General features: G+C 65.6%; 110 protein-coding genes (1 of these 110 only partly in view). 86 read left to right on the top strand and 24 right to left on the bottom strand.

The annotated features are described in order from the left end of the window. The 5 genes in view from L0B83_RS00545 to L0B83_RS00525 are tightly spaced (at most 19 nt apart) and all read left to right on the top strand, a layout consistent with a single transcriptional unit that may run on beyond the window. Positions 1-1,016, top strand: the 3' portion of a protein-coding gene (locus L0B83_RS00545; protein WP_234756036.1) for an acyl-CoA dehydrogenase family protein. 148 nt of this gene lie to the left of the window's left edge; only the last 1,016 of its 1,164 coding nucleotides appear in the window; its start codon lies off the left edge, out of view; its stop codon occupies positions 1,014-1,016. Positions 1,017-1,035: 19 nt separating this feature from the next. Beyond that, on the top strand, positions 1,036-1,845 hold the full coding sequence (locus tag L0B83_RS00540) for a CoA transferase subunit A (RefSeq protein WP_234756033.1): 810 nt from the start codon (positions 1,036-1,038) through the stop codon (positions 1,843-1,845). 2 nt (positions 1,846-1,847) lie between these two features. After that, complete coding sequence (locus L0B83_RS00535; protein WP_234756032.1) at positions 1,848-2,600, top strand: CoA transferase subunit B; 753 nt, start codon at positions 1,848-1,850, stop codon at positions 2,598-2,600. Next, the gene (locus L0B83_RS00530; protein WP_234756030.1) at positions 2,597-3,148 is read left to right on the top strand and encodes a MaoC family dehydratase; all 552 of its coding nucleotides are present in this window, start codon (positions 2,597-2,599) and stop codon (positions 3,146-3,148) included. Before L0B83_RS00535 ends, L0B83_RS00530 begins: the two co-directional genes overlap by 4 nt. Then, positions 3,145-3,981 (top strand): HpcH/HpaI aldolase/citrate lyase family protein, encoded by an 837-nt coding sequence (locus tag L0B83_RS00525; RefSeq protein ID WP_234756028.1) that lies wholly within the window; start codon positions 3,145-3,147, stop codon positions 3,979-3,981. Before L0B83_RS00530 ends, L0B83_RS00525 begins: the two co-directional genes overlap by 4 nt. Positions 3,982-4,030: 49 nt before the next feature. Here L0B83_RS00525 and L0B83_RS00520 read toward each other — a convergent pair whose 3' ends face one another. Next, positions 4,031-5,497, bottom strand: a complete 1,467-nt coding sequence (locus L0B83_RS00520) for a lipase maturation factor family protein (RefSeq protein ID WP_234756026.1) — start codon at positions 5,495-5,497, stop codon at positions 4,031-4,033. Between the two features lie 38 nt (positions 5,498-5,535). Between L0B83_RS00520 and dxr the strand changes: the two genes are divergently transcribed. The 5 genes from dxr (at position 5,536) to L0B83_RS00495 (ending at position 10,492) form a co-directional block, all read left to right on the top strand. Continuing rightward, the gene (gene dxr / locus L0B83_RS00515) at positions 5,536-6,720 is read left to right on the top strand and encodes a 1-deoxy-D-xylulose-5-phosphate reductoisomerase (RefSeq protein ID WP_234756025.1); all 1,185 of its coding nucleotides are present in this window, start codon (positions 5,536-5,538) and stop codon (positions 6,718-6,720) included. 17 nt (positions 6,721-6,737) lie between these two features. Continuing rightward, complete coding sequence (locus L0B83_RS00510; protein ID WP_234756023.1) at positions 6,738-8,069, top strand: M50 family metallopeptidase; 1,332 nt, start codon at positions 6,738-6,740, stop codon at positions 8,067-8,069. Between the two features lie 49 nt (positions 8,070-8,118). After that, complete coding sequence (locus L0B83_RS00505; RefSeq protein ID WP_234756021.1) at positions 8,119-8,412, top strand: YciI family protein; 294 nt, start codon at positions 8,119-8,121, stop codon at positions 8,410-8,412. A gap of 66 nt (positions 8,413-8,478) precedes the next feature. After that, a complete protein-coding gene (gene ispG, locus L0B83_RS00500) occupies positions 8,479-9,645 on the top strand; it encodes a flavodoxin-dependent (E)-4-hydroxy-3-methylbut-2-enyl-diphosphate synthase (RefSeq protein ID WP_234756019.1) in 1,167 nt (388 codons plus the stop codon). Beyond that, complete coding sequence (locus L0B83_RS00495) at positions 9,608-10,492, top strand: GNAT family N-acetyltransferase (protein WP_234756568.1); 885 nt, start codon at positions 9,608-9,610, stop codon at positions 10,490-10,492. The genes ispG and L0B83_RS00495 overlap by 38 nt, the downstream gene beginning before the upstream one ends. Before the next feature lie 19 nt (positions 10,493-10,511). On the opposite strand, the gene L0B83_RS00490 is transcribed toward L0B83_RS00495, so the two are convergent. From L0B83_RS00490 to L0B83_RS00480, 3 genes are read right to left on the bottom strand one after another with little or no spacing between them, the layout of a single operon-like run. After that, positions 10,512-11,129, bottom strand: coding sequence for a TetR/AcrR family transcriptional regulator (locus tag L0B83_RS00490; protein ID WP_234756017.1), 618 nt, complete (start codon positions 11,127-11,129; stop codon positions 10,512-10,514). Beyond that, the gene (locus L0B83_RS00485) at positions 11,126-11,869 is read right to left on the bottom strand and encodes an ABC transporter permease (protein ID WP_234756567.1); all 744 of its coding nucleotides are present in this window, start codon (positions 11,867-11,869) and stop codon (positions 11,126-11,128) included. Before L0B83_RS00485 ends, L0B83_RS00490 begins: the two co-directional genes overlap by 4 nt. An 8-nt stretch (positions 11,870-11,877) precedes the next feature. Then, a complete protein-coding gene (locus L0B83_RS00480) occupies positions 11,878-12,666 on the bottom strand; it encodes an ABC transporter ATP-binding protein (protein ID WP_234756566.1) in 789 nt (262 codons plus the stop codon). Between the two features lie 415 nt (positions 12,667-13,081). Here L0B83_RS00480 and L0B83_RS00475 point away from each other — a divergent pair, with 415 nt between their 5' ends. Genes L0B83_RS00475 through L0B83_RS00465 form a run of 3 tightly spaced genes read left to right on the top strand, consistent with a single transcriptional unit; the run spans position 13,082 to position 17,116 of the window. Continuing rightward, entirely contained in the window at positions 13,082-14,890 is a 1,809-nt protein-coding gene (locus L0B83_RS00475; protein WP_234756015.1) for a proline--tRNA ligase, read from the top strand. Beyond that, complete coding sequence (locus tag L0B83_RS00470; RefSeq protein WP_234756013.1) at positions 14,887-15,684, top strand: sulfite exporter TauE/SafE family protein; 798 nt, start codon at positions 14,887-14,889, stop codon at positions 15,682-15,684. Before L0B83_RS00475 ends, L0B83_RS00470 begins: the two co-directional genes overlap by 4 nt. A 46-nt stretch (positions 15,685-15,730) precedes the next feature. Continuing rightward, positions 15,731-17,116, top strand: a complete 1,386-nt coding sequence (locus L0B83_RS00465; protein WP_234756010.1) for a pyridoxal phosphate-dependent decarboxylase family protein — start codon at positions 15,731-15,733, stop codon at positions 17,114-17,116. A gap of 63 nt (positions 17,117-17,179) precedes the next feature. Here the strand turns inward: L0B83_RS00465 and L0B83_RS00460 are convergent, their stop codons facing one another. Genes L0B83_RS00460 through L0B83_RS00450 form a run of 3 tightly spaced genes read right to left on the bottom strand, consistent with a single transcriptional unit; the run spans position 17,180 to position 20,019 of the window. Continuing rightward, on the bottom strand, positions 17,180-18,202 hold the full coding sequence (locus tag L0B83_RS00460) for an aminoglycoside phosphotransferase family protein (protein ID WP_234756008.1): 1,023 nt from the start codon (positions 18,200-18,202) through the stop codon (positions 17,180-17,182). 35 nt (positions 18,203-18,237) lie between these two features. Next, positions 18,238-18,966: a VIT1/CCC1 transporter family protein gene (locus tag L0B83_RS00455; RefSeq protein WP_234756006.1), complete on the bottom strand. Its 729-nt coding sequence runs from the start codon at positions 18,964-18,966 to the stop codon at positions 18,238-18,240. Between the two features lie 51 nt (positions 18,967-19,017). Beyond that, entirely contained in the window at positions 19,018-20,019 is a 1,002-nt protein-coding gene (locus L0B83_RS00450; RefSeq protein ID WP_234756003.1) for a DUF4439 domain-containing protein, read from the bottom strand. A 167-nt stretch (positions 20,020-20,186) separates the two neighbouring features. Between L0B83_RS00450 and rimP the strand changes: the two genes are divergently transcribed. The 6 genes from rimP (at position 20,187) to L0B83_RS00420 (ending at position 26,675) form a co-directional block, all read left to right on the top strand. Beyond that, a complete protein-coding gene (rimP, locus tag L0B83_RS00445) occupies positions 20,187-20,810 on the top strand; it encodes a ribosome maturation factor RimP (RefSeq protein WP_234756001.1) in 624 nt (207 codons plus the stop codon). Beyond that, positions 20,810-21,790 carry a transcription termination factor NusA gene (gene nusA, locus L0B83_RS00440; RefSeq protein ID WP_234755999.1) on the top strand — a complete coding sequence of 327 codons (981 nt, stop codon included), beginning with the start codon at positions 20,810-20,812 and terminating at the stop codon, positions 21,788-21,790. Before rimP ends, nusA begins: the two co-directional genes overlap by 1 nt. A 222-nt stretch (positions 21,791-22,012) precedes the next feature. Continuing rightward, complete coding sequence (locus tag L0B83_RS00435; RefSeq protein WP_234755997.1) at positions 22,013-22,354, top strand: YlxR family protein; 342 nt, start codon at positions 22,013-22,015, stop codon at positions 22,352-22,354. 152 nt (positions 22,355-22,506) lie between these two features. Then, positions 22,507-25,347, top strand: a complete 2,841-nt coding sequence (gene infB, locus L0B83_RS00430; protein WP_234755995.1) for a translation initiation factor IF-2 — start codon at positions 22,507-22,509, stop codon at positions 25,345-25,347. 297 nt (positions 25,348-25,644) lie between these two features. Further along, a complete protein-coding gene (rbfA, locus tag L0B83_RS00425; RefSeq protein WP_234755993.1) occupies positions 25,645-26,154 on the top strand; it encodes a 30S ribosome-binding factor RbfA in 510 nt (169 codons plus the stop codon). A gap of 35 nt (positions 26,155-26,189) precedes the next feature. Continuing rightward, a complete protein-coding gene (locus L0B83_RS00420) occupies positions 26,190-26,675 on the top strand; it encodes a nucleoside deaminase (RefSeq protein WP_234755991.1) in 486 nt (161 codons plus the stop codon). A gap of 3 nt (positions 26,676-26,678) precedes the next feature. Here the strand turns inward: L0B83_RS00420 and L0B83_RS00415 are convergent, their stop codons facing one another. Then, the gene (locus L0B83_RS00415) at positions 26,679-27,833 is read right to left on the bottom strand and encodes a pyridoxal phosphate-dependent aminotransferase (RefSeq protein WP_234755989.1); all 1,155 of its coding nucleotides are present in this window, start codon (positions 27,831-27,833) and stop codon (positions 26,679-26,681) included. Positions 27,834-27,920: 87 nt separating this feature from the next. Here L0B83_RS00415 and truB point away from each other — a divergent pair, with 87 nt between their 5' ends. The 9 genes from truB (at position 27,921) to L0B83_RS00370 (ending at position 36,522) form a co-directional block, all read left to right on the top strand. Further along, on the top strand, positions 27,921-28,841 hold the full coding sequence (truB, locus tag L0B83_RS00410; RefSeq protein WP_234755987.1) for a tRNA pseudouridine(55) synthase TruB: 921 nt from the start codon (positions 27,921-27,923) through the stop codon (positions 28,839-28,841). 2 nt (positions 28,842-28,843) lie between these two features. Beyond that, the gene (locus L0B83_RS00405) at positions 28,844-29,197 is read left to right on the top strand and encodes a hypothetical protein (RefSeq protein WP_234755985.1); all 354 of its coding nucleotides are present in this window, start codon (positions 28,844-28,846) and stop codon (positions 29,195-29,197) included. A gap of 2 nt (positions 29,198-29,199) precedes the next feature. Further along, positions 29,200-29,652, top strand: coding sequence for a hypothetical protein (locus L0B83_RS00400; RefSeq protein WP_372461090.1), 453 nt, complete (start codon positions 29,200-29,202; stop codon positions 29,650-29,652). Beyond that, positions 29,652-30,635, top strand: coding sequence for a bifunctional riboflavin kinase/FAD synthetase (locus L0B83_RS00395; protein WP_234755981.1), 984 nt, complete (start codon positions 29,652-29,654; stop codon positions 30,633-30,635). The genes L0B83_RS00400 and L0B83_RS00395 overlap by 1 nt, the downstream gene beginning before the upstream one ends. A 9-nt stretch (positions 30,636-30,644) precedes the next feature. Beyond that, positions 30,645-31,499, top strand: a complete 855-nt coding sequence (gene kynA, locus L0B83_RS00390) for a tryptophan 2,3-dioxygenase (protein WP_234755979.1) — start codon at positions 30,645-30,647, stop codon at positions 31,497-31,499. 197 nt (positions 31,500-31,696) lie between these two features. Further along, positions 31,697-31,966, top strand: coding sequence for a 30S ribosomal protein S15 (gene rpsO, locus L0B83_RS00385; RefSeq protein WP_028266602.1), 270 nt, complete (start codon positions 31,697-31,699; stop codon positions 31,964-31,966). A gap of 252 nt (positions 31,967-32,218) precedes the next feature. Continuing rightward, a complete protein-coding gene (locus tag L0B83_RS00380; RefSeq protein WP_234755977.1) occupies positions 32,219-34,471 on the top strand; it encodes a polyribonucleotide nucleotidyltransferase in 2,253 nt (750 codons plus the stop codon). 163 nt (positions 34,472-34,634) lie between these two features. Then, on the top strand, positions 34,635-35,978 hold the full coding sequence (locus L0B83_RS00375; protein WP_234755975.1) for a M16 family metallopeptidase: 1,344 nt from the start codon (positions 34,635-34,637) through the stop codon (positions 35,976-35,978). Between the two features lie 82 nt (positions 35,979-36,060). Beyond that, the gene (locus L0B83_RS00370) at positions 36,061-36,522 is read left to right on the top strand and encodes a DUF1579 family protein (protein ID WP_234755973.1); all 462 of its coding nucleotides are present in this window, start codon (positions 36,061-36,063) and stop codon (positions 36,520-36,522) included. Positions 36,523-36,557: 35 nt separating this feature from the next. Here the strand turns inward: L0B83_RS00370 and L0B83_RS00365 are convergent, their stop codons facing one another. Together L0B83_RS00365 and moaA are read right to left on the bottom strand one after the other, a co-directional pair. After that, the gene (locus L0B83_RS00365; protein ID WP_234755971.1) at positions 36,558-36,824 is read right to left on the bottom strand and encodes a MoaD/ThiS family protein; all 267 of its coding nucleotides are present in this window, start codon (positions 36,822-36,824) and stop codon (positions 36,558-36,560) included. A gap of 4 nt (positions 36,825-36,828) precedes the next feature. Then, on the bottom strand, positions 36,829-37,959 hold the full coding sequence (gene moaA, locus L0B83_RS00360; RefSeq protein WP_234755969.1) for a GTP 3',8-cyclase MoaA: 1,131 nt from the start codon (positions 37,957-37,959) through the stop codon (positions 36,829-36,831). Positions 37,960-38,137: 178 nt separating this feature from the next. Between moaA and L0B83_RS00355 the strand changes: the two genes are divergently transcribed. The 7 genes from L0B83_RS00355 to L0B83_RS00325 are packed head-to-tail and all read left to right on the top strand — an operon-like array spanning position 38,138 to position 44,458. Continuing rightward, entirely contained in the window at positions 38,138-38,887 is a 750-nt protein-coding gene (locus tag L0B83_RS00355) for a response regulator transcription factor (protein WP_234756565.1), read from the top strand. Then, positions 38,874-40,139, top strand: coding sequence for a sensor histidine kinase (locus tag L0B83_RS00350; protein ID WP_234755967.1), 1,266 nt, complete (start codon positions 38,874-38,876; stop codon positions 40,137-40,139). The genes L0B83_RS00355 and L0B83_RS00350 overlap by 14 nt, the downstream gene beginning before the upstream one ends. Further along, positions 40,136-41,695, top strand: a complete 1,560-nt coding sequence (locus L0B83_RS00345; RefSeq protein WP_234755965.1) for a molybdopterin-dependent oxidoreductase — start codon at positions 40,136-40,138, stop codon at positions 41,693-41,695. Before L0B83_RS00350 ends, L0B83_RS00345 begins: the two co-directional genes overlap by 4 nt. Before the next feature lie 46 nt (positions 41,696-41,741). Then, positions 41,742-42,962: a molybdopterin molybdotransferase MoeA gene (locus L0B83_RS00340; RefSeq protein WP_234755962.1), complete on the top strand. Its 1,221-nt coding sequence runs from the start codon at positions 41,742-41,744 to the stop codon at positions 42,960-42,962. Further along, the gene (gene moaC / locus L0B83_RS00335) at positions 42,950-43,516 is read left to right on the top strand and encodes a cyclic pyranopterin monophosphate synthase MoaC (RefSeq protein WP_372461087.1); all 567 of its coding nucleotides are present in this window, start codon (positions 42,950-42,952) and stop codon (positions 43,514-43,516) included. The genes L0B83_RS00340 and moaC overlap by 13 nt, the downstream gene beginning before the upstream one ends. After that, entirely contained in the window at positions 43,513-44,013 is a 501-nt protein-coding gene (locus tag L0B83_RS00330) for a MogA/MoaB family molybdenum cofactor biosynthesis protein (protein ID WP_234755960.1), read from the top strand. Before moaC ends, L0B83_RS00330 begins: the two co-directional genes overlap by 4 nt. Further along, on the top strand, positions 44,003-44,458 hold the full coding sequence (locus L0B83_RS00325; protein WP_234755958.1) for a molybdenum cofactor biosynthesis protein MoaE: 456 nt from the start codon (positions 44,003-44,005) through the stop codon (positions 44,456-44,458). The genes L0B83_RS00330 and L0B83_RS00325 overlap by 11 nt, the downstream gene beginning before the upstream one ends. A gap of 22 nt (positions 44,459-44,480) precedes the next feature. On the opposite strand, the gene L0B83_RS00320 is transcribed toward L0B83_RS00325, so the two are convergent. Next, the gene (locus tag L0B83_RS00320) at positions 44,481-45,140 is read right to left on the bottom strand and encodes a response regulator (protein WP_234755956.1); all 660 of its coding nucleotides are present in this window, start codon (positions 45,138-45,140) and stop codon (positions 44,481-44,483) included. A 9-nt stretch (positions 45,141-45,149) separates the two neighbouring features. Then, a complete protein-coding gene (locus tag L0B83_RS19675; RefSeq protein ID WP_268820413.1) occupies positions 45,150-45,281 on the bottom strand; it encodes a hypothetical protein in 132 nt (43 codons plus the stop codon). 60 nt (positions 45,282-45,341) lie between these two features. Here L0B83_RS19675 and L0B83_RS00315 point away from each other — a divergent pair, with 60 nt between their 5' ends. The 13 genes from L0B83_RS00315 to L0B83_RS00255 all read left to right on the top strand — a co-directional run bounded on the left by L0B83_RS00315 (position 45,342) and on the right by L0B83_RS00255 (position 57,630). Then, positions 45,342-46,526, top strand: coding sequence for a sensor histidine kinase (locus L0B83_RS00315; RefSeq protein ID WP_234755955.1), 1,185 nt, complete (start codon positions 45,342-45,344; stop codon positions 46,524-46,526). 30 nt (positions 46,527-46,556) lie between these two features. Continuing rightward, on the top strand, positions 46,557-47,456 hold the full coding sequence (locus L0B83_RS00310; protein WP_234755954.1) for an ABC transporter ATP-binding protein: 900 nt from the start codon (positions 46,557-46,559) through the stop codon (positions 47,454-47,456). A gap of 62 nt (positions 47,457-47,518) precedes the next feature. Then, entirely contained in the window at positions 47,519-48,244 is a 726-nt protein-coding gene (locus L0B83_RS00305; protein WP_234755953.1) for a hypothetical protein, read from the top strand. A gap of 4 nt (positions 48,245-48,248) precedes the next feature. Next, the gene (locus tag L0B83_RS00300; protein WP_234755952.1) at positions 48,249-48,470 is read left to right on the top strand and encodes a hypothetical protein; all 222 of its coding nucleotides are present in this window, start codon (positions 48,249-48,251) and stop codon (positions 48,468-48,470) included. Between the two features lie 118 nt (positions 48,471-48,588). After that, positions 48,589-49,347, top strand: a complete 759-nt coding sequence (gene dapB, locus L0B83_RS00295; protein WP_234755951.1) for a 4-hydroxy-tetrahydrodipicolinate reductase — start codon at positions 48,589-48,591, stop codon at positions 49,345-49,347. Positions 49,348-49,351: 4 nt separating this feature from the next. Continuing rightward, positions 49,352-49,840, top strand: coding sequence for a hypothetical protein (locus tag L0B83_RS00290; RefSeq protein WP_234755937.1), 489 nt, complete (start codon positions 49,352-49,354; stop codon positions 49,838-49,840). Positions 49,841-49,913: 73 nt separating this feature from the next. Continuing rightward, on the top strand, positions 49,914-50,276 hold the full coding sequence (locus L0B83_RS00285; protein WP_234755935.1) for a hypothetical protein: 363 nt from the start codon (positions 49,914-49,916) through the stop codon (positions 50,274-50,276). An 86-nt stretch (positions 50,277-50,362) separates the two neighbouring features. Further along, positions 50,363-51,274 (top strand): 4-hydroxy-tetrahydrodipicolinate synthase, encoded by a 912-nt coding sequence (gene dapA / locus L0B83_RS00280; RefSeq protein WP_234755934.1) that lies wholly within the window; start codon positions 50,363-50,365, stop codon positions 51,272-51,274. Positions 51,275-51,301: 27 nt separating this feature from the next. Next, positions 51,302-52,993, top strand: coding sequence for a ribonuclease J (locus L0B83_RS00275; protein WP_234755933.1), 1,692 nt, complete (start codon positions 51,302-51,304; stop codon positions 52,991-52,993). Positions 52,994-53,080: 87 nt separating this feature from the next. After that, positions 53,081-55,933: an FtsK/SpoIIIE family DNA translocase gene (locus L0B83_RS00270; protein WP_234755932.1), complete on the top strand. Its 2,853-nt coding sequence runs from the start codon at positions 53,081-53,083 to the stop codon at positions 55,931-55,933. 9 nt (positions 55,934-55,942) lie between these two features. Then, the gene (pgsA, locus tag L0B83_RS00265; protein ID WP_234755931.1) at positions 55,943-56,545 is read left to right on the top strand and encodes a CDP-diacylglycerol--glycerol-3-phosphate 3-phosphatidyltransferase; all 603 of its coding nucleotides are present in this window, start codon (positions 55,943-55,945) and stop codon (positions 56,543-56,545) included. Then, positions 56,542-57,045, top strand: a complete 504-nt coding sequence (locus tag L0B83_RS00260; RefSeq protein ID WP_234755930.1) for a CinA family protein — start codon at positions 56,542-56,544, stop codon at positions 57,043-57,045. The genes pgsA and L0B83_RS00260 overlap by 4 nt, the downstream gene beginning before the upstream one ends. A 132-nt stretch (positions 57,046-57,177) precedes the next feature. After that, positions 57,178-57,630, top strand: coding sequence for a helix-turn-helix domain-containing protein (locus L0B83_RS00255; protein ID WP_078105673.1), 453 nt, complete (start codon positions 57,178-57,180; stop codon positions 57,628-57,630). Positions 57,631-57,718: 88 nt separating this feature from the next. Here the strand turns inward: L0B83_RS00255 and L0B83_RS00250 are convergent, their stop codons facing one another. Continuing rightward, positions 57,719-58,216 (bottom strand): MarR family winged helix-turn-helix transcriptional regulator, encoded by a 498-nt coding sequence (locus tag L0B83_RS00250; protein WP_234755929.1) that lies wholly within the window; start codon positions 58,214-58,216, stop codon positions 57,719-57,721. Between the two features lie 41 nt (positions 58,217-58,257). Here L0B83_RS00250 and L0B83_RS00245 point away from each other — a divergent pair, with 41 nt between their 5' ends. From L0B83_RS00245 to dapF, 7 genes are all read left to right on the top strand, one after another. Further along, positions 58,258-58,497, top strand: coding sequence for a DUF3046 domain-containing protein (locus L0B83_RS00245; protein WP_234755928.1), 240 nt, complete (start codon positions 58,258-58,260; stop codon positions 58,495-58,497). 241 nt (positions 58,498-58,738) lie between these two features. Continuing rightward, positions 58,739-59,785, top strand: coding sequence for a recombinase RecA (gene recA, locus L0B83_RS00240; protein WP_234755926.1), 1,047 nt, complete (start codon positions 58,739-58,741; stop codon positions 59,783-59,785). Positions 59,786-59,831: 46 nt separating this feature from the next. Further along, the gene (locus L0B83_RS00235; protein ID WP_234755924.1) at positions 59,832-60,341 is read left to right on the top strand and encodes a regulatory protein RecX; all 510 of its coding nucleotides are present in this window, start codon (positions 59,832-59,834) and stop codon (positions 60,339-60,341) included. 108 nt (positions 60,342-60,449) lie between these two features. Then, positions 60,450-61,733, top strand: coding sequence for an aggregation-promoting factor C-terminal-like domain-containing protein (locus L0B83_RS00230; RefSeq protein WP_234755921.1), 1,284 nt, complete (start codon positions 60,450-60,452; stop codon positions 61,731-61,733). Next, on the top strand, positions 61,681-63,336 hold the full coding sequence (gene miaB, locus L0B83_RS00225; protein ID WP_372461085.1) for a tRNA (N6-isopentenyl adenosine(37)-C2)-methylthiotransferase MiaB: 1,656 nt from the start codon (positions 61,681-61,683) through the stop codon (positions 63,334-63,336). Before L0B83_RS00230 ends, miaB begins: the two co-directional genes overlap by 53 nt. A 6-nt stretch (positions 63,337-63,342) precedes the next feature. Next, the gene (gene miaA, locus L0B83_RS00220; RefSeq protein WP_234755919.1) at positions 63,343-64,284 is read left to right on the top strand and encodes a tRNA (adenosine(37)-N6)-dimethylallyltransferase MiaA; all 942 of its coding nucleotides are present in this window, start codon (positions 63,343-63,345) and stop codon (positions 64,282-64,284) included. A gap of 31 nt (positions 64,285-64,315) precedes the next feature. Beyond that, positions 64,316-65,284: a diaminopimelate epimerase gene (gene dapF / locus L0B83_RS00215; protein ID WP_234755917.1), complete on the top strand. Its 969-nt coding sequence runs from the start codon at positions 64,316-64,318 to the stop codon at positions 65,282-65,284. Here dapF and L0B83_RS00210 read toward each other — a convergent pair. Then, positions 65,265-65,879, bottom strand: coding sequence for a class I SAM-dependent methyltransferase (locus tag L0B83_RS00210; RefSeq protein ID WP_234755915.1), 615 nt, complete (start codon positions 65,877-65,879; stop codon positions 65,265-65,267). The two genes, dapF and L0B83_RS00210, sit on opposite strands and share 20 nt — an antisense overlap. A 394-nt stretch (positions 65,880-66,273) precedes the next feature. Here L0B83_RS00210 and hflX point away from each other — a divergent pair, with 394 nt between their 5' ends. Beyond that, positions 66,274-67,836 carry a GTPase HflX gene (gene hflX, locus L0B83_RS00205; protein WP_234755913.1) on the top strand — a complete coding sequence of 521 codons (1,563 nt, stop codon included), beginning with the start codon at positions 66,274-66,276 and terminating at the stop codon, positions 67,834-67,836. After that, positions 67,829-69,913, top strand: coding sequence for an ATP-dependent DNA helicase (locus L0B83_RS00200; RefSeq protein ID WP_234755911.1), 2,085 nt, complete (start codon positions 67,829-67,831; stop codon positions 69,911-69,913). Before hflX ends, L0B83_RS00200 begins: the two co-directional genes overlap by 8 nt. On the opposite strand, the gene lexA is transcribed toward L0B83_RS00200, so the two are convergent. Then, positions 69,910-70,659 (bottom strand): transcriptional repressor LexA, encoded by a 750-nt coding sequence (lexA, locus tag L0B83_RS00195; RefSeq protein WP_234755909.1) that lies wholly within the window; start codon positions 70,657-70,659, stop codon positions 69,910-69,912. The two genes, L0B83_RS00200 and lexA, sit on opposite strands and share 4 nt — an antisense overlap. A gap of 360 nt (positions 70,660-71,019) precedes the next feature. On the opposite strand from lexA, the gene L0B83_RS00190 reads away from it, so the two are divergent. From L0B83_RS00190 to L0B83_RS00155, 8 genes are all read left to right on the top strand, one after another. After that, positions 71,020-71,379 (top strand): LysM peptidoglycan-binding domain-containing protein, encoded by a 360-nt coding sequence (locus tag L0B83_RS00190; protein WP_234755908.1) that lies wholly within the window; start codon positions 71,020-71,022, stop codon positions 71,377-71,379. 90 nt (positions 71,380-71,469) lie between these two features. Then, positions 71,470-72,588, top strand: coding sequence for a histidinol-phosphate transaminase (locus L0B83_RS00185; protein ID WP_234755907.1), 1,119 nt, complete (start codon positions 71,470-71,472; stop codon positions 72,586-72,588). 42 nt (positions 72,589-72,630) lie between these two features. Next, complete coding sequence (gene hisB, locus L0B83_RS00180; RefSeq protein ID WP_234755906.1) at positions 72,631-73,257, top strand: imidazoleglycerol-phosphate dehydratase HisB; 627 nt, start codon at positions 72,631-72,633, stop codon at positions 73,255-73,257. Beyond that, positions 73,254-74,006, top strand: coding sequence for an imidazole glycerol phosphate synthase subunit HisH (gene hisH / locus L0B83_RS00175; protein ID WP_234755905.1), 753 nt, complete (start codon positions 73,254-73,256; stop codon positions 74,004-74,006). Before hisB ends, hisH begins: the two co-directional genes overlap by 4 nt. Before the next feature lies 1 nt (position 74,007). Next, on the top strand, positions 74,008-74,166 hold the full coding sequence (locus tag L0B83_RS00170; protein ID WP_234755904.1) for a CG2302 family histidine operon protein: 159 nt from the start codon (positions 74,008-74,010) through the stop codon (positions 74,164-74,166). Positions 74,167-74,245: 79 nt separating this feature from the next. Continuing rightward, entirely contained in the window at positions 74,246-74,992 is a 747-nt protein-coding gene (gene priA, locus L0B83_RS00165; RefSeq protein ID WP_234755903.1) for a bifunctional 1-(5-phosphoribosyl)-5-((5-phosphoribosylamino)methylideneamino)imidazole-4-carboxamide isomerase/phosphoribosylanthranilate isomerase PriA, read from the top strand. Continuing rightward, positions 74,992-75,891, top strand: a complete 900-nt coding sequence (locus tag L0B83_RS00160; RefSeq protein ID WP_234755901.1) for an SseB family protein — start codon at positions 74,992-74,994, stop codon at positions 75,889-75,891. The genes priA and L0B83_RS00160 overlap by 1 nt, the downstream gene beginning before the upstream one ends. Positions 75,892-75,950: 59 nt before the next feature. After that, on the top strand, positions 75,951-77,282 hold the full coding sequence (locus L0B83_RS00155; protein ID WP_234755899.1) for an MFS transporter: 1,332 nt from the start codon (positions 75,951-75,953) through the stop codon (positions 77,280-77,282). 84 nt (positions 77,283-77,366) lie between these two features. Here the strand turns inward: L0B83_RS00155 and L0B83_RS00150 are convergent, their stop codons facing one another. Next, positions 77,367-77,753: a DUF1844 domain-containing protein gene (locus tag L0B83_RS00150; RefSeq protein ID WP_234755897.1), complete on the bottom strand. Its 387-nt coding sequence runs from the start codon at positions 77,751-77,753 to the stop codon at positions 77,367-77,369. 384 nt (positions 77,754-78,137) lie between these two features. Here L0B83_RS00150 and infC point away from each other — a divergent pair, with 384 nt between their 5' ends. The 5 genes from infC to L0B83_RS00125 all read left to right on the top strand — a co-directional run bounded on the left by infC (position 78,138) and on the right by L0B83_RS00125 (position 81,874). After that, complete coding sequence (gene infC / locus L0B83_RS00145) at positions 78,138-79,121, top strand: translation initiation factor IF-3 (protein ID WP_234755895.1); 984 nt, start codon at positions 78,138-78,140, stop codon at positions 79,119-79,121. Between the two features lie 116 nt (positions 79,122-79,237). After that, on the top strand, positions 79,238-79,432 hold the full coding sequence (rpmI, locus tag L0B83_RS00140) for a 50S ribosomal protein L35 (RefSeq protein WP_028266640.1): 195 nt from the start codon (positions 79,238-79,240) through the stop codon (positions 79,430-79,432). Positions 79,433-79,549: 117 nt separating this feature from the next. After that, positions 79,550-80,011 carry a 50S ribosomal protein L20 gene (gene rplT / locus L0B83_RS00135; protein ID WP_234755894.1) on the top strand — a complete coding sequence of 154 codons (462 nt, stop codon included), beginning with the start codon at positions 79,550-79,552 and terminating at the stop codon, positions 80,009-80,011. 53 nt (positions 80,012-80,064) lie between these two features. Next, on the top strand, positions 80,065-80,961 hold the full coding sequence (locus L0B83_RS00130; protein WP_234755893.1) for a TrmH family RNA methyltransferase: 897 nt from the start codon (positions 80,065-80,067) through the stop codon (positions 80,959-80,961). A 1-nt stretch (position 80,962) separates the two neighbouring features. After that, positions 80,963-81,874 carry a cation diffusion facilitator family transporter gene (locus L0B83_RS00125; protein ID WP_234755892.1) on the top strand — a complete coding sequence of 304 codons (912 nt, stop codon included), beginning with the start codon at positions 80,963-80,965 and terminating at the stop codon, positions 81,872-81,874. A gap of 44 nt (positions 81,875-81,918) precedes the next feature. Here L0B83_RS00125 and L0B83_RS00120 read toward each other — a convergent pair whose 3' ends face one another. After that, positions 81,919-83,124, bottom strand: coding sequence for an MFS transporter (locus L0B83_RS00120; RefSeq protein ID WP_234755891.1), 1,206 nt, complete (start codon positions 83,122-83,124; stop codon positions 81,919-81,921). 146 nt (positions 83,125-83,270) lie between these two features. Between L0B83_RS00120 and L0B83_RS00115 the strand changes: the two genes are divergently transcribed. Next, complete coding sequence (locus L0B83_RS00115; RefSeq protein ID WP_234755890.1) at positions 83,271-83,723, top strand: (deoxy)nucleoside triphosphate pyrophosphohydrolase; 453 nt, start codon at positions 83,271-83,273, stop codon at positions 83,721-83,723. On the opposite strand, the gene L0B83_RS00110 is transcribed toward L0B83_RS00115, so the two are convergent. Both L0B83_RS00110 and L0B83_RS00105 read right to left on the bottom strand, forming a co-directional pair. Further along, positions 83,720-84,814, bottom strand: a complete 1,095-nt coding sequence (locus tag L0B83_RS00110; protein ID WP_234755889.1) for an Rv2578c family radical SAM protein — start codon at positions 84,812-84,814, stop codon at positions 83,720-83,722. The genes L0B83_RS00115 and L0B83_RS00110 overlap by 4 nt on opposite strands. Before the next feature lie 32 nt (positions 84,815-84,846). Next, on the bottom strand, positions 84,847-85,494 hold the full coding sequence (locus tag L0B83_RS00105) for an SIMPL domain-containing protein (protein WP_234755888.1): 648 nt from the start codon (positions 85,492-85,494) through the stop codon (positions 84,847-84,849). Between the two features lie 185 nt (positions 85,495-85,679). Here L0B83_RS00105 and pheS point away from each other — a divergent pair, with 185 nt between their 5' ends. From pheS to L0B83_RS00090, 3 genes are all read left to right on the top strand, one after another. Then, the gene (gene pheS / locus L0B83_RS00100; protein ID WP_234755887.1) at positions 85,680-86,741 is read left to right on the top strand and encodes a phenylalanine--tRNA ligase subunit alpha; all 1,062 of its coding nucleotides are present in this window, start codon (positions 85,680-85,682) and stop codon (positions 86,739-86,741) included. Between the two features lie 2 nt (positions 86,742-86,743). After that, a complete protein-coding gene (pheT, locus tag L0B83_RS00095) occupies positions 86,744-89,293 on the top strand; it encodes a phenylalanine--tRNA ligase subunit beta (RefSeq protein WP_234755885.1) in 2,550 nt (849 codons plus the stop codon). Between the two features lie 128 nt (positions 89,294-89,421). Further along, positions 89,422-89,985: a 4'-phosphopantetheinyl transferase family protein gene (locus L0B83_RS00090; protein WP_234755883.1), complete on the top strand. Its 564-nt coding sequence runs from the start codon at positions 89,422-89,424 to the stop codon at positions 89,983-89,985. A gap of 9 nt (positions 89,986-89,994) precedes the next feature. On the opposite strand, the gene L0B83_RS00085 is transcribed toward L0B83_RS00090, so the two are convergent. The 3 genes from L0B83_RS00085 to L0B83_RS00075 form a co-directional block, all read right to left on the bottom strand. Continuing rightward, positions 89,995-91,383 carry a M1 family metallopeptidase gene (locus L0B83_RS00085; RefSeq protein WP_234755881.1) on the bottom strand — a complete coding sequence of 463 codons (1,389 nt, stop codon included), beginning with the start codon at positions 91,381-91,383 and terminating at the stop codon, positions 89,995-89,997. 81 nt (positions 91,384-91,464) lie between these two features. After that, positions 91,465-95,400, bottom strand: a complete 3,936-nt coding sequence (locus L0B83_RS00080; RefSeq protein WP_234755878.1) for a Pls/PosA family non-ribosomal peptide synthetase — start codon at positions 95,398-95,400, stop codon at positions 91,465-91,467. A gap of 64 nt (positions 95,401-95,464) precedes the next feature. Continuing rightward, positions 95,465-96,430: a quinone oxidoreductase family protein gene (locus L0B83_RS00075; protein ID WP_234755875.1), complete on the bottom strand. Its 966-nt coding sequence runs from the start codon at positions 96,428-96,430 to the stop codon at positions 95,465-95,467. 874 nt (positions 96,431-97,304) lie between these two features. On the opposite strand from L0B83_RS00075, the gene argC reads away from it, so the two are divergent. From argC to L0B83_RS00030, 9 genes are all read left to right on the top strand, one after another. Further along, the gene (gene argC / locus L0B83_RS00070) at positions 97,305-98,336 is read left to right on the top strand and encodes an N-acetyl-gamma-glutamyl-phosphate reductase (protein ID WP_234755873.1); all 1,032 of its coding nucleotides are present in this window, start codon (positions 97,305-97,307) and stop codon (positions 98,334-98,336) included. Continuing rightward, positions 98,333-99,499: a bifunctional glutamate N-acetyltransferase/amino-acid acetyltransferase ArgJ gene (gene argJ, locus L0B83_RS00065; RefSeq protein ID WP_234755871.1), complete on the top strand. Its 1,167-nt coding sequence runs from the start codon at positions 98,333-98,335 to the stop codon at positions 99,497-99,499. The genes argC and argJ overlap by 4 nt, the downstream gene beginning before the upstream one ends. A gap of 6 nt (positions 99,500-99,505) precedes the next feature. Beyond that, on the top strand, positions 99,506-100,471 hold the full coding sequence (gene argB / locus L0B83_RS00060; protein ID WP_372461083.1) for an acetylglutamate kinase: 966 nt from the start codon (positions 99,506-99,508) through the stop codon (positions 100,469-100,471). Beyond that, a complete protein-coding gene (locus tag L0B83_RS00055; RefSeq protein ID WP_234755867.1) occupies positions 100,471-101,727 on the top strand; it encodes an acetylornithine transaminase in 1,257 nt (418 codons plus the stop codon). Before argB ends, L0B83_RS00055 begins: the two co-directional genes overlap by 1 nt. Then, complete coding sequence (argF, locus tag L0B83_RS00050) at positions 101,724-102,722, top strand: ornithine carbamoyltransferase (protein ID WP_234755865.1); 999 nt, start codon at positions 101,724-101,726, stop codon at positions 102,720-102,722. The genes L0B83_RS00055 and argF overlap by 4 nt, the downstream gene beginning before the upstream one ends. Beyond that, positions 102,722-103,258, top strand: a complete 537-nt coding sequence (locus L0B83_RS00045) for an arginine repressor (RefSeq protein ID WP_234755863.1) — start codon at positions 102,722-102,724, stop codon at positions 103,256-103,258. The genes argF and L0B83_RS00045 overlap by 1 nt, the downstream gene beginning before the upstream one ends. Before the next feature lie 102 nt (positions 103,259-103,360). Continuing rightward, positions 103,361-104,566, top strand: a complete 1,206-nt coding sequence (locus L0B83_RS00040) for an argininosuccinate synthase (protein WP_234755861.1) — start codon at positions 103,361-103,363, stop codon at positions 104,564-104,566. Next, entirely contained in the window at positions 104,566-105,981 is a 1,416-nt protein-coding gene (gene argH, locus L0B83_RS00035) for an argininosuccinate lyase (protein ID WP_234755859.1), read from the top strand. The genes L0B83_RS00040 and argH overlap by 1 nt, the downstream gene beginning before the upstream one ends. A 106-nt stretch (positions 105,982-106,087) precedes the next feature. Next, positions 106,088-106,825: a maleylpyruvate isomerase family mycothiol-dependent enzyme gene (locus L0B83_RS00030; protein WP_234755858.1), complete on the top strand. Its 738-nt coding sequence runs from the start codon at positions 106,088-106,090 to the stop codon at positions 106,823-106,825. Here the strand turns inward: L0B83_RS00030 and L0B83_RS00025 are convergent. Next, positions 106,731-108,293 carry a DNA-3-methyladenine glycosylase 2 family protein gene (locus L0B83_RS00025; RefSeq protein ID WP_234755856.1) on the bottom strand — a complete coding sequence of 521 codons (1,563 nt, stop codon included), beginning with the start codon at positions 108,291-108,293 and terminating at the stop codon, positions 106,731-106,733. The genes L0B83_RS00030 and L0B83_RS00025 overlap by 95 nt on opposite strands. A 93-nt stretch (positions 108,294-108,386) precedes the next feature. Here L0B83_RS00025 and L0B83_RS00020 point away from each other — a divergent pair, with 93 nt between their 5' ends. Beyond that, positions 108,387-109,049: a DNA-3-methyladenine glycosylase gene (locus L0B83_RS00020; RefSeq protein ID WP_234755854.1), complete on the top strand. Its 663-nt coding sequence runs from the start codon at positions 108,387-108,389 to the stop codon at positions 109,047-109,049. A gap of 19 nt (positions 109,050-109,068) precedes the next feature. On the opposite strand, the gene L0B83_RS00015 is transcribed toward L0B83_RS00020, so the two are convergent. After that, the gene (locus tag L0B83_RS00015) at positions 109,069-109,704 is read right to left on the bottom strand and encodes a GNAT family N-acetyltransferase (RefSeq protein ID WP_234755852.1); all 636 of its coding nucleotides are present in this window, start codon (positions 109,702-109,704) and stop codon (positions 109,069-109,071) included. A gap of 157 nt (positions 109,705-109,861) precedes the next feature. Here L0B83_RS00015 and L0B83_RS00010 point away from each other — a divergent pair, with 157 nt between their 5' ends. Beyond that, complete coding sequence (locus tag L0B83_RS00010) at positions 109,862-112,090, top strand: helicase domain-containing protein (RefSeq protein WP_234755850.1); 2,229 nt, start codon at positions 109,862-109,864, stop codon at positions 112,088-112,090. Positions 112,091-112,110: 20 nt separating this feature from the next. After that, positions 112,111-113,421, top strand: coding sequence for a tyrosine--tRNA ligase (gene tyrS / locus L0B83_RS00005; protein ID WP_234755848.1), 1,311 nt, complete (start codon positions 112,111-112,113; stop codon positions 113,419-113,421). Positions 113,422-114,024: the final 603 nt, after the last annotated feature.

Raw genomic sequence — 114,024 nt, 5'->3', positions numbered from 1 at the left:
GCCTGTTCGGCCTTCCTTTCCCCGAAGAGTTCGGCGGCATGGGCGGGGACTACTTCGCGCTCGCGCTGGCGCTGGAACAGCTGGGCAGGGTGGACCAGTCAGTGGCCATCACCCTCGAAGCAGGCGTCTCGCTCGGCGCCATGCCGGTCTACCGCTTCGGCACGCAGGAACAGAAGGAACTCTGGCTGCCCCGGCTGACCTCGGCCGAAGCGCTCGCCGGGTTCGGACTGACCGAACCCGAAGCCGGCTCGGACGCCGGGGGCACCAAGACGAATGCCCGCCTCGAGGATGGTCACTGGGTCATCAACGGGAACAAGGAGTTCATCACCAACTCCGGAACCGATATCACCCGGCTTGTGACCGTCACAGCGGTCACCGGGCAGCATGAACGCAAGGACGGGAGCATCAAGAAGGAAATCTCCACCATCCTGGTTCCCACCGACACGCCCGGCTTCACCGCGGAAAAGGCCTACAACAAGGTGGGGTGGAACGCCTCCGACACGCACCCGCTGACTCTGAACAACGTCCGCGTGCCCGAGGAGAACCTGCTCGGCGTCCGGGGGCGGGGGTACGCCAACTTCCTGGCGATCCTGGACGAGGGCCGCATCGCCATCGCCGCGCTCGCCACCGGCGCGGCCCAGGGCTGCGTTGACTTGTCCGTGAAATACGCCAAGGAACGCGTGGCCTTCGGGCAGAACATCGGCAAGTACCAGGCCATCCAGTTCAAGATCGCCCGCATGCAGGCACGGGCCCACACGGCGCGCCTGGCCTACTACGACGCGGCCGCCCGGATGCTCGCGGGCAAGCCGTTCAAGACCGAAGCGGCCATCGCTAAGATGGTCGCAGGCGAGGCAGCCATGGACAACGCACGGGACGCCACCCAGGTGTTCGGCGGGTATGGCTTCATCAACGAATTCACGGTGGCACGGCACTACCGCGACTCCAAGATCCTGGAAGTCGGGGAAGGCACCACCGAGGTCCAGTTGATGCTCATCGCCCGCGAGCTGGGCCTTTAACCGTCAGGGAAGGTAAACGATGATCGACAAAGTTGTTGCCAGCGCCGCGGAAGCGGTGCAGGACATCCACGACGGCGCCTCGCTCGCCGTCGGCGGTTTCGGCTTGTGCGGTATCCCGGTGGCGCTGATCGATGCGCTCCACCATCAAGGCACCAAGGACCTGGAAACGGTCAGCAACAACTGCGGCGTGGACGACTGGGGCCTGGGCATCCTGCTGAGGGACGGGCGGATCCGTCGGACCGTCAGTTCCTATGTGGGGGAGAACAAGGAGTTCGCACGGCAGTACCTTGCCGGCGAGCTGGAAGTGGTTCTCACGCCGCAAGGCACCCTGGCCGAGAAGCTGCGCGCCGGCGGTGCCGGCATCCCCGCGTTTTTCACGGCGGCCGGCGTCGGCACCCAGGTGTCCGAGGGTGGCCTTCCGCAAAAGTACGACGCCGACGGCAACGTGGCGATCGCGTCCTCGCCCAAGGAAGTGCGCACCTTCAACGGCGCGGACTATGTCCTGGAAGAGTCCCTGACCCCCGATTTCGGACTGGTCCACGCCTGGAAGGGCGACCGCCACGGGAACCTCGTCTTCCACGCGACGGCCATGAACTTCAACCCGCTCTGTGCCATGGCGGCCCGGATCACCATCGCCGAGGTCGAAGAGCTCGTGGAACCCGGCGAGCTCGATCCGCAGCACATCCACACTCCAGGCATCTTCGTCCAGCGGGTCGTGGTGGCTCCTGACACGGAGAAGCGCATCGAAAAGCGGACCGTCGCGTTGACCCCGGCAGCCCCTACCCGTCCCACCGAAGCCGCGGGCACCACCGAGCAGGCAGGAGCGTAGCCATGGAACCGAACATCACCCAGGACGTGCCGCCGCGTCCCGAGACGGTCAGGCATGAATACCGCCGCGCCGGCGCCGAACACCACGAGGGCAAGGGCTGGACGCGGAACGAACTGGCCGCCCGCGTAGCCCGCGAGCTCAGCAACGGGCAATACGTCAACCTGGGAATCGGCATGCCCACCCTGATTCCGAACTACATTCCCGACGGGGTCGAGGTGATCCTGCACTCCGAGAACGGCATCCTCGGGGTGGGACCCTATCCCGCCGACGACCAAGTGGACCCAGATCTGATCAACGCCGGCAAGGAAACCGTCACCGTCAACCCGGGGGCCGCGTTCTTCGACTCGGCAACCTCCTTTGGCATGATCCGCGGCGGCCATGTGGACGTCGCAGTGCTGGGCGCCATGGAGGTCGCGGTCAACGGGGACCTGGCCAATTGGATGGTCCCGGGCAAGATGGTCAAGGGCATGGGCGGCGCCATGGACCTCGTGTTCGGCGCGAAGCGGGTGATCGTGATGATGGAGCACGTGGACCGCAACGGCAGGCCCAAGATCGTCAAGGAATGCTCGTTGCCTGTCACGGGGAAGGGTTGCGTGGACCGGATCATCACCGACCTCGCCGTGATCGACGTCGTCTCCGAAGGCGGGGAGTCGAGGCTTGTGCTGCGCGAGTTGGCGCCCAACGTCTCGGCCGAGGACGTCGCGGCGGCCACCGGCGTCGAACTTTTTGAAGAGGACCAGGAGCTGACCGTATGACGGCGGACGCCGAACACTCCGGTACGGCGGACCGCCACGTCCCTGAACGCCGCGTGGTAGAGCAGCGGGGGCTGTATTTCGACGAACTCGAGGAAGGGGTCGTCTACGCCCACCGGCCCGGGCGCACCGTCACCGAAACGGACAACGTCCTGTTCACCACGTTGACCATGAACACGCAGGCACTCCACCTGGACGCGGCTTGGAGCGCCAAGCAGCCCTTCGGGCAGAGGCTCATGAACTCGATGTTCACCTTGTCAACCATGGTGGGACAGTCCGTCACGCAGCTGACCCAAGGCACCATCATCGCCCAGCTGGGCCTCACGGACGTCTCCTTCCCGCACCCGCTGTACCACGGCGACACCCTCTACACGGAGACGGTCATTACCGGGAAACGGGAGTCGTCCTCACGCCCGGGGCAGGGCGTCGTGACCATGCAGCACACCGGCCGCAACCAGGACGGCACGGTGGTGGCGCTGGCCACGCGGGCCTGCCTCATGTGGAGCCGGACCGCGCATCTCGAAGCGCAACAAGGGACAATCAATACATGACCTTCACCATGGGCCCCGCCCTGCTTTTCTGCCCCGCCGACCGCCCGGAACGGTACCAAAAGGCCGCTGAGCGTTCCGATGCCGTCATCCTCGACCTCGAGGACGCGGTGGCCCCCGCCGACAAGAAGCTGGCCAGGGGCGCCATCCTCGCCCAGCTCGGCTCGGGCGGCGAGACGGTGGAACTCGACCCCAGCCGCACGATTGTGCGCGTCAATCCGGTGGGCACACCGGACTTCGAGAAGGACCTGCACTGCCTCGCGCATACTCCCTACCGCACCGTCATGCTGGCGAAGGCGGAGACCGGCGACCAGCTGAAAGCGCTTGAGGGTTACCACGTCATCGCCCTGTGCGAGACGGCCAAGGGGATCGTCAACGCGGCCGAGATCGCCCAGGCTCCCAACGTGGTCGGGCTCATGTGGGGCGCCGAGGACCTGATCGCTTCGATGGGCGGAACCTCAAGCCGCAAGGACGACGGCGGCTACCGCGCTGTCGCGACGCACTCCCGGTCCACGGTGCTGCTGGCGGCCAAAGCCGCCGGCAAGGAGGCCGTCGACTCGGTCTACGTCGACATTCCCGATCTGGCCGGGCTGGCCGAGGAATCCGCCGACGCCGTGGCCAGCGGATTCGGTGCGAAGGCCTGCATCCATCCGAGCCAGGTTGCCGTGGTCCGCGAAGCCTACGCGCCGTCGCCCGAAGCTGTCGCGGTGGCCCGGGAACTGTTGGCCGCCGCGGCTGAAGCCGGCGCCGGGGTGTTCCAGTACAAAGGCAAAATGGTGGACGGTCCCATCCTCAAGCACGCCGAATCCACCCTGCGCAGGGCCCGGATCAGCTGAACTGCTGCTCCGGCACTCGTAACCGGTCCCGGCAACCGGGTGCGCCGGCCTATTGGCTGTGCCGGCGTGATGCCGGCAGTGACAACGGAGGGATAACCTCGTAGAGCTCCAACCGGATCCAACGCTGGCCCGTTTCCCGGAACTCGGCCCTCGTGGCGAAGCGGTAGAGGAAGCTGCGCGCCCGCACCCAATGCGGGCGCTCGCCGTCGAACGGGTCATGCTGCAACAAGCGCAGGGTGGGCGGATCGGCGTCGAGCAGCTTGCCCAGGAACGCGTAGAACCATTCCTCGTGGACCGTGCGCAAAGGCAGGAACCACATGAGCCAGTCGAGGCGCAAATGGTACGGCGCCCATTGCCGTGGCAAGCGGCGGACATCGCCGGGCTTGCCCTTGAAGCCGTATTCGCGCCAATCCGCCTCATCGACCGGAACGTCGGACCGGGTGCCTTCCACCACGATTTCCACCCGGTGCTTCGTCACCGTGCCAAACGCCCCGTAGGTGTTGACCAGCTGCCACCGGTTGAAGCTGGCGTTCATGAGCTGCTGCCGGGAGAGCAAATTGCGGACGGGCCAATAGCTGAGTACCACGAGGAGCAGGGTCACCGCGAGTACGATCGCGAGCCACCAGGCCGGGGTCTGCGGAACCGTCCCGGGCGGAGCGGTCCGTTCCGGGATGAAAGGCAGCACGGCATGGGCCACGGGGTCGCTCACCGCAGCGAAGGCCAGCACAATCGCAGACCAATTGAGCCACGCGAAGTTCCCGCTGCCCACGAGCCAAAGCTGGGTGAAGATGACAATCCCTGCGGCGATGCCGGCCAGCGGCTGCGGGGCGAACAGGAAGAACGGCACCACCAATTGGGCGAAATGGTTTCCGAGCACTTCCATGCGGTGCATCGGTTTAGGCAGGAGATGGGCCTGGCGGCTCAAGGGGCCTGGCATGGGCTGGGTTTCATGGTGGTAGTACAAGGCAGTCAGGTCACGCCATTCCCGTCCGCCGTGGATCTTGATCATCCCTGCGCCGAATTCGAGCCTGAACAGCAGCCATACAAGCAGGATCAGGATGGTCCTGGGCGGGGGAACCTGGTCCGAACCGAGGAACGCCATCGTGAATCCCATTTCCAGCAACAGCATCTCCCAGCCGAAGCCGTAGAAGGTCTGGCCAACGTTGACGATCGACATGTAAAGCAACCACAGCGCCAGGTAGGCAAGCGCGGGAAGCCACGGCGGGCCGAGTTGCGGCACCCCCGCGACGAGGATCAGGGAGATGCCGAGACCCACCGTGCACACGGCGCGCAGCAAGGCATCCGAATACTTCCAATGGAACAGGCTCGGCCTGCGCAAGACCCTGTGGACGCCAACGTACCGCGGGACCGGCAGGAGACCGTGTTCGCCAAGGAGCGCGGGGAACTGGTTGAGGCTGGACAGGAACGCGATGAAATAGAGCGCGGCCGTGCCGCGCTGGAGCACCTGCCGCGCGAATTCATAGTCCGTCGCCTCGAACCACGGGACCCAGTCCACAAACCAACGCTACCCCTGGGGTGCGGGATACTTAAGCAATGCAGCCGCGCAAGATCATCCTCCTCGGATCCACCGGGTCCATCGGCACCCAGGCGATTGACGTCGTCGACTCCGCCCCCCATCTCTTCGAGGTCGTGGCGCTCAGCGCGGGCGGCGGGAACCTGGATCTCATCGCACGGCAGGCCGTCCATACGAAGGCCCAGGCGGTGGGCATCGCCCAAGGCGACGCACGCGCGCTGCAGGAACTCATCGACGCCGCGGCTGCCGCCGCGGGGGTCAAGAACTACCGCCCCGAGATCATCACGGGGCCGGATGCGTCCACCAGGATTGCCGCGATCGAAGCGGACGTGGTCCTCAACGGCATCACCGGGTCCATCGGGCTGGCACCCACGCTGGCTGCCCTCAAGTCCGGCGCCATCCTGGCCTTGGCGAACAAGGAATCCCTGATCGTGGGCGGTGCGTTGGTGAAGGCCGCTGCCGCCGTCGACCAGATCGTGCCCGTGGATTCCGAGCACTCGGCCATCGCCCAATGCCTCCGCGCCGGAACCGACAAGGAGGTCGGGAAACTCATCCTGACCGCTTCCGGCGGGCCCTTCCGCGGCCGTAGCCGGGAGCAACTCCATGGCGTCACGCCGGCCGAGGCCCTTGCCCACCCCACTTGGGACATGGGCCTCATGGTCACCACCAACTCGGCGAGCCTCGTCAACAAAGGCCTGGAAGTCATCGAAGCGCACCTGCTGTTCGACGTACCCCTCGACAGGATCGACGTCGTGGTGCACCCGCAATCAGTGGTGCACTCAATGGTCGAGTTCGTGGACGGCTCCATCATCGCCCAGGCTTCTCCGCCGGACATGCGGCTCCCCATCGCCCTCGGACTCGGGTGGCCGGACCGTGTGCCCGGAGCCGCCAAGGCCTGCGACTGGACCAAGGCCACCAGCTGGACCTTCGAGCCCCTCGACTCGGTCGCCTTTCCCGCCGTGGAGCTGGCCAAGGACGCCGCGAAGCAGGGGAGCACCTTTCCCGCCGTCTTCAACGCGGCCAACGAGGAAGCCGTGGAAGCCTTCCATGCCGGCCGGATCCGCTTCACCGACATCGTGGACACCGTGGAGTCCGTCCTCAGCGAACATGCAGGATCCTTGGAGCTGACGGTGGACTCCGTGTTGGATGCTGAGAAGTGGGCACGCACGCGCACCCACGAACGTTTAGCCAACAGCACCCTTTAGGAAGCAGCACTTAAGGCATGAATCCCGTCATCCTGTTCATTCTCGGAGTCGTCTTCGTCGCGATCGGCGTGGCCGTCTCCATCGCGCTGCACGAGGTGGGGCACCTCGTGCCCGCCAAGCTGTTCAAGGTGCGCGTCACGAAGTACATGATCGGGTTCGGTCCAACCCTGTGGTCCAAGCGGAAAGGCGAGACCGAATACGGCGTCAAGGCGATTCCGCTGGGAGGCTATGTCGCCATGATCGGCATGTACCCGCCCAACCCGGAAGACGGCAGCGTCAGGCCGTCCAGCACCGGCATGTTCCAGACCCTCGCCACCGAGGCCCGGTCCGCCGCGCACGAGGAAGTAGGGCCCGGCGATAAGGACAGGGTCTTCTACAAGCTTCCCGTCTGGAAAAAGGTCATCATCATGCTGGGTGGCCCGGCCATGAACCTGCTCATCGGCCTGGTGTTGACCGCGGTGCTGCTCATGGGCTTCGGAGTCTCCACCGCCACCACAGCCATTGCCGAAGTCTCCAAGTGCCAGGTCAAAGCCGGCGAGACGGTTGATCCGAACTCGCCGAACTGCCAACTGACTCCGGCCGCCGCGGCCAAGCTCCAGCCGAAGGACGTGGTCACCAGCTTCGACGGCAAGCCTGTGAAAAGCTGGACCGAAATGAGCAACTGGATCCGGGCATCGGCCGGCAAGACCGTCCAAATCACCGTGGACCGCGGCGGCCAGAGCATCACCACGCAAGTAACCCCCGTGCTGTCCGCACGCCCTGTCATCGGCGACAACGGCCGGCAGGCCAAGGGCGCGGACGGCAAGCCCCTGTATGAGGAAGTCGGGTTCCTTGGCATCAGTGCGCAGACCGCCATGGTGCCCCAACCGGCGTCGAGCGTTCTTCCGACGGCAGGCGAGAACATCAAGCAAATCGCCGGAGTGATCCTCAACCTCCCTGCCCGCGTGGTAGGAGTAGCGCAAGCTGCCTTCGGATCCGAACCGCGCGATCCCAACGGCCCCATCAGCGTTGTCGGAGTCGGCCGGGTCGCCGGTGAAGTCGCGGCCATGGATCAAGTTCCGCTGCAATCGCGCGTCGGCGCCCTCGTGGGGCTTCTTGCCGGACTGAACTTCGCCCTCGCCGTCTTCAACCTGGTTCCGCTCCTGCCGCTCGACGGCGGACACGTGGCGGGCGCGCTCTACGAGGGGGTCCGGCGCCGGATCGCCAAACTGTTCGGCAAACCGGATCCCGGCGCTTTCGACATCGCGAAGCTCCTGCCGTTGACCTACGTCGTGGCGAGCGTCCTCATGGCGATGAGCGTACTGCTCATCTACGCGGACATCGTCAAGCCCGTCAACCTCTTCGGCTGATGGGCACTGAGCCGGGCTTCGAATTGTTCCGGGGGGATAGGCTATCCATATGACTGTTTTCGCTGTTGAGTATGTGTACGACGCCGAGTCCGCCGCTGTGCGCGACACGAACCGCCCTGCCCACCGCGCTTGGCTCGCCGGCCTCGCCGAGCAGGGAACCCTGCTGGCGAGCGGCCCGTATGCCGACGGCGCCGGTGCGCTGCTCCTCCTCAAGGCTGCCGACGAGTCAGCGCTCAACGCCACGCTGAAGGAAGATCCCTTCGCTGCCGTGCAGGGGATCGCGGGCATCCGGACATCGGAGTGGAACCCCATCATCGGGGTGCTCTCCGACCACGCTTCCTAGCAGCTTGACCGGCATGGGCCCGGACCCCAGCCCTACGATCCACCCATTTCAATCCAAGGAGTCCACGTGACCTCGGTCAGCCTGGGAATGCCATCAGCCCCGCCCCCCGTCCTCGCGCCGCGACGCAAGACCCGCCAAATCAAAGTGGGCTCGGTAGGCGTCGGCTCGGATTACCCCATCAGCGTGCAGTCGATGACCACCACTCCGACCACGGACATCAACGCCACGCTGCAGCAGATCGCGGAATTGACGGCGTCCGGCTGTGACATCGTCCGGGTGGCCTGCCCGTCCGCGGACGATGCCGAGGCGCTGCCGATCATCGCCCGCAAGTCCCAGATCCCGGTCATCGCGGACATCCATTTCCAGCCGAAGTACGTCTTCGCCGCGATCGAGGCAGGCTGCGCCGCCGTGCGCGTCAACCCCGGCAACATCCGGAAGTTCGACGACCAGGTGAAGGAGATTGCCGCGGCCGCGAAGGACCATGGAACCTCGATCCGCATCGGCGTGAACGCCGGCTCCCTCGAGCCCGGCATCCTGAAGAAGTACGGCAAGGCTACGCCGGAGGCCCTCGTCGAGTCGGCCGTGTGGGAAGCTTCGCTGTTCGAGGAACACGGCTTCCACGATTTCAAGATCTCCGTCAAGCACAACGATCCTGTGGTGATGGTGGCCGCCTACGAGATGCTCGCCGAAAAGGGCGACTGGCCCTTGCACTTGGGCGTGACCGAGGCAGGCCCGGCCTTCCAAGGCACCATCAAGTCCGCCACGGCTTTCGGGGCGCTCCTGTCACGCGGTATCGGCGACACCATTCGCGTGTCCCTCTCCGCGCCGCCCGTTGAGGAGATCAAGGTCGGCAACCAGATCCTGCAGTCACTCAACCTGCGCCCCCGCAAGCTCGAAATCGTCTCCTGCCCTTCCTGCGGACGCGCCCAGGTGGACGTCTACACGCTGGCCGAGCAGGTCACAGCCGGGCTTGAGGGAATGGAGATTCCGTTGCGCGTCGCCGTCATGGGTTGCGTCGTGAACGGCCCGGGTGAGGCACGCGAAGCCGATCTTGGCGTTGCCTCCGGCAACGGCAAGGGCCAGATCTTCGTGAAGGGTGAAGTCATCAAGACTGTCCCCGAGAGCCAGATTGTTGAGACACTGATCGAAGAGGCCATGCGTATCGCCGAAGAGATGGGGGAGGCCGATGGCGAAGATGCTGTCAAGGGTAGCCCCGTGGTTAGCGTCTCGTAGCGAGGCAGCCGACGGGATTTCCGTCCGGGTGCTCGGCGAGGCCGACACCCGGGCACTTCGCGTGCTCGCGATGGAAGATCCCGTAGCGAATGTCTTTATCCTGGCGCACCTCGATTCGTCGGGGAGTGCCGCGCCTACGTCCGGTGGCGCGAGCGTCTTCGGAGTGTTCGACGGCGATTCCCTGGTGGGTGCCTGCTGGGCCGGTGCCAATCTGGTGCCGGTGCAGCTGGATCCGGAACTGGCTTCCCGCGTTGCGGCGGCCGCGCACCGGGCAGGGCGCCGGTACGCCTCGATCTTCGGGCCGGCAGCGACCGTGCTGGCCCTCCATTCCCGCTTGGAGCAATTGGGGCATTTCGCCCACGAGGTGCGGTCGGACCAACCCCTTCTGGCCATATCGGGGCCACCCGCCGTCGAGCCCAATCCGCAGCTCGGCTTCGGGAACATGGCGGACTTCGACCGGATCCTGCCCGCCTGTGCGGCGATGTTCGAAGAGGAAGTGGGCTATTCGCCGTTTCTCGGGAGCGAGGACTTCTACAGCCGGAGGGTGGCCGGACTGATCCGGCAAGGCCATTCCCTGGTGCACATCGACGCCGGCGGGAAAGTGAAGTTCAAAGCCGAACTCGGGGCGGTCACCGCCCAGGCCACCCAGGTGCAGGGCGTCTGGATGAACCCCGAGTACCGTGGCCTGGGCCTCAGCGCCGGGTATATGGCGGCTGTTGTTGTCCTGGCCCAGCAATTCGCGCCGGTCACGAGCCTCTACGTCAACGATTACAACACCAAGGCACGCGCGACCTACGAGCGGGTAGGCTTCGAACGGCTCGGAACGTTCGCCACGGTCCTGTACTGACGGGTCCTGTACTGACAGTTCAGTCGGCAGGGGTTAGTTCGCCCGTGAGGTAGCGCTGGACGTTGGGCGCCACGAGCCGCACCACCTCGTCGTGGGAGGCCGAGGCCAGGGGTTCCAGCCGGACCACGTAGCGCATCAGCATGAGCCCCACCACCTGGGTGGCAACGAGGTTGCCGCGCATTTTCACCTCCGCCGGGGAGCCGGGAAGACCCGCTGTGATCCTGGAGAGGATAGTCCTCGCCATCATGTCGCGCAGCAAGGCTGTCTTGGCCTTGGAACCGATCGTTCCCCTCGCGAACGCGACGAGTCCGTGTTGTGCCGGACTTTCCCACAGGCGCAGCACCGCGCGGACGATCGCTTCCGAGCGCTGCGCCGGGTCCAACGATTCGACGCCGGACAGGACCTCGTCGGGATCGGCCGGGAGCTCGATGCTCTGGGCGAAGAGTTGGTCCTTGCCCTTGAAGAAGTGGTGCACCATGGCGGGGTCCATCTCTGCTTCGCGCGCCACTTGCCGCAGGCTCGTGCCCTCGAAACCGTGTTCGGCGAAGAGCCGGCGCGCCGTGGCCAGGATCAGCTCGCGGGAGTCGCTCCCGCCGCTGCGGCGTCCCCGCCGCAGGGGAGGCAAGGCGCCGCTCATGAGGTCCGCCGTCGGAGGGTGAAGGAGGCCAGGACCAAAACTCCCACCACGATCGCCGCCATGACCCCGGCATCCTGCCACATGGCCTGCGTCGCCTCGGTATGGTCGGCGATCTGCTGGAGGGCATCCACCGAAAACGTCAGCGGCAGCACATTGGAAATGCTCTCCAGGACGCTGTTCATGTGCTCCCTGGCGACGAAAAGCCCGCACAACAGGATCTGCGGAACCACGACCACCGGCATGAACTGCACCGCCTGGAATTCGGTCCGCGCGAAGGCTGAGCACAACAGGCCCAACGCGACTCCCAACACGGCGTTGATGACCGCGATCAGGACCACGTAGCCGGGACCTCCCTTGATGTCCAGATTGAAGATCCAGTAGGCCACGGCCGTGGCGACGAGGGATTGCAGGGCCGCCATGATGGAGAACGCGAATGCGTAGCCGAACAGCAGATCGGCCTTGTGGATGGGCGTCGTCAGGAGCCGCTCCAACGTCCCCGACGTCCTTTCGCGCAACATGGTGATGGAGGTGACCAGGAACATCACGACAAACGGGAAGATGGCCAGCATCATTAGGCCCACACGGTCGAACGTCCGGGGGAAACCGGGCGGCAGGGTTTCGTTCTCGAAGAGATAGTAGACGGCCGTGAGCAGGAGCGCAGGAACCACCAGGATGAGCGCGACGCTGCGGTGGTCGTGCCGCAGTTGGTCCAGGACCCGTCCGGTGGTGGCCAACATCATCCGTGGATTCATGACGCCACCTGGCTTTCGTTGGCATTCCGGCGGTTCGAAACAGCCGTCTCCTGGATGATGTGCAGGAAGGCCTGTTCCAGGTCGTTGCTGTGTCCCCGCTCGCTGAGTTCCGCGGGAGTGAGCTGCGCCAGCAGCAAGCCGTCGCGCAGCAGGAGCAGGGAGGAGCAATGCGACGCTTCTTCCATGACGTGGCTGGACACCAGCAGGGTGGTGCCTGATCCGGCCATCGCGGCGAACCGTTCCCACAATTCGGCGCGCAGGACGGGGTCCAGGCCGACTGTTGGTTCGTCGAGGACCAGCAGTTTGGGATGCGAGACAAGTGCACAGGCCAGCGAGACCCGGCTGAATTCTCCGCCGGACAGCTGTGCTGTCTTTTGGCGCGCCAGGTTTCCGAGCCCGACGGCGGCAATCGCCTCTGCGGTGTCTGCTGCCGTGGCGCCGTGCATGGCTCCGAAATACCGGACGTTCGCTTCGACGCTGAGGTCCGGATAGACGCTCGGGGCCTGGGTTACGTATCCGACGTCGTGCCGCAATGACGGGGTGCCGGCCGGACGGCCCAACACGTCCACGCTGCCGGCTGTGAGCCGTTGGACTCCGACGATGCAGCGCATGAGGGTTGTCTTGCCGCTCCCGGAGGGGCCGAGCAACCCCGTGATCTTTCCGGGCTCCATGGCGAAGTCCAAGCCGCGGAGGATCTTCTTGCGGCCGCGCGTGACGTGCAGGCCTTCCGCCATGACGGCCGGACGTACGTCCGGGCTGATACTTCCTGGTGCGCTGCGGGACATCGTCGCCTCCGATTTATTCATCAGATGATGAATAAAAGATAATTCGGGAGCAACGGCGCGTCAACAAAAATTGAAAAGTCCAAGCCCTTGATAAAAGTGCCGTACATCGCATAAATTCAGAACCGGCCGTGTCGCTGGGGCGCGGAAGGGTTTTGGAGGGAAACACCAACCAATGGCTGTAAGCGTTGATCTTTCGAAGGCATTCTACGAGTCCGACTAAGCCTCCGGGACAACGCCCGCGGCCCACCAGCTGCTGAGCCACGCCATGGCAGGATGACCAGCCGCCCAGCGGCCAGGGGCTTCCGCATACCATGGCGTGGCTCATCTACGTGGGGGCAGGTTCACCGGCCGTAAACCGGTAGATTGGTACACAGTAGTTTTTGCCAGCTCTTGCCATAGAAACGGATTCTGCCCCGTGGTCCTTCGCCTCTCCCAGCTGTTCCTGCGCACCTTGCGTGAAGATCCCGTCGACGCCGAAGTCGCAAGCCACAAACTCCTGGTCCGGGCGGGCTATATCCGCCGCGCCGCACCGGGGATCTACACGTGGTTGCCGTTGGGATTGAGTGTCCTGCGCAAGGTCGAACGGATCATCCGCGAGGAAATGGCCGCGATCGGCGCCCAGGAAGTCCACTTCCCGGCGCTGCTGCCCCGGGAACCGTACGAAGCGACCAACCGCTGGACCGAATACGGCGAGGGCCTGTTCCGCCTTCAGGACCGCAAGGGCGCCGATTACCTTCTCGCCCCCACCCACGAAGAAATGTTCACGCTCCTGGTCAAGGACCTGTACTCCTCGTACAAGGACCTGCCGCTGAGCCTGTACCAAATCCAGAACAAGTACCGCGATGAAGCACGCCCCCGGGCGGGCCTCCTCCGCGGCCGTGAATTCATCATGAAGGACTCCTACTCCTTCGACGTCGACGACGCCGGCCTGGACGCGAGCTACGCGGCCCACCGCGCCGCGTACCTGAAGATCTTCGAGCGCCTTGGCCTTGAGGTCATTCCCGTCGCCGCCACGGCAGGCGCCATGGGCGGATCCAAGAGCGAGGAGTTCCTGCACCCCACCGAGATCGGCGAGGACACCTTCGTGCGCTCGCCGGGCGGCTATGCAGCCAACGTCGAAGCCGTGACCACGGTGGTCCCGGCGTCGATCGACTTCACCGACGCGCCTCCCGCGCGTGTCCTCGACACCCCGGACACGCCCACCATCGAGACCCTCGTTGCCGCGGCCAACCAGCTCGCTCCCCGCGGCGATTCCGAAGGCTTCTGGTCTGCCGCCGACACCCTCAAGAATGTGGTCCTCGCCGTCACTCTGCCCACCGGCGAGCGCCAGATTGTGGTCATCGGCGTTCCCGGTGACCGGGCGGTGGACCTCAAGCGCGTCGAAGCCAACATCGGTTCGTTCCTGGCCATTGCCGGCGAGATCGGCCTGGAAGCGGCGAACGAGGAAGACCTCAAGAGGAACCCGGAACTCGTCAAGGGATACATCGGCCCCGGCCTGGAGCTTGGCGAAGCCGTTCTCGGGCTCGAAGGCACCTCCAAGTTGCTCTACCTTGTTGACCCCCGTGTTGTCCCGGGTACCAGCTGGGTCACCGGAGCCAACCAAGAGGGCAAGCACGTGTTCGGCCTCGTCGCCGGACGCGACTTCGCCTGGGACGGCGTCATCGAGTGCACCGAGGTCCGTGCGGGAGACGAAGCCCCGGACGGCTCCGGTCCCTTGGAGACCGCGCGCGGCATCGAAATGGGCCACATCTTCCAACTCGGCCGCAAGTACGCTGAGGCCCTCGACCTGAAGGTCCTCGACCAGAACGGCAAGCAGGTTGTGGTCACGATGGGTTCCTACGGCGTCGGCGTCACCCGGGCGGTCGCCGCCCTGGCGGAGGCCAACAACGACGAGCGCGGCCTGGTCTGGCCCCGCTCCGTAGCCCCCGCTGACGTGCACGTGGTCGCCGTCGGACGCGGCGAGGAAATCTTCGCCGCGGCCGAGAAGCTCGCCACGGACCTCGAAGCCGCGGGCCTTGAGGTCATCTACGACGACCGCCCCAAGGTTTCCCCCGGAGTGAAGTTCGGTGACGCCGAACTCGTGGGCGTCCCGACGATCGTCGCGGTCGGCCGTGGCTTGGTTGACGGTGTAGTGGAAATCAAGGACCGTCGTACCGGTGAGGCCGAAAACGTGGCAGTCGAAAAGGCTGCCGATTACGTGGTCAACGCCGTACGCCAGAAGTGATCTCCGGCTTCGAGTCGGTCCAGCTCACCACGCTCATCATGATCGTTGTGGCTGGATTCGCCGCCGGCTGGATAGACGCCGTGGTGGGCGGCGGGGGACTGATCCAGCTCCCCGCCTTGCTCCTGGTTCCGGGGATCACCCCGGTCCAGGCGCTCGCCACCAACAAAATGGGCTCCATCTTCGGGACCACCACCAGTGCGGCCACCTATTACCGCCGGGTTGGACCCGACCTCAAGACGGCCATACCCATGGCGGTGATTGCCCTTGCGGGCAGTTTCGGCGGAGCCGTCCTGGCGGCCAACCTGCCCGCGAGCGTCTTCAAACCCATCATCGTGGTGGCACTTATCGCCGTCGCGATCTTCACCGCGCTGCGGCCCAACGCGGGCGAGTTGACCGCGCTGCGCCACGACGGCCATACGCACTACGTCGTGGCCTGTGCCATCGGCGGCGTGATCGGCTTCTACGACGGCCTGATCGGTCCTGGTACGGGGTCCTTCCTGGTGATCGCGCTGGTCTCCGCAATGGGCTATGCCTTCCTTGAGGCCAGCGCCAAGGCGAAGATCGTGAACATGGCCACCAACGCCGGCGCGCTCCTGTTCTTCCTGCCGCACGGATCCCTGCTCTGGGGCGTCGGCGCCGTGCTTGGCCTCGCCAACATGGCCGGCGGCTACCTGGGTGCCCGGACCGCCGTGAAACAGGGCAGCGGCTTTGTGCGGCTCGTGTTCCTGATCGTGGTCGGCGCGTTGATCATCAAGCTCGGCGTGGACGTCTGGAACGACTACTTCGCCAAGTAGCGTCCGGGCGTCGCAGGCGGTGGCCGCAGGGGCGTAGCATGCACTCATGTGGGTCGATTCCGGCGACTATGAGCAGGCACTCGGACGTGCGTGGGAACATACCCGGGAGTGGTTGAGGGCCTTGCCCGGGCGGCCGGTGCGGCCAAGAACCGCGGCCGATGACATCGCTGCAGTCTTCGGTGGACCGTTGCCGGCCAGCGGCATGGATCCGGCCGCGGTCATCGATTTCCTCGCCGAACACGCCGAACCCGGGCTGATGGCCATGCAATCGGGACGCTTCTTCGGTTGGGTCATCGGAGGTACGGTGCCGGCAGGCATGGCCGCGGACTGGATGGTTTCCGCATGGGACCAGAACTCCGGTCTGCGTTTCGCAACACCCGCAACTGCCGGGATCGAGGAGGCAGCCGGACGATGGCTCCTTGAGCTGCTCGGCTTGCCTGCCGGCTCCGACGTCGGATTCGCGACCGGCGCGAGCATGGCCAACTTCACGGCCCTCGCAGCGGCACGATGGCGGCAACTGGCCGGCGCCGGCTGGGATGTCAACGCGGGTGGACTTCAGGGCGCGCCGAAGGTGCGTGTCCTGGTCGGAGCCGAGCGGCACGAGAGCCTGGATATGGCCTTGCGTTTCCTAGGCTTCGGGGCACCCGAAGTTGTCGGGGCGGACCATCAAGGCAGGATCGATCCCGCCGCGCTGCGGGCCACGCTGGAAGCCGCATCCGGTCCGGCGATCGTTTGCCTCCAGGCCGGGAACCTGCATTCAGGAGCCTTCGATCCGTTCACCGAGGCGATTTCCGCCGCGAAGGATCACGGCGCGTGGGTCCACGTTGACGGGGCTTTCGGATTATGGGCGGCAGCCGTTCCGGGACTACGGCATCTGGTCGAGGGCGTCGAGTTGGCCGATTCCTGGGGAACCGATGCCCACAAGACCCTCAATGTGCCTTACGACGCCGGAATCGTGGTGGTACGTGATGTTGCCGCCCTGCGATCCGCCATCGGCATGCACGCCGAATACCTGATGCAGGATGACCACGGCGCCGGCGACCCCATGGAGAAAGTTCCCGAGCTGTCGCGCAGGGCCAGGGGAGTTCCGGTATGGGCGGCCTTGCGCTCATTGGGCAGCGACGGCGTGCGGGACCTTGTCAACGGGCGAGTGGACTGTGCCGCGGAACTGGCCAGACGGCTTGCCGACGTGCCCGGCGTCGAGGTCCTCAACGAGGTGGTGTTCACGCAGCTGTCCCTGGCCTTCGGTTCCGACGAGAGGACGCGCGCCGTGACGGACTTCATCATGGCTGACGGGAGGGTCTGGATGTCCGGTTCGCACTGGCAGGGCAGGGACATCCTGCGTGTTTCGGTGACCAACTGGTCCACAGATTCGGCAGACCTGGACATCGCGGTGCAGGCCATCAGGGACGCGCTGGAGGCCACCGTCTAAGCCGGGTATCCGGACGGCAGGGCATCCGCACGGCAGGGCATCCGGATGACAGGGCATCCGGCGCTAGCTCGAGGCGGACGGTCCTGGTTCCGGCAGATCATGCGCGGCGGGCAACCCGTCCAAGCGCCGTCCGGCGAGAGTGCTTGCCACCCACAAAGAGCGCGCCAGCTCGCCCTCATGCCGTGGTTTTCCCGCATACCACAGGGCGTTTTCGACCTCGCGGACGAGGCTCCATTCGCGGGCTGTTTCGCCGTCCAGCCCGGCGGCGCGGCTGAAATCCGCGCAGCGCTCGAGCAGCGCAATTTCCGGGGCCGTTGTGGAGAGGTCGCGGATCCGGTTCCACAGGATCGGGGCCACAGCGAATTCCGCTTCGCCGATCATCGGCTGCGGATCGATCGCAACGTATGCGCGTTTTCCGTCGGTCCGGCGTCCGTTGAGGTGGGGGAGGATGTTCATGAAATGGAGGTCGCAATGGACCAGGACGTCCTTGCCCGCCCGCCGTCCGACAGCGCCGCGTGTCTGGCACACTTCCAGCGCGGCTTCGAGGAGCCACCGGGGGAAGGGCCGGCCGAGGCGCTCCCATTCCGCAGGCAGATCATCGCTCCAGCGCTCGGCACGTGCCGCTATGTGCTCAAACTCTCCCCATTCGGGCCGCTCGTCCGGTTCGATGCTGAGGTCCTTCACGAGTGATCCCCAGACGTCGCGGGCTTCGTGCATAGGGGCCCCGTGCAGCCAGCTGTCCGCGTCGAGCCGCTCCAGGAGCATCGCGCAGGATGCGGAGTCGGCGTCGAGCAGCCTGACGGCCCCGGCGCCGCCCCACAGGGCGAGCGCGTGCTGTTCAACGAGGGCCTCCTCGTGCGGGAACGCAATCTTGAGCACCAGCCGGGCGCCTTCGCGGACGACCGGGATGACGATGCCTCCGTGGCCGTTCCATGGTTCCGCGCCGGGCTGCAGGTCAACGGACAGCTCCCAGCGTTCCAGGCTGGCATCGATCAGCCGGGGCAGCCCGGAGAGCCACGCCCGCCCCTCCGCGGTGCGGGAGTAGCGGGCCCGGAGGTCGCCAGGGATCGAAACGAAGGTAGCCATCATCGTCAGCCTACCCAAGCCGGTCCCGGAGTGGTTCAGACCACTCCGGAGGAGCCCAGGAGACTTCCGATGAGGAACGTCGCAGCAAGCGCAAGTGCTCCGCCCAAAACGACGCGCACGGCGGCGCGGGTCTTCGAGCTGCCTCCGATCCACGCTCCAACGGCTCCGGTGATCGCCAGCGCGAGCAGCACGGAAATGAAGGTCAGGGGAACCCGCAGACCCGCAGGCGGGAGCAGGATCGCGAGCATGGGCAGCACCGCGCCAAGGGTGAACGCAATGGCGGAGGCGAAGGCCGCGTGCCACGGGCTCACGATGTCGTCCTCGTCGATGTTCAATTCGGCGGAAAGATGGGCGGCCAAGGCGTCGTGCTCCGTCAATTCCACGGCGACTTTCCGCGCGGTTTCAGGCCGCAGGCCCTTGGCCTCGTAGATCGCCGTCAATTCCGCGAGCTCTTCCTCGGGTTCCTCGGCGAGTTCGCGGCGTTCCTTCTCGATGAGGGCCTTTTGGCTGTCGCTTTGGCTGCTGACGGAAACGTACTCGCCGAGCGCCATGGACACCGCGCCGCCCACCAGTCCGGCGGCTCCGGCGGTGAGGATTGCGCCGGTGTTCGTTGTGGCGCCGGCGACGCCCACAACGATGGCGGCGACTGAGACGATTCCGTCGTTGGCGCCAAGGACGCCCGCCCGGAGCCAGTTAAGCCGGTGGGCAAGGTCGTTGGCGTGCGGTTCGTTTTCGTGCAGGGCTGCAGTTTCGATGGAAGCCATGGTACTAGCCAAGCATTCGGAATCCGCTGCCGCCAGCAAAGAAAGGCTTTCCTACGGAGCCGGAGTGCCGGTGGGCAGCGGAGGCAGTGCCGCGTCGTCGATCGACAGGCCGGCGAAGGGCCCAACCGGAGATCCCCAGGCTTGGCTGCGTTTCGCGGCGTCAACAAGCCCTTCGATGGCCCACTGGCGCGTCTCGCCGTCCGACAACGCCACGAGGTCCGCGTAGGCAGTCAACGAGCTGGACTCCAGGCTCCCCAAGGCAAGTCCGGGTTTGGCGGCGAAGGTTGCCGGAAGGCGGTAGCCGGCTTCCCGCGGAGGCGTGGCAATGCAGTGCAGCCGGCCCTGGCCCTCCGCTGCCCGGAGCAGTTCCTGGTGGCGCGCCAACCAGGTGGCCGCCGTGGCCGATACTTTCGCGTCCAGCTTGGTCAGGGCCACTTGGTACGCGTAGATCGCTTCCTGTTCGGAACTGACGACGGCGGCAAGTGCTCCGGGCAGGTCGGCCTTCGTGGCCGCCGCTCCGGAGGTCGGCGCCGCCGTGCCCGGGGAGGGAGGGCAGCTCGGAGGCGGTGCTGTCGCTGTACCCGCCGCGGGCGGGACCTCGGGCGCCGGCAAGCCCCAGGCCGCCGCAAGCCGCGATGACTCCAGCAGTTGCGCGGTCCCGACGGCGGCAAGCAGCCGGGCCATGCCGCCGTCGGCCTTCGCGGCGTCCGCCAAGCGACGGGAAGCGCTGGAGGAGAGCGCGGAGACGAAGCCGCCCCGCGTCGGGCGGTCCTGCGTGGCGCCGGGGCCGGGGGAGGCCGGGGGAGTAGCTGACGCCGACGGGCCGGAAGGTCGCAGGAGCGCGCGCGCCTGGGTAGTCAGCAACGTCACAGTGTCAGTGCTCTCCAGGAGCGCTGCGCTGCGCAGCAGCGTCTCGGTCGAGGAGAGCGCATCGGAACGGGCGGTTTCGGAAAACGACGGCACCACTTGGGGCCTTCCGGCCTCCCGCGGGACAAGCACGGCCCCGACTCCGAGGACAAGGACTGCGAGGAAAGCCAGCAGGAGCGTCCTCATCCAGCCGCGGCTCCGTGGTTTCTCAACAGTCTGGTGGTTCACAACAGACTATGGTGCCACGCCCGCGGACCAGCTGCGTCCGCCCCGAAGGAGCCCCGTGCACCACGCCGCGATAAATGTCGTTAAGCTAGTAACCACAACATCATCTATCGGGAGGCGGCTGGCCAGTGAGTCATTCGGAAGCCACGACTTCAACAGACCAGGGTGGAACGGATCCGACGAGTCCAGCACAACACGAGGTCCGCAACCCCGAGGAGAGCAGGCTGAAGGCCCTTCTGGAGCCTGCCGTCCTGGCGAGGCGGCTCTATCTCGAGGATGTTGCCATCCAGGTCGCCGGTTCCCACAGGGTGGTCCACGTGGTTGTCGACCTGCCCCAGGAGGAAACCGGCGGCGTCAGCCTCGACGTCATCGCCGAAATCTCCAGGGCGCTCTCGGACATCCTGGACAACGATCCCCGCGGCGACAGCCGCCCCTACGACCTCGAGGTCTCTTCACCGGGCGTCGGGCGACCCCTCACGGAGCCCCGCCACTGGCACCGGGCCCGCGGACGCATGGTCAAGGTGAACGTGATCCAGGGCGAGAACCTGACCGGCCGGGTCCAGTCCGTCGACGACGACGGCGTCACCTTGGTTCCGGAGCAAGAGGTCAAGAAGGGCATGAAGCCCAAGCAGGGCGAACCTGTGAAGATTCCTTTCGACAGGATCCGCCACGGAAAAGTCGAGATAGAGTTCAGCCACCTCAACGAGGCAGTGCTGGAAGACGAGTACAACGGACCTTCCGAGGAGGCCTAATGGATATTGACATGAGTGCGCTGAGACTCCTGGAACGTGAGCGCGAAATCCCGCTGGACCTCCTGATTCCCACCATCGAGCAGGCGCTCCTGGTGGCCTACCACAAGACGCCGGGCGCCTTCGAAAAAGCACGTGCGGAGCTGGACCGCAAGAGCGGGCACGTGACCATCTGGGCCACGGAAATAGACGACGACGGCGAAGCAGTCGGCGAGTTCGAAGACACTCCTGCGGGATTCGGCCGTATTGCGGCGAGCACCGCGCGGCAGATCATCCTGCAGCGCCTGCGCGACGTCGAGGACGACAATGTCCTCGGCGAATTCAAAGGCCGGGAAGGTGAACTCGTCGCCGGCCTCATCCAGCAGGGCAACAACCCGCACATGATCCAAGTGAACCTCGGCGCCGTGGAAGCCCTGCTCCCGCCGCCCGAGCAGGTGCCGGGGGAGAAGTACACCCACGGCAACCGCCTGCGTGCGTATGTGGTGGACGTCCACCGCGGCGCGAAGGGACCCTCCATCACGCTGTCGCGTTCACACCCGGGCCTTGTCCGGAAGCTGTTCGAACTCGAGGTCCCGGAGATCGCGGACCGATCCGTCGAGATCGTCGCCTTGGCACGCGAGGCCGGACACCGGACCAAGATGGCCGTCAAAGCCAACACCCCGGGCATCAACGCCAAGGGTGCCTGCATTGGCGAGATGGGCTCCCGCGTCCGCGCCGTCATGACCGAACTCAACGACGAAAAGATCGACATCGTCGACTTCAGCGACGATCCGGCGACCTTCATCGCCAACTCCCTTTCGCCGTCGCGCGTGAATTCGGTCACCATCACCGACGAAGCCACACGCTCGGCCCGCGTGGTTGTCCCCGACTACCAGCTTTCGCTCGCGATCGGCAAGGAAGGCCAGAACGCCCGCCTCGCAGCCAAGTTGACCGGGTGGCGGATCGACATCGTCTCTGACGCCACTCCGGCCAAAGGCAACTAAACAGGCCGGACGGCGTCAAACCGGGATTCCGCGCCTCGTGGTGGATTCGGTGGCCGGGCCCTCGGGGGCTTAGAATGGATGGAACCGGGCCTATGCCCGGTATCCGTGCGCTTTGGCGTGCTCGCGGCTTGTTGGGCAACTCCCGGCCGGTCGAGGGCGGGCGCCGAACAAAGCAGAACCGCAGAAGACAGGTAATGACACTGAGGCAGGTTGATACACCCAGTGACTGAACTGCTTCATTCCAGGCACCAGCCTGTGCGCACCTGCATCGGATGCCGGAAACAGGGCAAGCGGAGCGAGTTGATCCGGCTTGTCGCCGAAGGCGGCGGGTCTCCCGTCGTCCTGGTGGATGAACGACGCCGGATGGCTGGCCGGGGTGCGTGGCTGCACCCCAGCACCACATGCCTGGCGCTGGCAAGCAAACGGCGTGCTTTCGCAAGGGCCCTCGCGGGCGCAAGCGAAGTTACCGCCGTCGAAAGCTATCTGACGGCAGTCATACCCCCTGCGGACACGTCCGTGAAAGCAGGAAAACCGTCCAAACCTGAAAGCGGGTCAGAAAACTGATGGAAACCCGATGAGTTCCCAGCGATGAGTGCGCAACGATGACAACTTTGTTGCGCTCTGCACAGGGCCCGTCCGCCGCGTTCGCGGCAGGGGCCCGCAGTAAGAATTAGACGGTTCGTGCCTGGCTCGGTGCGGACCGAGACAGGAGAAATGTGGCCAAGGTCCGCGTACATGAGCTCGCGAAAGAGCTCGGTATTACTTCCAAAGATGCAGTAACAAAGCTGCAGGAATTGGGCGAATTCGTTCGCTCCGCTTCGTCAACCATTGAGGCGCCGGTCGTGAAGAAGCTTCGCGACGCCTACCCGGGCGCCGGCGCCGCAAAGGCGGCAGCGCCCCGCGCCGCAGCACCGACGGCACCCGCTGCTCCCGCGGCATCCCGCCCGGCTCCCGGCCCGGCTGCACCCAAGGCTCCGGTTCCCGCCCCCAAGGCTGAGACCCCTGCCCCGGCAGCGCCTGCGGCAGCAGCACCCGTTTCGGCTGCGCCGGCGAACCCTGTTTCCGCCAAGCCGGGCGCCCGCCCGGCCCCCAAGGCCGAAGCCCCTGCCCCCGCACGTCCGGGCAGCCAGGCACCGCGGCCCGGCGGTCCCCGCCCGGGCAACAACCCGTTCGCGACCTCGCAGGGCATGCCCCGCGGCCGTGGCGACGGCGAGCGTCCTCCCCGTCCGGGCAACAACCCCTTCGCGACTTCGCAGGGCATGCCGCGTTCGGGTGGCCGCACTGACGGTGAACGTCCCGGCGGCCCGCGTCCCGCGGCCGGCGCAGGCGGTCCCCGCCCCGCCGCCGGTTCCGGTGGTCCGCGTCCGGGTGCTCCGCGCCCCGGCGCTCCCCGTCCGGGCGCTCCGCGTCCGGGAGGTGGCCCCGCAGGAAACCGTCCCAGCCCGGGCATGATGCCCAACCGCACCGAGCGTCCCGCTCCCGGTGGCGCAGGCCGTCCGGGCGGCGCAGGCCGTCCCGGTGGCGGCCCCGGCCGTCCGGGCGGCGCTCCCGGCGCAGGCACCGGTGGCGGAGCTCCCGCCGGCGGTGGTTTCGGCAAGGGCGGCCGCGGACGCGGCGGCACCCAGGGTGCCTTCGGCAAGGGTGGCGCAGGACGCGGCAAGCAGCGCAAGTCCAAGCGCGCAAAGCGCCAGGAACTGGAGCAGATGAGTGCTCCGTCGCTGGGTGGCGTATCGGTACCCCGCGGCGACGGCAACACCATCGTCCGGCTCCGCCGCGGCTCGTCCATCACGGACTTCGCCGACAAGATCGAGGCCAACCCCGCTGCCCTGGTCACCGTGCTGTTCCACCTTGGCGAAATGGCAACGGCTACCCAGTCGCTGGACGAAGACACCTTCGGCCTGCTCGGTGAGGAACTCGGCTACAAGGTCCAGGTTGTCTCGCCCGAAGACGAAGAGCGCGAACTCCTCGACTCCTTCGACATCGACCTCGATGCCGAACTCGAAGCAGAAGGCGACGACGTCCTCGAACCGCGCCCGCCGGTTGTCACTGTCATGGGTCACGTTGACCACGGTAAGACCCGTTTGCTCGACGCCATCCGGAAGACCAACGTGGTTGCCGGCGAACACGGCGGCATCACGCAGCACATCGGTGCCTACCAGATCAGCCACATCCACGAAGGCACGCCGCGCGACATCACCTTCATTGACACCCCGGGTCACGAGGCGTTCACCGCCATGCGTGCACGTGGTGCCAAGGTCACCGACATCGCCATCCTGGTTGTCGCAGCCGACGACGGCGTCATGCCGCAGACGGTGGAAGCACTCAACCACGCACAGGCGGCCAACGTGCCGATCGTCGTCGCGGTCAACAAGATCGACAAGGAAGGTGCCAACCCGGACAAGGTCAAGGGCCAGCTCACCGAATACGGTCTGGTTCCCGAAGAATACGGTGGCGACACCATGTTCGTTGAGGTTTCTGCCCGCCAGAACCTCAACATCGACGAACTGATCGACGCCGTCCTGCTGACCGCAGACGCGGCGCTGGACCTGCGTGCCAACCCGGACAAGGACGCTCGAGGCATCGCCATCGAAGCGAACCTGGACAAGGGCCGCGGTTCCGTGGCCACCGTCCTGGTCCAATCCGGTACCCTGGCGGTTGGTGACACGATCGTGGCCGGTACGGCCCACGGCCGCGTCCGTGCCATGTTCGACGAGGACGGCAACGCCCTCGACGTCGCGCTCCCGTCCCGTCCGGTCCAGGTCCTGGGCCTGTCCAACGTACCGCGTGCAGGCGACACCTTCCTGGTGACCTCGGACGAGCGTACGGCCCGCCAGATCGCTGAAAAGCGCGAGGCAGCCGACCGCAACGCGGCACTGGCCAAGCGCCGCAAGCGCATCAGCCTCGAGGACTTCGACAAGGCTGTGGCCGAAGGCAAGATCGACACCCTCAACCTCATCCTCAAGGGTGACGTTTCCGGTGCGGTCGAAGCCCTCGAAGACGCCCTGCTCAAGATCGACGTCGGCGATGAAGACGTTCAGCTGCGCGTCATCCACCGCGGTGTGGGTGCCATCACGCAGAACGACGTCAACCTCGCCACGGTGGACAACGCCATCATCATCGGCTTCAACGTCAAGCCCGCCGAGCGCGTGGCTGAACTGGCCGATCGTGAAGGCGTGGACATGCGCTTCTACTCGGTCATCTACTCGGCAATCGACGACATCGAGCTGGCCCTCAAGGGCATGCTCAAGCCGGAGTACGAGGAAGTCCAGCTCGGTACCGCCGAGGTCCGCGAAGTCTTCCGTTCTTCCAAGTTCGGAAACATCGCCGGTTCCATCGTGCGCTCGGGCATCATCCGCCGTAACTCGAAGGCACGCGTCAGCCGCGATGGCAAGGTCATCGGTGACAACCTCACCGTTGAGACGCTCAAGCGCTTCAAGGACGACGCAACCGAGGTCCGCACGGACTTCGAGTGTGGTATCGGTCTTGGCTCGTACAACGACATCGCCGAAGGTGACATCATCGAGACCTTCGAGATGCGCGAGAAGCCGCGCGGCTAAGGCTGCTGGGCCGGTGCTGCTTTCGGGCGGCGCCGGTCCGTTCTGCAGGCCGGGCCAGTCCGGCCCGCTCCGCCGATATGGGGGCCCCGCCCCTTCGCTGGGTGGCAAAGGATCTGCGATCCTTTGCCACCCAGCTCCGGCAGGCCCGATGCCACTCCCGGGCCCCCATATCGGCTCCGCGGGCCTCCGTGGGGATCTCGCCGTTCGGTCGCTTCCTGTCTTTTCGGCAGCGGCATTTTTGGACTTAAGTGCGCTGGTTTGTATCGCCGTCGTACGCAATTTTTATTAGGAGTAGAAATGGCTGATCCGGCACGTGCTGCCAAGTTGGCGCAGCGGATTAAGGTTGTTGTTGCTGAGGCACTGGGCCGGCGGATCAAGGATCCGCGGGTTGAGGGCATCACCATTACGGATGCCCGGGTGACCAACGACCTTCAGCACGCGACTGTGTACTACACGGTCTTCGGTGACGAAGCCGCGCACGCCGATGCTGCCAAGGCGCTGGAGAAGGCCAAGGGTGTTTTGCGCCAGGAAGTGGGCCGCAACATTACTGTGCGGCTGACTCCCACCTTGGAATTCGTCGCCGACCTTATTCCGGTGAACGCCTCAAACCTTGAGGAACTCTTGCGCGTCGCCAGGCAGCGCGACGCCGAGGTGGCCGCGTTGGCCGCCGGCGCCAAGCACGCGGGCGACGCGGACCCGTACAAGAGCGACGCCGCACATGACGGCGACATCGACGAAGACGATTTTGACGAAGAGGACATCGACCTGCGCGCCGATGAAGACATCGACGAAGACGGCGGCAAGTAGTCCGAAAAATGGTGCTCCGTCGCTAAGATCGGAGCATGGCGGCGCACGATGCAGCTCTGAGTCCCGAAGACTACCTTGAACACGCCCTGCGGCTCGCGGTGCAAAACGTGGCCGACGGCGGCGGCCCTTTCGGCGCCGTCGTGGTCACCCCGGACGGACGGCTCCACGACGGGGTGAACCGGGTCACCCGCGACAACGATCCCACCGCGCACGCCGAAGTGGTGGCCATCCGGCGGGCCGCGTCGGAACTGGGAAGCTTCGACCTCAGTGGCTCCGTGCTCTACTCAAGCTGCGAACCGTGCCCTTTGTGCCTCTCGGCCGCCCTCTGGGGCCGGGTCAGCCGCGTCTACTTTGCCGCGGACCGGCACGGTGCCGCGGCCGCCGGCTTCGACGATGCCGTGTTCTACGAATACTTCGGTGGCAGCAGGCCCGAACTGCTGCCCGTCCACCATACGGAGGTTGCCGCGGCCGAGGCTCCTTTCGACGCCTGGCGCGGGCACAAGAACCGGACCCGGTACTGAGGCCTACCGCCGTGCCGGAAGCCGCCCGACGCCGTCGAGCAGCTGCTGCTGGTCACCGCACAAGGCGATCCTGATCCAGCCTTCGCCAATGGAACCGAAAGCGGTCCCCGGTGCCACTGCTACTCCGGATTCCGCCAAGAAGGTGCGCACCCAGGCACGCACGTCCCCGCCGCTCACGTGCGAGACATCCGCCCAAAGATAGAAAGCGCCCTGGGCACCGAGGTACGGAATGCCCTTCCCGGCAAGCACGGCCGAGGCGGCGTCGCGGTTGGAACGGTAATGCTCCCGTGCGGCGTCCACATAGTCCTGCGGGCCGGTCAGCGCAGCGACGGCCGCGTACTGGGAAGGCGACGCCACGCAGGAAACGATCGCTTCCATGACGTTGTTCATTTTCCGCTCCAGGCCCGGCGGGCAAATCAGCGCACCGATGCGCAGTCCTGTCAACCCGTACGTCTTGGACAAGGTGAGGGACGTGAAAACGCGCGCTTCGCCGGGGACAGAGCTGTCGAAGCGGGCGGGACTCGTATGCGGAACGTCGAACGTGAAGGCTTCGTAGCATTCATCCGAAATGATCCACAGATCGTGTTTGACGGCCAGTTCCACGAGCTCGCGCGTTGTTTCTTCGCCGATCACCGCGCCCAGGGGATTGGACGGCGAATTCAGGACCAGGACCTTGGTGCTGGGCGTGATCAGGGCCTCGATGTCCTCGATGCGGGGCTGGAACCCGTGCTCGGGGTAGAGCGGATACCGCACGGGAACGGCGTGCAGCAGATGGCTCGTCATGGCAAATGTCGGGTAGCCCGGATTGGGGATCAGGATCTCGTCTCCGGGGGAGAGGAGCAGGCTCATCGCGAAGTGCAGTCCTTGCTGGGCTCCGTCCACGACATACACGCGCTCCGGCCCGAGGTCCACCCGGTTGTGGGCGCGGAAGCGTTCGGCAAAGGCCTCACGCAAGGCCGGGATCCCGGCGTTGGGGGTGTAGTTGGTCTCGTCCCTGTCCAGGCACGCGATCCCCGCGTCCAGGATGTGTCGGGGCAACGCGAAGCCGGGCTCGCCGATGCTCAGGACAATCGCCCCGGGAGTGCTCCACGCCGCTTCGGTAATCTCGCGGATCTGGTTGACGGGCACTTCGCGGACGTGTGCGGCAAGCTCAGGCATGGGAGCCATCTTAGCCGCGGTCCCGGGCTTGTCCGGGGAAGCCGCGGGCCGCAGGATCCATGCCCCGGCGCGGATATACTGGGAGGCGTGCTTTCTGGACTGGTGATCGTTGACAAGCCGCAAGGATGGACCAGCCACGATGTGGTTGGACGGATGCGGCGGCTGGCCGGTACCCGGAAAGTAGGCCACGCGGGGACCTTGGACCCCATGGCCACGGGAGTGCTCGTGCTCGGCATCAACAAAGCCACAAGGCTGCTGACCTACATTGTCGGCACCTCCAAGACATACTCCGCCACGATCCGGCTCGGCGAAGCAACCATCACGGACGATGCCGAAGGTGACGTCACCGAAAGCCGCAGCGCCGCCGGAGTCACCGAGGACGCCATCCGTGCCGGCGTCGCCCGGCTCAGCGGGGAGATCCAGCAGGTTCCCAGCAGCGTCAGCGCCATCAAGGTCAACGGAGAACGGTCCTACGCGCGCGTCCGTTCCGGGCAAGAGGTCAAGCTCGCCGCCCGGCCGGTAACCATCCACCGTTTCGAGATCCACGCCATCCGGAGGGTCGACGGCGGCAGGGTGGTAGACATCGATGTGACCGTCGAATGCTCCTCCGGGACGTACATCCGTGCACTTGCACGCGACCTTGGCGAGGCGCTCGGCGTCGGCGGCCATCTCACGGCACTTCGCCGCACCCATGTGGGGCCGTATTCCCTGGAGCAGGCCCGCACACTCGAGCAGCTCGCCGAGGACCTTGAAGTCCTCGACATGTCCGCCGCCGCCCGGGCACTCATGCCCAACCGGGAACTGAGCGAAGCAGAAACCACCGAGATCTCCTTTGGCCGCAGGATCGCGGCAGGACCGGGCGCAGGGACGGCCCACGCCGCCACCGCCGAGAACCCGGCCGCCGCGTTCTCTCCGTCAGGCGAGTTGGTGGCACTGTTGGCCGATGCGGGCAGTTTCGCCAAACCTGTCCTGGTATTCGCCCCCGACAACGAAAAGCAGGCGCACTAGCCATGGACGGATACTTTTACGCCGTCCTGATCGTAGGCCTGCTGTCGACCATCATCTGCGTCGTGGCGGGCATTATGAAGAAGACCCCCAACGACGTGACGATACTGTCCGTGGCCGCCGTCGAACTCGTCCTTCTGGTTTATTTGGTGGGGTCTATCGTCCGCGTGGCGATGGGTGAAAAGATCGCAGGGGAGCCTTGGGAATTCTGGGGCTACATCATCACCGCGCTGATCATCCCCATCGCCGCGGTGTACTGGTCCATCCTGGAGCGGACCCGTTGGAGCAATTTCGTCATGGGCGCCGTGGGCGTCACCGCGTTGGTCATGGCGGCCCGCATGAACCAGATCTGGTACTGACCTTGGAAGAAGCACACGAAGTGACTGTTGAGACCACCGGCAAGAAGAGCCCGGACACCCGCAACACCGGGCCCGGGAGGCTGCTGATCGCCGTCTACGCGGTTTTCGCGATCTCGGCCACGGCACGCGCCGGCTACCAGATCGCCACCAAGTTCGCGGATGCTCCCTTGGCGCACATCCTGTCAGCCTTCGCCGCCTTGGTGTACATCGTGGCCACCATCTCCCTCGCGAAACCGGGCCGTACATGGTTCAAGGTGTCGCTCGCGGCCGTCCTGGTCGAGATGGTGGGCGTCCTGGTGGTTGGGGCCGTGAGCCTTTTCGATCCAGTGGCCTTCCCGCACGACACGGTGTGGTCCCTGTTCGGACGTGGATACGGCTTTGTGCCGTTGATCCTGCCGGTCCTGGGACTGCTGTGGCTCTACCGACGTCGTCCGGCCCGGGAAAGGCGAGGTTGATGGTCCACATCTGGAACGATCCCACCGAGGTCCCCGAGGATTTCGGTCCGAGCGTCGTTACCATCGGCAACTTTGACGGCGTCCACCGCGGACACCAGCAAGTGCTGACGCAACTCTTGCGTACCGCAGGGCAGCACGGCGCGCGGTCCGTCGTCGTGACGTTCGACCCGCATCCGGCCCTGGTCCACCGGCCGGACTCCGCACCGGAGCTCCTCATGGGACTGCAGGACAAACTTGATGCCTTGGCCGACACGGGCGTGGACGCAGTGCTCGTCATGAAGTACAACCTCGCCTTGGCCGCCATGACGCCGGAGGAATTCGTCGTCAAGGTCCTGCTGGACGGGCTCCATGCGGCACACGTCGTGGTAGGACACGACCTCCGCTTCGGCGTTGGAAATTCGGGCGACGTCGGCACCATGCAGGAATTGGGCAAGGAATTGGGGTTCGGCGTCCACGTGGTCAACGAGTTCGGCGCCGAAGGCTTTCCAGTGCATGCCGACGGCGGCACGGACCGCCGCTGCTCCTCCACTTGGGTGCGCGAGGCCTTGGCGGAGGGCGACGTCGAGACGGCGGCCGCCGTCCTCGGCCGCCCGCACCGGATGCGCGGGGAAGTGGTCCATGGGGCTGCGCGCGGCCGCGCCCTAGGCTTTCCCACGGCCAACCTCGATCACCGCGCCACGGGCTACGTGCCCGCGGACGGAATCTACGCCGGCTGGCTCGTGGACGAGTCAGGAACCCGCTGGCCGGCCGCGATTTCAGTGGGTTCCAACCCCACGTTCGACGGCGTCAGCCGCCAGGTGGAAGCGCACGTGATCGACCGGCCCGAGGAAGCGGTGGAGGACTTCAACCTCTACGGCCAGACCGTTGTGGTGGAATTTACCGCGCGGCTGCGGGGAATGGTGGCCTACCGCGGACCCGAGGCGCTTGTGGAACAGATGCGGCTGGACGTCGTCCAGGCCCGCCATCTGCTGCTGGACAAGTAGGCCCGCGCCGTGAGCGTTGAGAAGAACACCCGGCCACTCGACGAAGGCATCGTCAAGGACTTCAGCTCACGCATGAGCTACGGCTCCTACCTTCAACTGCCCTTGCTGCTCAGCGCCCAGCAACCCGTCAGCCAGCCTGAACACCACGACGAGCTGCTGTTCATCATCCAGCACCAGACCACCGAGCTCTGGCTGAAGCTGGTCCTGCACGAACTCCGCAGCGCGGCCACATGGCTGGCTGAGGACGACCTCGGCTCCGCGCTCAAGGCCATCGCCCGGGTCAAGCACATCCAAAAGACCCTCACCGAGCAGTGGTCGGTGCTCGCCACGCTCACCCCCACCGAGTACTCCCAGTTCCGTGGCTTTCTGGGCAATGCCTCGGGCTTCCAGTCGGCCCAGTACCGCGCGGTCGAGTTCATCCTCGGCAACAAGAACGCCAAGATGCTGCCGGTATTCGCATCGGATCCGGAGTCCCTGGCCATGCTGCAGGAGCTCCTTGACGCTCCGAGCATCTATGACGAATTCCTGGCCTACCTGAACCGCCATGGCTACGAGGTGCCCCGGTCCGTCCTGGACCGGGACGTCACCCAGGCCCATGAGTTCGCCCCGGAACTCCTGCCTCTTTTCAAGCACATCTACGAACATGCCGCAGACAACTGGGCGGCCTACGAAGCGTGCGAGGAGCTGGTGGACTTGGAGGACAACTTCCAATTGTGGCGCTTCCGGCACCTCCGCACGGTGCAGCGGACCATCGGCATGAAGACCGGAACCGGAGGCTCGAGCGGTGTTTCGTTCCTCAAGAAGGCCCTTGACTTGACCTTCTTCCCGGAGCTTTTCGCAGTGCGGACCGAAATCGGACAATGAAGCGGGGCTGGCTTTGATCAGGTTTGATCAGGGTCACACGGCAGCTTTCGACAAGATTGCCGGGCTGCCGGTAAACTGGGGGAGGATCCGGCTGCAGTCCGTGGCGGCTGGACCTGTTTTGTGTGCGGTCACCGTCGCATTACAACCCGGCAGCGAAGCGCTGAATCGGGACGCACGGCACAACTCTAGGAGTTCATGTGGCACTTGAAGCCGCTGTTAAGCAGTCCATCATCGAGGCATACGCAACGTCCAAGGGCGACACTGGTTCGCCGGAGGTCCAGATTGCAGTCCTGACCCAGCGGATCAAGGATCTGACTGAGCACATGAAGGAGCACAAGCACGACTTCCACACCCAGCGCGGTCTGCTGGCCATGGTTGGTCGTCGCAAGCGCATGCTGGGCTACCTCAAGAAGACTGACATTGCCCGCTACCGTGCGCTCATCGAGCGCCTCGGCCTGCGCCGCTAGTTTGACTTCGGGCGGCCCGATCCTCCGCGGAACGGGCCGCCTTTTCTCCATAACTAAATCCAACACGCAATAGGAGCTCAACCGCATCGCGCATTCGCGGTCCTCGGTAGTGATCCCCGGGAAGCCTTCTCTGACGAAGGCCCGGCCCGTGGGTCTCGATCGATGACCGGGTGTCGTACAGGCCAGGAACAGACGCTGGCCTGGGTCGATGCGGCTGGACTTCCGCTAAACAAGAAACGGAGGTGACTCTCAATGGAGGGTCCCGAAATCCAGTTCTCAGAAGCCATCATCGACAACGGCCGCTTCGGCAAGCGTGTCATCCGGTTCGAAACCGGCCGCCTCGCCAAGCAGGCAGCAGGCGCAGCGATGGTCTACATCGACGAAGACACCGCACTGCTGTCCGCAACCACGGCCGGCAAGTCCCCGCGCGAAGGCTTCGACTTCTTCCCGCTGACCGTCGACGTCGAAGAGCGCATGTACGCCGCCGGCCGCATCCCGGGCTCGTTCTTCCGCCGTGAAGGCCGCCCGTCCACCGAAGCCATCCTGGCTTGCCGCCTCATGGACCGCCCCCTGCGCCCCGCGTTCGTCAAGGGCCTGCGCAACGAGGTCCAGATCGTCGTCACCGTCCTGGCGATCAACCCGGACGAGCTCTACGACGTCGTGGCCATCAACGCCTCGTCCATGTCCACCCAGCTCTCCGGACTCCCGTTCTCCGGCCCGATCGGCGGCGTCCGCGTTGCCCTCATCGCCGACGAACAGGGCACCGAATGGGTTGCTTTCCCGAAGCACTCCCAGCTCGAGAACGCCGTCTTCAACATGGTTGTTGCCGGCCGCATCGCGGGCGACGACGTCGCCATCATGATGGTCGAAGCCGAAGCCACGGACAACTCCTGGAACCTCATCAAGGAACAGGGCGCCACCGCTCCTACCGAAGAGGTCGTTTCCGAAGGCCTCGAGGCCGCCAAGCCGTTCATCAAGGCCCTGTGCGAGGCCCAGGCCGACCTGGCCGCCCGCGCCGCCAAGCCTACGGTTGAATTCCCCCTCTTCCTGGACTACCAGGACGACGCTTACGCCGCTGTTGAAGCCGCCGCTGCCGAGAAGCTTGCCGCCGTCTTCCAGATCGCCGACAAGCAGGACCGCGACAACGCCTCCGACGAGCTCAAGGACGAAGTCCTGGGCGCCCTCGCCGGCGAGTTCGAGGGCCGCGAGAAGGAACTCTCCGCAGCCTTCCGCTCCTTGACCAAGCAGGTTGTCCGCCAGCGCATCCTCAAGGACCAGATCCGCATCGACGGCCGTGGCCTGACGGACATCCGCCAGCTGACCGCCGAGGTCGAGGTCCTGCCCCGCGTTCACGGTTCCGCCATCTTCGAGCGCGGCGAAACCCAGATCATGGGTGTCACCACGCTGAACATGCTCAAGATGGAACAGCAGATCGACTCGCTGTCTCCCGTCACGCGCAAGCGCTACATGCACAACTACAACTTCCCGCCGTACTCCACTGGTGAAACCGGCCGCGTCGGCTCCCCGAAGCGACGCGAAATCGGCCACGGTGCACTCGCCGAGCGCGCCCTCGTTCCGGTGCTTCCGTCCCGCGAGGAATTCCCGTACGCCATCCGCCAGGTATCCGAAGCCCTTGGATCCAACGGTTCGACGTCGATGGGTTCCGTCTGTGCCTCCACGCTGTCCCTGCTCAACGCAGGCGTGCCGCTGAAGGCCGCTGTTGCCGGTATCGCCATGGGCCTGGTCTCCGACCAGGTTGACGGCCAGACCCGTTACGCTGCCCTCACCGACATCCTCGGCGCCGAAGACGCCTTCGGCGACATGGACTTCAAGGTCGCCGGTACGTCCGAGTTCGTCACGGCCATCCAGCTGGACACCAAGCTCGACGGCATCCCCGCATCGGTCCTTGCCGCAGCGTTGAAGCAGGCCCGCGAAGCCCGCCTGCACATCCTGGATGTCATCAACGCCGCAATCGACACCCCGTACGAGCTCTCCGAGTTCGCACCGCGCGTGATCGCCGTCAACATCCCCGTTGACAAGATCGGTGAAGTCATTGGCCCGAAGGGCAAGATGATCAACCAGATCCAGGAAGACACCGGCGCCGACATCTCCATCGAGGACGACGGCACGGTCTACATCGGCGCGACCAACGGTCCGTCCGCTGAAGCTGCCCGCGCCGCGATCAACGCCATCGCCAACCCGCAGGTCCCGGAAATCGGTGAGCGTTACCTGGGCACGGTCGTCAAGACCACCACCTTCGGTGCGTTTGTTTCCCTGACCCCGGGCAAGGACGGCCTGCTGCACATCTCCGAGCTGCGCAAGCTCGCCAGCGGCAAGCGCGTGGACAACGTCGACGACGTCGTCTCCGTGGGCCAGAAGATCCAGGTCGAGATCACCAAGATCGACGACCGCGGTAAGCTCTCCCTCTCCCCGGTTGTCGCCGAGGAAGAAGGCGCAGCCTCCGAGGAAGCTTCCGCCGAATCGGCTGAGGTTTCCGCCGAGTAGCCTGAACCGGCAAGCACGCGGCAGGACCGGTGGACATGTCCACCGGTCCTGCCCGGTTTAACAGCCATGTGCCCATTGGGCTCCCGCCCAATGGGCGATCTGCCCGCTGGTACGATTGCAGCCAGATTTGGCACCAGATGTCCCGCAGAACTGAAAGGTCTTGATGACTGTCGTACCCCTCCCGCTGGCGCAGACCGTGCCCGGCGGCGACTTGATCCATGGTGTCGACGGCGGCGCCGTTGTCCGGCGTTCGGTGCTGCCGGGCGGCGTCCGGGTGCTCACAGAGGCCATGCCCGGGCAGCGTTCGGCAACCATTGGATTCTGGGTGGGCGTCGGTTCCCGTGACGAGGCGGAAGGCCAGCACGGCTCCACCCACTTCCTTGAGCACCTCCTGTTCAAAGGCACCAAACGACGCACAGCCTTGGAGATCGCTTCTGCGTTCGACGAAGTCGGTGGTGAATCGAACGCGGCCACCGCGAAGGAAAGCACGTGCTACTTTGCCCGCGTGCTGGACACCGATCTTCCGATGGCCATCGATGTCATTGCCGACATGATCACCGGTGCCGTGCTGGACCCTGCGGAACTTGAACAGGAACGCGACGTCATCCTTGAGGAAATCGCGATGGACAGCGATGACCCCACCGACGTCGCACATGAAAACTTCGTCGCCGCGGTCCTCGGTGTGCATCCGCTCGGACGACCGATCGGCGGCACCCCTGCCGCTATCAGGGCCGTATCCCGCGATTCCGTGTGGGCACATTACCAGCGCTACTACCGGCCGGACGAAATCGTCATCACGGCCGCGGGCGGCCTGGACCACGACGTCGTGTGCCGCCTCGTGCTCGAGGCCTTGCGGACGGCAGGGTGGGAGCTGAAGGACAATGCCGCTCCCGTCGAGCGCCGCACCACCGAACCGGCGGACATCACGGGTACCGCGGGGCTGCACGTGATCAAGCGTCCCGTGGAACAGGCCAACATCATCATGGGCTGCCCCTCGATCGTGGCCACCGACGATCGGCGCTTCGTGATGAGCGTGCTGAACGCGGTCCTTGGCGGCGGCATGTCCTCACGGCTCTTCCAGGAGATCCGGGAAAAGAGGGGCCTCGTCTATTCCACCTATTCCTTCGCCTCGGCCTATGCTGACGCCGGCTACTTCGGCATGTACGCTGGCTGCACGCCATCGAAGGTCAAGCAGGTCCTGGAACTCCTCGGCGCCGAACTGGACAAGCTCGCCGCCGACGGCATCACGGACGAGGAACTGCGCAAGGCCGTGGGACAGTTGTGCGGCGGGATCGTCCTGGCCCTCGAAGACACTGGTTCCCGGATGTCCCGCCTCGGCCGCGCCGAGCTCGTGTCCGGGGAGTTCCAGGACATTGACGAAACGCTGGAACGCATCAAAGCCGTCACGGCAGAACAGGTCCAGGAACTTGCCCGGGTGCTCGCCGCGGCGCCCCGCACCGTGACCGTCGTCGGGCCCTTCGAGGAAACCGAGACCTTCGAGCTCTAGCGGGGGGAGGCTGGACGCGCCCACTGGATCGGGAACATGATGGTGACATATCCATCGTGTTCCCGATCGAGCGGGTGTCGCCATGAACGAGCCATCGAAGAGTCATGCACACACTGCCTTGGAGGCGTTCCTTGGCCATTGGCGGGGGACTACCGAGCTCGCGGCCTCGCCGTGGGGACCGGCCCGGACCGCCGACGCCGAGATGACCTTCTCACGCGCGGCGGGCGGCTACGCCTTGGTACAGAGCTACCGGCACATTGAGCCCGACGGCAGCCACTTCGAGGGGCACGGCGTCTTTGCCGTTGACCCGGACCACGGGGACACCCTCTGGTACTACGTGGACAGCATGGGCCGGCCACCGGAAGCTCCGGCCCGGGGTGATTGGCAAGACGGCACACTGAGGTTTGAGCGGCGCAGCCCTCGCGGGACCGCGCGCCACACCTTCAAAGTGGAGGGCGGCTTGCTGACCCACACCGCGGAACTGAGGCTCGGGGATGCCCCGGCGTTCAGCCCGTTCATGGTCTCCGTCTGCAGGCGCGTCTGACACTCGGCGCGTCCAGCACCCACAGCGTGGCCGGCTCAGCCCCCGGCAAACGGCGGGAGGACGTCGACGACGTCGTCCGCACCGAGAGCGGCCGAATGGTCGCGGACCGCTATCTCGTTGCGCAGGAAGCTGCTGCGCTGGATGATCCGGGCCAGGGGCGGCGTGCCGGCCGGTGATTCCGGACGTTCGACGGCGAGCACGGCCGCGATCAGTCCGTCCAGGCTGGTTCCGTCCGGGAGATCGTGGCGTTCCTCTTCGACGCCTGCCGCGGCGCGCGCTGCAGCGAAGTATCTGACGAGCAAAGTCTTAGCCTCCGATCGCGCTCATGCTGCGGTCCGGCTGGACGAAGTCGGGGGTGCCGAGGCCGGTGTGGTCCATGCCGTGTGCTTTGGGTTTGATCCACATGGCGTCCTGCCAGCGTCGGGCGAGTTCCTGATCGCCCGCTCCCTCCCGAAGCAAGCCGAGCAGGTCGAATTCTTCGCGGGAGAACAAGCAGCTCATGATCTTGCCTTCGGCGGTGATCCTTGTGCGCCGGCAATCTGAACAGAACGGTTCGGTGACCGAGGCGATGATGCCGACGGTGCCCAGGAGCGGACCCTTCGCTTCCCCGGATGCCTGGTCCCGGCGTCGTACTTCAAACCGCTCTGCCGGTGCGCCGTCGCGTTCGCGCGGGTCCGGGCTCAGCGCGAAGTCGGGTGAAAGCAGTTCGCGGATCTCGGCTGCGGTGATCATGTCCTTCCGGGTCCAGCCGTGATCGGCGTCCAGCGGCATTTGCTCGATGAAGCGCAGTTCATAGCCGCGCTCCAACGCCCAGGCCAGGAGGTCGGGGGACTCGGTGTCGTTGATTCCGCGCATGAGGACGGCATTGATCTTGACCGGGCCCAGCCCCGCGGCCCAGGCAGCATCGACGCCGGCCAGTACCTTGTCCAGGAAAGGCCGGCGGGTCAGCTTCGCGAACGTTTCTTCGTGCAGGGAGTCGAGGGAGACGTTGATGCGGGTGAGCCCTGCTTCCTTCAGCGCCGCCGCTATTTTGTCCAGCCCGACCCCATTGGTGGTCATGGAGATCGGCAGCTCGGGATGCGCCTCCCGGAGGCTCGCAATGATGTCCACCAGATCGGCGCGGACCAGGGGCTCGCCTCCCGTGAGGCGAAGTTCGCGTACCCCCAGTTGTTCGACGCCGATCCGCACCAAGCGGACAATCTCGGCGCCCGTCATCACAGCCTGCTTGGACAACCATTCCAGGCCCTCGGCCGGCATGCAGTAGGTGCAGCGCAGATTGCATTTGTCCGTTAGGGACAGGCGCATGTCGGTAGCCCGGCGCCCGTAACGGTCGAACAGGCCGGATGGAGTTCCGGCAGGGCGCGGCGGGGGAGCAGGCAGGCTGCCTCCCGTCCCGTCGCCCCTTGGGGGCAACGGCATGCCTAGCTGAACACTCATGGGTTCAGGCTACGCCAGGCAGGGCCCGGACGTGATATCGGCCACCGGTCATGATCGTGATCCACGCCCATGGACACCAACGCAAGGCATGACTTCTTACGGAATGCATACGGTTGGTCCGTGGACGTCCGGATCCCGTACCGCCGGCGCGTCGCGAACCTATGCTGAAGGTGTGAATATGCAGCCCGCCCCGCACGCGGCCGACGTCGGCAATCGCCGCATTCTGCTGGTCGAGGACGAACAGACCATCGCCGACGTCGTCCGGGACTACTTGGTCCAGGCAGGCTTCCAGGTGGATCTCGCGGGGGACGGGTTCACCGCGCTGAGCCTCGCGGCCGCCAGGCGGCCCGACCTTGTCATCCTGGACCGGATGCTGCCCGGACTCGACGGCGTGGAAGTGTGCCGCAGGCTGCGCTTGGCCATGAGCGTCCCCATCATCATGGTGACCGCCCTCGGCACGGAAGACGACCGGATCCTGGGCTTGGAAAGCGGAGCGGACGATTACGTCACCAAGCCCTTCTCACCCCGCGAGTTGGTCCTCCGCGTGAAGTCCGTCTTGCGGCGGAGCATCCGGGAATTCAGCCCGGAGCCGGCCGTGGAGCTCGCAGGTTTCGAGTTGGATCCCGCCTCGCGCACGGTGCTCCAGGACGGCAAGCCGCTCATGCTGACGGCGCGTGAGTTCGATCTGCTGGCGTTCCTGCTCCGCCGTCCCAATCAGGTGTTCAGCCGCGAGGATCTCATCAAGGCGGTGTGGGGTTGGGACTTCGGCGACTTGTCCACGGTGACCGTCCACGTCCGTCGCTTGCGCGAAAAGATCGAGGACAACCCCACCACTCCGGTGCTTCTCAAGACGGTCTGGGGCGTCGGCTACCGGTTTGACGCCAAGGACGCGAAGGACGCGAAGGAAAATGGACATGCAGCCAGCTGAAATGTTCACGATCCTGGGCTGGATGCTGTTGTGGGCGGTCCTGATCGGCGCCTTGACCCTGGCCTTGCTGCGATTCCTGCGCGGCGCGTCGATCCTGGTCCAGATTTGCCTCGTGGTGGTGGCCACCGTCGCTGTTCTCGTCGCGGGGATGGTGAGCGCCTTCAATGCGATGTTCATCTCGGCCACAGACCTCGAAGTCATGTGGTACATCCTCGGGGTAGCCTCGGCGGTGGCGATCGCGATTTCCCTGGTTCTCGGAGCCGGGGTTTCCCGCAACGCCATCCGGCTCGTCGCAGCAACGCGGCGCCTTGGCAGCGGCGAAGCCCTCGATGGCTCGTTCCTGCCGCAATCGGGATCGCGGCGGGCCGGGCCGGCAATGAACTCAGAGCTCGCCCAGCTCGCGCAGGAACTCGAAGCGAGCAGCATCAAACTCGAGGAATCCCGTCGGCGGGAGGCCGCCGTCGAAACCGCGCGCCGCGAGCTGGTCTCGTGGATCTCACATGACCTCCGCACCCCCTTGGCCAGCATGCGGGCCATGGCCGAAGCCCTCGAAGACGGCATGGCGTCCGACATCCCCGCGTACTATCGCAAGATCATCGCCCAGACGGACCAGATGGCGGTCATGGTCAACGACCTTTTGGAACTGTCCAAAATCCAGGCGGGAACGCTCCGCTTGAGCGCGGAATCCCTCGACCTCTACGACCTGGTGAGCGACGCCCTGGCCGATCTCACCCCCCTCGCAGCCCAACGTGGCATCCGGCTCGACGGCGGCGGCGACCGGGAGTGCATGGCCGTCGCGGACGGCCCGAGCCTGGGGAGGGCCGTCCGGAACGTGCTGCTGAACGCGGTCATCTACAGCCGGCCCGGCGGCGGGGTCATGGTCCGCGTCGGACGGGACGGAAGCGACGCCGTCGTCGACGTCGTCGACAGCTGCGGAGGCATCGACGAGGAGGATCTAGCCCACGTTTTCGAGACCGGCTGGCAAAAGGACCGTTCCCGGGGAGCGGGAAAGCCAGTCGAAGGGGGTCCCCCGCGCTACAGCGGGGCAGGCGTTGGGCTCAGCATGGTGGCGGGCATCGTGAAGGCGCATGGCGGCACGGTCACGGTGGCGAACGACGGCGAGGGCTGCCGATTCACGCTCCGCCTTCCCTCCGGTGCACACGCACCGTCCCGCGCCGACGGACGTCCGACACAGACAGTTCACGCGGACACCGTTCCGCAGGAGAGCGCCAAGCAGGCAGGCAGGCCATGAGCGGTACCACTTCGAAGAAAGCCACCACCAGGACGGCCCTCCGGTGGGCAGCCGCATCCGGTGTCGTGGCCATCGGACTCGGGGTGGCGGCCGGCGAGTTGTTGGCCGCGTTCCTGAGCCCTTCCGTCTCGCCCGTCACCGCGTTGGGCGGGGTGGTGATCGACGCCGTGCCGGGTTGGGCGAAGGAGCTGGCTGTCAGCCTTTTCGGCACCGCCGACAAACTTGCGCTGATCGTCAGCATTGCCCTGGTGACCCTGGTCCTCGCCGCGGTAGCGGGGCTCCTGGAGTATCGGCGGAAAGGAGCGGGGCTGGCGCTCGCCTTGCTCGCCGGCGCGGCAGGGCTGGCTGCCGTGCTGACGCGTGCCCAGGCCGCGGCCACAGCGGCAATCGCACCCGTCGTGGCCACGATCGTTACCATGCTTTTCCTTCGGCTCCTCGTCCAGCGGCTGGACACCTGGCGGCCCGTACCCGAAGCAAGCGGCATGCCGCTGGCGCGCCGGAGCTTTATGCAGTTGCTTGGTGGAACCGCGATAGCAGCGGCGGCAGCAGGGATCGTCACGGAGCTCGTGCGCAGGGCGGGAACGGTGGCATCCGATTTCCGTCGAACGGTGGTGCTCCCTGCTCCGGTGACGCCGCCGCAAAAGGTTCCCGACGGCGCAGCCCTTACCTTGGACGGACTGAAGCCGCTCGTCACGCCCAACCCCGATTTCTACCGGATCGACACCGCGCTGATCCCGCCTGCAGTGAATCCACCGGACTGGACCCTCAAGGTAACCGGCATGGTGGAACACGAAGTCACCTTGGATTTCGCCACCCTGCTGACGAAGCCGATGATCGAGCGTCACGTGACCATCGCGTGCGTGTCGAATGAAGTCGGCGGAGACCTGATCGGCAACGCCCTCTGGCTGGGCTGGCCGGTCCGCGAACTCCTCGCCATGGCCGGACCCAAGGCCGGGGCTGACATGGTGCTCTCCCGCAGCACCGACGGCTGGACCGCCGGAACACCCCTGGAAGCGCTCACAGACAATCGGGACGCGATACTCGCCGTCGGAATGAACGGCGAACCCCTGCCGCTGGAGCACGGCTTCCCCGTCCGGATGGTCGTCCCGGGCCTCTACGGATATGTTTCGGCCACCAAATGGCTGACCGAATTGAAGGTCACGCGTTTCGCCGATGACCAGGGCTACTGGGTGCCGCGGGGTTGGAGCGATCACGGTCCCATCAAGACGCAGTCCCGCATTGACGTGCCCCGGGACGGCCGCTCGGTCAAGGCCGGAACGGTCCAGTTCGGCGGTGTCGCCTGGGCTCAACACCGCGGCGTTTCCCGCGTCGAGTTGCGCGTCGACCGCGGCAGCTGGCAGGAAGCCAAGCTCGCGCCGGGGATCTCCTCGGACACCTGGTACCAATGGCAGCTGGCACTTGAGTTGGGCCCCGGGAACCACGAAGTCCAGGTCCGCGCCACCGATGCCACCGGTACGCCGCAGCCCGAGGCCCGAACACCCGTAGCCCCGGACGGCGCCACGGGGTTCCACACCATCCATGTCACCGCCAACTGACATTAAGCTGTGAAGGTCCGAGCGAACCGATCCGGGAGGAACTTTCGTGGCACGATCCGTCGCAGCGCACCGCCAAGCCGTACAGGAGTTGCTATCCGGCCTCGCGGACGCGAAAGGCACCGAAAAGCTGCCGCTGATGGGGACGCTCGGGAGGGTACTGGCCGACGACGTCCTGGCTCCGCTCAGCCTGCCGCCGTTCGCCAACTCCCAGATGGACGGGTTTGCCGTCCGCTCAGCCGACTTGGCCCCCTACGCAGGGAGCGACGCCGGTGCGGAGCTGGCGGTCGTGGACCCGGTCCCGGCAGGCGCGGCACCGGCCATGCTTGGGCCCGGCACCGCAGCCCCGATCATGACCGGTGCCATGATGCCGGAGGGTGCCGACGCCGTCGTGCCGATCGAACAGGCACTGCCTGATGTCTTTCCCGCCCCCGGCGTGGCAGCAACCGTCCGTCTTCCGACTACCGGGCCGGGGACCTTTGTCCGCGACGCCGGCAGCGACATCGCCGCTGGAACCGTTGCCTTGCGCGCAGGAACCATCCTGGGGCCCGGGCAATTGGGGCTGCTCGCGGCATTGGGGATGACCGCCGTCGAGGTACGCACGCCGGTGCGGGTGCTCCTGGTGACCACGGGCGATGAAGTGGTCGAACCCGGTGCGCCCCTGCCGCCAGGCAAGATCTACGACTCCAATGGGACCCTGCTCGAAGCCGCCATGATTCAGTCCGGCCTCGACGTCACGAGGACCGGCATCAGCAGCGACGATCCCGCCGAACTATTGGCACTCCTCCGCAGCCGAAGCCGGACCGTCGACCTCATTGTCAGCACCGGGGGAGTGAGCAAGGGCGCCTACGAAGTGGTCCGGCAGGCGATGGAAGGCCAAGCGGTCGAGTTCGTGTCCGTTGCCATGCAACCGGGTGGCCCCCAAGGGATCGGAACGTTCGACGGCGTCCCCTTCCTCGGGTTTCCCGGCAACCCGGTGAGTTGCCTGGTCTCATTCGAAATGTTCCTTCGCCCGGCGCTCGCCGCCGTCGTCGGAAGCCCGGCTCCACGGCCGGCTTTCCGGGCGCGGCTTGCCGAATCCTTGACCTCGCCCGCGGGCAAGCACCAGGTCCGCCGCGGCACCCTGCTTCCGGGCGGAACGGTGCGGCTGGAGGGCGGCGCCGGTTCACACCTCATCCACGCTTTGGCCAACTCGAACGCGCTGGTCCACGTGCCCGCGGACGTCTTGGAACTCGACGCCGGCGCGGAAGTGGAAGTATGGATGTTGTGAATGACACTCAAGACATTGGCGGCGCCCTCACGCATTTGCGCCAAGATGGCGGCGCCCTCACGCATTTGCGCCAAGATGGAACGGCCCAGATGGTGGACGTCTCCGGAAAGGCCGTGACCACGCGCGAGGCCACGGCCACCGCCACGGTCCACAGCACCGTGGAGGTCCTCGCCCTGCTTGGTGCCGGTGAGCTTCCCAAGGGCGATGCCCTCGCCGTCGCACGCGTTGCCGGGATCATGGCGGCGAAGAAGACCCCCGATCTCATCCCGCTGTGCCACCCGCTGCCGATTTCGAAGGTCACGGTGGATTTTGAACTCGGCCGGGACACCGTAGCCGTCATGGCGACAGTCAAGACCAAAGGCGTCACGGGCGTGGAAATGGAAGCCCTGACTGCTGCCTCCGTCGCCGCATTGAGCGTCTACGACATGATCAAGGCTGTGGATAAGCACGCCGTGATCAGCAACATCCAGGTACTGGCGAAGAGCGGCGGAAAGAGCGGCGATTGGGCCGTTGCCCCTGCGTCCGGCGCCGAGGGCGACGGCGGACGCGCATGAGCGCCTGTGAGCCCAACCGCGGTCCACGGAAGGCCGGCGTCGTCATTGCTTCCACCCGTGCCGCGGCAGGGATCTACCGGGACGAAACCGGCCCGGTAATCCTGGACTGGCTGGCCGAACACGGCTATGAGACCTTCCCCGTCATGGTGGTGCCGGACGGTGAGCCCGTCGGTGCGGCCATACGTGCGCTGCTCACTCAGGAACCCGCCGTCGTGATTACCAGCGGCGGTACCGGGCTGAGCCCCGATGACCGCACTCCGGAGGTCACACTGCCTCTCCTCGACCGTGAAATTCCGGGTCTCATGGAGGGCATCCGCCGGGCGGGAGCCGCGAAGACCCCCATGGCGATGCTGAGCCGGGGCCATGCGGGGACCGCCGGCAAGACCTTCATCGTGAACCTGCCCGGTTCCCCCAAGGGCGTCATGGACGGCCTTGCCGTCCTCGATCCAGTCATTGCCCACCTATGCGAGCAGTTGGAGGGAAGTCATGGCCATTGACACCGACTTCGAGATCATCAGCGCGGTCCTCAGCCCGGAGCCGATTTCCGTGGACCAGGCGATTGCGGCCGTGGAATCGGACACCGCGGGAGCAGTGGTCAGCTTCAGCGGCGTGGTCCGGAACCACGACGGCGGCAAGCCCGTCGACCGGCTCAGCTACAGCGCGCACCCCACCGCGCACCAGGTCATGTCCGACGTCGTAGCCCGGCTCGTGGCGGAGCACTCGGGGGAGGCAGCCCAGCCGGTCCGGATTTGGGCGGCGCACCGGATCGGCCTACTTGAGATTGGCGAACCCGCGCTCGTCTGCGCGGTGGCCGCCGCGCACCGCGGGCAGGCTTTCGCGGTGTGCTCTGAACTGGTCGACCGGATCAAGGCCCAGGTGCCCATCTGGAAGGAACAGTTCTTCAGCGACGGCACGGTCGAGTGGGTCGGGGCAGGGGAATAGCTGAGCGCAGGGATCGCGCGGGCTACAGCGTCACGAGATGTGTGCGCACAGCGTGGATGAGAACTTGGACCCGGTCGCGCGCGCCCCATTTGTTCATGATGCGGCCGAGGTTTGACTTGACGGTCGCCTCTGAGAGGTAGAGAGCGTTTGCTATCTCGGCGTTTGACAGACCCTGCGCGAGAAACTTCACGATCGATAGTTCGCGTTCGGTGAGCGCTTGGGCGCTAGCGAGCGCAATGTGTCCGCCGGGGTCAGCCATGTCACGCACGGCTGTAATGAGTCCGCGAGTTATGCGGGGTGAGAGCACCGACCTGTCAGCGTGCACATCCAAGATCGCGGAGACGATCTCATCGGGATGCGTGTCCTTTACGAGATAGCCGGAGGCACCTGCTCTGAGCGCGGCGATGACGTGGCTTTCGGAGGAGAACGTGGTCACGGCAAGGACCCGTGCTTCCGGATGTTCGGCCGTGATCGTCTCTGTCGCTTCGACGCCATTCATTACTGGCATCTGTAGATCCATCAGCACAACGTCCGGTTTTACCAAACGGTACTGCTCGACGGCTTCGATTCCGTTTACGGCTTCTCCGGCCACCGCTGTGGCCGGGTCCCACTCCAGGAAGATTCGCAGTGCGTGTCGCACGAGGGCTTCATCATCGACGATCAGAACACGCACGGCCTCCATTTCTACATTTTAGGCGGCCGGGCACGCAGCGCAGATTAGACGAAAGTTGCGCAAGGAATCGACTTTCGTCGGCAGACCCTGTGCCGGCCCGACTGCGACGATCAGGTTGTTGATGCTTTCAAGCAGAAGGAACTTGATCATGTGCAAGAAAATGAGGCTTTGTCGCTGAGGGTCCCCGCGCTTCATTTGGATAATTGGGGGATGAAGCGAAGCGGTCTGGCAGAAGCTACCCGCAATGTCCACCGGTCTGCGGGTTTGCGGGGCTTTTGGGCGTTTGCAACGTTGCCGGCCGGTGCTCGTCGCGCATTGGCGGCCGTCGTCGGGGTGGCGTTGCTGGCGGACGGTGTGCTCGCGTTGCTTGCCCAGACGCCGCTGCCCACCGCGATTGTTGACGTCGGTGCGCTCATCGCAATCGGAGCTTTTGCCTGGCGGCCGCCGGTGGCGGCGACGGTGCTCGCGGCATGGGGCCTCGTCGCGACATTGCTTGGTGCTGCCGGGTCCTACTCGCTTGCGCTCGCCATTTCGGTCGGCCTGGTCACAAGTACGTGCAGCCGGTGGCTGAGCGTCGCATACTGCGTCGCTACAGTGGCGTGGGCGATCGTTGCCGAAGGGTTTGGCCAGGGGTTTGTGCAAGGCGGCGGGGTCGGAGGCGTTGCCGTTGGCGTCGCTTCAGGACTGATCGGTTGGGGATTCCGCGGGGGTCGTGCACGGGAAAGCCAGCTTGCCGCTGACATTGATCGGCTCAAACGGGAATCGGCATCCGCCGTACAAATGGAGCGGGACCGGATCGCCGATGAGCTGCACAACATTATTGCCCACGACATCACGACTGTTGTCATGCAGGCCCGGGCGCTCGAACTCGTCGACGACCCCGTGTCCAGGGATACATCGAGGCGTGCGATCACAGACGCGGCGACACAAGCGCTCACAGACATCCGACGGATGCTGCGTTTGGTTCAGGGGAGGGACGAGACCGTTGGAGGAGCCGGAGCAGGGACCGTGTCCCTGCCAGCGACGTTGCAGTCCTTGTCCCTCGCACTCGGATCGATGGGAGCGTCGGTGGAGCTCTCCCTCCCCGGCAGTGAGATTTCGATGTCGAACACCATCGAGACCACGCTCGTGCACATCGCACGCGAAGCCGCCACGAACGTTATGAAGCACGCCCGTCAGACCCCGTTGATTCGTTTGGCGGTCAGCTCTGATCGTGAAGGCGTCACCTTGCAGGTCTGGAATGCTCCGTCCAACGGCGGGGACGACTTGGGCACGGATGAGACGGGGTACGGACTGAAACGGATGAACGACCGCGTGATGCTGCTGGGTGGAACTTTCGTGGCAGGCAGTGATGAAACGGGGTGGACCGTGACGGCGACAGTGCCCAGGTTCTAGTGGAAGGAGAAGTGGGTTGGTGCGCGCATCATGATCGAAGTGATTGGACTCACGAAGTCATACGGCGGAAAGACGCGGGTTGACGACGTTACTTTCAGCGTCGGCGACGGCCGCATCGTCGGCTTCATCGGGCCCAACGGCGCCGGCAAGACCACCACGATGCGAACCGCCCTCGGCCTTGAGAAGCCCGATTCGGGACGGGCGTTGTTCGACGGACGCCCGTACGGGGAGCTTCCCAATCCACGCCAGAGCGTTGGGGCGGTCCTCGACGCGGGGGCGCTAATCTCTGACCTCCGCGCGATCGAGCTCCTCCGGTACTGCGCAGGCATCCAAGGCGTGAACAAGGCCCGGGCTGAACAGGTGCTGGACGCGGTTGGCCTCGGTGAGGCCCGCCGACGGAGGGTGCTCGAGCTTTCCCTTGGCATGAGGCAGCGTCTCGCACTCGCCGCAGCCATCATGGGCAACCCTGGCAACTACGTCTTCGATGAGCCGCTCAACGGTCTCGATCCATCCGGTATACAGTGGCTGCGCCACCTGCTCCTCCAACTTCGTGATGCTGGATCCGCGATACTCCTTTCATCGCACATCATCACAGAACTTGAGCTCGTAGCTGACGACGTCGTACTGATCAGCGACGGAGTGCTCAAACTCCAAAGCAGCCTTGCCGACCTCGCACGCGGAGCCGGGGCCCGTGTCCACGTCATAAGCGAGGACGCCGGCACCCTTATCGCGCTCGTAAAGAGGAGCGGCGCCACCATCGTCGAAGCAGACGGTCGCGCCGTGGTCATCGCAGGCCTGACAGCGCGTGAGGTGTTCTCCCTTGCGGCCATGCATGGGGTTGTCCTGGATGAACTTCGCACCGAGAGCGTCTCACTTGACGATGTGTATCGACGGATAGTGGACACGAAAATCGAAGGAGAGGCCCATTGAGGACGCTGCGCCCACTCGTCCGAACCGCTCGCCAGCAAGGCACCCAACGGCCAAGCGGGCTCGTGTCTGCAGAGACGGCCCGGATCATCCGGACCCGACCGTCTATGGTCTTGCTGTTGCTGGGAACAGCCCTGCCTCTGGCGCTCGGCGTTGGCCAGGCGATCTATCGGAAGGTGTCGTCGCCCGCACCGGATCTGGAGGGCGTCGCAACCGCCGGGGCCGACATTTTCGCATTCGTGGCAGCCTTGACGGCAGCCATCGGCGTTGGCAGGGACTACCAGACAGGGGCGATCGGCTTCCGAATGTTGCTCATCCCGCGCCGCGGACGGCTGCTTGCAGCGAGTGCACTCGGGCACAGCTGGGTTGCTGCAGCACTTGCATTTCTCGCCATGCTCATTGTCGGAGTCTTCGCTACCGTGTTCGGCGGGACTTCCGCGCCCTTTTCTGCTGACTCGGTCGCCGCAATGGGGCGTTCGGTGGCTGCCGTTGCGCTCGTTTCATGTTTCGGTGCCGGGCTCGGTTACGCGGTGCGCTCAGCCACCATCGCGGCGATCATGATCATTGTCCTTTTTTGGCTTGCACCGATCACGCTCCTCATCGCCGGGCTGAGTGGAGTCGCGGGGGCCGCGTCAGCAGCGAATATCACCCCCGGGATACTGGTCGGGCAAGCCGTCAGCGCCACTCCCGAGCCCGGGGGGAGCCTTGGGCCCTTGGGGGCGCTACTCCTTCTGGTGATCTGGTCGAGCGGAGTTCTTCTTCTCGCAGCCCTCCGATTGAAAGGAAAGTGATCCCATGTCCAAAAAGAGCCGATCGTGGGTTTGGTTCCTTGTGCCCACAGTCGTGGCGGCGGTGCTCGTCATCGCCGTCAGCATCCCGGAACTCGAGGGTGCCCGGCAAGAAATCGGTGCTGATTCCCTGGTGATTCCCATCGTTGGCATGCTCATCCTCGCAGTCGTTGCCGGCTCGGCTTTGGGGCTCACGGTGCTGGGTCTTCGACGTCTCGTTCGACCCTAGACGTCGCTTCCCGTCGAAATCGCCGGAATGGTGCCGGTTCGCTGGAGCGTTCGGGCGAGCCGGCACAGTTCCGGCGACCCCGCGTGGGGCAGCCGCGCCGCCCGGTAGGGTTAAGGGCATGACCGAACAACTTGCTGTCGCCGTGCTGGGCGCCCAGGGGCGCATGGGAATTGAAGCCGTCAAGGCCGTTGAGGCAGCCGCTGACATGAAGCTTGTCGCGGCACTCGGCCGCGGCGATTCCCTTGATGCCCTGCTCGACGCCGGGGCGAAGTACGTCGTCGACCTGACCGTTCCGGACAGCACCGAAGCGAACGTCCGTTACGCCGTCGAACACGGCATGCACGCGGTGGTGGGCACTACGGGTTGGGACGCGGAACGCCTCGCAGGCTTGCGGCAGCTGCTTGCTGCGAACCCGGAGTCGGGTGTCCTGATCGCGCCCAACTTCGCCCTCGGCTCCGTGCTCGCCTCCGCCTTCGCCGCTAAGGCCTCCAAGTATTTCGAATCGGTCGAAATCATCGAGCTGCACCACCCGAACAAGGTGGACGCGCCGTCGGGCACGGCCGTCCGGACGGCCCAGCTTATCGCCGCGGCCCGCGATGAAGCCGGGGTCCCGGCCAGCCCGGATGCGACGGACACGGCCCTCGACGGTGCGCGCGGTTGCGATGTAGACGGTGTCCGCGTCCACAGCGTCCGTCTGCGCGGCCTCGTGGCACACCAGGAAGTGCTCCTGGGCGGCCCGGGAGAACAACTGACCATCCGCCACGATTCCTTCGACCGCGCGTCCTTCATGCCCGGCGTGTTGCTGGGACTGCGCAAGGTGGCGTCCCACCCAGGCCTGACCGTCGGCCTGGACGGCTATTTGGATCTGGGGCTGTAGGCGCATGGGCTCGCTCTGGAACGCATTCAAGGACAACCGCACCAAAATCTGGGTGGGTGCTGTCACCCTCTTGCTGGTTCTCTACCTCGTGGTCACCTTCGAACGCTCGATCCTGCTGCTCAGTGACGCGAACCTGGTAGCCAAGGGAATCGGAGCTGCCTACCTCGTGCTTCCGGTCATTGGAGCATGGGCATTGATCCGCGAGCTTCTCTTCGGTGCGCGCACGGAAAAGATGGCGAAGGTGCTCGAATCCGAAGGCGGGCTGCCCGTGGACAACCTGCCCCGGACGCCGGGAGGCCGCATCGTGCGTGCCGCCGCGGACGCCGAGTTTGAAAAGTACCGGGTGGAAGCCGAGGCCGCCCCTGAGGACTGGCGCTCCTGGTTCCGGCTCAGCTGCGCCTACGACGCCGCGGGCGACCGCAAGCGCGCGAGGGAATCCATGCGCGACGCCGTACGCCTGTTCCGTTCCGAGCCCACCGCGGCGGAGCGGTAGCGGCTGTCCTCTGGCGAAAACGTCCTGGTGGCAACGCCTTGTGTTCGAATATATGTTCGAATAGCATGGCTGCATGAGTGATCCTTCGAAGCGGCCGGGCGGCTATCCCCAAGGCCTGGACGGCCCCATGAAGGCGATGAGCCCCGGCGTCGTCGATTTCCTCTTCCGGCAGCTTGTCGCGGGGGAGCCTCCTGAAGATGTGCAGTGGCGTCGCGAGGGCACGCTCCTGGGCGAACAGCAGCCGGGAGCCGAGCTTGCCAGGCGGCTTGCGGAGGCCGACGTTGAATCGCTGACCCCCGCTGAATTGTTCGAGTATGTGCGGGCGGCCCAGCGGCTGGGGGCTTGGGCGGACCGGCTGCGGGAGTCGGCAGTGGCCCGGTATTGCTCGCCGGAGAGGCCGGCGAAGCCCGGCCACCGCAGCGACGCTTCAGCCTGAGGCCCGGCTCCCGTTTCGCCGAACTTGACGACAATCACGCGGGCCCCATTCTCCCAACCCGCAGCCGACAGGGTAACGTTTTTCCTATGTCTGACTCTCGTGCGAACGTTCCCGCTCTCGGTACCCTCCTGACCGCCATGGTTACCCCGTTCACCAAGGACGGCGAAGTTGACTACAAGCAGGCAGCGGAATTGGCAGTCAAGCTCGTTGACGACGGCTGCGATGGCCTGGTCGTCACCGGAACAACGGGGGAAACGTCCACCCTCACCGATGAGGAAAACCTCGGCATGTTCCGCGCCGTGAAGGACGCTGTGGGCGGCCGCGCGGCAATTATCGCAGGCACCGGTACCAATGACACCGCGCACTCGGTGCACCTCTCCCAGGAAGCCGCGAAACTGGGCGTCGACGGACTCTTGATCGTCACCCCGTACTACAACAAGCCAAGCCAGGCCGGAGTCCGGGCCCACTTCGAGACCATTGCGTCCGCCACTGAGCTCCCCGTCATGCTCTACGACATTCCCGGACGCTCCTCCATCCAGATCGCGCCGGAAACCATGATCGGGCTTGCCTCCCACCCCAACATCGTTGCGGTCAAGGACGCCAAAGCCGACTTCGCTGCAGCCACCCGCGTCATGGCGGAAACCGACCTTCTTTTCTACTCGGGGGACGACGGCCTGACCCTTCAGTGGATGGCCCTGGGCGCGGTGGGCCTGGTTGGCGTCACCACCCACGTCGCCACCCGCCGTTTCCGTGAGCTCATCGACGCCATCAACGCGAACGACCTTGACACAGCACGCAAGATCAACTTCGAACTCGAGCCCGTGGTCCGCGCAACCATGACCCGGGTCCAAGGCGCCGTCGCCGCCAAACAGATTCTTAAATGGCAGGGAGTCCTGCCCAACTCGGTTGTCCGCTTGCCCCTCGTGGAGCCGGACCCCGCCGAGATCGCAATCATCCGCGAGGACTTGGCGGAAGCTGGAATGGACTTCACTGTCTAGGACGATTCCGCCGGAAAGTAGCGCATTATGACCCAAACCGCCCTTCCCGGACTTGTCACCCCGCCCAAACTTCCGCAGGGAACGCTCCGGATCGTGCCCCTTGGCGGGCTGGGGGAAATCGGCCGCAACATGGCCGTTTTCGAAATCAACGGCAAACTGCTGGTGGTTGACTGCGGCGTACTCTTCCCTGAAGAGACCCAGCCGGGCGTTGACCTGATCCTGCCTGACTTCTCGTATATCGAGGACAGGCTGGACGACGTCGTTGCCATCGTGCTGACGCATGGCCACGAAGACCACATCGGCGCTGTGCCGTACCTTCTGCGCTTGCGCGCGGACCTGCCGTTGGTCGGTTCCCAGCTGACGCTCGCCCTCGTCGAGGCCAAGCTCCAGGAACACCGGATCAAGCCGTACACGCTCACGGTCGCAGAAGGACAGGTGGAGCAGTTTGGCCCCTTCGAATGCGAATTCGTGGCCGTCAACCATTCCATTCCGGATGCCTTGGCCGTCTTCATCCGTACCGCCGGCGGCAATGTGCTGCACACGGGCGACTTCAAGATGGACCAGTTGCCCCTCGACGGCCGCATCACGGACCTGCGCCACTTCGCCCGCCTGGGCGAAGAAGGGGTGGACCTGTTCATGGCGGACTCCACCAATGCGGATGTGCCCGGATTCACCACGGCGGAAAAGGAAATCGGCCCCACGCTGGACCGCGTGTTCAGCCAGGCCAAGAAGCGGATTATCGTCGCCTCCTTCTCATCGCACGTGCACCGGGTGCAGCAGGTGCTCAACGCAGCCGCCAAGCACGGCCGCAATGTCGCCTTCGTGGGCCGGTCCATGGTGCGCAACATGGCCATCGCCGCGAAACTGGGCTACCTTGACGTCCCGCCGGGAATCCTCGTGGACATCAAGAACATCGACAACCTGCCTGACCACCGACTGGTCCTCATGTCCACAGGTTCCCAGGGCGAACCGATGGCGGCCCTGTCCCGGATGGCCAACGGCGACCACCGGGTGGTAGTGGGCCACGGCGACACCGTTATCCTGGCATCGAGCCTCATCCCCGGCAACGAAAACGCGGTCTACCGGATCATCAACGGGCTGCTCAAGCTCGGCGCCAACGTGGTCCACAAGGGCAACGCCAAAGTGCATGTCTCCGGCCACGCAGCCGCTGGCGAGCTGCTCTACTGCTACAACATCCTCAAGCCCCTGAACGCGATGCCGGTGCACGGCGAAACCCGTCACCTCATCGCCAACGGCAACCTGGCCGAGGACTCCGGCGTACCCGCGGACCGCGTCATCCTCAGCGACAATGGCACCGTCATCGACGTCCGGGACCACAAGGCCAACGTGGTGGGCCAAGTGGAAGTGGGCTTCGTCTATGTGGATGGCTCCAGTGTGGGTGAAATCACCGACGCCGACCTGAAGGACCGCAGGATCCTCGGCGACGAAGGCTTCATCTCCGTTATCACCGTCATCAACCGGACCACCGGCAAGATCGTTTCCGGCCCGGAGATCCACGCCCGCGGCGTGGCCGAGGACGATTCCGTATTCGACGAGATCATCCCCAAGATCAATGCCGCCCTTGAAGACGCCGTGCTCCACCACGCGGACCACACCAACCACCAGCTCCAGCAGGTCGTGCGCCGCGTGATCGGCACGTGGGTCAACCGCAAGCTGCGGCGCCGCCCCATGATCATCCCCCTGGTCCTGGAGGCATAGCCATCCGCTGTGGCCCGGAGGCAACATGGTTCCTCCGGGCCCCGCAAATCCGCGGGATTCCGCCCGGACTGGGGTAGCGTGGCCGTTATGGCGACTCGTACTACCTCCGCGCCTAGAGGCAGCTCCAACAGTAAGCCCGCCGGGGCAGGTTCACGTTCGGGCAGCACCCGGACCCCGGCAAAGACCGGCAGGAGCGGCACAGGCACGGCCCGCGGCAAGCAGGCCGCCGTCGTCGAACCCCAACAGCCCTGGATCCTCCGTGCGCTTGCCGGCATCTGGCTGGGAATCGGCCACGTGGTGGGTGCGGGCGTGCGCCGGATCGGCCATGACGTCAGCGGCCTTGATCCCGCAGACCGCCGGGACGGCGCCGCGCTTTTCAACCTCGCACTCGGTGTCTTCATCGCAACCTTCGCCTGGTGGGGCTTCAAAGGTTGGTTTCCGGATCTTGTCTACAGCATCGTGAACGGGACCTTCGGCTGGGTATCACTGCTTCTGCCGCTCATGCTTTTCGTCTGCGCTTTCCGGCTGTTCCGCGAGCCATGGGACAGCCGCGGCAACAACCGCGTGGGCATCGGTTTCCTGATCATGTCCTTCGCCGGGACTGGCTTGGCCCACATCATCGGGGGCCAACCAACGGTCGCCCAGGGCTTCGAGGGCCTGCGGCGGGCGGGCGGGATGCTCGGATTCCTCGCGGCGTCGCCCTTGGCCGCCATCCATCCCGCGGTGCCACTCATCGTGTACGGCGCCTTGGCGTTCGTCTCCGTCCTGATCGTGACCGCGACGCCGTTCAGCGCCATTCCGCGGCGCATCCGCGGCGCCTACGAGCACCTCATGGGTGTAGACCTGATGGACGCGGGTGCGCAGCACGACGATTCCCATGACCGCAGCTATCTCTACGAAAATGAGGCGGCCGCGGAGCCGAAGAAGAAGCGCCGCAAACGCCTCTTCGGCAAGGACAACGAGGACGACCGCACGCTCGAGGGGTACGTCGGCGACGAGGCCTTCGAGCACGCCATCGTTGACGACGACGCACCATCGGCCCAGGGAGCACCAGCCGTGCCGCCGGGTGTCCGCCGGCCCACCCAGGCTGAAATCGCCGTCGAGAAGATCAAGGCCGCGCAAGGACTTGGAAAGGCCGCGGCCGGGGACGCCACGGAAGCGATCCCGATGGTCCCGCCGGCCGCTCCGCCGGCTACTGTGCCTTCGACGCCGGTCAGCCCGCCTCCGCCCCCGACGCCGATTCCGCAGCGCACCGAACAACTGTCGCTTGCCGGGGACGTCACCTACACGCTGCCGTCCTCGGACAACCTGACTCCGGGGTCCATCCCGAAGGAGCGCACCGAAGCGAACGACGCCGTCGTGGCCGCCCTGACGGACACGATGCAGCAGTTCAACGTCGACGCCACCGTCACCGGCTTCAGCCGTGGCCCCACCGTGACCCGCTACGAGATCGAACTCGCTCCCGGTACCAAGGTCGAGCGTGTCACTGCGTTGTCGAAGAACATTTCCTACGCCGTGGCATCAAGTGATGTCCGCATCCTCAGCCCCATCCCGGGCAAGTCGGCCATCGGTATCGAGATCCCCAACACGGACCGCGAGACCGTGTCGCTCGGCGACGTCCTGCGCAGCCAGAACGCCAGGCGGACAGACCACCCCATGGTGATGGGCGTCGGCAAGGACGTCGAAGGCGGCTACGTCGTCGCGAACCTCGCCAAGATGCCGCACTTGCTCGTGGCCGGTGCGACGGGTGCCGGTAAATCGTCATTCGTGAACTCGATGATCACGTCGATCCTGATGCGGGCCACACCCGATGAGGTCCGCATGGTCATGGTGGACCCCAAGCGCGTGGAACTGACCGCGTATGAAGGCGTTCCACACCTCATCACGCCCATCATCACCAATCCCAAGAAAGCCGCCGAGGCGCTTCAGTGGGTAGTGCGCGAAATGGACGCCCGCTACGACGACCTCGCCAACTACGGCTTCAAGCACATCGACGACTTCAACAAAGCGGTCCGCGCCGGCAAGGTGGTGCCCCCGGTCGACTCCAAGCGCGTCATCAAGCCGTACCCGTACTTGCTGGTGATCGTGGACGAGCTTGCCGACCTCATGATGGTGGCCCCGCGGGACGTCGAAGACTCCATTGTCCGGATCACCCAGCTTGCCCGTGCCGCCGGCATCCACCTGGTCCTCGCGACCCAGCGTCCGTCGGTCGACGTCGTCACCGGCCTGATCAAGGCGAACGTCCCCTCGCGCATGGCGTTCGCGACCTCGTCCGTCACCGACTCCCGCGTGGTCCTGGACCAGCCCGGTGCGGAGAAACTTATTGGCCAGGGCGACGCGCTCTTCCTGCCGATGGGCGCCTCCAAGGCAATGCGCGTGCAGGGTGCCTGGGTCTCCGAGTCCGAAATCCACCGGGTCGTTGAACACGTCAAGGGCCAGCTCAAGGCTGTCTACCGTGACGACGTCGCGCCCGAGGCGCAGAAAAAGCAGATCGACGACGACATCGGGGACGACCTCGAGGTCCTGCTCCAGGCCACGGAACTTGTGGTTACGACGCAGTTCGGTTCCACATCGATGCTGCAGCGCAAGCTCCGCGTCGGTTTCGCCAAGGCGGGCCGCCTCATGGACCTGCTCGAGTCGCGCGGCGTCGTAGGCCCGTCGGAAGGGTCCAAGGCGCGCGATGTCCTGGTCAAGCCCGACGACCTCGCTCCCGTCCTGGCGGCGATGAAGGGGCAGGAAGCTCCGGCCCTCCCTGACGCGCACACGGCGGCGCTGAGCGACAACGCGAACGCGAACATCGCTGTCGGCGGCTACGCCGAGGACGTGGTCGCCGCCGATTTCGACCGTCGCAAGCAGGCCACGGAATACCATGACGGAGCAGACGGCCCGGACGATGAGGACGACGGCGGCGAAGACGCTTGGTCATTGACCGGACGGTAGCCTAGAGGGGTGACTACATCCGACGGCAGCAAAGCCGGTTCCAGCAGCTCCGATATCTGGAACCTGCCCAACATCCTGACGATGCTTCGAATCGTGCTGGTGCCGTTCTTCGTTTGGTTCCTCTTGGCGGACAACAGCCAGCACGGCATTTGGCGCTGGGCAGCGGTGCTTGCCTTCGCAGTGGCGATCTACACGGACAAGCTCGACGGCGACATTGCCCGGAGCCGCGACCTCGTCACCAACTTCGGCAAGATCGCGGACCCGATTGCCGACAAGTTGCTGATCGGCTCGGCACTTGTTCTCCTCTCATGGCTGGGGGAGTTGCCGTGGTGGATCACGATCCTCATCCTGGTCCGCGAATGGGGCGTCACCGCGTTGCGCTTCTTTGTCATCCGCTATGGCGTGATGCCGGCCTCGCGCGGCGGCAAGCTCAAGACCGTCATCCAGACAGTGGCGATCTTCCTCTACATCCTGCCGCTGGATTCCTTCGCTCCGTGGCTCGTCAGCGTGGCTTTCTGGGTCATGCTCGCCGCCCTCGCCATCACCGTGTGGACCGGCATCGAATATGTGGTCGAAGCCGCGAAGCTCCGCACGGCAGGAAAGCCCGCATGAGCCCGTCCGCGGACGAGACGGCCGCGTCCGTCGTCGCTCTCGCGATCGAGCGCGGCGTAACCGTGGCTACCGCGGAATCCCTGACAGCCGGCCTGGTTGCCGCCACCCTCGCTGATACTCCGGGCGCGTCCGGCATGCTTCAGGGCGGAGTGGTTGCCTATCAGAATTCAGTCAAGGCGGGGGTCCTGGGGGTCTCCGGGGAACTGCTTTCGGAGGTCGGATCCGTCGACGCCGGGGTTGCCGCGGCCATGGCCGACGGCGCCAGGCGCGCCTGCGGTGCCGACGTCGGGGTCTCTACGACCGGGGTCGCGGGACCCCTGCCGCACGATGGCAAGCCGGTTGGCACGGTTTTCGTCGGCATCGCCACGCCCGGCGGAGCCGTGGCGCACGCCTACTCTTTCGAGGGTGATCGGCCAAGTATCCGTGCACAGGCAACCGCAGCGGCGCTGGAGTGCTTGCTGGAGTGCCTTGTCGGGGCCGACCTACCGCACGTAAAGTAGCCGGGAACAAAAACAACGGCCCAATAGTTGTTACATTGTGTCGCTCCGGAATGGCCGGGGCGCCTAGGATGTAAAAACAACCGGTGCACCTGCCAGGGTGGGCCGGACTCACGAGGGAGCAAGGCGATACAGATGGTTAAGCAGCCCGTATCCGTAAACGGCGTTGTCCGCTGGAAGGATGTGGGCTTGGCCGAGAAGGCACCGAGCGAACAGAAGGAGCGCAAGATGGTTGTACTGCGTCACGAAATCGGTGATGTCCTGCGCGATGTCCGCCAGCGCCAGGGCCGCACACTCCGCGAAGTCTCGCACAGCGCCCGCGTCTCCCTTGGCTACCTGAGCGAGGTTGAACGCGGCCAGAAGGAAGCATCCTCAGAGCTGTTGTCCTCGATCTGCTCCGCCTTGGACGTTCCGTTGTCCGGCATGCTCCGCGAGGTCAGCGACCGGGTCGCCGTCGCCGAGGGCGTTGCCGTTCCGGACACCGTCCCGCAGGAATTCGCCCAGCGCTATGGCCGCGATCTCGACCGCGAACTCAGCGCCGAACTGAACGACGACTTTACCCAGGGCATGCTCTCCGGAGCCCGCTAGGCCGGAAAACCCGGGAAATATTCGAGCAAAGAAGGAGGGCCTCCGGATGGAGGCCCTCCTTCTTGGGCTTTTATGGCTTGGACGGCAGTCAGTCCTTGCCGCTCCCGTCGCCGTAGGCGGCGTTGAGCCGCCCGATGTAGTCCGCAAGCGTCTGGATTTCTTCCAGCGGCCACTCACCCAGGCGTTCCCGGAACACCTGCCGGCGTGCGTCCTGGACCTGTTGCATCTTTTCCTCGCCGCTGGGAGTCAGCCGGATGGATTGTGCGCGGCCATCCTGGGGGTCGGCCTCTTTGTAGACCATGCCGATGCTCTCCAGGAACGCGATCTGGCGGCTCACCGACGGCTTCCCGACGCCGATGCAGGACGCGAGCTCGGTCAGGCGAAGGGGCCCCTCTTTCCGGATGATCGAGAGCAGCCCGTAGGCGGCCGGGTCCATGTCGGGATGGACCTGGCGGGACAACTGGTAGGACAGCGATCGTGCGCGTCGCCAGAACATGCTCAGCTGATGTTCCACATGCTGGAGGGCGGCGTCGACGTCGTCGCCAACCTCCGCCAGCTCGGGCACGTCGTCGGAAGTGTTGCTCATGACAACCATTCTAGAGTCCGCACCCGTGAGAGACTCTATTGGTGCGGATCAGTGACTTTTGGCGGCTGATGGACGATGAATTCGGGGCTGGCTACTCCCGGGTCCTCAGCAGCTCCCTTGTATTGGCCGGCGTCGGCGGCCGTACGGCAGATGAAGCCTTGGCAGCGGGTTACAACCCCCGCGACGTCTGGCTTGCCCTGTGCGACGTCCAGGACGTTCCTCCGGAGCGGCGCCTTGGCAGGGACATCAAGCCTTCCGACAAGGGTTCCAAATCGTTTTGATTCCCGGTTTTCGGGCGGACACGCCGACGCATTTGTTCGAATATCTGTTCGGATGAGGCTATGCTCCTATCAGAGGAAAATTGATCCTGGCGGAGCAGTTTCCGTGTCATTCGAAGCCCGGAGTTGTCCACATAGGCGCAGTTGCACACAAAATTGTCAGCGCCCCGTACTAGCGTCGGATGAGACAGGAAAGCGGCCGTTCAGGCCAGTCCACAGCGAGAAAGCATCAGAGGTGTGAACCATGGCGGCAAACCAGGATCGTGAGAAGGCGCTCGAGGCAGCGCTTGCCCAGATCGACAAACAATTCGGCAAGGGCTCCATCATGCGCTTGGGTGACGATACCCGCGCGCCCATCGAAGTCATTCCCACTGGTTCCATCGCCCTGGACGTCGCCCTTGGCATTGGCGGCCTGCCGCGCGGACGCGTCGTGGAAATCTACGGCCCTGAATCGTCGGGTAAGACCACCGTGGCACTCCATGCAGTGGCAAACGCTCAGCGCAACGGCGGTATCGCGGCGTTCATCGACGCCGAGCACGCACTGGACCCGGACTATGCCGCGAAGCTTGGCGTGGACACGGACGCCCTTTTGGTCTCGCAGCCGGACACCGGTGAGCAGGCACTGGAAATCATGGACATGCTGGTCGGCTCGGGGTCGTTGGACATCGTGGTGATCGACTCCGTTGCCGCGCTTGTGCCGCGTGCCGAAATCGAAGGCGAAATGGGTGACTCCCACGTGGGCCTCCAGGCACGGCTCATGAGCCAGGCGCTGCGTAAGATCACGGGCCGGTTGAGCCAGACCAAGACCACCGCGATCTTCATCAACCAGCTTCGCGAAAAGATCGGCGTATTCTTCGGCTCCCCGGAGACCACCACCGGTGGTAAGGCACTGAAGTTCTATGCTTCCGTCCGTATCGATGTCCGCCGCATCCAGACGCTGAAGGAAGGCGCGGACTCGGTAGGTAACCGCACCAAAGCCAAGATCGTCAAGAACAAGATGGCTCCGCCCTTCAAGGTGGCCGAGTTCGACATCATCTACGGCCAGGGCATCTCCCGCGAGGGCGGCATCATCGACATGGGTGTCGAGCACGGCATCATCAAGAAGTCCGGCTCATGGTTCACCTACGACGGTGACCAGCTGGGCCAAGGCATGGAGAACTCCCGCCGATTCCTGCGGGACAACCCGGAATTGGCCGCGGACCTCGAGCGGCTCATCAAGGAGAAGCTTGGTGTCGGAGCCAAGCCTGCCGAACCCGAAGCCTCCCCGAAGCTGAAGGCCGTTGACGGCTAAGCGCCAGGGACGCTCCAGCTCGTGGGGTCCGTCCGCGGATTCATCCGTGGCAGCGGACGCTGAGGCCAACCCGGAATCGGTAGCCCGGGCCATCGTTCTGCGGCAACTGACCAACTCGCCCAAAAGCAGGCTTCAGCTCGCACGCAAACTGGCTGAGCGGAATGTGCCGGAGGACGTGGCCGAAGCCGTCCTGGACCGCTTCGAAGAAGTCCGGCTCATTGATGACGGCGATTTCGCCGAGATGTGGGTCCGCAGCCGTGCCCAGACGAGGAAACTCGCCCGCGGTGCCCTGAGGCGGGAACTGGCGGACAAGGGCATCGACTCGGAAACCGCCGAGCAGGCGCTGGCGCTTGTGAGCGACGACGACGAGCGGAATGCCGCCAGGGACTTGGTTGCCCGTCGTTTGAGGGCCGGAACGGACCTTTCCGACAGGGCCGAGCGGGACAAGCAAACCCGGCGGCTCGCCTCGATGCTCGCCCGCAAGGGCTACCAGCCATCGGCGGCATTCCGGATTGTCGGCGAGGTCCTGGACGAAACCCTGTCCACGGAGAACTGAGAGCTGCCTGTGAGTATTGTCCCGGGGCGGCGGGGTGGGGTGGCTTCCCGGTACCGGTCGGCTAAGGTTCTGGACTAGTGTTCCGAGTCGGGAGGCAGGTCAGAACCAATGAAAGCGTTGTCGTTACGGCTGCCGGCGATCATTGTGCCCTTGCTTGTCGCGTCCCTGCTCCCCGCCGGCCGGGCTTCGGCGGACGATGACGCCCCGCCGTCGGGCTATCCCAGCTGGGAGGAAGTACAGCAGGCCCAGGGAAACGAGGCCGCCGCAAGCGCCGAAGTGGACCGCATCAACGGGTTATTGGCAGGCCTCCAGCAGAAATCCGGCGAACTCGGTGCGGCAGCCATCAAAGCCGGAACTGAGTATGCCAAGGCCCATGATGCTTTGCTTCATCAGCAGGCCGTGACGCAGAAACTTGCTGAGGCATCCCAACAGGCCAAGGCAAAAGCGGATTCATTGAGAAAGTCCACTTCCTCGCTGGTTGTCAAGGCATACGAGTCGGGCGGCTTCGATCCAGGACCCTGGTCCCTGGTGAACGCCGCCATCGCGCCGGACAACCTTCATAATTTCGCTGTGCTGAACCGGGTCCTGGACCGCACAGCGAAACTGCACGATGACGCCCTGAGCGCGTCCCAGGCAGTTGCCGCCGCAACCGCCCAGGAACAGGCCGCACGCGATGAGTTGGCCCGCTTGGACAGCGACGCCGCGGCAAAAGCCCAGGCAGCGGATTCCGCCAGGCGCGCCGCCGAAGACAGCGTGGCCGCGACGGACGGCCAGCGAAAGACCATGGTGGCCCAACTCGCGTCCTTGACGTCCACTTCTGCCGCGGTTGCGCAAAAATACCAGGAAGGCCAGGTAGCGCTTGCGGCGTACCAGGCCGCCCAGGAGGCCAAGAGGGAAGCGGCGCAGAGGCAAGCGGCAGCCGAAGCCGAGGCGGCAGCCCGGGCCCAGCAAGCACAGGCCCAGCAAGCACAGGCCCAGCAAGCACAACAGGCCCAGCAAGCCGCCCAGCCAGCGGTCATCCAGTCGCCGATCAGCAGTGGCGGCGGGGGAGGCTTCGCGGGCGGGGGCGGGGGCAGCGTCGTCAACGACCCCGCGGGCGCACGGCAATACGCGTCCTCCCGCCTCGGCGCTTATGGTTGGGGGCAGGACCAAATGCGGTGCCTGAACTCCCTGTGGATCCAGGAGTCCAGTTGGATGACCGACGCCACCAATCCCAGCAGCGGTGCTTACGGTATTGCGCAGGCGCTGCCCCCGGATAAGTACTATTCGGCAGGCAGTGACTGGCTCACCAACTACCGGACCCAGGTCGAATGGGGCCTCGGCTATATCCGCGACCGTTATGGTTCGCCCTGCAACGCCTGGCAGCACGAGATGGGCTTCAACTGGTACTAGTCCGAGGGGCTACCCTAGATTGGTGAGTTTCCCTTCCGCAGCACCAGCACCAGCCCCCATCCAGCAGCCCGGTCCGGCCCCCGTCGTCGATCCGGCACCTGAGGGCGGGGCGGAGCGCACCTACCAAGTGCGGACCTTCGGTTGCCAAATGAACGTCCATGATTCCGAGCGCATGGCCGGGCTCCTCGAGGCCGCAGGATACGTGCCGTCCGACGGCGGCGTTGCCGACGTCGTGGTCTTCAACACCTGCGCCGTCCGCGAGAACGCCGACAACAAGCTCTACGGCAACCTCGGGGAACTCAAGCAGGTCAAGGCCGCCCATCCCGGAATGCAGATTGCGGTGGGCGGATGCCTCGCGCAAAAGGACCGCGAAACCATCGTGCGCAAGGCGCCGTGGGTGGATGCCGTCTTCGGGACCCACAATGTCGGGGCGCTCCCGGCGTTGCTGGACAGGGCCCGTCACAACAACGAGGCGCAACTCGAAATCCTGGAGGCACTCGACGTCTTCCCCTCCACCCTGCCGACCAAGCGTGATTCGGTGTACTCGGGCTGGGTTTCCATCTCCGTCGGGTGCAACAACACCTGTACCTTCTGCATCGTGCCGTCCCTCCGCGGCAAGGAGAAGGACCGCCGGCCGGGTGAGATCCTCGCCGAAATCCAGGCGCTGGTAGACGACGGCGCAGTCGAGGTCACGCTGCTCGGCCAGAACGTGAACTCCTACGGCGTTGAGTTCGGGGACCGCCTGGCCTTCTCCAAACTGCTCCGTGCCTGCGGTGGCATCGAAGGCCTCGAGCGTGTCCGCTTCACCAGCCCGCACCCGGCTGCCTTTACCGACGACGTCATCGACGCGATGGCCGAAACCCCCAACGTCATGCCGCAGCTGCACATGCCCCTCCAGTCCGGCTCGGACAAGGTCCTCAAGGACATGCGCCGCTCCTACCGCTCCAGCAAGTTCCTCGGGATCCTGGACAAGGTCCGTGACAAGATTCCGCACGCCGCGATCACCACCGACATCATCGTGGGCTTCCCCGGCGAGACCGAAGAGGACTTCCAGGCAACGCTCGACGTCGTCGAAAAGTCGCGGTTCGCCTCGGCCTTCACTTTCCAGTACTCCAAGCGCCCGGGCACCCCGGCCGCGGAGCTTCCCGAACAGCTCCCGAAAGCCGTTGTCCAGGAACGGTACGAAAGGCTGACCGCGCTGCAGGACCGCATCGCGGCCGAGGAAAACGCGAAACAGCTTGGCCGCCAGGTTGAACTCCTTGTCACGGCCCAGTCCGGCCGCAAAGCCGGGGAAACCCATCGTTTGTCCGGCCGTTCCCAGGACCAGCGGCTGGTCCACTTCTCCGTGCCCGAAGGCGCACAGGCTCCGCGGCCCGGCGACTTCGTCACGGTGACGATCACGGAAGCTGCCGCCTTCCACCTCGTCTCCGACCCGGAGACATCGGCGGACTACAGCTTGAGGCGCTCCCGTGCCGGCGATGCGTGGGACCGCTCACAGGCCGATTCCTGCGGCGCTCCGGCGCCGGGCGGCGCGGGCGCCGGGTCTTCAGGGTCAAAGGGCGTCTCCCTCGGCATGCCGTCGTTGCCCGTTCGGCGCGGCTAGCCGGACATGGCAGCAGCACCCTCCGGACCGGTTGGCCCGAACCCGCCCGTGATCGCGGTGGTCGGCCCTACCGGTTCCGGCAAATCGGATCTGGCCGTCCACCTCGCCCTCGAGCTCGACGGCGAGGTCATCAATGCCGATGCCATGCAGTTTTACCGTGGAATGGATATCGGCACGGCCAAGATCAGCGTCGCCGAACGCAGGGGAGTGCCCCACCACCTCCTGGACACAATGGATGTCACCGAGGAAGCCAGCGTCTCGGCTTTCCAAGCCGACTGCCGCGCGGCCATCCGCGATATCCACAGCCGCGGCAAGCGTGCCATCCTGGCGGGCGGATCAGGGCTTTACGTCCGGGCCGCGCTGGATGTCCTCGAGTTCCCTGGTACCGATCCTGCCGTGCGGGAACGGCTGGAACGGGAGCACGCCCAGGCGGGGCTCCGTCCCCTGCAGGAACGCCTGCGCTCCGTGGACCCAGTGTCCGCCGACAGGCTCGGCGACGCGCGCCGCGTGATCCGTGCGCTTGAGGTTTTCGAGCTCACCGGCCGCCCGTTCAGTTCCTTCATGCCAAGCCGCGAGTACTTCCAGCCGGCGGTCCAGATAGGGCTCGACGTCGACCGCGACGTTCTGCGTGACCGCTTGGCCGGACGGGTCCACCGGATGGTCGACGCCGGCCTCCTCGCCGAGGTGGCGCGGCTCGACGCCGCCGGACTCCGGCGAGGCAAGACCGCGTCGCGGGCGCTCGGATACGCCCAGTTCTTGAAGGTCCTCGACGGCGAATCCGACACCGCTTCCGCGGCTGAGGAAACCATCGTGGCCACACGGCAGTTCGCCCGGCGCCAGCTCACCTGGTTCCGGGCTGACCCCCGGATCCACTGGCTGGACTGGCAGGATCCGGATTTGGTGGCCAAAGCCGCAGGAATCTGCGCGAGCCCGGCGTCGGTGATTTAGGCGCAACCGTTAGTGCAGGTAGCCTTGAGCCATGGATGAAACCCTCGCATTTTCCGCCCCGCAGCCCACAGCTGCCGGCGGTTCCGTACCTGCCTCCGGTCTGCACGGGCTGGCCTTCTCCAAGGGACACGGCACCGGCAACGATTTCGTCCTCATCGCGGATCCGGATGATGCGCACCAGATCTCTCCGGAGCAGGTCGCGGCACTCTGCGACCGTCATCTGGGCGTCGGCGGGGACGGACTCATCCGGGCAGTCCCTTCACGGTTCCTGCCCGAAGGCCTCCAGCTCCTCGAGGCCGATCCCGCTGCCGAATGGTTCATGGACTACCGCAACGGCGACGGCTCGTTGTCCGAAATGTGCGGCAACGGCGTCCGTGTCTTTGTCCAATTCCTCATTGAGCAGGGGCTTGTCACCCTCAACGCGGGCGAATCCCTGACCATCGGAACCCGTGGCGGCATCAAGACGATCGTCCGCACGGATGACGGCTATGCGGTGGACATGGGGCCGTGGGAGTTTATTTTCCCGAAGGACGCCACCAGCAAGGCCATGGACTCGCTCGTCAGCGCCGACGGTTTGGAAGTCGCCCGGCCTGCCCTGTCTGTCAGCATGGGCAACCCCCACACTGTCGTGGCATTGGCCGAACTCTCCGAGCTCAAGTCCACCCAGCTCTTCAAGGCGCCCGTCGTCGATCCCAAGCCGGCCAACGGCACCAACGTCGAATTCGTGGTTCCCGCTGAGCCCCTCGTTCACGATGGCGTGGGCAACATCACGATGCGGGTCCACGAACGCGGCGTCGGCGAGACCCAATCGTGCGGCACCGGCGCGTGTGCGGCCGCCGTCGCCATCCGTCACTGGGCGGGGGACGGCGCTCCCGATACGTGGCGCGTCAAGGTGCCCGGCGGCGTCGTCGGCGTGCGGTTCTTCCCCGGCGAAAGCGGCCGTGAACACGTGGAGCTCAGCGGCCCCGCCGTGATCGTCGCTAGCGGGACGCTTTCCTGATCCGCAGGATGCGGAAGGACTTGGACGTGCTTTCCCGGGACACCGAGAAGGAATCGTCGAGGGTATCGGCCAGCCAGCGCTGAAGCGAGTCCGCGCCCAGGTTTTTCTGCACCACGAGCCATGCGGTTCCCCCCGGCGCGAGCCGCGGCAGCCACTTGAGCAGCAGATTGTGGAGTTCGTCCTTGCCGATACGGATGGGCGGGTTTGACCAGATGGTGTCGAACGTCACGGCGGGGTCGACGTCGTCGGGCAGGCTCGCCGTCACGTTCCCGAGTTCCAGGAGTGCGGCGTTCTCATTGGTCAGGGTGACGCAGCGCTCGTTGACGTCGACGGCGTGGACCCGCGCATGCGGTGCCATGAGCCCCATGGTCAGCGCAATGGGACCCCAGCCGCAACCGATGTCCAGCAGATTGCCCTGCGGCGCAGGCGGTGGAACCTCGGAGAGAAGGATCGCGGTGCCCTTGTCGATCCCGTCGGGGCTGAAGATGCCTCCCGACGTCTGGAGCCGGCGGGTCGCGCCGGCCAGTTCCACCGTGAGGGGCTTGCGGGTGAACGGCCCCGCGGGCTGTGCGCTGAAATAGTGAGCAGACTCCATAGCTTGCCAGATTAGTGGCCAGCCGCGGGCAAGGGAAACCGCGCGCCGCCCCCGCCCGGGCTTGACGCGGTCTGATAGTCTATAGCCCATGTTCTTGATCTTTGAGTAGCCGGCCGCCTTCAAGTAGCCGGCAGTGCCCGCGACGCAGGCCTGCACAAATGCAGCGCCATTCCGCCTTGGCATGTCAGTTCCATACGCCACTCCTGGCGCTTGGACGCTCAGCAGATCATCCCCTTCCGCCCCTGGTACCTGTGCACGCAATCCGCGCAGCCTGGCCGGGCGGACATCCCGGTACATCGGCAGAGGCTTGCCAGGCATCAGCCCTGCGCGAATTCCGCGCCACAAGAAACGAATCGGCACTATTCTGGAAGTGCTGAAACCCCTAAAGGAGACCATGACCACGCAGAAGAACACCGGACCCGATTCCGACGCCCAGGACATGAGTCCTGAAGAAATCCAGGCTGTCATCGACCGGATTCTCTCCAAGGACGCACCTGCCACAGCTCAGGACCGCGACGAAGCCCGGGGCGTGTTGGGCAAGGCCCAGGCGATTTCCCGCCTGGACGAAGAACACAGCATCTACGACGGTGACCAAGAGGATCTGGCCGAACGCCGGGCCTTGCGCCGTACCGCTGGCCTGTCCACTGAACTTGAAGATGTCACTGAGGTCGAATACCGGCAGCTGCGCCTTGAGCGGGTTGTACTGGCGGGCCTCTGGACCGAAGGCACCTTGGCCGACGCCGAGAATTCCCTGAGGGAGCTCGCGGCCTTGGCCGAAACGGCCGGCTCGGAGGTCCTGGACGGCATCGTCCAGCGCCGCATGAAACCCGACCCCGGCACGTTCCTTGGCTCAGGCAAAGCCATGGAGCTGAAGGACATCGTGATGTCCACCGGAGCGGACACCGTGGTGGTCGACGCGGAACTGGCACCCTCCCAGCGGCGCGGCCTGGAAGACATTGTCAAGGTCAAGGTGGTGGACCGCACCACGTTGATCCTCGACATTTTCGCGCAGCACGCCAAGAGCCGCGAGGGCAAGGCCCAAGTGGAGCTCGCGCAGCTGGAATACCTGTTGCCGCGCCTGCGTGGTTGGGGCGATTCCATGTCCCGCCAGGCCGGTGGCCAGGTGGGTGGAGCCGGCGCCGGCATGGGTTCGCGCGGCCCTGGTGAAACGAAGATCGAACTGGACCGCCGTCGAATCCGCACGCGCATGGCAAAGCTGCGGCGCGAGATCGCCGCGATGAAGCCGTCGCGCGAGACCAAGCGGGCCAACCGCCGTCGTAACGCCGTTCCTTCGGTCGCGATTGCCGGGTACACGAACGCCGGAAAGTCATCGCTGCTCAACCGCCTGACCGATGCCGGTGTCCTCGTGGAGAACGCGTTGTTCGCCACCCTGGACCCGACAGTCCGCAAGGCCCAAACCCCTGACGGGATCGGCTACACGCTTTCGGACACCGTCGGCTTCGTGCGGTCGCTGCCCACCCAGCTCGTGGAGGCATTCCGCTCCACCCTGGAAGAGGTGGCCGACGCCGATCTGATCCTGCATGTGGTGGACGTTTCGCATCCGGATCCGGAAGGCCAGATCGCGGCCGTCCGCACCGTTTTCAGCGAAGTGGATGCACGGAAGATCCCGGAAATCATCGTCCTGAACAAGGCGGACGCCGCGGACCCGTTCGTCATTGAGCGGCTCAAGCAAAAAGAGCCACGCCACGTAGTGGTGTCAACCCGCACAGGGCAGGGCATTGCCGAGCTCCTCGGAGTCATCAGCGAGGCCATTCCGCGTCCCGGTGTGCGCCTCGAGGTCCTGATTCCATACAACCGCGGCGAACTCATCAACAAGCTGCACAACACCGAGGCCGAAATCCTCAGCCTTGAGCATGAGGAGGAAGGCACACGCGTGGTAGCCATGGTCCACGAGAACCTGGCAGCCGAGTTGGAGTCGTTCGTCAGCAATGGTTGAGCCGGAGGCGGGGGAGCGCGGCGAAACCGCGGGGGAACGGACCGACCTCGAACTACTGGCCCTTGAACTCCTCGATACCGCCGTTGCAGGCATGGGTGGCCAGAACCGTGCCGGCCAGCATGAGATGGCCAAGCATGTGGCCCGGGCGATCGAGACCGGTGAACACTTGCTGGTGCAGGCCGGCACGGGCACGGGCAAGTCCCTCGCGTACTTGATTCCGCTGATTGCGCACGCGATGGAGAGCAACAAGCCCACGCTCGTGTCCACGGCCACTCTGGCGCTGCAGACGCAGATCGTGGGCCGGGACCTGCCCCGGCTCCTGGAGACCATCAATCCGGAGTTGGAACGCCCGGTCAGCATTGCGCTGGTCAAGGGGCGGGCCAACTATGTGTGCCGGCATAAGCTGGAGGGTGGCTTCCCGAGCGAGGAACCTGCCGAAGGCCAGCTGTTCTCCCTTGGCGAGGACACCAGCGTTCCGCATCTCGCCGCGGCCATCGGCGGGCCTGCCTCGCAGCTCGGCAAGGAAGTCCTGCGGCTGCGTGAATGGGCAGCAAAGACCACCACGGGCGACCGCGACGAACTCATGCCGGGCGTGACGGACCGGGCCTGGCGCCAAGTGTCCGTCACGTCCATGGAGTGCCTTGGTGCGCAGAAGTGTCCGATGGCGGAGGAGTGCTTCAGCGAGCTCGCCCGCCACCACGCCGCGGAGTCCGACGTCGTGGTCACCAATCACGCGATGCTCGCCGTCAGCGCGTTCGAAGGACTGGCCGTGCTGCCCGAATACGACGTGGTGGTGGTGGACGAGGCCCACGAGCTCCAGGACCGAGTCACCGGCGCCGTATCCGGGCAGCTGTCCGTGGCGATGATCCATGCCGCGGCCTCGAGCGCCCGCAAGCACACGGCCATCACGGTGGACGCGCTGAACGCCGCCGCGGACCGCTTGGAACTCGCGCTCATCGGTGCGCCGTCCGGCCTGCTGCCCAACGGGCTCAACGACGAACAACTTGATTGCGTCGACCAGCTCCGGGAGGCCTGCCGGGCGGCGCTCTCGGACTCAAAAGGCGATTCGTCCAACGCGGTCGACGGCGGACGCCAGCTCGCGCGCTCACGGCTGATGCTGATCCTCGAGCTGTGCGAACGGCTGCTCTCCGCGCGCGAAAACCGGGAAGTGGTGTGGTTCTCCCGGAACAGCACCTTCGATCCCCAACAGGGCTACTCGGCCCCCGACGAGGACTCGCCGGCGCTCATCAACATCGCGCCGCTCAGCGTTGCCGGACGCCTCCGGGAAGGGCTCTTCGCGGGCCATACGGTGGTCTTGACCTCTGCCACCTTGGCGATCGGCGCTGCATTCGAAGCCACGGCCGGCGGGCTCGGCCTGACGGGCCAAGGCGCCCCCAGCTGGACCGGCGTGGATGTAGGCTCGCCCTTCGACTACCCGAAGCAGGGCATGCTGTACGTTGCCAAGCACCTGCCCAAGCCGGGTCGCGGCACCTCGCCCGAAGCGCTGGACGAACTTGAAGAGCTCATCAAGGCCTCGCACGGCGGAGCCTTGTGCCTTTTCTCCTCCCGCCGCGCAGCGGAGGACGCCGCGGACGCGATGCGGTCCCGCCTGGACGTGGACATCCTCTGCCAAGGCGAATCGACCATGGCCGCCCTGGTCCGGCAGTTTGCCGAGGAGGAAGACACCTGCCTGTTCGGCACCATGTCCCTCTGGCAGGGCGTTGACGTTCCCGGAGGTTCATGCCGGCTGGTGGTGATTGACCGAATCCCGTTCCCGCGTCCGGACGATCCGCTGATGACGGCGCGGTCCCGTGCGGTGGCGCAGGCCGGGGGCAACGGTTTCATGGCGGTGTCTGCAACGCACGCGGCGATCCGGCTGGCCCAAGGGGCCGGGCGGCTGATCCGTTCAACCGGGGACAAAGGCGTGGTGGCAGTACTGGATTCACGGCTTTCGACGGAGCGTTACGGTAGCTTCCTCAGGGCCGCGTTGCCGCCCTTCTGGCCCACTACGGACCGTTCAGTGGTGCGCGGTGCGCTCGAACGGCTCTACGCGGAGTCGGCCAAGAGCGGTTCCTAGAGGGAGCGCAGGACCGAGACGACCTTGCCCATGATGGTGGCATGGTCGCCCAAGATGGGTTCGTACTGGGTGTTCTGCGGGAGGAGCCACGTGTGGCCGTCCCGCTGGCGGAACGTCTTGACAGTGGCTTCGTCGTCCAGGAGCGCTGCCACGATGTCGCCGTTGAGTGCGTCGTTTTGACGCCGCACCACTACCCAGTCCCCATCGCAGATGGCGGCGTCGATCATGGAATCTCCGGCGACCTTGAGCATGAAGAGCTCGCCATGTCCTACCAGCTGCCGGGGCAGCGGCAGGACGTCTTCAACGGTCTGGTCCGCCAGGATCGGTCCACCGGCGGCAATGCGCCCGACGAGGGGGACCAGAGCGGTGTCGCTGGCACTCGCGAGTTCCGTGACGGCCAGGCCGCCGGCGCTGCGGAGTTTCGCCGGGGCTTCGACGCCGGGGATGACGGAGCCGCCGTCCAGCGTCAACGGCATGAGTACTTCCATGGCGCGCGGACGCTTGGGATCGCGGCGAAGATAGCCGAGCTTTTCGAGCTGTGACAGCTGGTGCGTGACGCTGGACAAACTGGCCAGGCCAACGGTGTCCCCGATTTCGCGCATGGACGGCGGATACCCGTGTTCGTTCACCGAGCGCTGGATGGTCTCCAGGATTTTCTTCTGGCGCACGGTCAGGCTCTTGGGGGCCTTCTGCGGCTGGGAGCTCCGCGCTGAGGCCGGCCCGCCGCCAGTGGCTTTCGCTGCCATGTTCGCCAACGCCCTTCCGTTCCGCCCGCGTGGCCCCCGAGGGGCTTTGCCGGGACTGTCGGCCTGAAATGTCAGACCCTCCTGTTGCACTTATTCAGTGCTCGTTCCTTCACTCAAACGTAGGGCAGGCACAGGCGTTTATCAAACATTTGTTCTAGCGAGTCTCGACATCATTCGTTGATAAGTGCTAAAAATGTCATAGCAAGGTTCGAATATGTGTTCTATAAAAGTACTTCAGGCTCCGGGTGTTCGTTCGAAGACAACATCGAACAAACGTCCTGCAAGCACTAAATGAAGGCAAGAATTGGCAGCCGCAACCTGGGATTCCGGTACGCGGCATTGTGCAGAAGGGCTCAGCTCATGTCCGCAATCACCATCACCCCGACGCCCCGCAACATCGCCACGGCGGGCCGGCTCCGTTTGACCCGCCGCGGCCGCATGGTCTTCTTCGGCGTCCCGGCCATGCTCCTGGTTGCAGTGCTCCTCAGCCTGGCCGGATTCCTGAATTCGCCTGCCAAGGCTGCCGATTCCGCCGCCGAACTGCACCCCACCTCCACAACGAGTGTCACCGTACAAGCCGGCCAGTCCTTGTGGGGGATTGCGCGAACCGCAGCCCCATCCCGGGATCCGCGCGACGTCGTCGCCGAGATCATCCAGCTGAACAACCTCCAGGACGGCCAGGTCGTGCCGGGCCAGCAGCTCTTCATTCCCTCCGCCTAACGGCAGGTTTTGCTGGCTTGCCCTGCCCCGGACGGTCCGTGGAACGGTCACAGTTTCAGGGCACCCGCCCCCGCCCCTTAAACTGTCATAGTGACTGACCAGCTTGAGCGACTTGACCGACTTCCCCTACGGACCAACCTCCGCGGACTAAGCCCCTATGGCGCGCCGCAGCTTGATGTCCCGATTTTGCTCAACGTCAACGAAAACACGCATGGCGTACCGGCCGACGTCCAGGCGGCCATCACCGAAGCCGTCGCGGCGGCCGCCACTGGACTGAACCGCTACCCGGACCGCGAGTTCACCGAACTGCGCGAAGCCCTTGCCGAATACCTGGGCCACGGCCTCGCGGCCGAGAACATCTGGGCCGCCAACGGCTCCAATGAAGTGCTCCAGCAGATCCTGCAGGTCTTCGGCGGCCCGGGCCGCACCGCGCTCGGTTTCCCGCCCACGTACTCCATGTACCCCCTGCTCGCGAGCGGAACCGACACTGCATACATCGCCGGTGTCCGCGCCGAGGACTACGGGCTCGATGCAGCCTCCGCGGCCGCCCAGGTCCGTGAACTCAAGCCGAATGTCGTGTTCCTTTGCTCACCGAACAACCCCACCGGCACGGGGCTTGGCCTCGACGTTGTCGAAGCCGTCTACGAGGCGGGCGAAGCGAGCCAGACGGTGGTCATCGTGGACGAGGCTTACCACGAGTTCGCCCACAACAACACGCCAAGCGCGTTGACCCTCCTCCCCGGCCGGGAGCGCCTGATTGTCTCCCGGACCATGAGCAAGGCCTTCGCCCTCGCCGGCGCACGCATCGGTTACATGGCTGCTGCCCCCGAGGTCTCCGATGCCATTCGCTTGGTCCGCCTCCCGTACCACCTCTCCGCCGTCACCCAGGCGACCGCCCTGGCGGCCCTCCGGCACCGCGAAGCACTCATGGCCGACGTCGAGGACATCAAGGTCCAGCGCGACCGCATCGTCAGCGAACTGACCCGCATGGGCTTCAAGCCCGCCGCCTCCGATTCGAACTATGTGTTCTTCGGCGGAATCGAAAACCCCCGCGCCTTGTGGGAAGGCCTGCTGGAGCGCGGCGTCCTGATCCGCGACGTCGGCATACCGGGCCACCTCCGCGTCACCGCCGGCACGGAACCCGAGACCACGGCATTCCTTGAGGCGCTCGAAGCCTTGCTGGACGGCCAGGGCTCCACTCCGGCCTAGACTTGAACAAGTCCCACCACTCCTTCCTCCTAAGGATCATCAATGAGCGAAAACGGCGCCAGTAAGGCAGCCGCCCGGACCGCAAGCATGGAACGCACCACCAGCGAGTCCTCCGTCCTGGTTGAAATCAACCTCGACGGCACCGGAGTCTCGGATATCAGCACCTCGGTGCCGTTCTACGACCACATGCTGACGGCGCTCTGCAAGCATTCGCTCATCGACATGACCGTGAAGGCAACGGGAGACACCCACATCGACGTCCACCACACCGTGGAGGACGTTGCCATTACCTTCGGCGAGGTCCTGCGCACCGCCTTGGGCAACAAGGCCGGGATCCGCCGCTTCGGCGAGGCCACCGTCCCGTTGGATGAAGCGTTGGCACACGCCGTCGTCGACGTCTCCGGACGCCCTTACCTGGTGCACGGCGGCGAGCCCGCCGGCCAGGAATACCACTTGATCGGTGGACATTTCACAGGCTCCCTGACCCGCCACGTCTTCGAGGCCATCACCCTGCACGCGGGCATCTGCCTCCACATGAATGTCCTGGCTGGCCGGGATCCGCACCACATCGTGGAGGCCCAGTTCAAGGCGTTCGCCCGGGCGCTCCGTTCCGCCGTCGAGTCCGATCCCCGTGTCGAGGGTATTCCCTCCACGAAGGGAGCCTTGTGAGCGGGCAGATCCTCAAGGACGGCGCTGTGGTGGATCCGAAGGCGGCCGGCCGCATCGTTTCGCCTGAGGGAAAGCCGACCGTAACCGTGCTCGATTACGGTTCCGGCAACGTCCGCTCGGCGGTCCGGGCCCTTGAGCGTGCCGGAGCGGCAGTGACCCTAAGCGCCAAGCCCGAAGATGTCCTGAACGCCGACGGGCTCGTGGTCCCCGGCGTCGGCGCCTTCGAAACAGTGATGCGCGAACTCAAAGCGGTGGACGGTATCCGGATGATCGGCCGCCGGGTCGCCGGTGGCCGCCCCGTCCTGGGGATCTGCGTTGGACTCCAAGTGTTGTTCGAAGCCGGAGTGGAGCACGGGACGGAGGCCGAAGGAATGGGCGAGTGGCCCGGCAAGGTCGAACTCCTCCCTGCGCCCGTTGTCCCGCACATGGGCTGGAACACCGTGGAGGTGCCGGAAGGCTCAAAGCTGTTCGCCGGCGTCGAGCACGAACGATTCTATTTCGTGCACTCGTACGGCGTTCAAAAGTGGGAATTCGACGTCGTCCAGCCCCGCATGGCGCCGCCGAAGGTGACCTGGTCGGAGCATGGCGCCCGCTTCATCGCAGCCGTGGAGAACGGCCCTTTGTGCGCCACGCAGTTCCACCCCGAGAAGTCGGGCGACGCCGGCGCCCGGCTCCTGCGCAACTGGGTTGAGGGCTTGCGCCCGCAGGCCAACCCCCAGGCGCAAGCCGGGGCCGGAGGCGCTGCCTGATATGTGGTCGGTTATCCTCATGGGCGCCGCCGGGCTGCTGGTTGGCGGCGGTATCTCCTTCCACCAGCAGAAACGACCCGCCTGGGTCTCCATTTCCTTCTACGTACTCGCCGCCTTGGCGCTGGTGGCCGCCTACCTCTTCACCCTGCCTGCCAAATGATCCTGCCTGCTAAATGATCCTGCCTGCCAAATAACTTGCCGGGCACCTGATGCCCGCCCCCACCGACACCGAGGACCCAATGACCACCGCCTCCGAACTGCCCGTTCTGGAACTCCTGCCCGCCGTCGACATCGTGGACGGCCAGGCCGTCCGTCTCCTCCAGGGAGAAGCCGGCTCCGAGACCAGTTACGGCACCCCGCTGGAAGCCGCATTGAACTGGCAGAACGCTGGCGCCGAATGGGTGCACATGGTGGACCTTGACGCTGCCTTCGGACGCGGCAACAACGCCGGGCTCATCAGCGAGGTCGTGTCGCAACTCGACGTCAAGGTGGAGCTGTCCGGCGGATTGCGCGACGACGAATCCCTCGAGCGCGCGCTCGAGCTGGGCGTCGCCCGGGTGAACCTCGGAACCGCCGCGCTCGAGAACCCGGAATGGACCCGCCGGGCCATCGAGCGCTTTGGCGACAAGATCGCCGTCGGGCTCGACGTCCGCGGAACCACCCTCGCAGGCCGCGGCTGGACCAAGGAAGGCGGGGACCTCTGGGAGGTTCTGGCTCGCCTCGAGGACGCAGGCTGCGCCCGTTACGTGGTCACCGACGTCACGAAGGACGGAACCCTGCAGGGCCCCAACGTCGAACTGCTGCGCCAAATGGTCGAGAAGACCGGCAAGCCCGTCGTCGCATCCGGAGGTATCTCCAGCCTCGAAGACCTGCGCGTCCTGCGGGAGCTCGTACCGCTCGGGGTCGAAGGAGCGATCGTCGGCAAGGCCCTGTACGCCGGTGCCTTCACGCTTCCGGAAGCCCTGGACGTCGCCGGACGCCGCTGATGTCGCAGGATCCACAGGTCCCGGCCGGCGCCGAAGCAACACCCGCACCACGCCAGTTGCCGGGGCACATCGCAGCCGCCCTGGCGGGTGCCGGGGGCTCGGGCGATTCCGCAGGCCAGCCCTGGGCGGGCCGCGACCTGAGCGGCGACGCGGCCAAGATCCATAATTTCGAGGACGACGACGGCACGGCCGACGCCGGGTACCTCGCCGCCGTCGCGGCCCTGCTCGCCGGGACCGGAAGCGAAGCCGGTGTGGTGGCTTCCTTGGCAACGGCCAGGGTGTTCGTACCGGTGGTGGCCCAGCTCGCTGAGGAGGCCCCGGGCGTGGACGGCCTCCATGCCGACAAGCAGGCCGACATGGCACTGGTGACACTGAAAGCGCCGGATGGCCGCACGGCCATGCCGGCCTTCACTTCGGCTGCCGCCCTTGAAGCCTGGCATCCGCAGGCCCGTCCCGTCGCCGTCTATGCGGCCCGGGCGGCGTTGTCTGCCGTCTCCGAGGGAGCCCAGTTGCTGGTCCTCGATCCCGGTTCGGAGGTCACCTTCGTCGTGCGGCGGCCGGCCATGTGGTCCCTGGCGCAGCAGCGCGACTGGACGCCGTCGTACCTTGATGATGAACTGGAGACTGCTCTCAATTCCCTGGCAGGGATGTACCCCGCAGTGCGGCGCCTTGAGGTGCTGCCGGGATCGGGAATGGCTTCGCGGACGGCTGACGGAACGGCCATGGCGGGCGGGGGACCCGGGCCCGAATTGCGCGTGGTGTTGTATCTCGAAGACGGCCTGGACGCCGCCGCGGTGCAGGACCTGGTCTCCGGGCTGAACGGGCGTTGGGCGCAGAACGAATTGTTCGCCGAGCGGGTTGACTCGATCGAGGTCAGCGTCCGGCGGGCGGCACAGTAGCCGAAGGCACAGGGGGAGCGTCCTCGTCCTGCCCTCGGCGGGAACAGAGGATGTAGCTCGTGAATTTCTCTCTCTACCGGGAGATGCTGTCCATCGCGTCCGTGCGGCGCCTCTTATTGGTGGGCATGGTGGCCCGCATACCCCACTCGGCAGCGGGGGTCCTGCTCACCCTGCACATCGTGCTCACTCTGGGCAAAGGATATGCCGCCGCCGGTGCGGCCGCCGCGGTATTCACCATCGGCATCGCGATCGGCGCTCCGTGGCGGGGACGGCGCGTGGACACTGTCGGCTTGCGCAAGGCGCTCGTTCCTTCCATCGTGTCCGAGCTGGTGATCTGGTCCGTCGTGCCGCACGTCAGCTACGAATGGATCCTTCCCCTTGTCTTTGTCGGGGGCCTGTTGACGCTGCCGATCTTCAGCGTCATCCGGCAGTCCCTCGGCGTGCTGGTTGACGGCGAGCAGCGGCGTTCGGCCTATGCGCTGGATTCGATCGGCACCGAGGTGGTCTTCATGATCGGCCCCGCGGTGGGCGCAGTCGTGGCAACGAGCGGACTCACGGTGCTCGGCCTCACCATCGTGGGTGCGTGCACTTCGGCTGCCGGGCTCGTCCTGCTGTGGTTCAATCCACCCACCCGCAGCGAGGCCGTCCTGGATGCCGGCCAAGCGGCTGACCGGGACGCCGACGAGCTCCATGCGGCCGAAGCCGCAGTGGTGGCAGCAGCGCCGGTCCATCTCCAGGAGGCCGCTTCAGAGATGGCGCCGCCGGTTTCGGAACATTCCGGGCTGCGCGGAAAGGTGGTCCGGAACTTCACGTGGTTCACCGCCGCGGTAGCCGCGGTGTTCGCCGTCGCCGCCGGATCGGGCATGGTCCTGAGCGGCACCGACGTTGGAATCGTCGCCGTATTGCAGCGCGGCGGGCACGAGAGCGAGATCGGAATTGTTTTCTTCTTCTGGTGCGCCTCGTCAGTAGTCGGAGGGCTCATTTACGGTGCCATGCACCGGCCTGTCTCACCCATCCTGCTCCTGCTGGGCATGGCGGCCTTGACCATCCCGATGGGATTCGCTGCAGACACTTGGACCCTTGCCTTGTTGTCCCTGCTTCCCGGCCTGCTCTGCGCTCCGGTGTTGTCCGCGGCGTCGGAAAAGGTCGCCGAGATCGTGGATGAGGACAGGCGCGGCGAGGCCATGGGCTGGTATGGCTCGGCCCTCACTGCGGGCGTGGCCTTCGGTTCACCGTTCGCGGGAATCTTCATCGACGGCGTAGGCCCGTGGGCCGGCTTCGTCGCCATCGGGACGGCGGGAGTGGTGCTGTGCCTCGCCGGTCTTATCCTCCAGCTGCGTCGCCGCCGCATGATGACCGCCAGTGCCGGCGCCGGGGAGCAGTACAGGTGAGTTGAGCCCCAACCGCCGGGATACGACGACGGCGGGCCGGCCACGGGGCCGGCCCGCCGTCGCGGGGGGTACAGGTAGTGCGGGTCAGTTGACCGGGCCGGTGAACTTTTCGCCCGGGCCTTTGCCCGGCGCGTCCGGGATAAGGGACGCCTCGCGGAACGCAAGCTGGAGGGAGCGGAGGCCGTCGCGCAAGGGGCCGGCGTGCTGCGAACCGATTTCCGGTGCGGCGGCGGTGACGAGTCCGGCCAGCGCCGTGATCAGTTTGCGGGCCTCGTCCAGGTCCTTGAGCTCTTCGGCCTCGGGGTCGTCGGCCAAGCCAACCTTGACGGCTGCTGCGCTCATGAGGTGAACGGCGCCGGTGGTGATGACCTCAACAGCCGGTACTTCCGAAATGTCGCGGATCTGCTGGCTGACGCCGGCACCGGTGCCGGCGGGCTCGTGGTCGAGGGAATTGCTGTCTGAAGTGCTCATGCTGGTAAGCTTGTCACAGACCGGCTGGAAGTTGCCATTTTCCATGGCACGCAGAGCCCGGACGCCACCCGTCGTTAATGTGCGGTTGGTTGCCGATTTCTGTAGAATTGACTTTCAGTTTGCAAGCGGAGTTCTCTCCCACCCGCGTCAGCCGTTTCCCTTCAGGGATGTAAGTTGCCGGGTATTGGTCGGACACCGTTCAAGGTAAGCCTTGAATGGTGCGAACGCCTCCTTTGGGGGGCCGTTTCCGATCTTCGAGGCCTCCGATTGCGCCAGCAATTGGGGGCCTTCTCTTTTTGCCGGTGGAATACTCATCACAACAACAGGAGCTTTGACATTAGCGAGCCAAGAATCAATGAGCGTATCCGCGTCCCCGAGGTACGTTTGGTCGGCCCTGCCGGCGAACAGGTTGGAATCGTCCGTATCGAGGACGCCCTTCGTTTGGCTGCCGAGGCTGACCTGGATCTCGTTGAAGTTGCACCGCAGGCGAAGCCTCCGGTGTGCAAGCTGATGGACTTCGGCAAGTACAAGTACGAAGCCGCTGTTAAAGCCCGTGAGGCCCGCAAGAACCAGACCAACACGGTCCTCAAGGAAATCCGCTTCCGCCTGAAGATCGACACCCACGACTACGAGACCAAGCGCGGCCACGCGCTTCGCTTCCTGGGTGCCGGTGACAAGGTGAAGGCCATGATCCAGTTCCGCGGACGTGAGCAGCAGCGCCCTGAAATGGGCATCCGCTTGTTGCAGCGCTTCGCTGAGGACGTTGCCGAAGTCGGCGTGATTGAGTCCAGCCCGCGCATCGATGGCCGCAACATGGTCATGGTGATCGGTCCGCTGAAGAACAAGGCTGAGGCCAAGGCCGAGGCCCGCCGCGCGGCGCAGCGTGCGGAAGCCAAGGCCCAGAATGAAGCCAAGGCCGCCGCGGGGCGGATTGACGTTTCGGGCGAGGATGCTCCCTTGACCCAGTCAATGGCAGACCTGCTCCCGGCTGAACTCTTGAACCGGACCGGGGAAACCCAGGCCGAGGAAACAGCACCGGAAGCCGTTGAGGCGGAGGCCGCTGCAGCCGAAGCGACTCCGGTCGCTGAGGAAACCCCGGCCGCTGAGGAAACGGTTGCGGAAAAGTCCCCGGTCGTTGAAGCGGCTCCGGCTGCACCGGCACCGGCGAAGGCTCCTGCGCCGGCGAAGGCTCCGGCACCGGCGAAGGCTCCTGAGCAGGCAGCTCCGAAGCCTGCGGTTCCGGCTGCTCCCAAGCCTGGTGCCGCGCCGGTACCGAAACCGATGGCGAAGCCCGCGGCTCCGAAGCCTGCAGCTCGGCCAGCAGCCCCCAAGGCCGCTCCGAAGCCCTCGGCACGCAAGACCAACTAGTCACGCCGCAGGAGGCATGCCCTCCGCCCGGCACGAAAGCAGCAGCCGCCCCGATGGGGTGGCTGCACGAAAGAACTGCAGACCCCGTCTGCGGACACGTAAGGAGATCGGTTCCCATGCCGAAGATGAAGACCCACAGTGGTGCTAAGAAGCGCTTCAAGCTGACCGGCACCGGCAAGCTGAAGCGTCAGCAGGCCAACCGCCGCCACTACCTGGAGCACAAGTCCTCCACCCTGACCCGTCGCCTTGCCGGCGACAGGATCGTCTTCAAGGGCGATGCCAAGGTCATCAAGAAGATGCTCGGCGTCTAAGTTCCAAGTTTTCCGGCAGTTGCCATCCGGCAGCCGCCGACTACACCAAAGCCTTCTCAGGCCGGCCGGATTCCCGGCAGTAGCAGCTTGGGATAAGAATTTTGAAGGAGTACGCACGTGGCACGTGTGAAGCGGGCGGTAAACGCCCACAAGAAGCGTCGGGTTGTCCTCGAACGGGCCAAGGGTTACCGCGGTCAGCGGTCTCGCCTGTACCGCAAGGCAAAAGAGCAGCTGCTGCACTCGTTTGTGTACAGCTACGGCGACCGCCGCAAGAAGAAGGGTGACTTCCGTCGCCTCTGGATCCAGCGCATCAACGCTGCATCCCGCGCCAACGGCCTGACCTACAACCGTCTGATCCAGGGCCTGAAGGCCGCTGAGGTCGAGGTTGACCGCCGCATGCTGGCCGAGCTGGCCGTTTCCGACGCCACCGCGTTCGCCGCGCTGGTCAAGGTTGCCAAGGACTCCCTGCCTGCCGACACTTCGGCTCCGGCAGCCAAGTCCGAAGCTGCTCCCAAGGCTGCCGACAAGGCCCCCAAGGCCAAGGCTGCGAAGAAGCCGGCCGCTGCAGCTGCTGAGTAGCACGCAAAGCCTCAGTTCATGGGACGGTGGCAACTGCCACTAAAGTTCTGTCTATGAACGAAACCGGGCGCCCGCAAGATCTTCCGATGTCCAACCCCCGAGCCGATCGGGTCAGGGACGTCGCAAAGCTTGCAGGGCGCCCGGCCCGTTTAAAGCGAGGACGTTTCCTCGCCGAAGGCCCCCAGGCCGTTCGCGAAGCGCTTGTCCTGCACCGGGCGCGCACCGGGGCGGGGGAGCCCGGCGTCGTGCACGAAGTCTTCGCGAGCGAAAGCTGCCTGGAAAAGCTCCCTGAACTGGCCGCACTCGCCGACGGTGTTCCACTGCGGCTCGCCAATGATGACGTCCTCGCGGCCATGGCGGACACTGTCACTCCCCAGGGGATTGTGGCGGTCTGCAGTTTTGTTGACGTCAGCCTTGAATCAGTGCTCGACGCCGGACCGCGGCTGATCGCCGTCATGTGCCAGGTACGGGACCCCGGCAACGCCGGAACGGTGCTTCGGGCCGCTGATGCGGCGGGGGCGGATGCCGTGGTGTTGACGGCGTCCAGCGTCGATATCTACAACCCCAAGGCAGTACGGTCCACGGCGGGTTCGCTCTTCCACCTGCCGGTTGTCCTGGGTGCGGAGGTAGCGGACCTGGTGGCGCTCTGCAAGGAGCGCGGCATAGGAATCCTCGCCGCGGACGGTTACGGCACCCTCAACCTGGACACACTCCAGGACGAGAACGCTGCACGCCGCCTGGGCGCCTCGGCAACGGCTTCCGCCTACGCCCTCGAAAACCCGACGGCCTGGCTGTTCGGCAATGAGGCGCAGGGACTTTCAGATTCCGAGCTTGCCCTTGCCGATCATCGTGTCGCAGTGCCCGTTTACGGTTCGGCGGAAAGCCTGAACCTGGGCACGGCCGCCACGGTCTGCCTGTACGCCAGCGCACGCTCGCAGCAGGGCAGCTGACGTGGCTGGAGATGGCGGTACCAAGGCAATCATCGCGGCATTGAGCGCCAACCTGGCCATCGCCGCGCTCAAGTTCGTCGCCTTCGTGTTGACGATGTCGTCGTCCATGTTGGCCGAGGCAATCCACTCCGTGGCCGACTCAGGCAACCAGGTGCTCCTGCTACTCGGCGGAAAACGGTCACAACGCGCCGCAAGTCCCGAACATCCGTTCGGCTACGGCCGTGAGCGCTACATTTACGCCTTCATCGTCTCGATCGTGCTGTTCAGTATCGGCGGACTCTTCGCACTCTATGAAGCCTGGGAGAAGTTCCTGCACCCGCACGCCATTGAAGGCGGCTTCTGGTGGGTTCCGCTGGCTGTGCTGGTCGGCGCGATTGCGGCCGAGTCCTTCTCTTTCCGGACCGCCATCCACGAATCGAATCCCTCGCGCGGCAAACAAAGCTGGATCAAGTTCATCCGCAACGCCAAGCAACCGGAACTTCCCGTGATCCTCCTGGAGGATTTCGGAGCCCTCCTGGGCCTCGTTTTCGCGCTGTTCGGCGTGGGCCTGACCCTCATCACGGGCGACGGCTCGTGGGACGCGGCGGGCACCGGGATGATCGGCTTGCTTCTCGTGGGAATCGCCGTGGTGCTCGCAGTGGAGACCAAGTCCCTCCTGCTCGGCGAATCAGCCACCCATGAGGACAACGCGCGGATCACGGAAGCCATTGAGTCCAACGGCACCCGCATCATCCATCTCAAGACTATGCACTTGGGCCCGGAGGAGCTGCTTGTCGCGGCGAAGATCAGCGTGGGCGCGGCCGATAGCGGCCAGGCGATTGCCAAAGCGATCGACGACGCCGAACTCAGGATCCGCACTGCAGTTCCGATCGCGCGGGTCATCTACCTTGAGCCCGACGTGGAGCGCGCCTAGGTCCAGTCAACCGGGGGGCAGAAGCGGCGGGACCGGAACCCGCCCTATGCCACGAGGGGCTTCTTGCGCTCCAGCCAGCCGCTGATGCCCGCGACGCCGAGTCCCAGGAGCGCCAGGACGGCGCCGACGAGGGCAGGGGCAACGTATCCCCAGCCCCAGGCGATGACCACCCCGCCGAGGAACGCGCCAAGGGCGTTCGCGATGTTCAGTGCGGAGTGGTTGAGCGAAGAGGCCAAGGACGGCGCATCCGGAGAAGCGTCGAGCAGGCGCGTCTGCAAGGGCGGAATGAGCATCGAGCCGATGCCGCCCACGATGAAGACCATGATGAATGCGGACCACGCCCAATGGGCGGCGACGGCATAGGCCACCAGCGCCAAGGCGATGAGGGGCAGGACCCGGTAGATGGTTCCCATAACCGACTTATCGGCGATGCGGCCGCCCAGGATGTTGCCTGCCACCATGCCCAGTCCGTAGAGGGCCACCACGACGGGTATCAGCGCTTCCGGGATGCCTGCTACGGACGTCATCGTGTGGGAGATGTACGTGTAGGTGGCAAAGAAGCCGCCAAAGCCGATGACTCCAATCAGCAGTGCCAGCCACACCTGGATGCGCTTGAGGGCGCCGAGTTCCCGGCGGATGCTTGCCTCCGGGTGGGCGGGCTTGAAAGGTACAAACTTCCAGATCAACAAACTCGTGGCCAAGCCGATAATGCCCACCACCACGAAGAGCAGGCGCCATCCGAACGTCTGGCCGAGCCACGTAGCCGCGGGAACGCCAATGACGTTGGAGACGGTAAGTCCGCCCATGACCATCGAAATCGCCCAACCGCGCTTGGTGGGGGCGACCAAGCTCGCCGCGATGACCGCGGCGATTCCGAAGAAGGCGCCATGGGGCAGTCCCGAGGCGAACCTCGTGATCACCATGGTTCCGTAGTCCGGTGCAATGAGAGATGTCAGATTCGCGATCGACAGGAACAGCATGAGGCCCAAGGCCAGGTGCTTGCGGGGCAGCCGGGCCCCGAGTGCCGCGAAGACGGGCGCTCCCACCACCACACCCAAGGCGTAGGCTGAAATCAGGTTCCCAGCCTCGGGACTGCTGATGTTGAGTCCCCTCTCGATCTCCTTGAGCAAACCCATCATGGTGAACTCTGTGGTCCCGATGGCGAATCCACCCATGGCCAGGGCAAAGATCGCCGGCGCAACGCGGCGGCTGGATGTTTGGGAGGTCTTGCTGGGAGCGGTAGTGGTCATCGTCCTGTTTCTTGGGGCCCGGCGGGATGCCGCTCGAAGGGAATCGAGCCGACGTTCAAGCTTAGGGCCCGCTTTTGATGAATGGCCGCGAATGTGACAACTTCCATAGGCGGGCGGGGGACTTTGCGGGCCAATAGACTGTTGCGGTGACTGGACTGATAAGCGTGGCGGGCGCCGCCGTCGTCGACTCCCTTGAAAATCCGAAGCTGCTGCTCGTCGCGAGGCGCAGCGCCCCGCCCCAATTCGCGGGAATGTGGGAGTTTCCCGGCGGCAAGCTGGAGGCCGGGGAATCCTTCGAAGACGCGCTGCACCGCGAATTGTTTGAAGAACTCGGGATCACGGTCCGGCTCGGGGCCGAAGTTGAACCTGACGAACCCGCCGGGTGGCCCTTGAATGAGCGGGCGGTCATGAGGGTCTGGTTCGCAGAAGTGCTCGCCGGCGAGCCGCGTCCGCTCCAGGACCACGATGAGCTCCGGTGGGTCCCGTTTGGCAACGGGGACGAAGCGTTCACCTTGCCGTGGATTCCTGCAGACCTGCCTATTGTCCGTGCACTGCTGGAACGGGTGGCCTCCGGTGCCCGGCCGGGAACGTCCGCCTAAAAAAGGGTCGACTGGCCGGTGGCTGGGAAGGCAGCGGGCGGAAGGGGTGCCGGGGTTTCCTTGCCTGCGCCGGCGTTCCTGTGGCTGAAACCGCTGCTTCCGGAAAAGCCGTGGCGGCCCTTGAAGAAATTGATGCGGCCGCTCAGCCAGGTCCTGTACTCCTTCGAAGCGTACGAGCCCTGGCCGTAGAGGCGCCGGTACTTGCCGACAAGGCCCGGATGGTGTGCCGCCAGCCATTGCATGAACCATTCGCGGGTGCCCGGCTTCAGGTACAAAGCACCGGCCGTCACTCCGGTGGCGCCGGCCTCGGAGAGGGCGGTGAAGAGCGACTCCAGGGCGTCATCGCTGTCCGTCAGCCACGGCAGGATGGGCATTGCCATGACGCCGCAAGGCAGCCCGGCCTCCCGCAACCGGCGGACGAGCTTGAGCCTGGCGCGCGGTGCTGGCGTGCCCGGTTCCACCACCGAGGCCAAGGCTTCGTCAGTCATGGCCAGCGAGATGCCCAGGTCTACCGGCACCTGGCTGGCAGCATGCTTGAGGAGCGGGATGTCGCGGCCCAGGAGGGTTCCCTTGGTGAGGATGGAAAACGGAGTACCGGAATCGGCCAGGGCACGGATGATCCCCGGCATGAGCTGGTAGCGTCCCTCTGCGCGCTGGTAGGGATCCGTATTGGTTCCGAGGGCGACGTGGTGCCGGGCCCACGAGGGTTTGGACAGTTCCTTGCGCAATACCTCCGCCGCGTTGATCTTCACGATCACTTGGGAATCGAAATCGAGTCCCGGGTCGAAATCCAGGTAGGTGTGGCTCTTGCGCGCAAAACAGTACACACAGGCGTGGCTGCATCCGCGGTACGGATTGACGGTCCATTCAAAGGGCATCTGGGAACCGGACGCCACCTTGTTGAGCACCGATTTGGCGGTGACCTCATGGAAGGTGACTCCGGAGAATTCGGGGGTAGAGACGGAACGCACAAGCCCGGCCAGCGGCAGCAGTGCTTCCGTTGCTGGGGCGGCTCCGGACGGCACGCTGCCGCTGTTGTCTCCTGGTGCCGGACCACGCCGTGGTGAAAGTGCTTGTGCGTCCCATCTCATGGGCTCCATTCGAATATATGTTCGAACGGTTGTCAAGGCGCCGGCGATTCCAGTTCCCACTGCACCACGACGGTCGCGGAAACCGCCACGGATCCCGCTTCTATGGGCACCACTTCGCTCGCCGAAGCGCGCTTCATATCGCCCATCATCGGCACCACCGATCCGTGTTCCGGCCGCTGGTCGATGGATAGCACCCGCCCCAAGCGGCTGCCGGCAAGTGCGGCAAAACGGGCCGCCTTCGCTTCGGCCTCCCGCCAGGCAGCTTCCTGCGCCTGCGCGGCGACAGCGGCGGAATCCCGGAATCCCTGTTCGATCCCGTTGATGCGAAGACTGTCACCGCCTGCGGCCACCGCCGCAGAGAGGGCCGCGGCGGCCGCCGAGGGCGGCCCGACCCGCGCAAGCAGGGTGGTTGAGGCGACATATCCAGTGACCTTCTGCCCCTGGTTTTCGGCCCACACGAGCTCCGCCCGCAAATTGAGGCCGCTGGTGCGCAGGTCAAGACCGGCTACGCCGTGTTCGCGCAAGGCATCCGTCACGGCCGAGGCGGCCTCGGCGGCGTCGGAATAGGCCCTTTCGGCGGTGTCGCGCCTCACCTCGACGGCGAGCGTGAGCGTAAGCAGGTCGGGAACGGCTTCGGCGGTTCCTTCTCCGGTGACAGTGATGGTGCGCTCCGGTGTCATGGGGCCATGCTAGTCCGGGGCGCCGGCGAACTCGCCGGGGCTGTGTCACGGTTTAAATCCCGGCCGGACCCTTCTACTAGACTGGTTGTTAGTGCCCGCCGGACGCGTCCAGCGTGCATCGCTTCCGCTTTTGCCATGGCGTTGCCTGGTGAAGACCATTTCCGACTCGTAGCTAAGAACAGTAGATGACTGACACTTTGCCGGGCGCTGCCATCCCGAACCCTCTGGATGAAGCCGCCATCACCGCTGCCGTTGAGGAAGCCGTCGCCGCGATCGCTGCTGCGACGTCCCTCGAAGAACTCAAAGCCGTCCGTTTGGCACACACGGGAGAGAAATCGCCCTTGAGCCTTGCCAACCGTGAAATCGGTGGCCTGGCCAAGGAACACAAGGCCGCCGCGGGCAAACTCATGGGTTCATCCCGTGGCCGCGTCAACCAGGCGCTCGCAGCACGGACCGCTGTGCTGGAAGCCGAAAACGACGCCCGCATCCTCGTGGAGGAAACCGTCGACGTCACGGCAGCGCCGCGGCGGCGCCGTGCCGGGGCGCGCCACCCGCTCTCCACGCTGCAGGACCGGGTGTCGGACATCTTCGTCGGGATGGGCTGGGAAATCGCGGAAGGACCCGAGGTCGAATCCGAGTGGTTCAACTTCGACGCCCTTAACTTCAAGCCGGACCACCCGGCGCGCGAAATGCAGGACACCTTCTTCGTGGAACCTCCCGAGGCCCACCTTCTGATGCGCACCCACACGTCCCCGGTGCAGGTCCGTTCCATGCTGGAACGCGAAGTGCCCATCTATGTGCTGTGCCCGGGCAAGGTATTCCGCACGGATGAACTCGATGCCACGCACACGCCCGTGTTCCACCAGTTCGAGGGCCTGGCCATCGACAAGAATCTGAGCATGGCCGATCTCCGCGGAACCCTGGAGCACTTTGCCCGGCAGATGTTCGGCGATGAAGCGCAGATCCGCCTGCGTCCCAACTACTTCCCGTTCACCGAGCCGTCCGCGGAGCTGGACATTTGGCACCCCGGTGCCAAGGGTGGCCCGCGTTGGATCGAATGGGGCGGTTGCGGGATGGTCAATCCCAACGTCCTGCGCGCTGCCGGCATCGACCCGGACGAGTATTCAGGTTTTGCCTTCGGCATGGGCATCGAGCGCACGCTCATGTTCCGCAACGAGGTCGGCGACATGCGCGACATGATCGAAGGCGATGTACGTTTCAGCGAGCACTTCGGGATGGAGATCTAACAGTGCGTATCCCACTTTCATGGCTGCGCGAATTCGCGCAGGTTCCGGCTGACGCAACGGCCGAAGACGTCATGGCGGAACTCGTCAAGGTCGGCTTTGAAGAGGAAGCCGTCCACCGGCCCACCGATCAACTCAAGGGTCCCATCGTGGTGGGCCAGGTCCTGAGCCTCGTCAAGGAACCGCAGAGCAACGGCAAGACCATCAACTGGTGCCAGGTCCGCGTGGTCCCTGAGGGCCAGGAGCAGACCCTGACCGGCAAGGGCATCGATCCCTCCGGCGTGCAGGGCATCGTTTGCGGTGCCCACAACTTCGTCGAGGGCGACAAGGTGGTGGTGACGCTCCCGGGCGCCGTCCTGCCCGGCGACTTCCACATTTCCGCCCGCAAGACGTACGGTCACCTGTCCGCCGGCATGATCGCGTCGGTCCGTGAGCTCGGCATCGGCGAGGACCACGACGGCATCCTGGTGCTCTCCCGCATCGGATTGGAGCCCGAGGTGGGCACGGACGCCATGGAACTCCTTGGCCTCTACGACGAAGCCGCGGAAATCAACGTCACCCCGGACCGTGGCTATGCCTTTTCGATCCGCGGCGTCGCCCGCGAGTACGCCCACGCCACCGGTACCGTCTTCACGGACCCGGCCTCCAAGGTCGCCGCTCCGGCATCCCTGCAGGGCGGCTACGGGATCAAGCTCAACGACGACGCGCCCATCTACGGCAAGCCCGGTTGCGACCGTTTCGTGGCCCGCACGGTGCGGGGCGTGGACGCCACCCGTCCCACCCCGCCGTGGATGGTCTCCCGGCTGCGCCTGGCCGGGATCCGGTCCATTTCGCTGCCCGTGGACATCTCCAACTACGTGATGCTCGAACTCGGCCAGCCGAACCACTGCTACGACCTCGACAAGCTTTCGGGCGACATCGTGGTCCGCCGCGCGGTCGCGGGGGAGAAGATCACCACCCTCGACGGGAAAGTGCGTGCGCTCGACGTCGAAGACCTCCTGATCACGGACGACTCCGGCGCCATCGGCATCGCGGGCGTCATGGGCGGAGCGAACACCGAGGTTTCCGATTCGACCACCAACATCCTGGTCGAAGCCGCGCATTTCGACGAGGTCTCAATCGCGCGCTCGCGCCGCAGGCACAAGCTGCCGTCGGAGGCGTCCAAGCGCTTCGAACGGGGAGTGGACTGGCAAGTTGCCAACGTTGCGGCCCAGCGGGTCGTTGACCTCCTGGTGGAACTGGCGGGCGGGACGGCGGACGAAGCCGGTACCGACGTCGGGACAGCCCCCGACGCTGTGACCATCGAGCTGCCTGTCGGCTTCGCGGCCGCCCGGATCGGCATCGACTTCACGGAAGAACAGATCACGGGTTCCCTCAAGGACCTCGGCGCCATCGTCCTGAAAGACGAGGTGGGCGGATCCTTCGTGGTCACCGCCCCGAGCTGGCGCAACGACCTCGAAACCAAAGAAGACCTGTCCGAGGAAATCGCGAGGTTGGTGGGCTACGACAACATCCCGGCAACCCTTCCCGTGGCCCCTCCGGGCCGCGGCCTGACCCGGACACAGCAGCAAAAGCGACGCGTTGTCCAGGCCCTCGCCGACGCCGGGCTCACCGAGGTCCTCTCGTACCCGTTCGTCTCCAAGTCCGCCAACGACACCTTCGGCGTTGCCGAGGAAGGCGCGGAACGCACCGCCCTCAAGCTGGCCAATCCGATCAGCGAGGAACACGGCTACCTGCGTACCTCCGTGCTGCCCGGCCTGATCGAAGTTGCCCGCCGCAACCACTCGCGCGGCTTCCGGGATCTCGCCCTCTTCGAAGCCGGCTCGGTATTCCTCCCGGACGGGCAACTCGGCACGCCGTCCATCCCGCCGCTTGGCGTCAAGCCTTCCGATGAGGTGCTCGACGCACTGTACGACGGCGTCCCGGACCAGCCGCTGCACATCGCCGCGGTGTTGACCGGCCACGATTCGCCCGCTGCCGCGGCCCACACGCCGCGCGCCTGGGACTGGGCCGACGCCCTCGATGTTGCCCGGCTCGTCGGCGACGTCCTCGGCGTCGAACTCGTGGTCAGCCAAGGCAGCCACCAGGCGTTCCACCCCGGCCGCGCCGCGCAGCTGGCGCTTCGCTCCGGCGAGGTCGTGGGCTACGCCGGCGAACTGCACCCCAAGCTGCTCGCTGCCCACGACATGCCGGCCCGTTCCGTGGCCTTGGAGCTGAACGCGGACGCGATCTTCGAAGCCGCTCCCGACGTCATCGTCGCCAAGCACATCTCCGGCTTCCCGGTCGCCACCCAGGACGTCGCCCTGGTGGTGCCGCTGGACGTTCCGGCGGACGCCGTGCTGGCCGCCCTCAGGGAAGGCGCCGGTGAACTGCTTGAAGACGTCGCCCTGTTCGATGTCTACGCAGGCCAGCGAATTGAAGAAGGCAAGAAGTCCCTTGCCTTCGGGCTGCGATTCCGGGCCACGGACCGGACCTTGACCTCGGACGAGGCGTCGGAGGCCCGCGAGGCCGCCGTCGCCGTCGCCGCAGAGCGATTCGGAGCAGTCCAGCGCTGACAAGCATCAACCCGGGGGTCCAGGGGCTGGCTGTCCTCATCCAGTCCCTGGATCCTGCCGATTCCGCCGCCGTGGAAAAGACGGCGGCGGAATTGTTGTCTCCGGCCGAAACCCTCAGGGGACGCGCCATGGCTCCAGACCCCGGGCTCGAGTTCCTGGCGGCCAGGTTGGCGCAGCAAGACTTTGCGGCCACCCTTCTGGGTGTCCCGGCCTCGAGGTTCCAGGCTGCCTACTCCTGCCCGGACTGCGGTTCCGGTCCGGACATCGCCCACGGCCGCCCCGGATACCTGCTCGACGGCGGCCCGGCACCCCTGGCGCTCAGCGCCTCCCGGCGGTCCGGCTGGGTGTTGTGTGCCGCCGTCGTGCATCCCGAACCCGGGCTGCGGGTGGGCGTTGACCTGGAAAATGCGGCAGGCACCGAGTTCGCCGGCTTCGACGACGTGGCCCTGACCAGGCAGGAGCGTCAACATCTTGGCGCGCTGGAACCGGGGCAGCGGCCGCATGAGCGCGCACGATTGTGGGCACGCAAGGAAGCCTGGTTGAAGATGACGGGCGAGGGCCTCAGGGTGAGCCCCGACTCCCTCGACGTGCTCGACAGTCCGGGGCTGTGGGACCTGGCGCTCCCGGACTGTGCTGAGGGCCGGGAGCTTCCGGTGGGGCTGGTTGCCGCCCTCGCGGTTATGTCCCGCTGAATCCGGCGATCAGCCGAAAGGGGGCAGCCTTGCTTTGTATAGCCAGGGTTCCAGCACGCTGGCGGCGTCGAGTCCTGGAACGTAGGCATCGGCCGTAGCGACGAAGTCCGCGGTAGACACCGAACTGTGACGCCTGGACTCGGTCCAATGCCGCAGGAGTCCAAAAAACGCCGCGTCACCGCACGCAAGGCGGACGGCGTGGAGGGCGAGCGCTCCACGTTTGTACACACGGTCATCGAACATGTGCTCCGGACCCGGATCGCCGATCACCAGGTCCTGCGCGCCGACCTCAAGCTTGCGCCACGCGGACCTGGCACGCTCCGCGAGGGACAGGACGCCGGCTTCCTCGGACCAGATCCACTCGGCGTAGCACGCAAAGCCCTCATGCAACCAGATATCCCTCCAGCTCGCCACCGTGAGCGAGTTGCCGAACCACTGGTGGGACAGCTCGTGGGCGATGAGGCGCTGCGCGTCCCACGATTGCTCCATGTGGTTTCGGCCAAAGATCGAGAGCGTCTGGGCTTCAAGCGGGATTTCCAGTTCGTCCTCGGTCACCACGGCCGTGTATTCGGCGAAGGGATACGGACCGAAACAGTCCACAAAGGTTCGCATCATATCGGCCTGCCGTGCCAAACCGCCGAGGGCCTCGGTCAACAAGGCGGGGGAGACGGCAACGAACTGGGGCACCGGAGCCTGGCGCTGGGCATCGGCGTGATGGGCAGTCCCGGCGCGGAGCCCGGCGGGCGCGGGGCTGAGTTGGTGCAGCTGGTAGCGTCCGATCTGGACCGTGGCAAGATAGCTTGCCATCGGTTCGGACTGTTCGTAGACCCAGGTCTCGCGGCTTGATTTCCTGCTGCGGGAGACAAGGCGGCCGTTGCAGATCGCGCGGTAGTTGTCGTCCGTCGTGATGCTGATCAAATAGCTGGACTTGTGCCGCGGATGGTCGTTGCACGGGAACCAGGACGCGGCGCCGTTCGGCTGCCCGGCGACGAGCACGCCGTCGTCGAGCTCTTCCCAGCCGACCTCGCCCCACAGGCCCCGGCGCGGCTTCGGGTTGCCTTCGTAGCGGAGTTCGATCGTGAAACGCTGGCCTGCCGGCAACCGGTCTTTGGTGGTGATCACGAGGTGTTCGCCGCGCGAGCTGAACTTGGGCACTTTCTTGCCGTCGACCAGGATTTTTGAAGCCTTCAGGCCCACCAGGTCCAGGACCAGCGAACCGGTATCTTCGAGCGTCAGGCAGCGGAGCATGGCGCGGCCGTTGAGCCGGTTGCTGCCCAAGCTGTAGTCCAGGTCCAATTCATACCTCAGCACCTGGAAAGCCGTGCTCCCGTGGTGCAGGGTGTAGGGATCGGCGGCGGTTGCCTGCGCTTGGATTGGTCCGGGTTCGCTGCGGCTCATGAGCGCTGGCTGCCTCCGTGTAGCTTGTGGTGTTGCGGTCATCATGGGCCGGTGGTCAATATGCCCTCTTGCCAATCTACGCTACGGCCCGGACCAGGGGCTGACTGGGTTGCCCATCCAGTAGGTGCCCGCAGGCACCGTCTCGCCGCGCATGACCAGCGACGCCGGGCCCACGGTTCCGCCGGCCCCGATGCTGGCGCGCGGCAGGATGACGCCATGCGGTCCCATCGTGGCGCCGTCCCCCAGGACCACGGTGTCGATGCTCATGATGCGGTCATGGAAGAGGTGTGTCTGGACCACGCAGCCACGGTTGACCGTGGAGCTTTCGCCAAGCGTGACGAGGTCGGCTTCCGGAAGCCAGTAGCTCTCGCACCAGGTGCCCCGGCCGATTTTCGCCCCGAGCGCCCGGAGCCACCACACCAAGGCCGGCGTGCCGGACGCCGAACGCGCGAACCACGGAGCGCTGACCATCTCGATGAAGGTATCCACCACCTCATTGCGCCAAATGAACGAACTCCACAGCGGATGTTCGCCCGCTTTGATGCGTCCCACCAGGATCCACTTCGCGGCGACGGAACTCGCGGCGGCAACGGCGCCGGCGGCGAGGAGCACGACGCCTCCGAGGGCGGCGGCAAGCCAGTATGAAGTCCCGGTGGCGATCCAGTCGAGGACCAGCACGATGCCGACGGCGATGCCCACCGTCAGGATGACCGGAACCAGCCGGCACAGCTCCCAGAGGGCCCGTTTGGTCTTGAGGGCCAGCGGCGGGTTGAAGGTAAGGCTCTGATCCGCATCCACGGCCGTCCGGCGCAGCCTGACGGGCGGGCTGCCGAGCCAGGAGGTGCCCGATTTTGCCTTGGCAGGTGTAGCCGACAGCACCGCCACGAGCGAGTTCTTAGGGACGCTGCGGCCTGCGGCAGTCATCCCGGAGTTGCCGAGGAAAGATCGTTTGCCGATCTTGGCCGGCGCCACCTTCATCCAGCCGCCGCCGAGCTCGTAGGACGCCACCATGGTGTCGTCGGCGAGGAACGCGCCTTCGCCGATGGTGGTCATGCGCGGCAGCAGGAGCACCGTGGAAGCCTCCACGTTACGGCCCACTTTGGCGCCGAGCAGGCGCAGCCACACCGGCGTGAAGAGGCTGGCGTAGATGGGGAAGAGCAAGTCCCGTGCCATGTCCAGCACGCGCTCGGTGGCCCAAACCTGCCAGCCGACGCGGCTGCGGACCCGATAGTACCCCTCCTTGAGGCCGATGCCGAGCAACCGGGTGGTCACAAGGATCAGCAGGAGATTGCACAGGAACCAAACCAGTGCGGCCGGCGGAATAGCAAGCAGGATTTCCGGTAGGGCATCCTGCAGGGAACTCCTGCCTTGGATGAAGGCCAGGATCACGATCGCCGCGGCGAATGCCGAAACGTAGGGAATCAAAGCAAGCAACGCCGACGCGCCGGCGAACGCCGCAAACCAGAGCCGGCCGATCAGGTGGTGTGACGAGGGGGTCTCGGGCCATGCAACCTTGGCTTTGCCGCGGCGTTCGGCGGGGGAGCCGGCAACGTGGTGCCCGGCTTTGACCTTGCCGAACACCGCGGAGCCGGGCTCCACCCGGGCGCCTGCGCCGATGCTGGTTCCCGGCATCAAGGTGCTTCGGGCGCCGACTGTGGCGCCTGCGCCCACATGGATGGCCCCGATGTGGACATAGTCCCCATCGATCCACCAAGCGGAAAGGTCCACTTCGGGTTCGATGTTGCAGCCGCTGCCCAATGAGAGCAGCCCTGTGACGGGAGGCAGGGAGTGCAAATGGACGTTGTTCCCGATCTTCGCCCCGAGCGCCCTGGCGTAGTAGGGAACCCACGGGGCGCTGGCAAGGCTGATGGCGCTCGAAAGGTCCTGGATCTGTTCGGCGAGCCACAGCTTCAAGTGGACTTTGCCCGAACGCGGGTAGGTTCCGGGCTGGACTCCGCGCAAGAGGATTCGTGCGGACAGGATCGAGATGCCCATGCGTCCCGGCGGGCTGACGAACACCAGCCAGGACGCCAGGATCCACCACCAGGACACCACGGGAGCGGCGGTAAACCCGGCGAAATCGGCCAGCAGATGGTTCGCGGCCATGAGATACGTGAGCCAGCGCATGCCCACGAGGATGTTGAGGAAGATCCCCATCAAGGTCTGGAAGATCTGCGATTTCCGGGAGGTGGGGCGGACTGTGCGTTCCGCGGCCGGCCCCGCGATGACGCCTTCGGGCAATGATTGCCGCGCGGCTTCGATCAGGGCGCCGACGCGGGGCGTCGCGTAGATTTCCGCCACTGTGATGGTGGGGTAGCGCACCCGCAGTGCCGAGACCAACTGTGCCGCGGCGAGGGAGCCGCCACCATAGGCGAAGAAATCGGCGTCGAGCGAGCTCACGCCGGACCCGAGGACGCTTTCCCATTGCTCAACCACCCATTGGGCGTCCTCGGGCAATTTCAGCGCCGCCTTGTCGGCGTCCGCCGCGCCGCCCGCGCCCGGCAACGGCCACGGAAGGGCAAGCCGGTCCACTTTGCCGCTGGTCTTTGTCGGAAGCGAATCCACAACCGTCAACAGCGGGATCAAGGCGGCGGGCAGGGTTTCAGTCAACAGTTCGCGCGACGCTGAGAGGTCGATCTCGTGCGGTCCGGCCGGAGCCAGGTAGCCGACCAGTATCTGGTTCCCCGCCGCCGTCGTGCGGACTGCTGCCGCCGCACCGGCGACCCCCGGGAGCGCCTGCAGGGCGGCGTCGATTTCGCCCAATTCGATGCGCCGGCCGCCAAGCTTGACCTGTTCGTCCGCACGGCCTTGGAAGATGAGGCCGGCTTCCTCGTAGCGGACGAGGTCGCCGGAGCGGTACGCGCGTTCCCACCCCAGGGACGGCATGGGAGCGTACTTCTCGGCATCCTTTGCGGGATCGAGGTAGCGCGCCAGTCCGACGCCGCCGATGATCAATTCGCCCGTCCCGCCTTCCGCGACCGGAACTCCGGCGGCGTCGACGACGGCGAGGTCCCAGCCGTCAAGCGGCAGTCCGATGCGGACCGGGCCGGACCCGCCGAGGGGAGCTGCACAGGCCACGACGGTCGCTTCGGTCGGGCCGTAGGTGTTCCACACTTCGCGGCCGTCCACCGCGAGGCGCTCGGCGAGTTCGGGAGGGCAGGCCTCGCCGCCGAAAATAAGAAGGCGCACGTTCTCAAGGGCTTCAGCCGGCCACAGGGCCGCGAGCGTGGGCACGGTGGACACCACTGTGACGACGTGGTTGATGAGCCAAGGGCCGAGGTCCATGCCGGAACGCACGAGCGCGCGCGGTGCCGGGACGAGGCATGCACCGTGCCGCCACGCCAGCCACATTTCTTCGCAGGAAGCGTCGAAGGCCACCGACAACCCGGCGAGGACCCGGTCCTGCGGACCGATGGGATCCTGCTGGAGGAAGATCCGGGCTTCTGCGTCAACGAAGGCCGCGGAGGAACGGTGCCGCACCGCCACACCCTTGGGCGTGCCCGTGGAACCGGAGGTGAAGATCACCCAGGAATCATCGTCCAGGCCCGGGCCGCGCGGGGCCGGATGCGGAGCCCGGCGATCCACTGACATTTCGATCGTGCGGCCCTTGGTGATGACGGCCGCCACTTTGGCTTCTCCGAAGACCAGCCGTGCCCGCTCCTCGGGATCGTCCGCGTCCACCGGCACATAGGCGGCCGCAATCGAGAGGATCGCCAGGATGGCAATGTACAGATCGTTGGACCCGGAGGGGATCCGCACACCGATCTTGTCTCCGGGGCCAAGTCCGGCCGCGCTGAGTTCGGCACCGAAATTGCGCACATGTGCCATGAGTTCGGAGTAACTCAACGACTTGTGCCCGTCATCGAGGGCAGAGGCCTCCGGGAACGTCCGGGCCGTGTCCTGGAGGATCTCAATGAGCGTGCGCGCCGGCGGTGTGGCTGCCGAGCCCTGCAGTTGGGGCAGGTGCACCGCTTTCAGTTCCCGGCTGTCCGACCGGATTTCATGTTCCTGGGTCACGTTCCAAGCTTCTCGGATTGAAGTGAACAAAAAGCGCCAGCCGCCGCGTGGCCGTTGCGTAGGTTTATGGGAGCAACAGTAGCTTGCCCGTGGTCTTGCGGGCTTCCAGGTCGCGATGGGCCTCGGCGGCTTCGGCGAGCGGGTACGTTTTGCCAATCCGGACCTTGAGGGCGCCGCTGGCCGCAGCGCGGAAGACCTCCGCGGAACGCCAGTGCCGCTCCTGCGGGTTCTGGAGGAAATGGGCAAGCGTCGGGCGAGTCAGGGACAACGATCCGGCTGCGTTCAGTCGCTGCGGGTCAAACGGAGGCACCGGTCCGGATGCTGCCCCGAACAGGACGAGTGCGCCGCGGATGCGAAGGCTCGCGAGGGACGCGTCGAAGGTGTCCTTGCCGACGCCGTCGTACACCACGTTGACGCCTTCGCCGTCGGTGAGCTCGCGGACCTTGTCCGCAAAGCCGTCGTAGCGCAGGACCTCGTCCGCGCCGGCTTCCCGGGCCAGGGCTTCCTTTTCGTCCGAGGAGACTGTGGTGATCACGCGGGCGCCCCGGGCCTTGAGCAGCTGGGTCAGGATGAGTCCCACCCCGCCGGCGCCTGCATGGGTCAGGACGGTATGGCCCGGTTCCACGCGGAAAGATGAGTTGATCAGGTAGTGCGCGGTCATTCCCTGCAGCGGCAGGGCTGCGGCCGTGTGGTCGTCGACGCCGTCAGGTACGGGGAGGGCTTTGTCTGCGTCCACCAGGGTGTACTCCGCGTAGCTGCGGGATCCTTCAGCGGTGGCGACCCTGTCCCCGACGCTGAAATCCACCACATCCGCGCCGATGGCCGCTACGGTTCCGGCCGCCTCGGCGCCAGGGGTGAACGGGTATTCAACCTTGTAGAGGCCGCTGCGCTGATACGTGTCCATGAAGTTGACTCCGGCGGCAGCGACTTTGACGAGGAGTTGGCGCGGGCCCGGGACCGGAACCTCTGCCTCCGTGACTTCGAGGACTTCGGGTCCTCCGGCTTGCCGGGCAATGATTGCGTGCGTCATGGGTCTCCTTATCGGTCGGGGCACTTTCGTGTCCACATTCACACACCCATCCTAGGGAGCGGAGTCCGTCGGGTGTCCAGTCAGGGGCTGCGCGGGGTGGTTCGCCGTAATCTGCGCGCTGCCTTCCGCCGATCCCCGGTCACCTATGCCCGGTTTCCTCTCGACGCCCGGTCAGATTTGCCCTGTTTCCTCTCGACGCCCGGTCAGGTGTGGGGTGTTTCCGGGCGATGCTAGGTCAGATATGCCCGCCTCCCGTCGACCCCCGGTCACATATGTCCTGTTTTCGGCCGATCCCCGGTCACATATGTCCTGTTTTCGGCCGATCCCCGGTCAGATTTGCCCTGTTTCCGGACGACGCTCGGTCAGATTTGCCCTGTTTCCGGACGACGCCCGGTCAGGTATGGGGTGTTTCCGGGCGATGCCCGGTCAATTCGATTCTTAGAGCGCCCGACGGCGGTACCAGCGGCTCGGTGCGGAAGTCGCCGTCGGGCGGGGGCCCACCTCAAACGCATGCCGTCCATCTCCGGTATATCTCCGGTGGCCGTTTCATGCATGACCTTCCTGGATATCCTGCGGCGACAACTTCACCGGTAGTCGGAAGGCTGTTGGTAGGTGACCGGGGTCGGCGGGTATCGGGCGGGATGTGACCGGGGGGTGGCGGGGATCGGCCGGGATGTGACCGGGGGGTGGCGGGGATCGGGCAAGATGTGGCCGGGGGTTGGCGGGAGTCGGCCGGTAGGTGGCCGGGGGTCGGTGGGAATTGGCCGGGATGTGGCCGGGGGTCCGCCGGGATCGCCCAAGATGTGACCGGGGGTCGGAAAAAGGCATGCATAAATATCGGTCACTATGAATAGTTTTGCTGTATAGTCGTGTCATGACTATTTCTGTTGCCGTCTCCGGTGCCAGCGGCTACGCCGGGGGAGAGGTCTTGCGCCTTTTGGCCGGCCATCCGGATGTCACCATCGGTGCCATCACCGCGCACAGCAATGCCGGTTCCAGACTAGGGGAGTTGCAGCCGCATCTCCATGGTTTGGCCAACCGTATTCTCGAAGACACCAGTGTGGAGAACCTCGCCGGCCACGATGTGGTGTTCCTGGCGCTCCCGCATGGAACGTCGGCCGGGATCGCGGCACAGTTGCCTGAGGGCACTTTGGTGATCGACGCCGGCGCGGACCACCGGCTCGAAGATCCGGCAGCCTGGGAAAAGTTCTACGGATCTGCCCATGCGGGGACCTGGCCCTACGGGCTTCCGGAGCTTCCCGGCCAGCGCGAGGCCCTCAAGGGGGCGAAACGGATCGCAGTGCCGGGTTGCTATCCGACGTCGGCCCTGCTCGCCCTCACGCCGGGCTTCGCCAACCAGCTTCTCCAGCCGGACGATGTCGTGATTGTTTCCGCCTCCGGCACGTCGGGCGCCGGCAAAGCAGCGAAGGTCAACCTCATCGGCTCCGAAGTCATGGGTTCCATGAGCCCGTATGGCGTAGGCGGAGGACACCGCCACACCCCCGAGATCGAGCAGGGGCTGTCCAACGCAGCCGGTGAACGGGTCACGGTATCCTTCACGCCCACCCTCGCCCCCATGAGCCGGGGCATCCTCAGCACGGCAACGGCAAAGGTGAAGCCGGGCGTCACGGCGGCAGACCTGCGCAGCGCCTGGGCGGAAGCGTACGACGACGAACCCTTCGTCCACCTGTTGCCCGAAGGCCAGTGGCCCACCACCAAGTCGGTGCAGGGCTCCAACCACGCCGTCATGCAACTCGCCTTCGACGAGCACGCAGGCCGCGTGATCGTCACCTGCGCCATCGACAACCTGACCAAGGGGACCGCCGGCGGCGCCGTGCAGTCCATGAACATTGCCCTCGGCCTGGACGAATCCGCCGGCCTCAACGTCCAAGGAGTAGCCCCGTGACCATCACCTCACCCAAGGGATTCCGGGCCGCCGGCGTCAAAGCCGGCATCAAGGCATCGGGCAATCCGGACCTCGCCCTGGTTGTCAACGACGGCCCCCTGAAGGCCGCCGCCGCCGTGTTCACGTCCAACCGCGTCGCCGCGGCCCCTGTGCACTGGTCCCGCCAGGTTGTCTCCGACGGACGCGTTGACGCAGTGGTGCTGAACTCCGGCGGCGCCAACGCCTGCACCGGCCCGCAAGGATTCCAAAACACGCACGCAACCGCCGAAAAAGCCGCAGATGTCCTCGGCATCTCCGCCTCCGACGTCGTTGTCTGTTCCACGGGCCTCATCGGTGAGCAACTGCCTATGGACAAGATCATCCCGGGCATCGAAGCCGCGTTCGCGGAACTCTCCGAAAACGGCGGCACCGCGGCCGCTACGGCAATCATGACTACGGACACCGTGGCGAAGGAAGCAGTCTTCAGCGGCACCGACACCGAAGGCAACACCTTCACAGTCGGAGGCATCGCGAAGGGCGCCGGCATGCTGGCGCCGGGCCTTGCAACCATGCTCGTGGTGCTCACGACGGACGCGCAGGTCCCTGCTGAAGAGCTCGACGTCGTCCTCCGCGACGCCACGCGCGTCACCTTCGACCGCACTGACTCGGACGGTTGCATGTCCACCAATGACACGGTCGTCCTGCTTGCTTCCGGGGCTTCCGAGGCCATCCCGTCCGTTGAGCAGCTCGGCGCCGGAATCACCCAGGTGTGCGCCGAACTTGCCCGGAAGCTGATCGGCGACGCCGAAGGTGCCAGCCACGACATCGCCATCCGGACATTCAACGCGGCGAGCGAGCGCGACGCCGAAATTGTCAGCCGCTCAGTGGCCCGTTCCAACCTGTTCAAGACCGCGATCTTCGGCAAGGATCCCAACTGGGGCCGGGTCCTTTCTTCGGTAGGTACAACTGATGCCGTGTTCGAGCCCGACCAGCTCAATGTCTCGATGAACGGTGTCCAGATCTGCCGCAATGGCAGCATCGGCGAGGACCGCACCCTCGTGGACCTCGAACCACGCGAAGTCCTCGTTGAAATCGACCTGCAGGCCGGCGACGCCGAAGCCACCATCTGGACCAACGACCTCACGCACGACTATGTGCACGAGAACAGCGCCTACTCGAGCTAGACGGGAATGACGATGACCGCCCGCACCCCCGAGAACACCGCAACAAGCGCCGATTCGGCAAAAACTGCCCAGGACAAGGCCGCGACGCTGATCGAGGCGCTGCCGTGGATCCAACGCTTCGCCGGCACCACCATGGTGATCAAGTACGGCGGCAATGCCATGGTGAACGAGGAACTCCGGCGCGCCTTCGCCGAGGACATCGTGTTCCTGCACCATGTGGGCATCCACCCCGTGGTGGTGCACGGAGGCGGCCCGCAGATCAACTCGATGCTGGGCCGGCTCGGGATCGAGTCCGAATTCAAGGGGGGCCTGCGTGTCACGACCCCCGAGGCCATGGACGTGGTCCGCATGGTGCTCACCGGACAGGTTGGCCGCGAGCTCGTGGGGCTCATTAACTCACACGGGCCGTACGCCGTCGGCATGTCCGGTGAAGACGGCGGACTCCTGCGTGCCGTGCGCACCGGCACCGTGGTGGACGGCGAGGAAGTGGACCTCGGCCTGGTGGGCGAAGTGGTGGGTGTTGATCCCAGGGGTATCGAAGACATCCTCGACGCCGGCCGCATCCCGGTGATCTCCACGGTCGCCCCCGAGATCCTCGACGAAGGGGATGGCACCGGGTCCACCACCGGGCAGGTCCTCAACGTCAACGCGGACACCGCAGCCGCGGCAGTCGCCTCGGCGCTGGGCGCCTCCAAGCTCGTCATCCTGACCGACGTCGAAGGCCTGTACGCCAACTGGCCGGATAAGTCCTCGCTCATTTCCTCGCTGACGGCGTCCGAACTCCGGGACATGTTGCCGCGCCTTGAGTCCGGGATGATCCCGAAAATGACGGCCTGCCTGAAGGCCATTGACGAAGGAGTGGAGCAGGCGCACATCGTCGATGGCCGCCTGCCGCACTCGATGCTCCTTGAAACATTTACGACGGCGGGCATAGGAACCCAGGTCGTCCCGGACGAAGAAGAAGTGAACTGATGAACGAAGCAGAATTGGTCGAAACGCCTGCAGAAGCGCTCGTCTCCACCAGCACGGGGGCCGACTGGCTTTCCCGTTACTCTTCCTCGCTCATGGGCGTCTTCGGCACTCCCCAGCGGGTCCTGGTCCGTGGTGCCGGAGCGCTCGTATGGGACGCCGACGGCAAGGAGTACCTGGACCTCTTGGGCGGCATCGCAGTGAACGCCCTGGGCCATGCGCACCCGTTCGTCACATCGGTGATCTCCAGCCAGCTGGCCACCCTGGGCCACGTCTCGAATTTCTTCACGAGCCCCACGCAGATCGCGCTCGCCGAGAAGCTCCTGGCCATCACCAATGCCCCCGCCGGGTCCAAGGTGTTCTTCGCCAATTCCGGCACCGAAGCCAACGAGGCCGCGTTCAAGCTGGCGCGGCGCAACAGTTCCGGCACGCGCACCAAGATCGTCGCCCTGGAAGGCGCGTTCCATGGCCGCACGATGGGTGCGTTGGCCCTGACCGCCAAGGAAGCGTACCGGGCCCCGTTCGAGCCGCTGCCCGGCGGCGTCGTCCACATCCCGTTCGGCGACATCGAGGCGCTCCGTGCCGCCGTCGACGAAACCACTGCCGCGGTCTTCCTCGAACCCATCCAGGGCGAAGCCGGGGTCCGCCCGCTCAGCCCTGAGTACCTGCGGGCAGCCCGCGAGGCCACGAACAAGGCGGGCGCGCTCTTGATCCTGGACGAGGTCCAGACCGGCATTGGACGAACCGGCAAGTGGTTGGCCAGCGAAGACGCCGGAATCGTGCCCGACGCCGTGACCCTCGCCAAGGGCCTGGGCGGCGGTTTCCCGGTAGGCGCGCTCGTCACGTTCGGGGAGTCGACGTCGTCGCTCCTGACCGCGGGCCAGCACGGCACCACGTTCGGCGGCAACCCTGTGGCCACAGCCGCGGCCCTCGCCACACTGCACGCCATTGAGAGCCAGGGCGTGCTGGTGAACGTTCGTAACGTGGGCGCCCACCTGCGGGCCGGACTGTCCGACGTCGACGCCGTCACCGAAGTGCGGGGCGAAGGCCTCCTGATCGGCTTCGACCTGGACGCCGACATCGCTTCCGCGATGGTCACTGCCGCGCTCGACGCGGGCTTCATCATCAACAGCCCCGGCCCGCGCACCATCCGGCTGGCCCCGCCGCTCATCCTGACCACCGAGCAAGCCGACCGCTTCCTCGACGCGCTGCCGGGCATCATTCGTGCCGCAGCCCAAACCGCTAAGGACGCACAGTGAATACCACCCGTCACTTCCTCAAGGACACGGACCTCACACCGGCCGAGCAAGCCGAGGTGCTTGAGCTGGCAGCTCGGATGAAGGCCGCACCGTACAGCGTCCAACCCTTCGCGGCTGCCGGAAACGGGCGCAAGACCGTCGCCGTCATTTTCGACAAGACCTCCACCCGGACGCGCGTCTCTTTCGCCACCGGAATCGCCGACATGGGCGGCAACGCGCTCATCATCAACCCTGGCGAGGCGCAGATCGGCCACAAGGAGTCCGTCGAGGACACCGCGAAAGTGCTCGAACGCATGGTCTCCACCATCGTCTGGCGCACCGGAGCTCATTCCGGGCTCGTCGCCATGGCCGAAAACTCCAAGGTTCCCGTCATCAATGCCCTGTGCGATGACTACCACCCGTGCCAGTTGCTCGCGGACCTGCTGGCGGTCAAGGAACACAAGGGCGACCTCAAGGGCCTGACCATGGCCTACTTGGGCGACGCCGCGAACAACATGGCCAACTCCTATTTGCTGGCAGGCGTCACGGCGGGAATGCACGTCCGGATCTCCGGCCCGGACGGTTACCTGCCCGCCGCAGACATCGTCGCCGAAGCGGAGGAACGAGCTGCCGAAACCGGCGGTTCCGTGCTCATCACCAAGGACGCGGCAGAAGCGCTCAAGGGGGCCGACGTCGTCGCCACCGACACGTGGGTGTCCATGGGCCAGGAAGCTGAAAAAGAAGCCCGGATGCAGCTCTTCCGGGAATACTCCGTGGACGAGGCGGCCATGGCGCACGCCGCACCCGACGCCGTCGTGCTCCACTGCCTGCCCGCCTACCGGGGCTATGAAATCTCCGCCGGCGTCATCGACGGCCCCCAGTCCATCGTATGGGACGAAGCCGAGAACCGCCTGCACGCCCAGAAGGCGCTGATGGCCTGGCTCATGCACAGGTCGGGCCTCGCCTTCGTGGACGGTCTTGCCCCGGTTGAAGGCACCGGAGAGAGCACGTTCTAGTGTCCACCCATGCTGCGGCGCAAGGCGCCAGCCCCGCCACCAAGATTGCCCGGCAGGCGCGGATCACCGCGATCCTGACCGGTGAGTCGGTGCGCTCGCAGGCCGAGCTGGCCGCTTTGCTGGCGGACGACGGCGTGCAGGTCACCCAAGCGACCCTCTCCAGGGACCTCGTGGAACTGGGGGCGGTCCGCGTTCGGGGCAAGGACGGTGCACTGGTCTACGCGGTCCCCGGCGAAGGTGGGGACCGCAATGCAAAGAGCGGTGTCACCCAGGAAATCCTGGACGCGCGCCTGTCGCGCCTTTGCGGCGAGTTGCTCGTGACCGCCGAAGCTTCCGGGAACATCGTGGTGCTGCGGACGCCGCCGGGTGCCGCCAACTTCCTCGCCTTGGCCATCGACCACTCGGTGATGCCGTCTGTATTGGGTACGATCGCAGGCGATGACACCGTGCTTTTGGTGGCCAGGGATCCGGACGGCGGCGCCGAACTGGCAGCCCGGTTCCTCCAGCTGGCCCAGGACGCCGGACCGGGGAACTAGCCAAGGCCGGCGAGCGAACCATTCCGGCCGGACCCACCCGGGCCTTCGGCCCGACCCAAGATTTGACTCAAAAGAACCAAGCAACAACAAAGGAGCCCTCTCGTGACTGAGCGCATTGTTCTGGCCTACTCCGGTGGCCTTGATACTTCCGTAGCGATCGGCTGGATCGGTGAAGCCACCGGTGCCGAGGTCATCGCCGTAGCCGTCGACGTCGGACAGGGCGGCGAGTCGCTCGAGACCATCCGCCAGCGCGCCCTGGGCTGCGGCGCCGTCGAGGCTTACGTGGCTGACGCCCGCGACGAGTTCGCGAACGAGTACGCAATGCCGACGCTGAAGGCCAACGCCCTCTACCAGGGCCACTACCCGCTGGTTTCGGCGATCTCGCGTCCCGTGATCGTCAAGCACCTCGTCAAGGCTGCCCGCGAATTCGGTGCCACCACCGTGGCGCACGGCTGCACTGGCAAGGGCAACGACCAGGTCCGCTTCGAGGTCGGCATCCAGACCCTGGGCCCGGACCTGAAGTGCATCGCACCGGTCCGCGACCTCGCCCTGACCCGCGACAAGGCCATTGCCTTCGCCGAGGAAAAGGGCCTGCCGATCGAGACCACCAAGAAGAACCCGTACTCGATCGACCAGAACGTCTGGGGACGCGCCGTCGAGACCGGATACCTCGAGGACATCTGGAACGCGCCCACCAAGGACATCTACGACTACACGGCCACCCCGGAGTTCCCACCGGCACCGGACGAGGTCGTCATCACCTTCGAAGCAGGCGTGCCCGTGGCCATCGACGGCGTCAAGCACACGCCGCTGCAGATCATCCAGGAAATGAACCGCCGCGCCGGCGCCCAGGGCGTTGGCCGCATCGACGTCGTCGAGGACCGCCTGGTGGGCATCAAGTCCCGCGAAATCTACGAAGCCCCGGGCGCGATGGCCCTCATTACCGCCCACAAACACCTTGAGGACGTCACCATCGAACGCGAGCAGGCCCGCTTCAAGGCGACGGTCGGCCAGCGTTGGTCCGAGCTGGTCTACGACGGCCAGTGGTTCTCGCCGCTCAAGCGCTCCCTCGACGCCTTCATCGAGGACACCCAGAAGTATGTCTCCGGCGACATCCGCATGGTCCTGCACGGTGGCCAAGCCATCGTCAACGGCCGCCGCTCCGACACCTCGCTCTACGACTTCGACCTTGCCACGTACGACACCGGCGACACCTTCGACCAGTCGATGGCCCGCGGCTTCATCGAGCTGTGGGGCATGTCCTCCAAGGTCGCCGCACGCCGCGACCAGCGGGTGCAGGGTAGCTAGTGGTATCCGCGACGAACGAAGGTGCACTGTGGGGCGGCCGGTTCGCCGGCGGCCCCGCGGACGCGCTGGCCGCGCTGAGCAAGTCCACGCATTTCGACTGGCGGCTGGCCCGCTACGACATCGCCGGGTCCAAGGCGCACGCCCGCGTGCTGCACAAAGCCGGGCTGCTGGACGACGCCGAACTCGAGGGCATGCTCGCAGCACTCACCCAGCTGGATGAGGACGTCGCGAGCGGCGCCTACCAACCTGCCGAGAGCGACGAGGACGTCCACGGTTCCCTCGAACGCGGGCTCATCGAGCGCGCCGGAACCCAGTTGGGCGGCAAACTCCGCGCAGGCCGTTCGCGCAACGACCAGGTGGCCACGCTGGGCCGCATGTTCCTGCGCGACCACGCCCGCATCATCGCCCGCGGGGTGCTCGCCACGGTCGATGCCCTTGTGGATCAGGCCAAGGCCCACCCCGGCGTCGCCATGCCGGGCCGGACCCACCTGCAGCATGCGCAGCCTGTCTTGCTGAGCCACCACCTCCTGGCCCATGCCTGGGCACTGTTGCGCGACGTGCAGCGGCTCCAGGACTGGGACAAGCGTGCCGGCGTCTCGCCGTACGGTTCAGGAGCCCTGGCAGGTTCTTCGCTCGGACTCGATCCCGAGGCCGTCGCCGCGGACCTTGGCTTCTTTTCCGCGGTCCACAACTCGATCGACGGCACCGCCTCGCGCGATGTCTTCGCCGAGTTCGCGTGGATCTGCTCGATGATCGGCGTGGACCTGTCGCGGGTCTCCGAGGAAGTCATCCTGTGGGCAACGAAGGAGTTCTCCTTCGTGACGCTGCATGATTCGTACTCCACGGGGTCCTCGATCATGCCGCAAAAGAAGAACCCGGATGTCGCGGAGCTTGCCCGAGGCAAGGCCGGGCGCCTTATCGGCAACCTGGCCGGACTGTTGGCAACGCTCAAGGGCCTGCCGCTCGCGTACAACCGCGATCTGCAGGAAGACAAGGAACCGGTTTTCGACGCCGCGGACACCTTGGAAGTGCTGCTCCCGGCCGTCTCCGGCATGATCGCAACACTCACGTTCAACACCGAGCGCATGGCCTCACTGGCACCCCAGGGCTTCGCCCTCGCCACGGACATCGCAGAGTGGCTCGTCCGCCAGGGCGTTCCGTTCCGCGAGGCACACGAGCTGTCCGGTGCCGCGGTCAAGCTTGCTGAAGGGCGCGGCGTCGAACTGTGGGACCTGACGGACGAGGAGTACGCGGGCATCTCGGAGCACCTGACGCCCGAGGTCCGCACCGTGCTCAGCACCGAGGGCTCGCTCAACAGCCGCAACTCGCAGGGCGGCACGGCGCCGGCCGCCGTCGAACGCCAACTGGCGGCCCTCGAGGCTGAGCTGGACAATGCGCGGGGGTACGCAAGCTAACGACGCGCGAGTTGGCATTTCGCGGCAATGTTTTTCGTGAGCATCGCCGTGAAATGCCAACTCGTTTGCGTTAAGCACCGTTAACTCTCTCGGCTACTATGGCGCTATGACCGAGATCACCACCTCAGCGCTTCTTGCCGAGCTCCACAAAGCAGCCGGCACTGTCACCGACGTTGTCGCCAAACTCGACGACGCCGATGTCAAAGCCCCTTCCGAGCTACCAGGGTGGACCCGCGGTCACGTGCTGGCCCACCTCACCGGCATCTCGAACGCAATGGCCAGGCAACTTGAATACGCCGCACGCGGCGAGATGATCGACATCTACGACGGCGGCTACGAAGGCCGTACCAAGGCCATCGAGCTGGCGGCGGGCCACAGCATCGCCGAACACCGCGACGCCATCGACGCGGCCCTGTCGCGCGTCCTGCGAGCCTTCGACGGGCTTGGGGACTCCGGCTGGAACACCCGGATCAGCTTCCGGAATGGAACCGTGCTCGACGGCGGCCTGGCCCTCTGGCGCGAACTGGTCATCCACGTCACGGACCTGGGAATCGGGCGCGGCCCGGAAAGCTGGAGCCGGCAGTTCTGCGAGCACCTCTTCGATTTCCTCTCGGCCCGTGTCCCGGCGGACCAGAAATTCGTGCTTCAGCCCCTGGGCCTGCCGCAGCTGGTCATCGGCTCGGGGCGGCAATCCATTGCGATCAACGGAATGATCACCGACATCGCAGCCTGGCTCGCCGGGCGGACGCCTACCCTGGGGAGCCTGCGGGCCTCGGCCGACGCGGACGGTGTTGACTTGCCGGAACTTCTCCCGTGGCCATCGGGCGTTCCGGCAGCGAGGTAGTGCCGCCGCGCTTACGTGCCGCTGCCCGCCACAGGTGCATCGTGGCGTAGGAACGCCATGGGCTCACGTTGCGGAAGTCGGCAGGCAGCCCTTCCGCGGCAGCCAGGTTCTTGAGCCCGTTCCGCACCGCTGCATCGTTGGCGAGGAAGACGTCCGGGGCGCCGATGACCCTCATCGCCACGTAGCCCACGGTCCAAGGCCCGACGCCGGGCAGCGGCAACAGCTTGTCGGCGAGCGTTTGGGGGTCGTCGCCATAGTCGAAGCCAAGCTCTCCGGTAGCCAGTGCGCTTGCCGCGGCCAGCACGGAATCTATGCGTCGCTGCGGGCCTTTGAGCAGTCCCCGGCCGGCATCGGCGATTTCTCCCGGAGTGGGAAACAAACGGTCCAGGCCCAGTGAGTGTCCCGCGTGCCCCTCCGGCAGGCGGGTTCCGGCGTCGGAAAGCTGGCCCAGAGCGGTGCGTGCCGCGGCTACTGTGATCTGCTGGCCGATCATCGCCCGGATCAGGAGTTCCTCGGGATCCACGGCGCCCGGAACCCGGATCCCGGGCGTTTCGCGGACCGACGGGGCGAGCCTGGCGTCGGAGGCCAACGCCTCGTCCACGGCCCCGGGATCGGCGTCGAGATCGAACAATCGCCGCACCCGGCTCAACAGCACGGGAAGATCGTGGAGGTCAAAGGTGGTGACGGCGAGCCTCAGCGCGCCGCGCGCCCCGGCGTCGTGCTCCACCGTGAACGCCGCATTGCCGTGGGGCAAGCGCAGAGTCCGCGAATAGCTGGCGGGACCCGCCAGCTCGATTCCGGGAATGGCACGCGCGGCAAGGAAATCGAAAATTCCCGTATCGAAAGGCTCCCGGTAGGGGAGGTTGAGGGTCAGGGAAGTGGCCTCGCCCTGCCTGTCCTGATGGCCGACGGGCTTCGCGGTGGCCCGAAGCGCCGAGGGAGTCAGGGCAAACACTTCGTTGATGGTGTCGTTGAACTGGCGGACGCTGTTGAACCCGGCAGCGAACGCCACGTCCGCCAGCTTCATCGGGGTGGAGACCAGAAGCGTCCTGGCAGTCTGCGCCCTGCTGGCCCGCGCCAAGGACAGCGGCCCGGCACCGAGTTCATGGCTGAGGATCCTGTTGAGCTGGCGGGAGGAATAGCCCAGCCTGTTAGCGAGTCCTTCGACGCCCACCCGGGAGATCGCGCCGTCGTTGATGAGCCGCATCGCCCTCCCGGCGACGTCCGAGCGCAGGTTCCAGGCCGGGGTGCCGGGGACCGCCTCCGGCAGGCAGCGTTTGCACGCCCGGTACCCGGCCTCGTGAGCGGCGGCCGACGTCTCGTAGAACGTCACATTTTCGGCCTTGGGTGTCCGGGCCGGGCACGACGGCCGGCAATAGATGCCCGTCGAGCGGACGGCCGTGAAGAACTGGCCGTCGAACCGGGGATCCCGCGCATCAATGGCGCGGTAGCGTTGCCAAAAGTCCATGACTTCATCCTCGCAGGCTTAGCAGCCCGGTCCTAGCGGAAATCGGACATCGCCGGCGCGGTCCATGTGGCGGATTCTTGCTAGTGTCTGGGCATGACAACGCAGGGTGCATCACCTGAAGCCATCAGGGCCATACTGTCCGGTGATCCGCGCGACGTTGCCCCTTTGCTCCTCGGTGCCGTGTTGAGCCACCGGACGCCGGAGGGCACGGTGTCCGTCCGGCTCAGCGAGGTGGAAGCGTACCTGGGTCCGCGGGACTCGGCCCAACCCGATCCCGGGTCCCATACCTTCGGCGGCCCGACCGCCCGGAACGCTCCCATGTTCGGTCCGGCAGGCCACCTCTATGTGTACTTCACGTATGGCATGCACTATTGCGCCAACATTGTCTGCGGTCCCGACGGCGTTGCCTCCGCGCTGCTGTTGCGGGCCGGTGAGGTGGTGGCCGGCCACAGCCTGGCACGATCCCGCCGTCCGGCGTCGAAATCGCCCATCGATCTTGCCAGCGGGCCTGCCCGGCTGGCGTCCGCGATGGGGCTGACCACCGCGGACAGCGGACGGGATGCCCTGGCCGAGCCTTTCGGACTCGAACTTCCGGTCAACCCGGCCGCACCATCGGCAGTCGCCAGGGGAGTCCGGGTAGGAGTGTCGGGCCATGGCGGTTCAGCCGACTACCCGTGGCGGTTCTGGCTCGATGGGGACCCGACCGTGTCCAGGTACAAGCCGGGCCGGAGCCGCGCCGTCGGGAAGCCTTTATAGCGGGCTGGCGAGGCGGCGCTTACGCGGCGTGTTCGGTCCGGGCAGGCTCGGCGACATAGGCACAGTGGTTGTCGGCCAATTCGAACGGTGCGAGGCGGTCAAGCAGGGAAGCGCGCACGTGGGGCCATTCGTCGCGCAGTATCGAGAAGACGGCCGTGTCGCAACGGCTGCCGTCGGGAGCGAAGCGGTGCCCGCGCAGGGTGCCCTCGTAACTGGCCCCGAGCCTCTGGATAGCAGAGGCGCTGCGCGCATTGCGGGCGTCGCAGCGGAAGGCAACCCGGTGGACGTCCAGCACCTCGAAGGAATACGCAAGCAACAGTTGCTTCGCGGCCGGATTGACGTGGCTGCCCCAGAACGGGCGCCCGTAGAAAGTACCGCCGATTTCCACGCGCTGCTGGCGCGGACTGTACTCGCACAGGGACGTGGTTCCGAGCAGCGCTCCGGTCCGCTGCTCGACGACGGCGAACGGCACGGTTGCCGGGTCTTCGAGGCGGGCGGCGAAGAGTTCGGCGAGTTCCATAGCGTTCAGCGGCTGGTCAGCGGCCATGCCGGACCACATCCCGGGGTCCACGAAATCGAAGAGCGGGCCGGCATGGGCGGGGGAGAGCGGGACCAGGCTGATGCCGTGTCGGGTGAGGGCAACGTCGTGCTGCATTGCAGCATTGAAGCACCCCCGGTGCGGAGGGAAAAGCTCAGGAGGTTAGCGCAGGGTGAACATTGTGTGACGCACCGGCGTGGAGGCAGTTTCACCCACGTCAAGCAAAACCGCTGTAGAATGGACGGTCCGTCTTTTTCGATAGGGGAACGATTCGATGCACGACGCTGATTTGATCCACGAGCGGGAGTACGTGGCCGGTCTCTACTCGCGCCTGGATGAGCTGCGCGAGGAAAAGCGCCAACAGCTCGCGCAGGTCCGGCGCGCCGGAGCGGTGGGCACCATGCAGAACGTTTCCGAGAGGGACGCCTTCGCGGCCCTGTACGAGGACCGCCTGGCCCAGCTCGACGCCGTCGACGACCGTCTCGTGTTCGGGCGCCTTGACCTGGACAGCGGAGAGGCGCAATACATCGGGCGCATCGGGCTGTCCACGGCAGACCTCCAGAGGCTCATGGTCGACTGGCGCGCCCCCGAAGCCGGCCACTTCTACCAGGCGACCGCCTTCGACCGGCAGGGCGTCCGCCGCCGTCGCCACCTGATCCTGCAGGGCCGGGAGGTCAAGGCGATCGAGGACGACGTCCTGGATGCCAGCCTGCTGGCGGACAACGAATCACTCCAGGGCGAGGGCGCACTCCTTGCCGCACTGAATTCGAAGCGGACCGGCCGCATGTCGGACATTGTCGGCACCATCCAGTCCGAGCAGGACCGGATCATCCGTTCGTCCATGTCGGGAGCACTGGTGGTCCAAGGAGGTCCCGGTACCGGCAAGACCGCCGTTGCCCTCCACCGCGCCGCCTACCTGCTGTACACCCACCGTGACCGCCTGAAGTCGGCGGGCGTGCTGCTCGTCGGCCCGTCGTCGTCGTTCATGCACTACATCGAGCGCGTCCTGCCTTCGCTCGGCGAGACCGGCGTCGTCATGGCGAGCCTTGGCCGCCTCATGCCCGGGATCCATGCTGTCCCGGAACAGGACCCCGATGTCGCTGCGCTCAAGGGCAAGCTGAACATGGCGGACGTGATCGCGAATGCCGTGGCCAACCGGCAGAGGACTCCCGCCGAGGACCGCATCCTCGAGGTTGATTCCCGCAAGCTCACGCTGACCGTCCGGCAGGTCCGCCGCGCCCGGGACAGGGCACGCGCCACCGGCAAACCGCACAACGAAGCACGCGTGACGTTCGTGAAGATCCTGCTGAGGGAGCTCACGGAGCAGCTCACCGAGATTGTCGAGGAATCGAACATCGGCAACAACGCCGACCGTTCCTACCTCGCCGAAGACGTGCGCTCGGCACGCGACGTCAGGATCGTCCTGAACCTGTGCTGGATGCCGATGACGCCCGAGAAGCTCGTTTCCGAGCTCTTCAGCAAGCCGGCCATCCTGGAAGCCTGCACCCCGCACCTCACGCCGGAGCAGCGCGCCCTCCTGCTTCGCCCGGCGGACGCCCCGTGGACCGAAGCGGATGTTCCGCTGCTCGACGAGGCCGCTGAGCTCCTCGGCGAGCTTGATCCCGCCGCCGGCAGGGGCTTGGCACAGCAAGAGCACGACCGTGCCCGTGACGTTGCCAACGCCAAGCAGACCCTGGCCAACATGGAGGCCATGGGTGTCGATGTCTTGATGACGGCCGAGGAACTGGCGGACCAGAACCAGGAGCGCGAAGCACGGCTGACTGCCGCTGAACGAGCCACGAGCGACCGTTCGTGGGCGTTCGGGCACATTGTGGTGGACGAAGCGCAGGAGCTCTCGCCCATGCAGTGGCGGCTGCTGGTCCGCCGCTGCCCGCTGAAGTCCTTCACGATTGTCGGCGACATCGCCCAGACGAGTTCCTCGGCCGGTGCGAATTCCTGGCAGAGTGCCCTCGCGCCGTCGTTCGGGGACCGCTGGCAGCTCGAAGAACTCACCGTGAACTACCGCACCCCTTCGCAGATCGCCGAAGCGGCAGTCCGCATGGCAAATCGCGCCGGGCTGGTTGTTTCGGCTCCCAAGGCCGTTCGCGAAGGCAAATGGTCGCCCATCGTGGACCGCGTGGACGAAGCGGAGATCGTCGACCGGCTCGTGGAGGTCCTTCCGGAGGAACTGGAAGCGATCGACGGCGGCCTCCTTGCCGTGATTGCCGACGGCGCCCTCTTGCCCCGGGCTGCGGCCGCCCTCCGCGGGGTCTATGGCGCCCGCGTGGGCACCGGAGCGGGGAGCTACTCGCAGGACATCGTGGTCATCAGCCCGAAGGAAGCCAAGGGCCTCGAGTTCGACGGGGTCGTGGTCCTCGAGCCTGCTGCCATGCTGAACCACGAACATGGGAAGGTCGGGGACCTTTACGTAGCCATGACCCGTCCGACCCAACGGTTGCGCCTCATTTCCGCCGCTCCGTTGCCGGCGGGTATCGAGCGCTGAGTACTGCTAACTTAGAAGTCGTGTCACACGTAAACAACCTCGAGTCCCAGCACAACGACCCGAGCTTTGCCAATATCTGGCAAGAGCTCAAATGGCGCGGCCTTATCCACGTTTCCACCGACGAAACGGAATTGGAAAAGCTGCTCGGCGGGGACCCGATCACGTATTACTGTGGCTTCGACCCGACGGCTCCGTCCCTGCACCTTGGCAACCTTGTTCAACTCCTGCTCATGCGGCGCCTTCAATTGGCCGGCCACAAGCCGCTTGGCCTGGTGGGCGGCTCCACCGGCCTGATCGGTGACCCGCGCCCGACGGCGGAACGCACCTTGAACACCAAGGACACCGTGTCGGAGTGGGTCGGCTACCTCCAGGCCCAGGTGCGCCGCTTCCTCAGCTTCGAGGGAGACAACGCCGCGCGCATGGTGAACAACCTTGACTGGACCGCGCCCCTGAGCGCCATCGATTTCCTGCGCGATATCGGCAAGCACTTCCGCGTGGGCACCATGCTCCGCAAGGATGCTGTTGCCTCCCGCCTGAGCTCCGATGAGGGCATCAGCTACACCGAGTTCAGCTACCAGATCCTGCAGGGCATGGACTACCTCCAGCTCAACCGCGACTACGGGTGCGTGCTGCAGACAGGCGGCTCGGACCAGTGGGGCAACCTAACCAGCGGCACGGAGCTGATCCGCAAGGTCGACGGGAAGACTGTCCACGCCTTGGGCACCCCCCTCATCACCAACTCGGACGGCACCAAGTTCGGTAAGAGCGAAGGCAACGCCATTTGGCTCGACGCCCACATGTGCAGCCCGTACGCCTTCTACCAGTTCTGGCTCAACACCGCGGATGCCGACGTCGTTGACCGGCTCAAGGTCTTCACTTTCCTTAGCCGCGCCGAGATTGAGGAACTTGGAGCCGCCGTTGCCGAGCGTCCGTTCGCACGCGAGGGCCAGCGCCGGCTCGCCTACGAAGTAACTTCGCTGGTTCACGGAGTGGACGCGACGGAGAAGGTGATTGCTGCTTCGGCCGCGCTGTTCGGCAATGGCGACCTTTCTGTCCTGGACGAAGTGACCTTGGCATCCGCAACTGCCGAATTGCCGTCCGCCTCCATCGGCGCGGATGGTCTCGGCATCGTGGACCTCCTGGTCGCTTCCGGACTCTCCGAGAGCAAGTCCGCTGCCCGTCGCACGGTGGGGGAGGGCGGTGCCTATGTGAACAACAGCAAGGTGACGGACCCCGACGCCGTCATCGACAGGGCGGAACTGCTTCACGGCCGGTACCTGTTGTTGCGCCGCGGCAAGAAGAACCTGGCCACTGTCGAAGTGACTGCCTGACGGGCTTCGGTTCTTCATTACACGCTCCTCACACGCTCCTCCGAAGCCGACTTGCGCGGCTCCGGGGGAGCGTGTAGTGTTTTCTGAGTCGCTGCCGCTGAAGCGGATAAATGCGACAAAATCCCATCGAGTGTGAATAATCCGGTTCGGACCAAAAGTCTGGAAATCGGATAATTTATCGACTCTTTGGGAAATTCGATTCGCTTGTGTGAATTTTCGGAGAAATCCTGGATTTGCAAAGTTGAAATGAATGAAATAAAGTTGAAACATCGCAGCGAAGAAATACGGAACAACGAATTGTTTCGGGAAGTATTCGGATNTCCGGGGTCGTGGATCGTGTTTTGTCCGGTGTGGTTCCTGGGTTTCGGGAGTTGTGCGGGACAGGCGGGTCTGGTAAGTTTGGAAAGTTGCTCCGGAGCGATCTTGGCCGTGTGGTTGGGTGGTGCCGGGTGTGTCTGTTGTTTGAGAACTCAATAGTGTGCCAAGTTTGTTGATACCGATTTTTTGATTGGTTGATTTTGCTGGGCTGCCCGCACCCCCGTGTGTGGTGGTCTGGTTTTCAGCTGGTTTCAGATTTTGTGCAGCTGTCTTTTGCCGTTATTT

Origin of the sequence: Arthrobacter alkaliphilus (assembly GCF_021483235.1) — a bacterium.
Classification (GTDB): Bacteria; Actinomycetota; Actinomycetes; order Actinomycetales; family Micrococcaceae; genus Arthrobacter; species Arthrobacter alkaliphilus.
The sequence above is the reverse complement of the archived record's forward strand: the minus strand, read 5'-3'. Positions and strand labels throughout refer to the sequence as shown.

Excerpts from the sequence above, each read along its gene's own strand:
- argB (WP_372461083.1), top strand. The coding sequence starts at position 99,506 with ATGACGATGACCGCCCGCACCCCCGAGAACACCGCAACAAGCGCCGAT.
- L0B83_RS00270 (WP_234755932.1), top strand. The coding sequence starts at position 53,081 with ATGGCGACTCGTACTACCTCCGCGCCTAGAGGCAGCTCCAACAGTAAG.
- rpmI (WP_028266640.1), top strand. The coding sequence starts at position 79,238 with ATGCCGAAGATGAAGACCCACAGTGGTGCTAAGAAGCGCTTCAAGCTG.
- L0B83_RS00320 (WP_234755956.1), bottom strand. The coding sequence starts at position 45,140 with ATGGAGGCCGTGCGTGTTCTGATCGTCGATGATGAAGCCCTCGTGCGA.
- nusA (WP_234755999.1), top strand. The coding sequence starts at position 20,810 with ATGGATATTGACATGAGTGCGCTGAGACTCCTGGAACGTGAGCGCGAA.
- priA (WP_234755903.1), top strand. The coding sequence starts at position 74,246 with ATGACCACCGCCTCCGAACTGCCCGTTCTGGAACTCCTGCCCGCCGTC.
- L0B83_RS00275 (WP_234755933.1), top strand. The coding sequence starts at position 51,302 with ATGACCCAAACCGCCCTTCCCGGACTTGTCACCCCGCCCAAACTTCCG.
- L0B83_RS00300 (WP_234755952.1), top strand. The coding sequence starts at position 48,249 with ATGTCCAAAAAGAGCCGATCGTGGGTTTGGTTCCTTGTGCCCACAGTC.
- L0B83_RS00030 (WP_234755858.1), top strand. The coding sequence starts at position 106,088 with ATGACCGAGATCACCACCTCAGCGCTTCTTGCCGAGCTCCACAAAGCA.
- L0B83_RS00330 (WP_234755960.1), top strand. The coding sequence starts at position 43,513 with ATGAGCGCCTGTGAGCCCAACCGCGGTCCACGGAAGGCCGGCGTCGTC.
- L0B83_RS00345 (WP_234755965.1), top strand. The coding sequence starts at position 40,136 with ATGAGCGGTACCACTTCGAAGAAAGCCACCACCAGGACGGCCCTCCGG.
- L0B83_RS00325 (WP_234755958.1), top strand. The coding sequence starts at position 44,003 with ATGGCCATTGACACCGACTTCGAGATCATCAGCGCGGTCCTCAGCCCG.
- L0B83_RS00015 (WP_234755852.1), bottom strand. The coding sequence starts at position 109,704 with ATGCAGCACGACGTTGCCCTCACCCGACACGGCATCAGCCTGGTCCCG.
- L0B83_RS00380 (WP_234755977.1), top strand. The coding sequence starts at position 32,219 with ATGGAGGGTCCCGAAATCCAGTTCTCAGAAGCCATCATCGACAACGGC.
- L0B83_RS00350 (WP_234755967.1), top strand. The coding sequence starts at position 38,874 with ATGCAGCCAGCTGAAATGTTCACGATCCTGGGCTGGATGCTGTTGTGG.
- L0B83_RS00375 (WP_234755975.1), top strand. The coding sequence starts at position 34,635 with ATGACTGTCGTACCCCTCCCGCTGGCGCAGACCGTGCCCGGCGGCGAC.
- L0B83_RS00210 (WP_234755915.1), bottom strand. The coding sequence starts at position 65,879 with ATGGAGTCTGCTCACTATTTCAGCGCACAGCCCGCGGGGCCGTTCACC.
- L0B83_RS00160 (WP_234755901.1), top strand. The coding sequence starts at position 74,992 with ATGTCGCAGGATCCACAGGTCCCGGCCGGCGCCGAAGCAACACCCGCA.
- L0B83_RS00255 (WP_078105673.1), top strand. The coding sequence starts at position 57,178 with ATGGTTAAGCAGCCCGTATCCGTAAACGGCGTTGTCCGCTGGAAGGAT.
- miaA (WP_234755919.1), top strand. The coding sequence starts at position 63,343 with ATGGCAGCAGCACCCTCCGGACCGGTTGGCCCGAACCCGCCCGTGATC.
- L0B83_RS00450 (WP_234756003.1), bottom strand. The coding sequence starts at position 20,019 with ATGAGGACGCTCCTGCTGGCTTTCCTCGCAGTCCTTGTCCTCGGAGTC.
- L0B83_RS00395 (WP_234755981.1), top strand. The coding sequence starts at position 29,652 with ATGGTCCACATCTGGAACGATCCCACCGAGGTCCCCGAGGATTTCGGT.
- L0B83_RS00120 (WP_234755891.1), bottom strand. The coding sequence starts at position 83,124 with ATGACCACTACCGCTCCCAGCAAGACCTCCCAAACATCCAGCCGCCGC.
- L0B83_RS00010 (WP_234755850.1), top strand. The coding sequence starts at position 109,862 with ATGCACGACGCTGATTTGATCCACGAGCGGGAGTACGTGGCCGGTCTC.
- dapB (WP_234755951.1), top strand. The coding sequence starts at position 48,589 with ATGACCGAACAACTTGCTGTCGCCGTGCTGGGCGCCCAGGGGCGCATG.
- hisB (WP_234755906.1), top strand. The coding sequence starts at position 72,631 with ATGAGCGAAAACGGCGCCAGTAAGGCAGCCGCCCGGACCGCAAGCATG.
- L0B83_RS00150 (WP_234755897.1), bottom strand. The coding sequence starts at position 77,753 with ATGAGCACTTCAGACAGCAATTCCCTCGACCACGAGCCCGCCGGCACC.
- L0B83_RS00290 (WP_234755937.1), top strand. The coding sequence starts at position 49,352 with ATGGGCTCGCTCTGGAACGCATTCAAGGACAACCGCACCAAAATCTGG.
- L0B83_RS00495 (WP_234756568.1), top strand. The coding sequence starts at position 9,608 with ATGCTGTCAAGGGTAGCCCCGTGGTTAGCGTCTCGTAGCGAGGCAGCC.
- dapA (WP_234755934.1), top strand. The coding sequence starts at position 50,363 with ATGTCTGACTCTCGTGCGAACGTTCCCGCTCTCGGTACCCTCCTGACC.
- L0B83_RS00110 (WP_234755889.1), bottom strand. The coding sequence starts at position 84,814 with ATGAGATGGGACGCACAAGCACTTTCACCACGGCGTGGTCCGGCACCA.
- L0B83_RS00505 (WP_234756021.1), top strand. The coding sequence starts at position 8,119 with ATGACTGTTTTCGCTGTTGAGTATGTGTACGACGCCGAGTCCGCCGCT.
- argC (WP_234755873.1), top strand. The coding sequence starts at position 97,305 with ATGACTATTTCTGTTGCCGTCTCCGGTGCCAGCGGCTACGCCGGGGGA.
- L0B83_RS00250 (WP_234755929.1), bottom strand. The coding sequence starts at position 58,216 with ATGAGCAACACTTCCGACGACGTGCCCGAGCTGGCGGAGGTTGGCGAC.
- L0B83_RS00415 (WP_234755989.1), bottom strand. The coding sequence starts at position 27,833 with ATGCCTGAGCTTGCCGCACACGTCCGCGAAGTGCCCGTCAACCAGATC.
- L0B83_RS00130 (WP_234755893.1), top strand. The coding sequence starts at position 80,065 with ATGAACGAAACCGGGCGCCCGCAAGATCTTCCGATGTCCAACCCCCGA.
- L0B83_RS00075 (WP_234755875.1), bottom strand. The coding sequence starts at position 96,430 with ATGACGCACGCAATCATTGCCCGGCAAGCCGGAGGACCCGAAGTCCTC.
- L0B83_RS00465 (WP_234756010.1), top strand. The coding sequence starts at position 15,731 with ATGTGGGTCGATTCCGGCGACTATGAGCAGGCACTCGGACGTGCGTGG.
- L0B83_RS00530 (WP_234756030.1), top strand. The coding sequence starts at position 2,597 with ATGACGGCGGACGCCGAACACTCCGGTACGGCGGACCGCCACGTCCCT.
- L0B83_RS00090 (WP_234755883.1), top strand. The coding sequence starts at position 89,422 with ATGGCTCCAGACCCCGGGCTCGAGTTCCTGGCGGCCAGGTTGGCGCAG.
- moaA (WP_234755969.1), bottom strand. The coding sequence starts at position 37,959 with ATGAGTGTTCAGCTAGGCATGCCGTTGCCCCCAAGGGGCGACGGGACG.
- L0B83_RS00420 (WP_234755991.1), top strand. The coding sequence starts at position 26,190 with ATGGCGGCGCACGATGCAGCTCTGAGTCCCGAAGACTACCTTGAACAC.
- L0B83_RS00460 (WP_234756008.1), bottom strand. The coding sequence starts at position 18,202 with ATGGCTACCTTCGTTTCGATCCCTGGCGACCTCCGGGCCCGCTACTCC.
- L0B83_RS00190 (WP_234755908.1), top strand. The coding sequence starts at position 71,020 with ATGTCCGCAATCACCATCACCCCGACGCCCCGCAACATCGCCACGGCG.
- L0B83_RS00055 (WP_234755867.1), top strand. The coding sequence starts at position 100,471 with ATGAACGAAGCAGAATTGGTCGAAACGCCTGCAGAAGCGCTCGTCTCC.
- moaC (WP_372461087.1), top strand. The coding sequence starts at position 42,950 with ATGGATGTTGTGAATGACACTCAAGACATTGGCGGCGCCCTCACGCAT.
- L0B83_RS00085 (WP_234755881.1), bottom strand. The coding sequence starts at position 91,383 with ATGAGCCGCAGCGAACCCGGACCAATCCAAGCGCAGGCAACCGCCGCC.
- L0B83_RS00170 (WP_234755904.1), top strand. The coding sequence starts at position 74,008 with ATGTGGTCGGTTATCCTCATGGGCGCCGCCGGGCTGCTGGTTGGCGGC.
- L0B83_RS00480 (WP_234756566.1), bottom strand. The coding sequence starts at position 12,666 with ATGTCCCGCAGCGCACCAGGAAGTATCAGCCCGGACGTACGTCCGGCC.
- L0B83_RS00535 (WP_234756032.1), top strand. The coding sequence starts at position 1,848 with ATGGAACCGAACATCACCCAGGACGTGCCGCCGCGTCCCGAGACGGTC.
- recA (WP_234755926.1), top strand. The coding sequence starts at position 58,739 with ATGGCGGCAAACCAGGATCGTGAGAAGGCGCTCGAGGCAGCGCTTGCC.
- dapF (WP_234755917.1), top strand. The coding sequence starts at position 64,316 with ATGGATGAAACCCTCGCATTTTCCGCCCCGCAGCCCACAGCTGCCGGC.
- L0B83_RS00315 (WP_234755955.1), top strand. The coding sequence starts at position 45,342 with ATGAAGCGAAGCGGTCTGGCAGAAGCTACCCGCAATGTCCACCGGTCT.
- L0B83_RS00510 (WP_234756023.1), top strand. The coding sequence starts at position 6,738 with ATGAATCCCGTCATCCTGTTCATTCTCGGAGTCGTCTTCGTCGCGATC.
- L0B83_RS00370 (WP_234755973.1), top strand. The coding sequence starts at position 36,061 with ATGAACGAGCCATCGAAGAGTCATGCACACACTGCCTTGGAGGCGTTC.
- rbfA (WP_234755993.1), top strand. The coding sequence starts at position 25,645 with ATGGCTGATCCGGCACGTGCTGCCAAGTTGGCGCAGCGGATTAAGGTT.
- L0B83_RS00540 (WP_234756033.1), top strand. The coding sequence starts at position 1,036 with ATGATCGACAAAGTTGTTGCCAGCGCCGCGGAAGCGGTGCAGGACATC.
- dxr (WP_234756025.1), top strand. The coding sequence starts at position 5,536 with ATGCAGCCGCGCAAGATCATCCTCCTCGGATCCACCGGGTCCATCGGC.
- pheS (WP_234755887.1), top strand. The coding sequence starts at position 85,680 with ATGACTGACACTTTGCCGGGCGCTGCCATCCCGAACCCTCTGGATGAA.
- L0B83_RS00455 (WP_234756006.1), bottom strand. The coding sequence starts at position 18,966 with ATGGCTTCCATCGAAACTGCAGCCCTGCACGAAAACGAACCGCACGCC.
- hflX (WP_234755913.1), top strand. The coding sequence starts at position 66,274 with ATGACCACGCAGAAGAACACCGGACCCGATTCCGACGCCCAGGACATG.
- L0B83_RS00020 (WP_234755854.1), top strand. The coding sequence starts at position 108,387 with ATGACAACGCAGGGTGCATCACCTGAAGCCATCAGGGCCATACTGTCC.
- L0B83_RS00260 (WP_234755930.1), top strand. The coding sequence starts at position 56,542 with ATGAGCCCGTCCGCGGACGAGACGGCCGCGTCCGTCGTCGCTCTCGCG.
- L0B83_RS00355 (WP_234756565.1), top strand. The coding sequence starts at position 38,138 with ATGCAGCCCGCCCCGCACGCGGCCGACGTCGGCAATCGCCGCATTCTG.
- L0B83_RS00200 (WP_234755911.1), top strand. The coding sequence starts at position 67,829 with ATGGTTGAGCCGGAGGCGGGGGAGCGCGGCGAAACCGCGGGGGAACGG.
- L0B83_RS00525 (WP_234756028.1), top strand. The coding sequence starts at position 3,145 with ATGACCTTCACCATGGGCCCCGCCCTGCTTTTCTGCCCCGCCGACCGC.
- L0B83_RS00105 (WP_234755888.1), bottom strand. The coding sequence starts at position 85,494 with ATGACACCGGAGCGCACCATCACTGTCACCGGAGAAGGAACCGCCGAA.
- lexA (WP_234755909.1), bottom strand. The coding sequence starts at position 70,659 with ATGGCAGCGAAAGCCACTGGCGGCGGGCCGGCCTCAGCGCGGAGCTCC.
- L0B83_RS00285 (WP_234755935.1), top strand. The coding sequence starts at position 49,914 with ATGAGTGATCCTTCGAAGCGGCCGGGCGGCTATCCCCAAGGCCTGGAC.
- L0B83_RS00405 (WP_234755985.1), top strand. The coding sequence starts at position 28,844 with ATGGACGGATACTTTTACGCCGTCCTGATCGTAGGCCTGCTGTCGACC.
- L0B83_RS00490 (WP_234756017.1), bottom strand. The coding sequence starts at position 11,129 with ATGAGCGGCGCCTTGCCTCCCCTGCGGCGGGGACGCCGCAGCGGCGGG.
- L0B83_RS19675 (WP_268820413.1), bottom strand. The coding sequence starts at position 45,281 with ATGATCAAGTTCCTTCTGCTTGAAAGCATCAACAACCTGATCGTCGCA.
- L0B83_RS00025 (WP_234755856.1), bottom strand. The coding sequence starts at position 108,293 with ATGGACTTTTGGCAACGCTACCGCGCCATTGATGCGCGGGATCCCCGG.
- L0B83_RS00230 (WP_234755921.1), top strand. The coding sequence starts at position 60,450 with ATGAAAGCGTTGTCGTTACGGCTGCCGGCGATCATTGTGCCCTTGCTT.
- L0B83_RS00310 (WP_234755954.1), top strand. The coding sequence starts at position 46,557 with ATGATCGAAGTGATTGGACTCACGAAGTCATACGGCGGAAAGACGCGG.
- L0B83_RS00485 (WP_234756567.1), bottom strand. The coding sequence starts at position 11,869 with ATGATGTTGGCCACCACCGGACGGGTCCTGGACCAACTGCGGCACGAC.
- miaB (WP_372461085.1), top strand. The coding sequence starts at position 61,681 with ATGGTTCGCCCTGCAACGCCTGGCAGCACGAGATGGGCTTCAACTGGT.